The following is a 112,914-nucleotide window of genomic DNA, read 5'->3' as shown; positions in this document are numbered from 1 at the left end:
GAACCTTGGGTTCGAAACGCTGGCGCAGCTCTGCCGGGCGGGTGAAAAAGCCGCCGCTGCCGGCACCCCTGAGGCGGTCAGCCCCGCAGAGGTGCGCAAAGCCTTTGAGGAGTCGCGCATCCAGTTTCAGAAGGGCCTTCCGGATCGGCTGGCCGCCTGACGGCCCCTGCTTCAGATCCTGCGATGTAACTCTGTCAGGTCGCGCGGCGGGCCATCGGCAAAGGCCTCGCGCCGCAGGCGGCGCATCCCATCGATCCAGCGATCCATGTCCGCCATCCGCCGTTGGGCAAATACCGCGGCCTCCGGGTGCGGCAGGATCAGGAACGTTCCGGCAGCAAGGCCGTCAATCACCGAACGGGCCACGTCATCCGCCGTCAGAACCCGGTCATGCGGGCGGGTCTGATCATCTGTCTCATCATACCCCAACAGCGGCGTCGCCACGTATAGCGGGCACACCACCGACACATGGATGCCCTCGTCCCCGTGTTCGATGGCCAAAGACTGCGCAAGGCTGACCGCCGCGTGTTTGCTGGCGGAATAGGGTGCGTCACCGATCTGGCTCAGCAACCCGGCGGCAGAGGCGACATTGACCAGCCAGCCTTCGCCGCGCGCCCGCATCCCCGGCAGAACCAGCCGCGCGGCGCGCAGATGCGCCATGACGTGCACATCCCAGCTATCCTGCCACAGGTCATCGGGCGCGCTGCACGGGCCGTCCATCGCGCCCCGCGCAAACCCGGCGTTCGAGATCAGCATGTCGATGCCGCCCAGCGCCGCCTCGGCCTGTGCCACAAGCCCGGCAATCTGTTCGGGATCGCGCAGATCGGCCGGCGCGGACCCTGCGCCAAGCGCCTTTGCCGTCTCAGCCAACCGCATACCGTTCATGTCCGTCAGGAACAGCCGCGCGCCCCCTGCCGCCAACCGGTCCGCCAAGGCACGCCCGATTCCCTGCGCCGCGCCGGTCAGCAGAACCCGCCGCCCCGCCAGCATCAGATCACAAACTGCGCGAGGATCTCATCCTCGGTGATGTCCTGATAGGTGAATCCGTGGGCGTCGAGACTGCCAAAAAGTGTCTGGAAATTCTCCGGCGCGGTTGTCTCGATCCCGATCAGGACAGAGCCAAAGTTGCGCGCGGATTTCTTGAGGTATTCGAAGCGGGCAATGTCATCGTCCGGCCCCAGCAACCCGAGGAAATCCTTCAGCGCGCCGGGACGTTGCGGCAACCGCAGGATAAAGTACTTTTTTACCCCCGAGTACCGCTGGGCGCGTTCCTTGACCTCTGGCAAACGCTCGAAATCGAAATTCCCGCCCGAGGTGACGCAGACCACCGTGCGGCCCGCAATCCCCTGCCCGAGATCCTGCAAGGCATCGACCGACAGCGCGCCCGCCGGTTCCAGCACGATCCCCTCAACATTCAGCATTTCAAGGATGGTCAGGCACAGGCGGTCCTCGTGGATGGTCAGCGAATTGGCCAGACCGACACCCTTGAGCCGCTCAAACGTCCGCTCACCGATCCGGGCCACCGCCGCGCCGTCCGCAAAGGTGTTGACCGACGGCAGCGCCACCGGGCGACCCGCCTGCAACGCGGCCCGCAGACAGGCCCCGCCCGAAGGCTCGACAAAGGTGTACTGCGTCTCTGTGCCGAAATAGCTGAGCATCCCCGCCGACAGCCCGCCGCCGCCCACCGGGATGACAAGGTGATCGGGCGCGCGGCCCAGTTGCTGTTCGATCTCGACCGCGACAGAGGCCTGTCCCTCGATCACATCCTCATCGTCGAAGGGCGACAGGAAATGCCCGCCCTCAGTGGCGCAGAACGCCTGCGCCGCCTTCAGGCAATCGTCGAAATAGTCGCCGGTCAGACGGATCTCGACCGCGTCGCCGCCAAACATCCGGGTCTTCTGGATCTTTTGCTGCGGCGTGGTGACGGGCATGAAGATCACACCCTGCACACCAAAATGCCGACACATGAAGGCAACGCCCTGCGCGTGGTTTCCGGCGGAGGCGCAGACAAACAGCACCTCGCCTTTTGCCTTGCGCATGGCATTGAACGCGCCGCGCAGCTTGTAACTGCGCACCGGGCTGAGGTCTTCGCGTTTCAGCAGCACCTCGGCCCCGAAACGGTCCGACAGATGGGCGTTGCGCAACAGCGGCGTCGGCGGAAAGACGTCGCGCATGGCGGCCTCGGCGGTCCGGGCCTTATCCTTGAAATCAGTCATGCCTCTGCTGTGGCCCAAGCCCGTGCCGCGCGCAAGTCAGTCAATGTCGCGCCCCTCGACACAGATACCATAAAGCGCTGTCAGGACCGACACGCCGATCATCGTTGCGAACCAGCCGACAACCACGCTGTAGACAAGGTTGATCAGCGATTGCGGATCGGGGTTCAACCACGCGGGCAATTGCACCAGCACGCTGAACCCGACAACGATCAGGGACAGGACAACAATTGTCCCGTGTTCCTTGGCCGTTGCAGCCCATGCCTCGCGCAGGGTCATTTTGCGATCAATCGCCCCGGCGGGCAGCATCACCCCGAAGCGGAAGAACAGATAAACCGCCATCGCGATCAGGGCAAACAGCAGCGGCAGTCCCGCACCGGGGGCGGCGGCCATGACAATGCCAATCGGGATCATGGCGGCGACCACAGCCAGTGCCACCAGCAGCGCGATCATCACCGACCGGCCCAGATAGGCCAGCACCAAACCACCCTGCCATGCAGGCAATGCGCCCTCGGGCACCTCTCCGGTCAGGACAAAACGGTGCCAGGCGACGGCGATCCACAGGCTTGCGACAATGGCCAGAAAAGCGGTCGCCAGAACCATCAGCGCCAGTCCCGGACTGACCACCACCTCTGTCGCGTCGCCGGTCGGTGTCGCCATCAGGATCAGCACCTGATTGACCGCCTGCACCGCGTAGAGAACCGCCGAGACGCGGAATGCGACCTCAAGGTTGTTAATCACCATCCAGAAGGAATGTTTGAAAACCTGCCAACCGCGCATGACCCACCTTTTCGCCAATCAATTGGAGTCAGGGGGTAGCACTCCGGTGCCCCGCGTCAACGGGCCTTCCTTGCAGGGTCTCGTAAAACAGGCTAATCCGCCCGCCAAACCGCCCAAAAGGACAGATCCATGACCGCGCCCAAGAAAGTTGTGCTCGCCTATTCCGGCGGCCTCGACACCTCGATCATCCTGAAATGGTTGCAGACGGAATACGGCTGCGAGGTCGTGACCTTCACCGCTGACCTTGGTCAGGGCGAGGAGCTGGAGCCCGCCCGCGAAAAGGCGTTGATGCTGGGGATTCCGGCGGAAAACATCTACATTGAAGACGTGCGTGAGGAATTTGTCCGCGATTTCGTCTTTCCGATGTTCCGCGCCAATGCGGTCTATGAGGGGCTGTACCTGCTGGGCACCTCCATCGCGCGCCCGCTGATTTCCAAACGTCTGGTTGAGATCGCCGAGGAAACCGGAGCCGATGCCGTGGCACACGGGGCCACCGGCAAGGGCAACGATCAGGTGCGGTTCGAACTCAGCGCCGCCGCGCTGAACCCCGATATCAAGGTGATCGCGCCGTGGCGGGAATGGAATCTGAACTCGCGCACCGCGCTGCTGGACTTTGCCGAAAAGAACCAGATCCCGATTGCCAAGGACAAGCGCGGCGAGGCCCCGTTCAGCGTGGATGCCAACCTGCTGCACACCTCGTCCGAAGGCCGCGTGCTGGAAGATCCTGCCGAGGAAGCGCCGGAATACGTCCACCTGCGCACGGTGAATCCCGAGGACGCGCCCGATACGCCCGAGATCATCGAAGTCACCTTTGACAAGGGCGACGCCGTGGCGATCAACGGTGAGGCCATGTCGCCCGCGACGATCCTCACCGCGTTGAACGACTACGGTCGCAAGCACGGAATCGGGCGTCTGGATTTTGTCGAAAACCGGTTTGTGGGTATGAAGTCGCGCGGCATTTATGAGACCCCCGGCGGCACCATCCTGCTGGAGGCCCATCGCGGCATCGAACAGATCACGCTGGACAGCGGCGCGGGCCATCTCAAGGACTCGCTGATGCCGCGCTATGCCGAGCTGATCTACAACGGGTTCTGGTACTCGCCCGAACGCGAGATGCTGCAAGCGGCCATCGACAAGTCGCAGGAACTGGTGTCCGGCACGGTCAAGCTGAAGCTGTACAAAGGCTCGGTCCGCTGCATCGGTCGCTGGTCCGACAACTCGCTGTACTCTGAGGCGCATGTGACCTTTGAGGACGACGCCGGGGCCTATGACCAGAAAGACGCCGAAGGGTTCATCACCCTGAACGCGCTGCGCCTGCGCCTGCTGGCAGCACGCAAGCGGCGGCTGGGATGACCTGACGCGGCTTCGCGTAACGTCACCCTATGCCTTGGCTCCCGTTTCGCGTCATACAGCGCGTGAAACGGGAGAATGACATGACACTCGATGAAATCGCGGACCTGTTGCGCAAGGGTCTGGCGCACAAGCCGCTGAACGACAGCTTGCGTTTCGATTGCGGCGACGACGGCGCGCTGCGCCTTGACGGCACCACGGTCGATCAGTCCGATGCCCCCGCCGACTGCACCATCCGCATTTCGCACGAAAACCTGTCAAAGCTGGTGCAGGGCAACCTGAACCCGATGACCGCCTTTGCCATGGGCAAGCTCAAGGTGTCGGGGGATATGTCGGTGGCGATGAAGCTGGGTCAGCTTCTGTAGGCGCGGCACCAGACCGGCCGCAAACGGCCGACCCCAAAAAATGTCGGCCGCGCAGAACCGGAGCCCCGGAAACGCGCGGCCGTTCACCGTACCCGAAACGCAGGTACGTCAACGCCGCATACTCGGCGGCGGTGACCGGGCCGACTGACTGGGGCCGGCCCGGCTAATGGATCACTTGGCGGTGACCACGGTCATGACCAGTTCGCCGTCCTGACGGATCGGACCGTCTTCCTTGGCGCCAAGGCTGTATTCAAAAATGCCGGTGGTCATGCCGCCGTCTTCGCCGTGCACCATGAGCATCAGCATGTCGCCGGCTGCAACCTCTTCGGTGAGGATGGCGGTCACGTCCATGTTTTCACCCTTGCGCAGCGGCGCGTGGCCGACAACGGGGCCCGGCTTCATGTCGGCACCGGTGCGGTGAACAACCAGCCAGCCATTGGCCGGGGCCACGATCTTGGCCGCTGAAACTGTGCCTTCGGCAACGCTCTGGTCCATGGCTTCGACCATCGGGGCCATGCCGTGCCCGCCAGCAAAAGCGGCACCGGCGAATGTCATCAAGGCGGCTGTAACAATCTTGAAAGTCATAGGTTTTCTCCCAGTCAGGGTTCGCAGCGCAGGCGGTCTTGCCGTCGCTTGCTGATCACAGTCACGAGGCCCGACCCAGAGAAGTTTCAGGCGGGCAAAAATTAATTTCGAGGTCACGCAGCACTCACCATTGGGTGATGTCACCCTGCCCCGGATTGCCAGACCGTGCCGCCGCAGGCAGGCTGATGGCAAAGGAGACCCCCCATGCCCCGTTTCATCTGTGTTCGCCCCGCCCTGTTGTCCCTACTGCTGGTGCTTGGCATCGCGGCCCAATCCCACCGCGCCCAAGCGGCGGAGATCATCGTCGCGGGGGGCTGTTTCTGGTGCGTCGAGGCTGATTTCGAAAAGGTGCGCGGCGTCCGCGAGGCGGTGTCGGGCTACACCGGCGGCAAAACCGCCAACCCGACCTACAAACAGGTGTCGCGGGGCGGCACCGGCCACTACGAGGCGGTCAAGATCAGCTTTGACGCGGGCAAGGTGTCTGATCGCGCGCTGTATGACCTGTTTTTCCGGTCGGTCGATCCCACCGATGGGGGCGGTCAGTTCTGCGACCGAGGCGAAAGCTATCGCACCGCGATCTTCTACAAGGATGCTGGCCAGAAGAACGCCGCCATTGCCGCCAAGGCAGAGGCCGAAAAGGCGTTGGGGAAAAAGATCGTCACCCCGATCCTGTCGGCCAAGGCGTTTTACCTCGCCGAGGATTACCATCAGGACTATTACAAAGGCTCGAAACGGGTTGTGACCCGGTTCGGTGTCGTCAAGCAAAGCGATGCCTACAAACGCTATCGCAAGGGCTGTGGCCGTGATGCGCGTGTCAAACAGCTCTGGGGCAGCGCCGCGCCCTTTGTGAACTAAGACGCCTGCGCAAGGTCAATTTCGACCCGGACCTGTCAGCCGTCACATGCGGAACACAACTCATGGATGCGCCACTTGGTCAGGGTGCGCGGCGGCGGCATCCTGCTTTCGGTCCCTGGCCATTTGGGCCGGGTTCCGCCTATGCGTGTATTTCGGACAACTTTCCGGCCAGAATCGGCTATCCTGACGCCGGCAGCGCGACCCTTATTTCTCGCGTGGATCGACTTTGAAAACACTTTTCCATGCGCTTGCGCTTGCTGAATTCATGACGAGAACATTTTAGAAGGATTTGCATCATGGCAAGTTTTGTACTTTCCGCATTCTCCAGCGTCGCCCGCAGCCTTGTTGGAAACGAATCCGGCTTTATCGGCAATACGGACGGTGAACTGGTGGTCTCTGCCGGAAGCGCCATCACAACCAGCGGTTCGATTACCAACTTTCTGAACGTGAACGGGATCGTCGGCGCGGCCAGCGTCAGCTCGCTGGACCGTGCGGTTGATGTTGGTGGTCTGGCGCTTGAGATGATTGTCGGGCCCACGGGGCATATCACCGCAAACCGCGGCGACACGATCTTTGGCGAAGTGTCCAATCACTTCTACCTCCTGAATGCCGGGACCATCACCTCGGGTGAGGACGCCGTTCAGATCGCGGATTCTGACGGCCACGCAAGCCTACGGGTCGTCAACAACGGGTCCATCATCGGGCTGTCTGACGGGATTGCTCTGGATGGGGGCACCACCACTTCGCGGATCGTCAACAACGGCGATATCATCGGGCAAGAAGGTTATGGTATCTACCAACAGTGGCAGACCGGGACCACTGGCACCGGAATCCTGCACAACACCGGTACGATTTCCGGGGCCAATGGCAGCTATACGGCATCCGGTGGCGTCGGGGCCAACTTTATCTACAACGCCGGAACGATGAGCGGGAACATCTATCTTGATGACGGAAACGACCGGTATGAGGGCGGGTCGGGCAAGATTGTCGGTCGGGTCTATGGCGATCAGGACGACGACACGCTGTCAGGCGGCGCGTTCCACGATGAATTGGACGGCGGCAGCGGCAATGACGTTTTGGTGGGCCGTGGCGGCGACGATTACCTGTTCGGGGGCGCGGGGAACGATTTCCATCTCGGCGGCGAAGGCAACGACGAGATGGATGGCGGCGCCGACAACGATGTTCTGAACGGCAACGCCGGGGACGACACCATCAGCGGCGGGTCCGGCGCGGATGTCCTTGTCGGGCAGGACGGCTCTGACAACATGGACGGTGGCATTGGCAATGACACGATGGACGGCGGCAACGGGAACGACGCGTTGTCCGGCGGCGGCGACAACGACGTGCTGCGCGGCGGCGCCGGAGAGGATGTCCTGGATGGTGGCACCGGGCTGGATTACCTGACCGGCGGCGCGGATGCGGACGTCTTCCTGTTTTCCAGCACCGCCAATGCGGGCCTTGGGGCCACACGGGACCAGATCCTCGACTTTGAGCAGGGCGTGGATATCATCAACGTGGTGTCGATGATCCCCGGAGTCTTTACCTTTGTCGGCACCGGGCCGTTCACCGGGGCCAATCAGATCCGGGTGATCGAAACGGCGACCGGATCGTCCATCGTGCAGTTCAACACCGATGCGGATCTGGCAGCCGAGGCAGAAATCCGCGTCGGCGGTGTGACCGGGCTGACAGCGGACGATTTTGCGCTGTAAGCGCGGTCAGCCGCCAAAGTCCTGAACGTCGCGCAAGTCGGGGATCACATCGGCGGTCCCTTGTCGCGTGACCATGATCGCCCCGGCGATCATCGCCTGCCCGATGGCCTGATCCATCGGCAGACCCCGGTCCAGACCGGCAAGGACATAACCGGTAAAGGTATCCCCTGCCCCGGTTGTGTCCACCGGTGTCACCTTGACCGCCGGAAAGACCTGCGTCTGTCCGGTGTCGGTGTTGTGCCAGCGTGCGCCATCGCCGCCCAGTGTCACGATCACATCCCGCACCGGCAAGACCTCTGGCGCAAGGCCACTGGCCTCTTGCAGTTGCCGGGCCTCGACCTCGTTCAGGAACAGCATGTCCAGCATTGGCAGGACCGCCTGCACCGCCTGTGCGTCAAAGGGTGCAGCCGCATAGGCCACGCGCAGTCCCCTGGCCGACGCCATTTCCACCGCTTCGCGTTGACCGTTGGTTTCGTTCTGGGTCAGGAAGATGTCGGTAGATTGCGCATCCCCGAGTGCAGCGGAAATGTGGTCCTGCGGAAGCGCCTGATTGGCGCCGGGGTAAAGGATGATGTTGTTTTCGCCCGCGTCGTCGATGGCGATCAGGGCGTTGCCCGTGTCGGTGGATACAGTGAGTATATACTGTGTATACACTCCGTATTCCATCAGACGCTCCACCGCCCAGCCGCCGTCCGGCCCGACTGCGCCGATATGCACACAGCGCGCCCCAGCGCGTGCGGCGGCGACGGACATGTTGGCCCCCTTGCCACCCAGACCGCGCCGAAACGACCGCGCGGCCAGGGTTTCTCCGGGTCCGGGCAAATGCGGCACGCGGTAAAACAGATCCGCGTTGATCGAGCCAAGATTGAAGATCGTCATATCGTTTCTTCTCTCCGAAGATACTCTGTCGCCGCGCCTGACCGTCCTGCCGCGCCCTAACTGATCTTGGCAGCGGCCAGCACCGCCATGTTCAGAATGTCATTGGCGGTCATCGAGGTCGAACAGATCTGGATCGACTCGTCGACCCCGGCAAGGATCGGACCGATCACCGTGGCCCCCGCCATCTCCTGCATCAGCTTGACCGAGATCGAGGCAGAGTGCCGCGCGGGCACGATCAGGATATTGGCCGGTCCCGTCAGGCGCTGGAACGGATAGCTTTCCTGCGCCTTGACGTTCAGGGCGACATCCACCGTCATCTCGCCCTCGTATTCGAAATTCACTCCGCGCCGGTCCAGCACGCGCGGCGCGACATGCATCTTTTCCGCCCGCTCAGAGACCGGGTATCCGAAGGTGGAAAAGCTGACAAAGGCCACCCGCGGCTCCAGCCCAAGGTGCCGCGCGACACCGGCGGCGCGTTCGGCGATGGTGGCCAGATCCTCTTCGTCCGGCCATTCGTGCACCAGAGTATCCGAAATCAGAACGATACGCCCCTTGTGCAGCAGCGCCGTCACCCCGGCCGCGCCATGCGAGGCGTCCGCGTCGAACACGTGGTTGACCAATTCCATCACATGCGCCGATTTGCGGGTCGCCCCGGTGACCAGCCCGTCACCATGACCGTGCGCCAGCATCAGCGCGGCAAAGACATGCCGATCCCGCGCCGCGAGGCGGTGGATGTCCTGACGATCCATGCCCTTGCGCTGAAGTCGGTCGTAGAGAAAGTCCTTGTAGGTGTTCAGATGGCGGGTGTTGGCGGCGTTCACCACCTCCAGTTCGCGCACCGCGTCATGCAGGCCCGCCTCTTCGAGCTTTTGTTTCACGTCCGCCTCACGGCCGACGACCGTTGCCTTGCCCAGACCAGAGCGTTGGTACATGACCGCCGCGCGCAGCACGCGCGGGTCATCGCCCTCGGCAAAGATCATCCGCGCCTGCGCGGCGCGGGCACGGCTGTTGATCGACCGCAGGATCGAGGCGGTCGGGTCCATCCGGGTTTTCAGGTTGTGCTCATAGGCCTCGATATCGACGATGGGCCGCCGGGCGGCCCCTGTCGCCATGCCCGCCTTCGCCACGGCGGGCGGAATGCGGTGGATGAGGCGCGGATCAAACGGTGTAGGAATGATGTAATCGCGGCCAAAGGTCAGCGATTTGCCATAGGCCAGCGCCACCTCGTCCGGTACATCCTCTCGTGCGAGTTCGGCCAGCGCCTGCGCGCAGGCGATCTTCATCTCGTCGTTGATGGCGCGGGCATGGATATCCAGCGCCCCGCGAAAGAGGTATGGAAAGCCAAGGACGTTGTTGACCTGATTGGGATAGTCGCTGCGCCCGGTGGCGACGATGGCATCCACGCGGACCTCATGCGCCTCTTCGGGGGTGATTTCCGGGTCCGGGTTCGCCATGGCGAAGATCACCGGGTTGTCCGCCATGCTGGCGACCATGTCCTGCGTCACAGCCCCCTTGGCGGAGACGCCAAGGAACACATCCGCCTGCACCATCGCCTCTTCGAGGGTGCGCAGTTCGGTTGTCACCGCGTGGGCCGACTTCCACTGGTTCATGCCCTCGGTGCGGCCCTGATAGATCACACCCTTGGTGTCGCAGATGATGCAGTTCTCATGCTGCGCGCCCATGCGTTTGAGCAATTCCAGACAGGCGATACCCGCCGCCCCTGCCCCGTTCAGGACGATCTTCACATCCTCGATCTTTTTGCCCGAGATGTGCAGCGCGTTCAGCAGACCGGCGGCGCAGATCACCGCCGTGCCGTGCTGGTCATCGTGGAAGACCGGAATGTCCATCTCTTCCTTGAGCCGTTGCTCAATGATGAAACACTCTGGCGCCTTGATGTCCTCAAGGTTGATGCCGCCAAAGGTCGGCCCCATCAGCCGGACCGCCTTGCAGAATTCGTCCGGGTCCTCAGTATCCAGTTCGATGTCGATGCTGTTCACGTCGGCAAACCGTTTGAAAAGCACGGATTTGCCCTCCATCACCGGTTTGGAGCCCAGCGCGCCAAGGTTCCCAAGGCCCAGAACCGCCGTCCCGTTCGAGATCACGGCCACAAGGTTGCCCTTGTTGGTATAGTCGTAGGCCAGTTCGGGATTTGCGGCGATATCCTCACAAGGCACAGCCACACCCGGCGAATAGGCAAGGCTGAGGTCGCGCTGGGTGGTCATGGGGACGGTGGCCTGCACCTCCCATTTGCCCGGCGTCGGTTCCAGGTGGAAGGCAAGCGCCTCTTCGCGGGTGAATCTGGCTTTGGACATGTCCCCTCCATCCAGCGGATTTTGCGGTTTTCCCCGCGCTTTGACAGCCTTAATGTCACGCGAAATCGTCGGGGGAAAGCTACGTGAGCGCTAACAGGTCGGGAAAGGGTGCGTCCGGGGACACACCCGTCACGCCAATGATGGCCCAGTACCTTGAGATCAAGGCGGGCTACCCCGATGCGCTGCTGTTTTACCGCATGGGCGACTTCTATGAGATGTTCTTTGACGACGCGGTGGCGGCCAGCGCGGCGCTGGACATCGCGCTGACAAAACGTGGCAAACATGCGGGCGACGACATCCCGATGTGCGGCGTCCCGGTGCATGCGGCAGAGGGCTATCTGCTGACGCTGATCCGCAAGGGGTTTCGTGTCGCCGTGGGCGAACAGCTGGAAAGCCCGGAAGAGGCCAAAAAGCGCGGATCGAAATCCGTTGTAAAACGTGACGTGGTGCGGCTGGTCACGCCCGGCACCCTGACCGAGGAATCGCTGCTGGAGGCGCGTCGGCACAACTATCTGGCCGCGCTGGGCAATGTGCGCGACGACTGGGCGCTGGCATGGGCGGATATCTCGACCGGGGCGTTTCACGTGATGCCTTTGGGGCGCGCCCGGATCGGTGCGGAACTGGCCCGGCTGGCCCCCTCCGAGGTGCTGGCGTCCGAGGGGGTTGAGGACACGCTGCGCGACGTTCTGACCGATCTGGGCTTGGACGCGACCGTGCTGGGCGCGGCGTCGTTTGAGTCAGGTGCGGCGGAATCACGGCTGTCGACGCTGTTCAAGGTGCAGTCACTGGCCGGATTCGGGACCTTCGACCGGGCGGAACTGTCGGCGATGGGTGCGCTGGTCGACTATCTGGACATCACGCAAAAAGGGCGGCTGCCGATCCTGCGTCCGCCACGTCAGGAACAGGTCTCGCGCATATTGCAGATCGATGCGGCCACGCGGCGCAACCTTGAACTGACCGAAAGCCTGCAAGGCGGGCGGGCAGGGTCGTTGTTGTCGGTGATCGACCTGACGGTGACCTCTGCTGGGGCGCGCCTGCTGGAACGGCGCGTGGCATCACCCTCACGCGATCTGGCAGTGGTACAAGAGCGGCTGGAGGCAGTCGGCTGGGGGGTCGAGGGTCCGATGACCGACACCCTGCGGGACGCCTTGAAAAGCGTGCCGGACGTGGATCGCGCGTTGTCGCGGCTGGGTCTGGACCGGGGCGGTCCGCGTGACCTGTCCGCCGTGCGGGCGGCGCTGGGACAGGCTGGCGTGATCTCTGCCCGTTTGGCGGGCATGGACCTGCCCGACCTGCTGGGGCGCTCTGTTGAGGCGCTGACCGGACAAGACGACCTGTTGGGCCTGCTGGACGCCGCGCTGGTGGCCGAACCCGGCCTGCGCGTCAGCGATGGTGGCTTTGTCGCATCCGGCTATGACACCGCGCTGGACGAGGCGCGAACCCTGCGGGACGAGGGCAGGGGTGTGATTGCCCGGATGCAGGGGGACTACGCCCAGGAAACCGGTGTCACATCGTTGAAGATCAAGCATAACAATGTGTTAGGGTATTTCATCGAGACAACCGCCGTCCATGCGGAAAAGATGTTTGCGCTGTCGGAGCGGTTTATCCATCGCCAGACCACCGCCAATCAGGTGCGGTTCACCACGGTCGAGCTGAACGAGTTGGAGCGGCGCATCCTGAATGCGGGCAATGAGGCGCTGGAGATCGAGCGCCGGATCTTTGAAGCGTTGCGGCAGGCCATCCTGACCGCAGCACCGGTGCTGTCCGAGCTGGCGCTTGGGTTGGCGGAAATTGACCTGTCGCTGGGTCTGGCGGAGCTGGCCCGCCAACGCGACTGGTGCCGCCCGACCGTGGACAATAGCCGTGCCTTTGCTGTGTCCGGCGGGCGGCATCCCGTGGTCGAGGCCGCACTTGCTGCCAGCGGCACGCCATTTATCGCCAATGACTGCGATCTGAGCGCAGAGGGGCAGGGCGCGGCTGTCACCTTGCTGACCGGTCCGAACATGGCGGGTAAGTCGACCTATCTGCGTCAGAACGCGCTGATCGCGCTGTTAGCACAGATGGGCTCTTTTGTGCCTGCGCAATCGGCGCATGTGGGTCTGGTCAGTCAGATCTTTAGCCGGGTGGGTGCCAGTGACGATCTTGCCCGCGGGCGATCCACCTTCATGGTTGAAATGGTCGAAACCGCTGCGATCCTGAATCAGGCCGACGACCGTGCCTTGGTGATCCTGGATGAGATCGGGCGCGGCACGGCGACCTATGACGGCTTGTCGATCGCGTGGGCCACGCTGGAACACTTGCAGGCCGTCAATCGGGTGCGCGGCCTGTTTGCCACGCATTACCATGAGCTTACCGCCTTGGCGGGTAAGCTGGAGGGCGTCACCAACGCCACCGTAGCGGTCAAGGAATGGGACAATGAGGTCATTTTCCTGCACGAGGTTCACGCAGGGGCCGCAGACCGGTCCTATGGCGTGCAGGTGGCGCAACTGGCCGGGCTGCCTGCGCCGGTCATCACCCGCGCGCGCGCCGTGCTGGAAGCGCTGGAAAAGGGGGAGCGTGAGCGCACCTCACCAAAGGCGCTGATTGACGATCTGCCGCTGTTTTCAGCCGCCGCCCGCGCGCCGGAACCTGTGGTTTCACGAGAAACATCAGCGGTTGAAGACAAGCTGCGCGAGATTTTGCCCGATGATCTGTCCCCGCGCGACGCCTTGCAGGCGCTTTATGACCTCAAGGGCCTGCTGGACTAGCGCCGTCTGGCGCTGCGTTACCCCCGGACAGCAAAACGGGCGCCCGTGGCGCCCGGTGCAGGATCGGGTGAAGCCCGCAGTTCAGGACGCGGGCATTGAGCTGACGCCGACCTGTGCGGGGCGCAGCAGGCGATCATACAGCATGAAACCCTCTGCCGAGACCTGAATGATGTCGCCTGCCTTGGTGCCGGGCAGCGGGGCCTCAAACATTGCCTCATGCTCTTGCGGGTCGAACCGGTCACCGACCTTGGGGGTGATGCGCGTCACACCGTGGCGTTCAAACACCTTGAGCAGCTCCTTCAGCGTCAGTTCGACCCCTTCGACCAAGGGGCCAGAGGCCTGAGCGCCGTCCTCTTGTGCCGCCGCCAGCGCACGGTTGAGGTTGTCATAAACCGGCAGCAGGTCGCGCGCGATGCGGGTGCCGCCATAGGCCTGCGCCTCACGCCGGTCCTTTTCGGCGCGTTTGCGGGTGTTCTCTGCGTCCGCGAGGGCGCGCATGAACTTGTCCTTGAAGTCGTCCCGCTCTGCGCGCAATTCATCAATTGCGAGGGCCACGTCGTCAATTTCCTCGTTCAGGTCGGCCTGCTCTTCATCGGCGGCCGCATCGATATCGTCGAGAAAATCATCCTTTTTCGGGTCTGCCATGCCTTCTACCTTTAACTCCGGTCGGCGATCATTCGGCCGACCAGTTGAGCCGTGTAATCCACGATCGGAACGATCCGACCATAATTCAGGCGCGTCGGTCCGATCACGCCCACCGCACCAATGATCTTTCGGTCCGCGTTCATATATGGAGACACCACCAGAGAGGAACCCGAAAGTGAGAAAAGTTTGTTCTCGGACCCGATAAAAATGCGCACCCCTTCGCCTTCGTCCGCGAGTTCGAGGAATTCGGCGATGTCCCGCTTGCGCTCCAGGTCGTCGAACAGGCTGCGGATTCGGTCAAGTTCTTCCTGAGCGGAATCCTCTTCGAGCAAATTTGCCCGGCCACGCACAATCAGACGCTCGGCGCTATCGCCCTGACCATCCCAGACGGCGATCCCGGCGTCGATCAGGTCAGCGGCCAAGCCGTCGATTTCACGCCGGCGGCGCGAGATTTCCGACTGCATGGTCTTGCGCAATTCACTGAGAGTACGGCCCTCGACCAGCGCATTGGTAAAGTTCGCGGCCTCACGCATGGCGCTGGGGGTCAGGCCCGGAGGCGGGGTAAAGACGCGGTTTTCCACATGGCCATCGGCAAAGACGATGACCACCAGCGCCCGGTCCCGCGCGAGGCTGACAAATTCGATATGTTTGAGCGGGGCCTCATGTTTGGGCGACAGCACCAGCGACGCGCCATGTGTGACACCCGACAGGGCCGATCCGACCGCGTCCAGAAGACCCGACACATCGCCCGCGTTGCGGCCCAGCGTGGCGTCCAGCTTTTCCCGGTCGTGGTGATCCAGATCGCGTACTTCCAACAGGCTGTCGACAAACATCCTGAGGCCAAGCTGCGTCGGAATACGACCTGCTGAAACATGCGGACTGTCAAGCAGACCGAGAAACTCAAGATCCTGCATCACGTTGCGAATGGTCGCGGCCGAGACCTTTTCCGACAGGGTGCGGGTCAGCGACCGCGATCCGACGGGATCGCCGCTGGTCAGATAGCCCTCGACCACGCGGCGAAACACCTCGCGCGAGCGGTCGTTCATCTGTGACAGGAGTTCGCTTGCCTCAGTCATCACCTTGCCCTTGTAAGTGCCATTAAAGAGCGCGTGGCCGGAACGTCAATCGGGGTTGCATATCCGGGGTTCGGCTGTCTATCCCGGACATGACCAGCAAAGGGGACATATCATGCGACCGTCAGGACGTGATCTAAGCGAAATGCGCGCCGTTTCAATCGAAACGGATGTGACAAAGCATGCCGAAGGATCGTGCATGATCCGGATGGGCGACACGCATGTGCTGTGCACCGCGTCGCTGGAAGAGCGCGTGCCGCCCTTCATCAAAGGCTCTGGCCAGGGTTGGGTGACGGCGGAATATGGCATGCTGCCCCGGTCGACATCGTCCCGGATGCGGCGCGAAGCCCAAGCAGGCAAGCAAGGGGGGCGCACGGTCGAAATCCAGCGCCTGATCGGGCGCGCGCTGCGCGCCGGCGTGGACCGCAACGCCTTGGGCGAGCGGCAGATTACCGTGGATTGCGATGTGATTCAGGCCGATGGCGGAACGCGCTGTGCCTCGATCACCGGCGGCTGGGTGGCGCTGCGTCTGGCGGTCAACAAGCTGTTGAAAGCCGGGGACATCGTCAGCGATCCGCTGATTTCCGAAATCGCTGCGGTCAGCTGTGGTCTTTATGCCGGTCAGCCGGTGCTGGATCTGGATTATCCCGAGGATTCCGAGGCCGGTGTTGACGGAAACTTTATCCTGCGCGCCGATGGCCGTCTGATCGAGGTGCAGATGAGCGCCGAGGGGGCGACGTTCTCACGCGATGAGATGGGCAAACTGATGGACCTCGCTGAAAAAGGCGTGGGCGAATTGGTCGCGGCACAGCGGGCGGCGGTTGGCTGATGCGACGCTTTACCGGGGATCGGCTGCTTGTCGCGACGCATAATCGCGGCAAGCTGGAGGAAATGACGCATCTGCTGGCGCCCTACGGCGTGGCCTGCGTCGGCGCCACCGCGATGAATCTGCCAGAACCGGACGAAACCGGAACGACCTTTGTCGAAAACGCCCGGATCAAGGCCCATGCGGCGGCAAAGGCCACCGGATTGCCCGCGTTGTCCGATGATTCCGGCATCGAGATTGACGCTTTGGGCAAGGCTCCGGGTGTTTATACCGCAGATTGGGCTGAAACCCCGACTGGACGAGATTTTGTGATGGCCATGGAAAAGTCCCACAAGATGTTGCTTGATGCGGGCGCGCCGGAACCCTGGACAGCGCGGTTTTGTTGTACCCTTGTCTTGGCTTGGCCGGATGGCGAGGACGCGGTGTTCCCCGGAGTGATGGAGGGCAGGGTGGTTTGGCCGATGCGCGGATCGCAAGGCCATGGCTATGATCCGATTTTTCAGCCGCAGGGCTATGACGTGACCTTTGGTGAAATGGATCGCTGGGAAAAGAACCGGATTTCGCATCGCGCGGATGCCTTCCGCAAGCTTGTGGCCGGATGTTTTGGCCCGGAGTAATCTGGAAAACTGGCAGGTCGGCGGGTTTGGGCTGTATGTCCACTGGCCGTTTTGCGAGGCCAAATGCCCTTATTGCGACTTTAATAGCCATGTGGTGTCCCGCGTGGACCAACGCCGCTGGGCCCGAGCGATGGCCGATGAAACCCGCCGGGCCGGGGCGGAAACGCCGGGGCGGGTGTTGGGGTCGATCTTTTTCGGTGGCGGGACTCCGTCTTTGATGGAGCCGGAAACCGTTTCCGCGGTGATCGAGGCCGCGCGGGACTGCTGGACCTTTGCCAATGACATTGAGATTACACTGGAAGCCAATCCCCGGTCGGTCGAGGCCGGTCGATTTGAAGGGTATGCGCGGGCAGGGGTGAACCGGGTATCACTGGGCATTCAGGCCTTGCGCGCGCCGGATCTGAAACGTTTGGGCCGCCTGCACGATGTCGGTGAAGCCAAAGCCGCCTTTGACGTTGCCCGATCAGTTTTTGAGCGGGTGAGTTTTGACCTGATCTATGCACGGCAGGACCAGACGCTGGACGATTGGCGGAGAGAGCTGGGGGAAGCCCTGGACATGGCCGTCGACCATCTGTCGCTGTACCAGTTGACGGTGGAGGAAGGGACGGCCTTTTGGGATCGTGCGCGGGCCGGGGGATTACGCGGTCTGCCCGGTGAAGACCTTGCCGCTGATATGTATGAGTTGACGCAGGACCTGTGTTCGGCGGCGGGCTATGACTCCTACGAGGTGTCCAACCACGCGCTGCCCGGCGCGCAGTCGCGGCACAACCTGATCTATTGGCGCCATGGGGACTGGTTGGGCATTGGTCCGGGCGCGCATGGACGAATTGGAACAGCGGAACAGCGGCGGGCCACCGTTGCCTGGCGACAGCCCGGTCTTTGGCTGGAAAAGGCCGAAGCCGGAAGCGGGCTGGAGAGCCGGATGACGCTGGACCTACCGGATCAGGCAGGTGAATACCTTATGATGGGGTTGCGCATGGATGAAGGTCTAGATGTAGAGAGGCTACATAGACTTGATCCGGCCATGGCCAGCGCCGAAGCGATCATTGAAATGCAGGCGCTTGGCCTTGTGACACGCGCCGGGCCGATGTTGCGGACCACCGCCAAAGGGCGGTTGGTCCTGAACTCTGTGGTTGCGGCCTTGATGCCCTGACGGGTCAGCGGGCGGCGCTGAGAAGACCGCAGAGCGCGTCGAGATGCTCTAGCGTGTCGTATGAGATCGTAACCCGGCCCGCGTCCTGACCCGGTTGGTGATCAATCCGGACTTTCATCCCCAAAGCGGCGCTAAGATCGCCCTCAAGCGCACGGGTGTCAGCGTCCTTGTCCATCTCAAAGCCGCCGCTGGGAGCCTTTTTACGCGGTTTTCCCTCAGGTGAGCCCTGTTTGACGAGTTTTTCCGTGTCCCGCACGGAAAGACCTTTGGCCACAACGGTTTCCGCGAGGGATTCCGGGTTAGGAGATGTGATCAGGGCGCGGGCATGACCTGCGCTGAGACGCCCCTCTGAGACGTGCTGCTGGATTGCTTCCGGCAGGTTCAGCAACCGCATGAGATTTGCGATGTGACTGCGGCTCTTGCCAAGTGCCTCTGCCAGCTTTTCCTGTGTGTGGCCAAACTTGAACATCAACTGCTTGTAGCCTGCCGCCTCTTCGATGGCGTTCAGATCCGCGCGTTGGATATTTTCGATAATGGCAACTTCAAGCACTTCGGTATCGTCAAAGTCCCGGACAAGAACGGGAACCTCATGCCGTTGCGCCATCTGGGCGGCCCGCCAGCGACGTTCGCCAGCGACAATTTCAAATTTGTCCGCCTCATGCGGGGAGGGGCGCACGATGAGCGGTTGCAGGACCCCCTTTGTCCGGATCGATGCCGCAAGTTCGTCCAGTTGAGTCTGGGTGAACGTACGGCGCGGCTGATCCGGATTTGGGACCAGAGATTCAATCGGAAGCATACGATCGGCGCGACGCGAGGCGTCCGATTGGCTGGGGGCCTCTTGTGCCGGTGCCACATCCGCCATGAGTGCCGACAAACCGCGGCCAAGGCCGCGACGGGTGTCTTTCTTGGGTTTTTCGGCCATGCCTGTCCTCTTTTTATGTTGGCGGTCAGGCCGCGCGTTGGTCGTTTTTCTTCACCAGTTCCTCGGCCAAGGCACGATAGGCTTGCGCCCCTTTGGACGATGTATCGTAAGCCAGAACCGGCAGCGCGTATGACGGCGCTTCGGACACGCGGACATTTCGCGGAATGACGGTGGTGAACACCAGATCGCCGAGGTTGGCGCGGGCATCTGCCTCTACATGTTGCGACAGATTGTTACGAGCGTCATACATCGTGAGAACGATGCCTTCGATTCTCAGCGCGGGATTGGCGCTTTGACGGACTTCGCGAATTGTCAGCATGAGTTGGGACAGGCCCTCAAGCGCAAAAAACTCACTTTGTAGAGGAACCAGGACCGAGTGCGCCGCGACCATGGCGTTGACCGTCAACAGGTTCAGCGAAGGCGGGCAATCGACAAGGATCACGTCGAATCCGTAGCTGTCCAGAGCCGGTTGACGGAGCGCATCATGCAAAAGAAAGCTGCGTTTTTCGTTGGAATAAAGCTCTATATCCGCAGAGCTGAGGTCCACCGTGGCCGGTATCAACGACAAATTTTCCGTCGACGTGGGCAAAATCACATCCGTAACGGCAACATCGCCCAGCAGAAGATCGTAGGTCGTGTATTCACGATCTTCGGTTTCGACGCCAAGGCCGGTGGAGGCATTGCCCTGCGGGTCAAGGTCAACCACCAGAACTTTTTGCCCTTGTTCGCAAAGCGCGGCCCCAAGATTGATGGTCGTCGTGGTCTTGCCGACACCGCCTTTCTGGTTTGCGATGGCGATGATTCTAGGACCCGCGGGGCGTGTCGGATCAGACATGAACAAGGTCTCCGATTTCCAAGACTACAGCGTTTGGATTTGTCTTACTTGTATGCGGGGTGCAGGAGAATTGCCATTGGGTCCGTGCATCTTCGACCTCTTTTCCCCAGGTTTCGCCTTTCATAAACAAGGCTGTGCCGGAATGGGACAGGTGCCTTGCCGAGAAATCGAGCAGTTTTGACAAAGGGGCAAGCGCGCGGGCAGAGAGGGTGGTTGCGTCCTGTGGAGGAGCCTCCTCAATCCGCTGCGTCAGCACCTTTGAAGTCATGCCGGTTTCACGAATGACGGTCCTGAGAAAGGTGGCCTTTCGGGTGTCTGATTCGATCAGGATCACAGGCCGGTCAGGGGCAGTTTCAGCCTTTAGAATTGCAACGACAAGTCCCGGAAACCCGCCGCCGCTGCCCAGGTCGACCCATGCCCCTCTCGGATTGTGGTCCAGCGCAGCAATCTGAGCCGAATCGACGAAGTGCCGCTGGATGACGTCGCTCAACGTCGAACGCGCTATGAGATTGATGCGGGGATTCCATTTTTCCAGCAAGGAAAGATAGTGTTCCAAACGCTCCAATGTTTCACGTGAAACATCGCAACCCAGAGCCTGCGCCGTAATCATACAGCGTCTTTTCTGCCAAACTGACGGATCTTTGCCAAAATCAACGTCAAAGCCGCCGGGGTCATTCCGTCAATGCGACCGGCCTGCGCAATTGTCTCAGGACGTGCACGGGACAGTTTGCTTTTGAGCTCATTGGACAAGCCTTGAAGGGCGTCAAAGTCAAAAGACTGAGGAATCCCAACCGCTTCATCCTTCTTCAGGATCGCGACGTCGCGCGCCTGACGATCAATGTAGTTGGCATACAACGCTTCACGCTCCAACTGCCGCGCTGTATCGTCATCAATGTCTGACAGCGCGGGATCGAGTCGCGCAACCGTTTCAAACGTCACGTCCTTGAAGGACAACAATTGGAAAGCACTCCGGCGTGTTCCATCCAAATTTACATTCACACCCGCCTGGCGGACGTCACTGGGTGAGAATTGCGCGTCTTCAAGCCGCCCGCGCGCCGCGCTCAAAGCGGAGAGCTTTTTCTCAAAGTGATCCCGACGGCCCATCGACACTGTTCCCAAGGACATCGCCTTGGGTGTCAGCCGTTGATCCGCATTATCAGCCCGAAGTGACAGGCGAAACTCCGCACGGCTGGTAAACATTCGATACGGTTCACTCACGCCGCGGGTTGTCAGATCATCCAGCATGACGCCGATATAGCTGTCGGTTCGCGAAAACTTCACAGGGTCAAGCCCCAAGGCGGCAGCGGCAGCATTCAGACCGGCGACCAGACCCTGCGCCGCCGCCTCTTCATAACCGGTGGTTCCGTTGATTTGACCGGCCAAATAAAGACCTTTGACGTCCCGGATCGCCAAAGTGGCCGCCAAAGCCCTGGGGTCCACATAGTCATATTCAATTGCGTAACCCGGTTGCAGGATGTGAACTGCCTCGAGACCCGGAATGCTTCGGACATAGGCTTCTTGGACGTCTTCAGGCAGGGACGTGGAAATGCCGTTTGGGTAGATTGTCGGATCGTCCAGCCCTTCGGGCTCCAAAAAGACCTGATGCGAGGTTTTATCCGCAAACCGCACAACCTTGTCCTCAATCGACGGGCAATACCGTGGGCCGACACCCTCTATGTGCCCACCGTACATAGCCGAGCGTTCAAGGTTATCCCGTATGATTTCGTGCGTTTTTTCAGTGGTATGGGTGATACCGCAAGACACTTGGCGGGCCTGAGGTCCACGGGAAAAGAAAGAAAACATCACCGGATCATTATCACCGGGCTGCATATCCAAACCATCCCAGGCTATCGTACGGCCATCGAGACGGGGAGGGGTGCCGGTTTTCAGACGCCCTGTCGGCAGGTTCATTTCCCGAATGCGATCCGCCAGCCGAACGGACGGCTTGTCTCCCATCCGTCCACCGGGACGTGTCTTGTCCCCGATATGGATAACCCCACGCAAAAAGGTGCCGCTGGTCAGGACAACCGACGCAGCTGTGATATGGCAATCGTCGCCCAGAACGACCCCGCCAACCTTGTCGCCTTCAAAGAGAAAATCGACAACCTCTGCCTCGACCACGGTCAGGTTCGGGGTGTTCGCAATTTCCCGTTGCATCGCTGCTGCATAGATTTTCCGGTCGGCCTGCGCCCGAGGGCCCTGAACTGCCGGGCCTTTCCGTCGATTCAACAACCGAAACTGAATGCCTGCGGCGTCGGCGATACGGCCCATAAGACCATCCATCGCATCAATTTCCCGGACCAGATGACCTTTTCCCAAACCACCAATAGCCGGATTGCAGGACATTACCCCTAGATCTGTCCGCCGCAGCGTAACCAGAGCGGTTTGGGCACCCATGCGGGCAGAGGCTGCTGCGGCCTCCGTACCGGCGTGACCTCCGCCGACAACTACAACGTCAAAGCTGCGATGTTTCACGTGAAACACTCCTTACTTCCCGATGCAAAAACTCGAGAAGATCTGATCCAGAACATGCTCCACATCCACATGCCCAATCAACCGTTCAAGCGCGCGCAAGGCAATCCGGACCTCTTCGCTGGTAATATCGTACACGTCCAGCCCATCGTCCAACATCTCTCGCGCCGTTTCCAGATGGGACAGCCCGTCGGACAATGCAACCCTGTGCCGCTCGCGCGAGACCAGACCCGCACCCTGAACAATCCCTGACAATCGTGTTTCGATCTTGTCCAGCAACTCAGGTACGCCTTGCCCCGTCAAACCTGACACGCCATCGCCCTCAAGATCGCCCTTCGCCGTCACAACGATATCATCTTGGACAACTTCCAGAAGGGGGGTGCTGCCCGACGGAACCAGATGTACGCGCAAATCAGCCGATGCTGCCCGCTCGCGAGCCCGTTCGACACCAATGCGTTCTACGCGATCTTCGCTGTCCCGCAGCCCCGCCGTGTCCAGAAGGGTCACAGCCAAACCGCCAATTTCCATCCGAACTTCAATCACATCACGGGTTGTCCCCGCCACATCAGACGTAATCGCCGCCTCTCTTCCCGCGAGATAGTTCAAAAGCGTGGATTTTCCGGCATTGGGCGGTCCGACAATCGCCACCTCCAACCCAAGTCGTAAGCGTTCGGCCGACGCCATCCCGCGCAGTTCCGCCCGAACTTCGGAACAGACCGTATCAAGCAATGCCCGGACGTCATCAGAGACATCGACCGGCACATCTTCATCTGCGAAATCAATGGTCGCTTCCAGCAAGGAGGCCGCGCGCAATATCTGGTCCCGCCAGTTCCCCACCCGGCGGCCAAGAGCACCAGTCAGTAGCCTCAAGGCATGCCGCCGTTGTTGCTCCGTCTCTGCCTCGATAAGGTCCGCCAGAGCTTCTACTTGACTCAGGTCCAGCCGTTCGTTGTCCAACGCGCGCCGGGTAAATTCCCCCGGTTCGGCGCTCCGCAACCCTTCCATCTCTCCCAGAACCCGCAACAGGGCCTGAACCACGGCAACGCTGCCATGAACCTGAAACTCGGCCACTCGCTCGCCGGTAAAGCTGGCGCCAGCCGCAAAGACAAGCACCAGCGCCTCATCCAGAAAGTCACCCTCTGGCGTAACCAACCTGCGTACCGACGCCACACGCGTCTCCGGCACGGACCCGGCCAGCTTTTCTACCGCGCTCCAGGCCTCGGGCCCTGACACACGGACCACGGACACCCCCGCCTTCCCGGCGGCACTTGCCAGGGCAAAGATGGTCTCCATGGCGCGATCAGCTGTTCATCGAATCAAAGAATTCGGAGTTCGTCTTGGTTTGCTTCAACTTCGAGATCAGGAATTCGACCGCATCCGTGGTCCCCATCGGGTTCAGGATTCGCCGCAGGACAAACGTCTTTTGCAGGTCGATCTTGTCCACCAACAGTTCCTCTTTCCGGGTGCCGGACTTGAGAATATCCAGCGCCGGGAAGACCCGCTTGTCCGCCACCTTGCGGTCCAACACGATCTCGCTGTTGCCTGTGCCTTTGAATTCTTCAAAGATCACTTCATCCATCCGCGACCCTGTATCGATCAGCGCTGTCGCAATAATTGTCAGAGAACCGCCTTCTTCAATGTTCCGCGCCGCGCCGAAGAACCGCTTGGGCCTCTGCAACGCGTTGGCATCGACACCGCCGGTCAGAACCTTCCCGGAGGAGGGCACCACGGTGTTGAAAGCTCTACCAAGTCTTGTGATAGAGTCCAAAAGGATCACAACATCTCGCTTATGTTCGACCAGACGTTTGGCCTTTTCGATCACCATTTCAGAAACGGCAACGTGCCGCGTGGCGGGTTCATCAAAGGTCGAAGAGATCACCTCGCCCTTCACTGACCGCTGCATGTCGGTGACTTCTTCCGGCCGTTCATCAATCAGCAAAACGATAAGATAACACTCTGGGTGGTTCTTCTCGATCGAATTGGCGATGTTCTGCAACAGCACCGTCTTGCCCGTCCGCGGGGGCGCCACGATCAGCGACCGCTGGCCTTTGCCAATCGGCGCCACAAGGTCGATGATCCGGGCAGAGCGGTCACGGATGGTCGGATCTTCGATCTCCATCTTCAACCGTTCGTCGGGATAGAGCGGGGTCAGGTTGTCAAAGGCAATCTTGTGCTTTGCCTTCTCCGGCTCTTGAAAGTTGATCTCTTCCACGGAAACCAGCGCAAAGTACCGTTCTTCCCCGTCCGGAGCCCGCATTTCCCCCTGGATCGAATCCCCGGTCCGCAGCGAGTATTTGCGGATCATCTCCGGAGAAACATAAATATCGTCAGGACCCGGCAGATAGTTGGCCTCGGGCGACCGCAGGAACCCGAACCCGTCCTGAAGAACCTCCAACACGCCATCGCCGAAAATGACCCATCCCTCATCCGCGCGTTCACGCAGGATCTGGAACATCATCTCGCCCTTCCGCATGGTCGAGGCGTTTTCGATCTCAAGGTCCTCGGCCATCGCCAAGAGGTCCTTCGGGCTTTGTGCCTTCAGATCGGACAGGTTAAGCTTTTCTTCGCTCATGGCACATACGGTGAGGCCCAAGGGCTCACTCATCCTTTATCTAGCGGGGAAACTGCCTCCGGACGAAGGCAGGGTTGGCGTAACGCATTCGCCGGGGGCACGTCAATGAACTTCGCAAACGACGTTCCTGGGCGGCCTGTCTCTTTAATAAATAGAAAAAAGAAAAGGTTTATGAAGTCTTAGTGACAGGATTTTCTGGGGATTATGCAGATACCCCCAGAGTCCTGAACAGCGCAGGACAGACTGGAAAACATCGGGGACTGTTCTGATACAAGTCCGATGAAAATGTAAATAAACATTTAACATCAGAAAGTTACCTTTTCGGATCATTCGATCCCGTTCCGGGATAACTCCTCGGACAACCTGTCCTTCATACAGGTTGCCCGCTTGCGCAACTTGTTCTTTCACACAGGCTGACATTCCTTGCCTCCACAAGGATGGATGCCACATTCACCCCCAAGCTTGCATATGCCGGGGTTTTTCCTCAAAACCGTCCGCAAGCCCGCACACTGACCTGTCCCCGGTTTTATCCCCATGTTTTGTGACCTTCTTCTCGCTTCCAGCTCCCGGATCCGGGCCGACATGCTGCGGGCCGCTGGCCTGACGATTGAAATCGAATCGCCGCGCGTGGATGAGGACAGCCTGAAGGCGGCACTTGTTGCTGAAGAGGCATCGCCACGGGATGTGGCCGACACTCTGGCAGAGGCCAAGGCGCGCAAGCTGGGTCAACGTCATCCGGATCAACTTGTGCTCGGCTGCGACCAGGTTCTCGACCTCGCCGGTGAGATTTTCTCGAAACCCGAAGCGCGCGAAGAAGCTGCTGAACAACTTCTGCGTCTGCGGGGCCAGACCCATCGGCTGTTGTCGGCGGCGGTTCTCTATCATGAGGCCAAACCGATCTGGCGCCACGTGGGAACCGCGCGCCTGACCATGCGTGACTTCTCGGACAACTACATTCAGGCTTATCTTGACCGCAACTGGCCGGATGTCGCCACCTCCGTTGGCGGTTATAAGCTTGAGGCCGAAGGCGTGCGTCTCTTCGCCCGGATCGAGGGCAATCATTTCACCATTCTCGGTTTACCGCTCGTCGAGCTGTTGACCTATCTTTCGAACAGGGGAACCATCCCGGCATGAGCCTTGCCCGTATACCGCTTGCCGCCGTCATTGGGTCTCCGGTGGCCCATTCCCGCTCACCACGGCTTTTTGCCCATTGGCTAAAGGCGCAGGGGTTGCCGGGGTATTACATTCCGATGGACATCCCGGAGGTCAAGCTGGCCGAAACCATCCGGCTGCTGCCTTCGCTTGGCTTTGTGGGTCTGAACGTCACCGTGCCCTACAAGGAAAAGGTGATGGAAATCGCCGATCTGGTGTCGGACCGTGCCACCTTGATCGGCGCCGCAAACACCTTGATTTTCCGTGACGACGGCCGCATTCACGCCGACAATACAGATGGTTATGGGTTTATGGAAAACCTGCACCAGAACGCGCCGGACTGGACTCCGGCGGCTGGACCGGCGACGGTCTTTGGGGCAGGCGGCGCGGCCCGTGCGGTCATTGCCTCGTTGCTGGACGTGGGTGTGCCGCAAATCCGGCTGACGAACCGCACACGCCAAAGGGCGGAAACCCTGCGTGAGGCCTTCGGAAACCGGGTAGAGGTCTACGACTGGGTGCAGGCGGGTAATATCATTGAGGATTGCGCGACGGTGGTGAACACGACCGCCCTTGGCATGTCTGGCAAGCCGCCGCTACGGGTGCCGCTGGATGCGCTGGAACCCGGAATGCTTGTGACGGACCTTGTTTACACGCCGCTGGAAACCCGTCTTTTGCAAGAGGGCAGGGCGCAGGGATGCACCGTGGTCGACGGGCTCGGAATGCTGTTGCATCAGGCCGTTCCGGGTTTTGAGCGGTGGTTCGGCGTGCGTCCCGACGTGGATGAGGCAACCCGTCAGGCCATTCTGGAATGAGGTTCAAACTTGGTTTGACCGGCTCTATCGGGATGGGAAAGTCGACCACTGCCGCGATGTTTGCCGACGCCGGGTGTGTCGTCTGGGACGCGGATGCGGCGGTTCATCGGCTGTATGGCGCAGGGGGCGCGGCGGTTGCGCCACTGGGGGCCATGTTTCCGCAGGCGATCATACAGGGCGAAGTTGCCCGTGACGCGCTGCGCGAGATCATCGCCACCGACCAGACCGCGCTGTCACATATTGAAAGCGTCGTGCATCCTTTGGTGCAGCAGGACCGCGAAACCTTTATCGCAGATCATCCGGGCTCCATCGGTGTCTTCGACATTCCCCTGCTGTTTGAAACTGGCGGCGATGCAGCCATGGACGCGACGGTCTGCGTGTCTGTTCCACGTGAAACGCAAGAGGCGCGTGTTCTGGCCCGCGGCACCATGACCGCCGAGGATCTTGCCCGCATCCTTGCCCGCCAGATGCCGAATGAGGAAAAATGCGCCCGAGCCACCTATGTTGTTGAGACCGACACGGTTGAGCACGCGCGCGCACAGGTGCAAACCGTGCTGAAGGATATTGAGCGGAGGCTTCAACATGCGTGAAATCGTCCTCGACACGGAAACCACCGGGTTCGAGCCGGAACAAGGCGACCGCATTGTCGAAATCGGCGCGCTGGAACTGTTCAACCACGTCCCCACGGGCCGCACCTATCACCAGTACATCAACCCTGAACGCGGGATGCCGGATGAGGCCTTTGGCGTCCACGGCATCGGCCCTGACCTGCTCAGCCCCGCGCGCCCGGCCAATCCGGGGGAAATCACGCTGAAGGACAAGCCGGTGTTTGCCAAGATCGTGGATGAGTTCCGCGAATTCATCGGCGACTCGCGGCTGGTCATCCACAACGCGGCCTTTGACGTGAAATTCCTGAACGCTGAACTGCGCTGGACCAATCGCCCGCTGCTGCCCAAAGGCTGCGCCATCGACACGCTGGAAATTGCCCGCCGCCGGTTTCCCGGCTCCCCGGCCTCGCTGGATGCGCTGTGCCGCAGGTTCAACATCGACAACACCGCCCGGACGCTGCACGGGGCGCTTCTGGACAGTGAAATTCTTGCAGAGGTCTATCTGGAGCTGATCGGAGGCAAACAGCCGGACTTTGGCCTGTCAAATTCCGACAAGACATCCGGCCAAAGCAGTTCCGACCCGCTCTGGCGGCCTCGGCCAAGGCCGCAGGCGCTGGCGTCTCGCCTGTCGGAAAAGGAAAAGGCGGCTCACGCCGCCTTTGTCGAGAAACTTGGGCAAGAGGCGCTCTGGATCAAATCCTGAGCGCCTGTCTGTTCAGGCTTGCGCGGTGCCTTCCGCGCTGGCCTGACGACGGGCGATCTCGTTGCGATAGAGCGCAAGAAAATCGATCGTCTCAAGGTTCAGCGGCGGGAAGCCGCCATCACGCGACACATCCGACACGATCCGACGCACAAACGGGAACAGCATCCGCGGGCATTCGATCAACAGGAAAGGATGCATCTGGTCTTCGGGCACGTTCTCGATCGAGAAGACGCCAGCATAATCCAGCTCCATCAGGAACAGCACATCGTTGCTGCCCTTGGCCTTCGACTCGATCTTGAGCTTCATAACCACTTCGAACTGGTGTTCCGCGGTCCGCTTTTTTGCGTCCAGGTTCACCTGAACCTGCACGTCCGGTTGAACCTCCCCGGAGACACCCTTTTGCGACAGGATGTTTTCGAAGGAAAGGTCGCGAATAAATTGGGCCAGAATGCTCATTTTGGGTGGCTGTTGCGCCTGCCCTGCACCGTTGGTCTCTGCCATGGATCGGTCTCCCGTTGAAATCTCCGCCGGAGGCATAGCAGCGCCCGGCGGTACGCTCAATGCCTCGTCCAGCCCGATCCGGGGTGATTGGGCGTCTTCTCCTTGGGAATTTCGGTAAACTCACCGTCGATTACGTCGCCCGGACCCCGCGCGGCTGCCGGATCGCGTCGAACCGGGCCTTGCGTTTCTGGCCCCATCTGGAACCGCGTCACATGCACGCGCTGTCGGGCCCAGTGAAACACGGCTTTGCGCACCGGGGGCGCAAGCAGGGCAAAGCCGACCGCATCGGTGAAAAAACCCGGTGTCAGTAACAGCACACCGGACACAAGGATCATCGCCCCATGCGCCAAAGGCTCACTGGGGTCCTGCAAATCTGAGAAGCTGCGCCGCAGGTTGGTCATCGCGACCTGCCCCTGCGCCCGCACCAACCAAGTACCGATTATTGCGGTCAGAACCACCACCAACAAAGTCGGCCACAGCCCGATCAGGCCACCAACTTGAATGAACAGGGCAATCTCGATCAGCGGAACCATGAGAAAAGCCAGGAATAGCCACATGGGAACGTCCTCCAAATCCAGCGCGCAGGTGGACTCACCCATGCACCTCACCTACATAAGGATGCGACCGTGATCTTCAAACGCTCGCCGCAATGAGGTGCCGATGAACTCCCCTATCCTCCAGCTTCTGGTACTTGCCGGAATCGCCATTTTTCTCGTTCTGCGATTGCGGAGCGTGCTGGGCACCCGGGAGGGATTTGAAAAGCCGCCGGCGCCCGCGCCGGCCGATGACCGACGTCGCGCGGGCCGCGACTTTGAGGTTATCGAAGGCGGCCCCGACCATGACATCATCGACCACGTCGCCGAGGACAGCGAGGCCGCCAAGGCGCTCGCCGCGATGAAACGGCTGGAGCCCAGCTTTTCGGTCTCCGAATTTCTCTCCGGCGCGCGCGGTGCCTATGAGATGATCCTCATGGGCTTTGAGCGCGGCGATATCGCGGAACTGCGGACTTTCCTTGCGGATGACGTTTATGAAACCTTCTCCGAGGTTGTCGAACAGCGTGAGCAACAGGGCCTGACCATCGAGGCCGAATTTGTCGGCGTGCGGGAACTGACCCTTGCCGATGCCAGCTTCGATGACGCCTCGGGGCTTGCGGAAATCACTGTGCGCTACGTGGGTGAGCTGACGTCGGTCGTGAAAAACGCCAATGGTGAGGTGATCGAGGGATCGGCCAAGGCGGTCAAACGGCAAAAAGACATCTGGACCTACGCCCGCACCATGGGCGCCGATGACCCCAACTGGCAGCTTGTCGCTACGGACGAATGATCAGAGTACTCCTTGCAGCTTTCCTTGCGATATCCATCATGACCGGCCCCGCCTCGCCAGAGACGGGGCCGAGTTATGACATACTTGCCTTTGAGGATCTGCAAGGCTGGGCAGAGGACGATCACGCCGCCGCCCTGACCGCCTTTCTGGAGACCTGCGGCGATCTGGATGATCCGGACTGGACCGCGCTTTGCAGAGTGGCGCGCGAAACCGAGGATGCGCGCGGGTTCTTTGAGCTGCTTTTTCGTCCGATCCTGATCAGCGACGGGGAAGAGATGCTTTTCACCGGCTATTTCGAGCCGGAACTTAGCGGCTCTCCCTACCGGACCGAGGTCTATCGCCATCCTGTGTACCAGATGCCGCCAGAGGCCAAGCGCAGCCGCCCGTGGTTGACCCGCCGCCAGATCCTGACATCCGGGGTGATGGAGGGCAGGGGCCTTGAAATTGCATGGGTCGATGACCCGGTAGAGCTATTTTTCCTGCAAATCCAAGGCTCTGGTCGTATCAAATTCCCCGATGGCAGGATGATCCGCGTCGGGTACGGCGGCGCAAATGGCCATCCCTATCGCTCTATCGGGCGTGAACTGGTGCGGCGTGGTATCTATCGCGCGCATCAGGTGTCCATGCAGGTGATCCGCAATTGGGTGGATCGCAACCCCTACCTTGGCGAGGAACTGCTCTACCACAACGCGGCCTATGTCTTTTTCCGTGAAGTCAGCGAAGTGCCCTCGGACAAGGGGCCGCTTGGGGCGATGAACAGGTCGATCACGACACTGCGCTCAATTGCGGTCGACCCGCGTTATACGCCGCTGGGCGCGCCGGTCTGGATCGAAAAATCCGGGAATGATCCGATGAACCGTCTGATGATCGCGCAGGACACAGGGTCGGCAATCAAGGGCGCGCAGCGTGCAGATATTTTTTATGGCACCGGGGATGAGGCGGGTCGCATCGCGGGCCGGACCAAGGATACTGGGCGCATGGTTGTCCTGATGCCGATCCAGCGCGCCTATGCCCTCTTGCCCGATGAGGGCATATGACCCGGCGGCGCAAGCTGCGCCCCGAGGAGCAAGAGCTCTGGCGGCAGGTCGCGCGCACGGCGGACCCATTGCACAAGCGCCCCGTTAAAAAAATGTCTGAACCAGAGGCGGGGCCAAAACCCCTGCCGCCCCAAAAGCCCGGCGCCCGCGACCCGCTGTCGCCTTTTGCTTTGGGCGAACGGTCTTTGCCCCGCACCCAGACCCATGTTTTTCCGAAGACAAGTTCCGACCACCTTCATGACGCGCCGGTGCGTATGGACGCCAAGGCCTTTACCCGGCTGAAGCGTGGCAAGCTGGACCCGGAGTCGCGGATCGACCTGCATGGCATGACGGTGGATCGCGCCCATGGGGCCTTGATCCATTTTATCCTGAATGCGCAGGCGCGGGGCTTGCGGCTGGTCCTTGTCATCACCGGCAAAGGCCAGCGCGAAGACCCCTATGACCCGATGCCACGGCGACGTGGGGTGCTCAAGACACAGGCCCCGATGTGGTTGCAGATGCCGCCACTTTCTGGCGCGGTATTGCAGGTCTCACCGGCGCATCGCAAACATGGAGGCGACGGGGCGTATTACGTCTATTTGCGCCGCCGCCGGTAGACCCGCTACAGCATCTTTCGTGCCCGGCTGACACCGATCCACATCATCGCCGAGGTGAAAAGGAAATAGACCGCGACCCAGATATACTGTGTCTCGATCCCGACACCGAAATCGATCAGATAGCCGGTGATCCCCGGCCCGATCGCCGAGCCCAGAACCATCACGGCCGCCGCCATCGCCTTGATCGCCCCCAGACTGCGGGTGCCATAGAACTCGGCCCAAAAGGCATTTGGCAATGTCTGCGTGGCACCGGTTGTCATCGCCACAAACAACAGTCCCACAAGGGTCCAGCCCAGCGACCCGCCCAAGGCGAAACACAGGAACCCGACAAACATCGGCAGTTGTGACCAAGGGATCAGCCGCCCGGTGCCCAAGCGGTCCAACAGACCCCCTGCCACCACCATCGCGCCCACCGCCGCCGCCGTGTAGACCGGGAAAAGCGCGGCCAGTTCAAGATGGGTCCAGCCCTTCACTTCGGCGAAGTGGACCTGCTGAAAGAAAAAGGCGGTATTGAAGGCTGGCGGTCCCAACAAGGCGGGCACCATAAACCAGAACAAGTAGTGTCGCAGAACCTCTGGCCGCCGCCAGTGCCGGTGCTCCATCCCCACCGAATGATCGGTTTCCGCATGGCTTTGGGGTGTCCGTTCACGGGTCAGCAGGCGCAACAACAGCGGGATGGCCAGCAGGCTGGCACAGGCAACGGCGATCCACAGAAAACGCCAGTCCACCACCAGCATCAGCAGGACAAAGCTGAACGGCAGCGCCGCCTCGCCCAGAGCAAAGCCAAGCCCTGCAACCGACAGCGCCTTGCCACGGGTGGCGACAAACCAGCGCGACATGGACACCACGGCGATGTGGCTTGCCATGCCTTGTCCGCAAAAGCGCAGCGCGAAGATCACAAAGGGCAGCAGCGCCGCCCATGTGTTCAGCGCCATGAACAGGCAGGACGCCGCAAGGAACAACAGCACCACCGCCCCGATGGCGCGGGTTCGAAACCTGTCCGTCAGCGCCCCGGCCCAGATCATCAGTGCGGCGGACGCACTGGTGCCGATGGTATAGATGCCACCCCATTGGCCATGGCTCAGGCCAAACTCCGCGCGGATCTCTCCGGCAAAGATCGATATGAAAAAGGTCTGGCCGAAGCTCGACAAGAATGTGAGCAGCGCACCGGCGGCAAGCCAGCGCGCATTTTCGGCGAGAAAGCGAAAGACACCCATGTCTCGCCCCTGTCTCGCGGTATGTGGAAAGGTGGGCGCGCGATCCGCGCCGCTGGTGAATTAGTTTGTAATGGCTCCGGCCTGCGCGGACACACCTAGAACTGCACCGACCAGCCCAAAGACGGTCTGTGCCGAGGTGATCGGGCTTTCCGTTGCAAGCAGCGTGTCGCCGGGATGGATCTGGAACTTGCGCGCGGCAAAGAGCCCGTCGGCGCTGGTCAGGTCCAGTGTAAAGACAACCTGCTGCATCTTGGGCCCATATCCGTCGGGGCGGATGACTTCGGCAGGATATTCCCGCAGCACCAGCACACCCTTGGGGTCCGCGCGGGCATCGGACAGCCCGCCCATCAGGGACACCGCCTCAAGCGCTGACAGATAATCCTTGGGGAAATAAATCAGGTTCTCGATCCCGCTGGCACCCAGAGCGGTAAAGCTGCGCTCATCGGCCTCGATGATCACCGTATCGCGCGGGAGCAGCAGCGCGTTTTTCGATCCATCTGCGAAAAGCTGTTCAGCGGAAATTTCATAGGTCTTGGAGCCGCGCAGCAGGCGCACACGCGGATTGCGCATCTCAGGTATGACACCACCCGCATCGGCCAACAGGCTGAGGATCTTGTAATTCCGGGACGGCATCGGATAGGCGCCGGGCTTGCCAACGCCGCCGACCACGTCGACCGCGTGATCGCGTCCCTGATGAAGGCTAAGTTGAACCTGAGCGGAGGGCAGGATCGGTTCCAGCCGCTGCTGGATCTTTTCCCGTGCGCCGGTGGCCGTCAGGCCGCGAATACCCACCTTGTTGACGTAGGGCAGAAAAACCGACCCTTGGGCATCGACTTCGACGCCTTTGATCTCATTGAAACGCTGGCCCGGATTGGTCAGCAGCGAATTGTCCTGACTGTCCCAGATCGTGATGTCGACACGGTCGCCGGTCCGGATCACCGAGGAATTGCTGCCCTGACCGGTTTGCGGCCAATGATAGTGGCCATGCCAGCCCGATTGCGACCAAGACGCAAGGCCGGGCACATTGGCGCGTGTCACCTCGACGACCTGAAAGGTCGGATTGTCCGCATCCTGCTGGCGCAGCACTTCGGATTGCACCGCAGCACCGCGCGGCAAGCTGCAAGCTGCCAACGCAAGGGTAGCGACAAACAGGGTGATCAGTCTCAACTTACCAGACACTCCAGTCCCCCAACCGGTCATTGACACTTTCTAGCGCCTTGTTCCGCTGATAGACAATCTGACGGTCGAAAGAAAGCGTTATGAGGGGCGGACCGTGGCAGGAACACAGCAATTCCGAAGCGTTTTGTTGTTGGGCGCGCAGGGGAAACTGGGCCGGATGACCCGCGCCTTGTGGCGAGCGGAGGGGTTTTTTCTGATCCCGGTGGTGCGATCGGGATCAGCGGAGCAGGGCGAACTGATCTGGTCGCCGGGGGACAAGACGCCTGAAATCGGCCCGGTTGCGGCCATTGTCGCGCTGTGGGGAGTCACGCCGGGTCCGGGGCGCAATCTGGCGGACAACGCCCGGCTGGCGTTGTCGGCGATGGACCTTGGCGCGGCCTTGGGGGCGGGCGCGGTGGTGCATTGTTCCAGTGCGGCGGTTTACCGCCCCTCTGCGGAGCCGATCAAGGAAACCGATCTGCCCGCGCCGGCATCCCCCTACGGACAGGCCAAGCTGGAGATGGAACAGGCGATTGCCGCGCACCGAAAGCCGGGCGGGCCGCGCCAGATCGTGTTGCGGATCGGGAATGTTGCCGGGGCCGACAGTCTGTTCGGCAACCTGCAAATGAATGGACACATAACGCTTGACCGATTTTCTGACGGCTTGGGTCCATCGCGCAGCTACATCGCACCGGGGGATCTGGTCCGCGTGATCGAGGCGCTGGTTCAATCGCCGGAGGCCGACGGCACCTACAATGTCAGCGCCGCGCGACCAACGGCCATGGCGGAGATTGCGGGCGTTTGTCAAACCGCTGTCACGTGGCGGGCGGCCCCGGAGGCTGCGGCGCAAATGGTCTGGCTGGACACCGTGCGTCTTGGCCGCGTGGTGACGCTGGCACCAAATGCCCATGAGGCAGCGCATCTTGTCGAAGGCGCGCGGGACAGCGGGGTATGGCCGTGAAATTTAACCGCAAGTTTCTGTATCTGTTGGATTTTCTGTATGCGGTTGGTCTTACGATCCTGATTTCACCGCTGATCCTCTATGTGGCCTTTGTCGTTTGGCGCAACGATGGCTGGCCGATCATCTACAGGTCGGAACGGATGCGCAGCCCTGACCGGGCCTTTTTGTTGTGGAAATTCCGGACCATGAAGCGCGATCCTTCGGATTCCGGCGTCACGGGTCCGTCCAAATCCGCGCGGATCACGCCAACGGGGGCTTGGCTGCGGCGCAAGCGTCTGGATGAATTGCCGCAACTCTGGAACATCCTGCGTGGCGACATGAGCTTTGTCGGGCCGCGCGCGCCGCTGCGCCACTACGTCGAAAAATACCCTGAGATTTATGCAGAGGTGTTGAAAGAGCGGCCGGGCGTGACCGGGATGGCGTCAATGGCCTATCATCGGGCCGAAGAGCGGCTGCTGTCGGAAACCAGAACTGCGGAAGAAACCGAAGAGGTCTATTGTCGGCGTTGCATTCCGCGCAAGGCGCGGCTGGACCTGATGTATGCGCAACGTCGCAACCCTTGTACGGATCAGCGATTGATGTGGGCCACGGTTTTCAAAGGTGTCTCGATGCACCGGCGGCGTCGCTGAAGATCAGCGGCGCAGCACCTGTGATGAGATATAGCCCAGATAGGGGCCAAGCCATTGCCGCGCGCTCAGGATATAGCCATCCCCACCAACGACATAGGCATTGGTGAAGTCGGGTGAGACTCCATCCGCGGCGGTGCATTTTGCGGTAACGAGTTGGCCGCTTGTCTGCACCAGACCCGCGGCGACGGGAACGGTGGCGCCGGTCGAGGTGTAGCAGGAATAGCGCCGCACGATGGTCACGTCTTCGGACGTCAGGAACCGCAGGTCATAGCTGACCCGACCTTCAGAGCGCGACTGCACGCGGTGCAACAGCCGGTCTTCTTCGGATGACATCAGATCGCCACCCAGCCCGCGGGTCGAGGTGATCATGCCATCGCGCAGGACAATGACCTGACGGGACGAGTTGCCATAGGTCTGATAGGGCCCGTTGCGTTGAATGTCCTGGAGCAGGGTTTGCGTCTTGCGGGATTCGATTTCGAACAGGAAAACCGAGGCGGAGGTCGCTCCCAGAGATTGGGCAATCTGCTGCGGTGTCAGCGGCTTGGGCGGCTCTTTTTTGGTAAAGAGCGCCTTTGGAATTTGCCGCAGTAAAACAGCGGTGTCCTTGTTCGCGTTGCCGCAGGACACCAGCGCCAGAACGGAAGTCAGGGCCAGTCCGATGCGTGTAAAGCTGCGCCGGGTCATCTCCAGAACCTTCCCCAGGAATTGACTGCGTCGGGTTTGTGGTAGTCCCGAACCTGTTCGTAAAGCCGCCCGTTGACGTTCAGACGGGCACCGCCATCGCGCGACAGCGATTGGACGACCACATCGTTCCGGCGGCGCGAAGGTTGGCCAAAGAAGCTGGCCAGAGGCAACGTAAAGCGGATGCCCTTGTCAAAGGAGCCTTCGCCGAAATCCTCGAAAGAGGCGTCGGTAAAGGTCGCGTAGGCCCCGACACGCCAGCCGTTGGCAAACTCGCGGTCCAGCGAGAGGGTCGCCCCATAGTCGCCGGCCAGATAACGACCGACATCAAGCTGGCCGTGAAAACCGTTGCCGAAGGCATAATAGGCAGAGATGTGTCCGTTGACGTTCGGGATCTCGCGCTTTGCCCCGGTCACCGGATCTGTCGTTGTCATCGACTGGAAGCCGAACAGCTGGTCGAAATCGCGGCGCTGAATGTAGTTGACTTCGGCCCCGACAGCCAGACGGCTGGTGACCGGTTTCCACAGCACTTCGGCTGAGACGCCACCGTACATTTGTTCGAGATAACCGACAGTTACCCGTGAATAGACGTTCTTGGCGGGGCGGCCGTAATGCGCAAGCTGAAGGAATTCGATCGCCGGATCGCCCTGCGCTGAATACTGGGCGTGGTCGGTGCGCACACGCGGAAGGCTCGACTCGTCGAGGCGTTTCACCTGATCGAGACTGCCGTTGATCTTTTTGGTGACAGACCCGCTGAGAATCAGGTTCGGCGTAAGCTCAAATTCGGCGGCGGCGCGCAATCCAAGGTCAGCGCGGACCGGGTTGTCCGGGTCAAAGACCGAAAGCTGCATATAGGGTGAGAGCGACCAGGTGAATTTCGGATAAATACCCTGATCCGGCGCCGGTGCCTGCTGAAACCCATCGTTGAACACGGTCCGCGCCAGCATTTCATTGGCGGCATCGTGTTCCAGACGCTCAAGATCCGACCGGCGGAACGTCACCGATGCCATTGCCATCCCGTTGACCACCGGGACAATTTCGAACACTTCGACCGACGCGGGCAGGGCGCGTGTCATGGCCCGTGCCATGCGGCCAAAGGCCTGTGAGGGCGCGCCGTAGCGCGGATTGACCATGCGAATGGTCACGCGGTTGCTTTGCAGGTCGACAGCTTCGACTTCCAGCCCTTCCTTGGCGGCCAGTTGCTTGAGAGAGGCCTTGGCGGAGGTGGATCGTTGCGGGTCCAGTGTCCAGCCAAGATCAGCTGCGGCTCCCGGCGCGCGCGGTGCCACAGGAAGGCCGGACGGTTCTATCCCGCCGGCAACGCCGATTGTCTTGGGGTTGGTCACAAAGGTGAACTGGGCGCCGATCTCGGTTCCCAGAATGTGATAGACCGACAACTGCCCGCCGCTTTTGAACCGGTAGTCGACACCGAAGTTCCACGGGCTGGTCTTGTCAACGCCACCGACCCTTGCTTCGCGGGTATAGTCGTCAGAGGAGTATTCGACCTTGAAGTTCAAGCGGTCGTTCGGCGCGTAGGACACGCCGCCAAACGCGGCAACGTCACCTCTGAAAAAACGGTCAAACTCCGGCAGACCGCCGCGACCGGTAAAGCCCCCCGCCCGCGTGCCGGTTGTTGCCAGCGGATTGTAAGAGCCGTAACGGCCCCACCCGAACCCGCCGGTCACCTTGAGCCCCGGACGCAGAGTCTTGGTCGCCACCAGATATTCGCCGCTATAAATACCGGTCCCGATAAAGTCCTTGAGACCCACCACCACCGAAGGCCGACGGTCGGTTTCGGTCAGCAACTGGTACCGAAGATCAAAGCTGCGGTCGAAAAGCGTGGCGGTGCCGCCGGTGGAAAAATTCTCGATCGCCGAGTAGCGAAAGCTGCCGGACAAGCGCGGCAGGATCTGGAAGTAAAGCGTCGTGCGGGAGGTGCCGTTCAGGTTGGCGTAGGTGCCGGCCAAAGTCGCGTCCGGAGGCACCTCTGCCGTGGGCATATCCACCAGACCGGGTGAGCCGTAGAGGTTGAAAGACACCGGATCATGGATGTCCTCCGCGTTGAGCGCTCCGCCCAGCGTCGACAAGAAGGTGCCCGTCAGCGCAATCCGCCGTACGAAGCCCGATTTTCTGTTTTGAAAACCCGGCATTTTTCCCACCTCGTTGCCAACTCTGTTTCATCGTTCTTGCTAATGCCTTCGGTGGGCGCTGTCTATTCGATGCGGCCTCAGGAGAGCCTGTTGTGTGAAAATCGGCACGCCTTTGCCGGGTTATCCACAAGATCGCGCCCTCTGGCCGCTTTAACCGAACATTTTTAATCGTTAAGCGTGTGGTAATCGGCGGCGGCCTACACCGGTCTCGGGTGAGAGAAAGGTGGGAAAGATGGGTGGCGACAGCAATGTTGCGCCAGTCATAATCAAACGGAAGAAGGTTATTGCGGGCGGCGGGCATCATGGGGGCGCCTGGAAGGTGGCCTATGCTGACTTCGTGACCGCAATGATGGCCTTCTTCATGTTGATGTGGCTGCTGAACGCAACGACAGAAAAACAACGCAAGGGTATCGCGGACTATTTCAGTCCGACAATCGCGATGGCGCGGGTCTCGGGCGGCGGGTCCGGCGCATTGGGCGGCGAGTCCGTCTTTGCCGAGAACACGTTGCCCAGGGTGGGCACCGGCGCAACCAGCCTGCGACCGCAAGCGGAGCGCACCAGGGACGACGCGTTTGAACCGAAAGATCCGTCGAAAGACGGGGCCGAGACCGAGGAATTCAAACAAGTCGAAGAGCTGCTGATGGGTCGCGGCGGTGAAAGTATGGTCGCCGACGAACTTTTGGAACATATCGTGACAGAGGTCACCGACGAGGGTCTGGTGGTCGAGCTGTTCGAGACCAGAGAGGCCCGGCTGTTCGACGAATTCGCCAATCCGACCCCATTGCTTGAGGACTTGGCCCTGGTGTTGGCGCGCGCTTCGGATGTTGTCACCAATCCGGTGGCGATCGAGGCGCATACCACGGGTTATCCGGTTGTTCTTGCGGACAATCCCGCCTGGAAAGTGTCCCGCGACCGGGCAGAATCCTTTCGCGAACTGGTCATTGACCGGGGTTTGGAGCCACACCGCGTCCGGCGCGTGACGGCCTATGCCGACCGCGAACCCAAGGCCGAAAACGTCATGGACCCACGCAACAGCCGGATCGAGGTTATCTTTCTTCGAAGGAACTGATGCAGTTTTCGTGGGATTTTAAATGTTAGGCCGTCGTTAAACCCGCGCGTCTATCTGTTGTCCAAGAATTTGAGATCGACAGCAGAAAGGCTAGTCCATGACAATCTCTTCATCCCTCAACGCAGGGGTTGCGGGCCTTGCGGCCAATGCCACCCGGCTGGGAACCATTTCCGACAACATCGCAAACTCCGCGACCAAAGGGTACAAACGGGTCGAGGCCGACTTTACCGCCATGGTCATGCAGGGCAATGGCGCGACCTACACCGCCGGGGGTGTACGGTCGTCGACTCAACGGATCATCGACGAAAGCGGGGCGCTTGTCGCCACAAACAACCCGACCGATCTGGCGGTGCGCGGGCAGGGCTTCCTGCCCGTGGCGCAGGAATCGCAGGTACTTGCCGGAAGCGGCGATCCGCAGATGTATCTGACCACCACCGGATCGTTCCGGGTCGACGCGGATGGCTATCTCAAGACCGACTCCGGCCTAATGCTATTGGGATGGAAGGCAAACGCTGATGGCACCATCCCGACCAATGCTCGGGACAGTTCCGACGGGTTGGAGCCTGTTCAGATTGCGCTCAACCAGTACCTGAGCGAACCGACAACGTCGATGACGCTTGGCCTGAACCTGCCCGCGACAGAGACGTATTCAACAGCCAGCGGCGATCCGCTGACACTGCCGGTCGAGTATTACGACAACTTCGGGCGTTCTGAGAACCTCACGATGACCTTTACGCCGACCATTCCGGCATCAGGGTCTTCGAATGAATGGACCGTGGTTATCACAGACTCGGCCAGTGCCGGTGCCGTGGTGGGTGAATACACCGTGACATTCGATGGCACGCAGGCATCGGGGGGCACGTTGGACACGGTTGTGGTCGGCGCAGCCGGCGGAGCGTATGATCCGGCCACCGGCACGGTAATCGTGACGACCGCCGGTGGTCCGATCGAAATCAACATCGGTCGTCCCGGAACCAATGACGGGTTGACGCAACGGTCTGACAAGTTTGCACCGCTCAACATTGCCAAGGACGGCTCGCCAGCCGGTAATATGACGTCGGTGGAGATCGATGAGAACGGCTTTGTCTATGCCTTCTTCGATACTGGCATCACCTCGATCATCTATCAGGTTCCGCTGGTCGACGTCCCCAATCCCAACGGGATGGTGGCGCTGGACAAGCAGATTTACATGCCTTCGCCTGAAAGCGGCAGCTTCTTCCTGTGGGATGCCGGTGACGGTCCCACCGGGGATGTGGTCAGCTTTGCCCGTGAGGAAAGCACCACCGACGTGGCCAGCGAACTCACCGACATGATCCAGACACAGCGCGCCTATTCGTCGAACGCGAAGGTCATTCAGACCGTCGACGAGATGCTTCAGGAAACCACCAACATCAAGCGCTGACGGCGCCTCCGTCACTTAACAAAGGGGGTCGTTAGATGTCTCTTTCAGGCGCGCTTTACAATGCCTTCAGTGGGCTCAAGGCCAATTCTCGGGCAGCGGGTCTGGTCTCGACGAATATCTCCAATGCCACGACAGAGGGGTATGGGCGGCGGACTCTGGGGCTTGTCCCCGGAGCCGTCGGCACCACCGGGGGTGTGCGGATTTCCGGAACGATCCGGTTTTCGGACCCGGTGTTGACAGGCGACCGGATGGTGGCGGATGCGGCGCTCGCCGATGCCACGACCCGCTTTGATTTCGCGCGCCGGATAGAGGATCTGGTGGGCGATTCCGGGGTTCCGGGCTCGCTCACCGACCGCATCAATGTGTTTGAGAATGCACTTTTGACCGCCGCGTCCAATCCGGCCTCGACCCAGCGGCTGGAACTTGTTTCCAACAGCGCGGATTCCCTGGCGCGGGCGTTGAACGTCCTGTCGGATGAGGTGCAGGCGGCCCGTCAGACCGCCGACACCAGCATCGGCGCGCAGGTCGACACTTTGAACAACGCGCTGTCGCGACTGGATATGCTGAACGACAATATCGTCGCGGCGCGGGCGACCGGAACGGACTCGGCCAGTTTTTATGATGAACGCCAGCGTGTTCTCGACAGTATCGCCGATATCGTTCCCCTGCGCGTGGTCGAACGCGACAAGGGGGATGTGGCGGTGTTCACACGTGGCGGTGCCGTATTGCTTGACGGTTCGCCAATCGAGATCGGGTTTGAGCGCAGTTACGGCATCGGCGCGGGCATGACCCTTGGCGGCGGTCAGTTGAACGGCCTGACCATGAACGGGACGCCGGTGGACACCAATGGCTCGGTGTTTTTCGCCGGCGGCAGCCTTGCCGCGCAGTTTGAGATCAGGGATGGGGCGGCGGTGGAACACCAGTCGCAACTGGACGGTATCGCCCGTGATCTGATCGAACGATTGGGTCCGGGTGGGCCGGACAGCACGCTGGGCGCCACCGATCCGGGCCTGTTCACCGACGGTGGTCTGGCTTTTGCAACTGCAAACGAAGCCGGGATTGCCAGCCGGATCGAAATCAATGCGCTTGTGGCGCCGGACAGCGGCGGCGCTTGGCGACTGCGCGATGGGCTGGGCGCAGCGACTCAGGGCGATGTGGGCGACGCCCGCTTGCTGCAAGGGATCACCGATGCGCTGGGGGCGGCCACCGTCCCCGGCTCATCGGGTCTGACCGGAATCGCACGCAGCTTTGCCAATCACATTTCGGAATTTGCCTCGACCGCAACCGGAGAGCGCGTGCGCGCCGAGAACGCGCAAACCTTTGTGTCGATCCAGAACACCGCGCTCAAGGAACTGGAACTGTCCAAGGGTGTGGATACGGATCAGGAATTGCAACGTCTGATGCAGATCGAACAGCACTACACAGCCAATGCCAAGGTCATGTCGACAGTCGACGAACTGCTTGACCGGCTGATGTCCATATAAGGAGAACCCGACATGGAAGTCATCGGAGACATGGCGCGCGCCCTGGTGCTGCGCACCAACCAGGTTCGCCTGCGTGAAGAAATGGACCAGCTTGCGGTCGAGGTCTCGACCGGGTTTGTCAAGGACGCAGGCAAGCACCTGCATGGAGACCTGACCGGCTTGCTCTCGATCGACCGGGCGCTTGCGCAACTGGATACCTACCGGGTCAACACCACGGAGGCCAGTTTTCTCTCCGGCTCGATGCAGACCGCGCTCGACGAAATTCAGGGGCGGAGCGAGACGCTCTCACAGTCGCTGATCGCGGCGGAGCTCACGCCGAACTCCGCTTTGCTGAGCACTATGGCCGATGATGCCGAAAACGCGCTGAGTCAGGTGATGAACGGGCTGAACCGTTCGGTCGCGGGGCGGTTCCTGTTTTCGGGGACGGCAACCGACCGGGAAGCTGTGCAAAGTGGCGATGACCTTTTGACGGATGTGCGGGCGGCGCTTGTTGGGCAGACCGATATGGCCGGTGTCGAGGCGGTGCTGGACGTCTTCTTTGGCGCGGGCGGCACCTACGAAACAACAACCTACGCGGGGTCCAATACCGGACTTGCCCCGCTGAAGTTGTCCGAGACGGAAAGCGCGAATCTGGATATCCGGGCAACGGATCCGGTCTTTCGCGAAGTGCTGAAACCCATGGTGATGGCGGCCCTCGCCACGGATGGCACTCTGGGTTTCGATCAGGACCTGCAAATTGAAATGCTGACCACCGCAGGGCAGGACCTGCTTGCCGCACAGCAGGACGTGGTCGAACTGCGCGCGGGTCTGGGTGCGCTTGAGGCGCGGGTCGAAGAGACGACCGCGCGCAATTCTGCGGAATTCACGGCCACGAATATCGCCCGGCTCGATCTGGTGGGAACGGATCAATACTACACCGCGTCCCGCTATGAAAACATCCGGTCCCAGCTGGAAAGCCTTTACGCCATCACGGCGCGGTCCCAGCGCCTGTCGCTTGCGGAGTATCTCTGATGTTCACACGTTTTTTCGCCTTGCTGATCCTGACGCTGTCGCTTGCGGTCCCTGCCTCAGCGCAATCCGTGCGCATCAAGGACCTCGTCGAGGTCGATGGCGTCCGGTCGAACGACCTTGTTGGCTATGGTCTGGTCGTCGGTCTGAACGGAACCGGCGACGGGCTGCGAAATTCGCCGTTTACCGAAGAAATCATGTCGAACATCCTCGAACGTCTGGGGGTGAACGTGACCGGTGAGCAGTTCCGCCCACGGAACGTGGCGGCGGTTCTCGTGACCGGCAAATTGCCACCATTTTCGCGGATCGGGAACCAGATCGATATTACCGTTTCCGCCATTGGCGATGCCAAAAGCCTGCTGGGCGGTACGCTGATCATGACCCCGCTGAACGCCGCGGACGGCCAGATCTATGCCGTGGCACAGGGCACCATCATCGCCGGCGGTGTCGAGATCGAGGGGGACGCCGCCCGCGTCGTGCAGGGTGTCCCAACCGCAGGGGTGGTCCCCTCCGGGGCCCGCATCGAACGCGAGGTGGCGTTTGATTTCACGCAGTTGTCCACTTTGCGACTGGCCCTGCGGGAGCCCGACTTTACCACCGCCGCGCGGATCGAGGATGTGATCAACCGCTCAATCGGACGGCGGGCCGCGACCATGCTGGATGCCGGAACAATCAGTGTCGATCTGCAACGCACCGGGGCGCGGTCGCCGGCACGGGCTGTGGTCGCAATCGAAAATCTTTCGGTGGAACCACAGCGGCGTGCGCGCGTGGTGGTCGACCAGCGGTCGGGCACCATTGTGATGGGCGCAGACGTGCGGATTTCCCGAGTGGCGGTTTCTCAAGGCAACCTGACGCTTCGCATCGAAGAAGCGCCTTTGGCGATCCAGCCCAACCCCTTCAGCGACGGGGATACTGTGGTGGTTCCGCGCACCGGTGCCCTGATCGAGGAAGAGCCGGGGATCGGCCTGGCAGAGGTTCCGACGGGCACAAATCTTTCGGAAGTCATCGCCGGTCTGAACGCGCTGGGCGTCAGCCCGCGGGACATGATCGACATTCTAAAGAGCATAAAGGCGGCTGGCGCATTGCACGCGGATTTCGTGGTGATGTGACGGCGCCGATGAGGCTTTCTTAACGGCTGGCTGGCAGGCTGGCGACGGTAACGGATCGGGAGAGCGGGTATGCTCGGAATCATTGGTATCGTGGTGATCTTCGCCATGGTTTTCGGCGGCTACCTTGCGGCCGGCGGCAAGCTGGGGATCATCATCAAGGCGCTCCCGTTTGAGTTCATGATGATCGGCGGGGCCGCCACCGGCGCCTTTTTGATCAGCAACGACGGCGCGACGGTGAAACACACGCTCAAAGACGTGGCCAAGGTCTTCAAGGGGGCAAAGTGGAAACCCGATGACTATCGCGATCTGCTTTGCCTGCTGTTCGAACTGATCCGGCTGGCCCGGCAGAACCCTGTCGCCATCGAAGAGCATGTCGAATCTCCAAAGGAATCGAACATCTTCGGGAAGTATCCCAAGATTTTGGCCGACAAATACGCTATCGAACTGGTCTGTGACACCATGCGGTCCGTTTCGATGAACTACGACGATCCGCATCAGGTTGAAGAGGTCCTGGACAAGCGGCTGGACGGGATGCAGCATCACGCCTTGCATTCCAGCCATGCCCTTCAGTCGATGGCGGACGCCTTGCCGGCCCTCGGGATTGTTGCGGCTGTCCTCGGGGTGATCAAAACGATGGCCTCGATCGACCAACCCCCAGAGGTGCTTGGCAAGCTGATCGGCGGCGCGCTGGTCGGCACGTTTCTGGGCGTGTTCCTTGCCTATGGGCTCGTCGGCCCGTTCGCGACCAAGGTCAAGGCCGTCGCGGAAGAGGACCTTCAGTTCTATCACCTGATCCGGGAAGTTCTTGTCGCGAACCTGCACAACCATGCGACCAACATCTGCATCGAAGTCGGTCGCCAGAATACACCAGATCACTTCCGGCCCAGTTTCGAGGATCTTGAAGAGGCTTTGAAGTCGGTCAAGCAGGAGGCCGCATGACCCGCTGGATAGGATTTCTGTTGATCGCGCTGTGGCCGAGCCTGGCACCGGCTCAGACAGTGACCGTGCGGAGCGGTGAACACGGGGAATTCACGCGGCTGGTGCTGGATGTGCCGGACGGGACAGAATGGGCTTTGACCCCCGAACCCGATGCGGGCCGCATCTCGCTTTCGCTCGACAAGGGGCCTTACCAATTTGAAATCGCGACAGTCTTTAACCGAATCGGGACAGAGCGGATCGCCAGTTTGACGCCCTCGGAGGACGGAGTCGGACTTGAAATCGGATTGGGGTGCCAATGTCGCGCAGAGGCCTTTGTGCTTCGGGATACGATGCTGGTAATTGATGTGGCACCCTCCGATACCCCTGTTCAACTGTCTGCGCCGCAGACCGCGCGGCGCAAGCCGGTCGCAGTGGATCCGGCTTTGTCACCGTGGTTGCGCGAGTTCGCACAAATCCGGTTCGCAGGGGGGCCGCAGATCGGGCCGCAATCTGCGGGACCAAACCTTTTCCCGTATCTGGCAGAGCGCGAGCAGGCGGGCTTGGTGCCGTCCGTCATTGATTACCGGGACGAGGGACCATCACCGTCAAGAGACCTTGGCAGTCAACTTGCCGCTGACCTTTCCGTGGCGGCGATGCAGGGGCTGCTGGACCCGTCCCTCAGGGCACCGGCTGCGCCAACCGCTGTCGTTGCAAGCCAGCCCGATCCGGCGATACCCACAGAACTGGCCGTTGATCCCGGAACCCTCGCACGGCGTCTATCCGCGGGAGTTTCCGGAGTGGATGACCAGACGCTTCGGAAAGGGCGGATTTCGGTCGGTGGAGACGTCTGCATCAGCGACCAGGATCTTGCGCTGAATTCGTGGTCACAGGCGGACGCCGATCCGAACCTTGTTCTGGCCGAGAGACGGGGCAAGGTCTTTGGCGAATTCGACCGGATCGCTCCCGACTTGCTGCGGCAGTATTCTGCGGCGTTGCTGTACTACGGCTTTGGTGCCGAGGCCCGCGCGGCACTTTCATTGCAGCCGGACACCAAGGCCCCGGTCCTTGTCGCTCTGTCCTACGTCATTGATGGCGAACCGGACCCCAGCGATCTATTCGGCGGGCTGTCCGCATGTGACGGGGCCGCGGCGCTTTGGTCGGTGCTGTCAAAACCTCCCGCGCCGAATGCACCGGAGATCGCCAGAGCGGCGCTTTTGCGCAGCTTTGAGACATTGCCGAAACATCTCCGTTCGTATCTTGGCCCCGTTCTGGTCGATCACTTGTCCCAGTCGGGCTACACCGACGTTGCCCGCGACGTTCTGCGCCGTTTGCAGCGGATGGAAGGGCAGGAAACCGACAGCATCGCATTGGGAAAGGCCCAGCTTGCGATGAAGGACGGCCGCCATGATGAAGCCGAGCAGCGCCTGCACGATCTTTCCGTGGCCGGCGGTCCCGAAGCGGCAAGGGCCGTGGCGGCTTCCATTGATCTCGCCGACGCAACCGACACTCTGGTGCCCACGCGCATTGTCGAACTGTCCGATGCCTTCGCCACCGAATTGCGCAACAACGAGGACGGGCAGAAACTCTGGAAGTCCCATGTCCGGTCGCTGTTGATCAACGGCGCGTTTGATGCCGCCTTCGCCGAACTTGAGGCGTCCCACGGCATGCCCCCGGACGTTGTCGAATTCATGCAGCAAGTTGCCCTGAAATTTCTTGTCGAAAGAGCCGATGACCTCACCTTCCTGAAGCTCGCGACCCGGTCGCTCGCCGATGGCTTGCTGCCGGATCACGCCGCGACATCGGTCGCCATCGCGGAGCGTTTTCTGGATCTTGGCTTGCCCGATACCGCCCTTGAACAACTGGATGTTTTGGCCAGTGCGAACGACCTTCCCGAGGCTCGCACAGCAAGGGCGGAGGCGTTGCTCGCCCTGTCGCGTCCGGAAGAGGCGGAAATTATCCTGATCGGGCAGCGCGGTGACCGCGTGGTGCGATTGCGCGCCGAGGCGCGTCGCCAGATGGGTGATCATGTCTTTACCAAGTCGATCTATGAAAGCATCGGCGATGGCCGCGCCGCGGTGGATGCCGCGTGGTTGTCCGGTGACTGGAAGGATGTGGCCGAAAGCGACACAGCCCTGGCGCCGGCTGCGGACCTCATGCAATCGACCCCGGCCGCCTACGATCCAACGGATGTCAGCCTGTCCGCAGCCAACGCGCTTTCGGCGGCCAGCGCACAGTCACGAGAAACGCTTCGCGCATTGTTGGATGCAACGGCGGTTCCGACGTCCGACTGACCTCTCCTTACGCTTTCTAAACGCTTCTGCCCTACCCAAGAAGGGATGAAAGACGGAACGGAGGGGCCAAGAAATGGCGCAGTCCCGCGATCGGCAGAATGCCGCTTTGGGTCGGGTGGAAATCACCGCGACTGCATCAGGCGAAACGGATCAGAATAGTCTGCCGGCCCGCATCGGATCCAGCCTGCGCAGTGGACTGTCTGACCAATGCGCCGAAAGCTCAATCTTGCTCCGGCGATTTTGGCCGCTGCCGCTACAATTTGCGTCAAATACCGACAGCCCGTTTTCCGAGTTCGGCGGGCAGGAAAAACACGTCCCTCAGGCAATCGGAAGACGTGACCACAGGACCTCATCCCCAGGCACCGACCGGCGTTCCGTTCGCCGGCGCCGGGCGTGACAGCGGGAAAGCAGATCATGTCACCTTCAAGCCTCTTCAAACCCACAATCCTCATGGCCTTTGCCCTGATGGCGGTGATCGTCATGATGATTTTGCCGATGCCATCATGGGTGCTGGATGTCGGACTGGCTGCGTCCTTCGGCCTTGCCATCCTGATTTTCACCGTGACCCTGTTTATCGAGCGTCCGCTCGATTTTTCCGCCTTTCCGACGATCCTCTTGACCTCGCTGATGCTGCGGCTGTCGCTCAACGTCAGCTCCACGAAACTGATCATCGGCCAAGGGCATACCGGGACACATGCCGCCGGTGAAGTGATCGAAGGATTCGCAAACTTCGTCATGGGCGGAAGCGTGTTTCTCGGGCTTGTGGTCTTTGGCGTCCTGATGATTGTCAACTTTGCGGTCATCACCAAAGGCTCGGCGCGTATGGCCGAGGTTTCGGCCCGCTTTGCGCTGGACGCGATGCCCGGCAAACAGCTGGCCATCGATGCGGACATGTCGGCCGGGGCCATCGACCACGCAGAGGCCAAGTGCCGCCGCGAGACCGAACAGCAGGAAACAACCTTTTTCGGCTCGCTCGACGGCGCGTCGAAATTCGTCAAGGGCGACGCGGTTGCCGGTCTTTTGATCACCATCCTGAACCTTGTCATGGGGATCATCATGGGTGTCGTGATGCACGACATGCCCTTGGGGAGCGCGCTTGAGACCTATGCCATCCTGACTGTCGGCGACGGGTTGGTGTCCCAGATTCCGGCGGTGATCATCTCGATCGCTGCGGGATTGTTGCTGGCGCGGGGCGGCTCGACCGGCGCCACAGACGTGGCGGTGGCGGCGCAACTCGGGCGGCATCCATCGGCGCTTTTGGCGGTTGCGGTGCTCATGGTGCTTTTTGCGCTGGTGCCGGGCCTGCCCTTTGTGCCGTTCATTCTTGGCGGTGGCGTTCTTGGCGGGACAGCATGGTGGATATCCAGACGTCCCGCTGAAACAGAGGACCCCTCGGAAGCCCCCGAAGCAGAACCCACGCTGCCGGAACAGCACATGGGCGATGTGCTCGACCTCGACGATATCCATGTCGAATTCGCACCGGATCTGGTCAACATGGTGCTGGATCCGGGCACCGGGCTGGATGTCAGGATCGCCAATATGCGGCGGCACATCGCCTCGCATTTCGGGCTTGTCCTGCCGGAAATCCGGCTGACCGATGCGCCGTCCCTGCCCACCGGCACCTATGTGATCCGCATTCACGGTGTGGAAATGGCGCGTGGAGAGTTGAACCCCGATTTTGTTCTGGCCCTCGTGCCCGAATCCAGCGGTGCGCTGCCTCAGGGGCGCGACGTGACCGAACCTGTCTATGGCGCACCCGCGCGATGGTTGCGTCCCGAAGATCAGGAAAAGGCCGCGATCACCGGGGCGACCATCGTTTCCCCGACCGAAGTGCTGGCAACCCATTTGCTTGAGGTCATCCGCCGCAACTTTGGCCGCCTGCTGACGCTGAAGGCGCTGCGTCGCCTGCTGGATGAGATGGTCTCGCTCACCAACCAGTCCCGTGCCGAGGCAAATCGCAAGCTGCTGGATGAGCTGATCCCCGACAAGGTGCAGATCGACACGCTGTTGCAGGTGCTGCGGCTCTTGCTGGATGAGCAGGTCTCGGTTCGCAACTTGCCGCTGATTCTGGAAACGATTGCCGAGATGCGCGGCCAGCAGACTCAGGCCGAGGCCATCTGCGAACACGTTCGCCAGCGTCTGGGCTTTCAACTGGTCGCAGGGATGCGGCGCGACGATGGCACCATTCCGCTTGTGCAACTTGCCCCGGAATGGGAGGACACCTTTCTTGCGTATCAGGTCGAAAGCAGTCAGGGCGCGTTGGACGTGGCCTTGCCCCCGGATAAATTTGAGGCGCTCACCAGCGGTTTGGCCAGCACGATTGGCGAGGCAGCGACCCGCGGTGTCTCTGCCGCGGTTGTCACCTCCGCCCGGCGACGACGATTCCTGCGGACGGTCATGGTGGCCAAGGGCCTCAGCAACCCGGTCATGTCCTATGAGGAAATCGGGCTTGAGGCGCGGCCCGCGCTGGTCGGAGTGGTGGCTGCGTGATCGCCATGCACCCCTTGATCGAGCTCCTGTCGGGGAGCCTCTGGGCCTCGCTGATTGTTTTTCTTCGGGTGGCCGCAGCGCTGGCGGCGCTTCCCGGTCTGGGCGAGCAGGTCATATCGGTCCGCGTGCGCCTTGTCCTAGCGATCATGTTGACGGTGATCGTCACACCGGCCGTGGCACCGGGGTTCGATCTGCCGGAACCGAGCCTTGGCGCGTTCCTCATGGTGCTGGCCACGGAAACGCTTTCCGGCCTGTTCCTTGGAATCATGCTGCGGCTTTTCATCATCGCGATCCAGACCGCCGGGGCCATGGCCGCGCAATCCACCTCGCTCTCACAGTTGTTGGGGGCCTCGGGCCTCGATCCGCTGCCGGCAATCGGCCACATCCTGACCACCGCCGCGCTGGCCCTGCTGATGGCGACGGGGTTTCACGTAAAGGCCGCCGCATTTCTGGTGCTGTCCTATGACATACTGCCCGCGATGCAGTTTCCCAATCCGGCGGATGTCGCCGACGCCGGTCGCCAGCGCGTGGGACAGAGTTTTGCGCTGGCGTTCACGCTCGCCGCGCCCTTTGTGCTGATGTCGGTGATCTACAACCTCACGTTGGGCGTCATCAACAAGGCGATGCCGCAACTTATGGTGGCCTTTGTGGGGGCGCCGGTGATCACCTTTGGCGCGATTGCGCTTTTGTTGGTCTCGGCGCCGATCCTGCTGTCAGCGTGGCTGCATGCTTTCGACGGCTTTCTTGCCGCGCCCTTCCGGTAGGTCGCCATGTCGCAACAGGACGACTCCGCCGAAAAGAGCCACGAACCATCCGAACGCAAACTCGATCAGGCGCGCAAAAAGGGTGAAATTCCGCGCGCGCCGGATATCCTGACGGCGATGGCCTACCTTGGCCTGCTGACCTGCATGGTGGCGCTGGGCGGCCCGAGTCTGGCGCGATTCGCGGAGTCGCTTTTGCCGCTCATCGAACAGCCGGATCGGCTGGAGGCCTTGTTTTTCGGCGAGGGCGCGACCGCTGCGTCGGGATCGGTGATGGGGGCGGTCCTGACGCCGGCGCTGCCTTTTCTTGCCGCACCCGGCGTGTTTGTCCTTTTGACGCTTTTCGCCACCCGTGGACTTCTGTTCACCGGGTCAAAGCTTGCGCCCAAGGCGTCACGCATCAACCCGATCGAGAACGCCAAGAACAAGTTCGGGCGACGCGGGCTGTTTGAATTCTTCAAAAGCTTCGTCAAACTCAGTGTCTATTCGATCCTGCTGGCGGTGTTCCTGCGGGGCCAACGGGACGTGATCATCGGGGCGATCATGGGCACACCGGGCGAAGTTGTCCTGAGCATGACCAGCCTCATACAGCAGTTCCTGTTCATCGTGGTGCTGATCGCGGTTGTGATCGGCGGCATCGATCTGTTCTGGCAACGGGCCGAGCACACGCGCAAGAACCGGATGACGCAAAAGGAGTTGCGCGACGAGATGAAGGAATCCGAAGGCGATCCACATCTCAAGCAACACCGCCGGATGCGGGCGCAGGAACTGGCGCTCAACCAGATGATGGCGGAGGTCCCAAAGGCCGACGTGATCATCGTCAACCCGACACATTACGCCGTCGCCCTGACGTGGAGCCGGATGGGCGGCTCGGCCCCGGTCTGCGTGGCCAAAGGGCAGGACGCGGTTGCCGCGCGCATCCGTGAGGCGGCGAAAGAGGCCGGAGTACCGATCCATTCCGATCCGCCAACGGCTCGGGCGCTGTATGCCACCACGGAAATCGGCGCGGAAATCGCACCGGATCACTATCGGCCCGTTGCCGCGGCAATCCGTTTTGCGGACCGCATGCGGGCCAAGGCAAAGGAGAGCCGCTGGTGAAGACCAAGTATGATGACCTGACAGAGGCGACAGAGCTGCTGCTGGAAAGGGATCTTGAGGCGCACCGCCGGAATCTGGCGGAAAGCAGTCGGCTAGCGGGTGAACTGGCCCAGATCGACGGGATGCGGCAGGCGGCGCAAGCGGATCACGGATCCATCAATGCGCGCCAGATGCTGGGCGCGGATACCTTGTGGCAGGGATGGCTGGCGACTCGGCGGGCAGAGATCTTGCGGCACAGCGCCATGGCCAGAGCGCAGGAAGCCGACAGTCAGGCGCGGGCGAAAACCGCCTTTTCGCGGGTCGAGGCCGCCAGAAAGCTGGCCCTCGAAGAGGTGGAAAGTCGCCGTAAACGTCGGTTCAAGGCAGAGGCCGACGCCATCGACGCGCTGGGCATTCTGCGCGCAGGGCGTGACCGCGGTCTTCTGTGACCCTGAAAACGCAAAGGCCACCCCAAAGGGTGGCCTTTGTGCGCATAGCCCCGATGGCCTGTTCAGGCAGCGTCCTGACGGGCGATTTCGGTGATCAGGACATCTTTGACATCCGCCCCCAGAACGGACCTTGCAGCATCCAGCAGGGCGGAGCGCAGGATTTCCATCCGTTCGCCTGAGGTAAAAGAACCTTCGAAGCCGCCGATATTGGCGTGGTCGAACATGACTTGCAGGAAAACGTCCCGCAGTTTCGGCTCACGTGCGTAGACAACCTGGGTTGTGCCGCCGCTGACTTCCAGACTTATGGCCGCCACCACCAGCGCCTCAACCCGTTTCGCACCCATGATGGGGATGACGAATTGGTTGTTGATCTTGACGTATTCATTGCCCGCACTGCCGTGCGGATCATCGCCCTTGTGGGTCTCATCTGCGGCATGGGGATCGTCTGACGTGACGACCGCGTGGTCGTCGCCATGGTCCGCGACTTCGGGGACATCGCCTTCGGCGGGCATCAGGAACAGCCCGGCCCCGACACCGGCGCCGGTGCCGATCAGCGCCAGCACAACAGGGAGCAGTTTCTTGAGCATGGACGGACCTCAGAAAGGCAGAATCGCATCCAGCACCTGCTGGCCGATCCTGGGTTGCTGCATGTCGCTGATCTGTCCGCGACCGCCATAGGAAATACGGGCGGAGGCGATCTTGTCGTAGGTGATCTCATTCTGGCGCGAAATGTCCTCTGGCCGGACGTAACCGGAAACCAGCAGTTCCCGCAGTTCGAAGTTCACCCTGACCTCCTGACTGCCCTCAATGGCCAGCACGCCATTGGGCAGCACGTCGATCACCGTGGCCGCGACCCGCAAGGTCAGACTTTCACTGCGCCGTACAGACCCATCGCCACTGGCATCGCTGGAGGATTTGATCGACACCGCGTCATCAAGGCTGGCCCCGTCGGTGATACCTTGGTTGATCCGTTGCGGAATGCCGAAAAGGGCGGGAATACCAAGGCTTTCCGATCCCGACCGCGACCGCGAGGTCTGGTTCTTGATCTCGGCGCTTTCGTCGATCTCGATCACAACCGTCATGATGTCACCGCGCCGGACGGCGCGCCGGTCGCCAAGCAGAGAGGTCTTTCCGCCACTCCAGAGCGAGGCGCGATCCGTGCCGCGTTTGGAGGCCGCCCCCGGCGGCAATCCCGACGCGATCATGGCGACCCGCTCGGGGCTGCTGGTGCCGGGCGTGAAATCAGGTTCTTTGCCGATGTGATCGACCCGCGCACAGGCACCTGCGGCCAGGGTCAGCCCGATCAGGCCAAGTCGTCGCAACATGTCAGTCCTCACTTGTTCACCAGAATGCTGCCGTCAGGGGAAATCGTCCCGAACAGCACGGTGCGCGAATCGACGTTCATCACGCGAATCCGCTCACCTGCCGCGCCTCGGCCCAGCGCCCGCCCCTCGGCCTTGATGCGCAGGCCGGCATGGGCGTAGACCAGCGCGACCGCCTGATTTCGGTCCACCAGAGCAGGCTGGCCCACTGCGCCGCGCATGACGGCGCGGCCGGGGTAAATCGCGGTCCGTGCCTCCTGTCCGACAACCGCGTCGAGCCTGGCAAACGCGCCGGTCACCTCGGCGGGATCGAGGCGCACCGCGTCCGCCGTGATGATCTGTTGCGGGCGGATGGTCTGCGTGGCGACCACGGTTTCCGCCGCCGACACCGCAGGGACAAAAGCCAAAAGGACCAGCCAGCGCATCAGCGCACCTGCGCCGTGGCGCCCATCATCTGGTCGGCGGCGGAAATCACCTTGGAGTTCAGCTCATAGCCGCGCTGCGCCTCGATCAGGTCGGTGATTTCCTTGACCGCGTCCACCGAACTGTCCTCAAGATAGCCCTGCCGCACGGTGCCCAGACCGTCCTGTCCGGGTGTCGTCTGGAGCGCGGGGCCAGAGGCCTCTGTCTCGACAAACAGGTTGGAGCCGATCGCCTCGAGCCCCTTTGGGTTGGTGAACCCGGACAAGGTGAACTGGCCCAGCAACTGGCCTTCGGGATCGTTGAGGAAATAGGCGTAAACCTCACCGTCAGCATTGATCGAGATGCTGCGGGCATCTTCGGGAATGACGATCTCGGGTGAGACGGGAAACCCTTCGGAGGTGACAATCAGACCTTCACCGGTCCGCTTAAGCGCGCCGTCGCGGGTGTAGCCCAACTGCCCGGAGGGCAACGTCACCTCCAGATAGCCGTTGCCTTCGATGGCAAGATCCAGATCGCCGCCGGTGGCCGACAAGGCCCCTTGTTGCAGCTGCATGGACACCGCCGCGGGACGGACCCCAAGGCCCAGCTGGACCCCGGTTGGCAGCACCGTCCCATCCGCCGCGCTGACAGACCCGGCGCGGGCGAGTTGTTGATAGTGCAGATCGGCAAATTCGGCCCGGCGGGCGTTGTAGCCGGTCGTGCTCATGTTCGAGAGGTTGTTCGAGATGACCTCGACCCGCATTTGCTGGGCACTCATCCCGGTGGCGGCGATTTTGAGGGCGCGCATGTGACGGCTCCTATTTGATGAAGGCTTTCAGAGCGCTGCGGATGCGTTCATCCTCTCGCTCCATGAAACTTTGACCCAGTTCGTAGGCGCGCTGCACCTCGACCATGCGGGCCACTTGCAGGATCGGATCGACGTTTGACGCCTCGACAAAGCCCTGCATGACGCGCGGCTCTTCGACGGGTTCGAAACCGGCGTCGCTGCGGAACATCTGACCGCCCTCGCGGATCATCCCCAAGGGTTCCAGCGGGCGCACGACGCCGACCCGCCCGATGGGCCTGCCCTCTGTGCTGATCGTGCCATCACGGGCAATCGCAAGACCCACGGCCTGCGGCGGCACAAAGAGCGGCGCGCCGCTTTCGTCGAGAACCGGGTGGCCGTCCGATGTGACCAGCGTGCCGTCGGCGCTGGACGAAAACGCCCCGGCGCGGGTCAGGCGCTGCCCCTGTCCGGTTTCCACCAGAAAAAAGCCGTCGCCCTCGATTGCAAGGTCATACAGACCGCCGGTCTGTTCCAGAGTGCCCTGCTTGAAAGAGGTCGAACCGATGCGCCCGGCGGCCATGGCCACGGCGGCCATGCCATCGCCTTCGGCGACGAATTCGGAAAAGATCACACCCTCTTGCCGGTAACCGGTGGTGTTGGCGTTGGCGATGTTGTTGGCGATCACCTGCATTTCGCGCATCAGGCTCGATTGCCGCGAGAGGGCGGTATAGCCAGCAGTTTCCATGTCAGCCTCCGGTGATGAGGGGAATGATTTGCCCTTGGAAAAACTCCACGAGCGTCCGGGTCATAAAGCTCATCGACATCCAGAAGACGGCGACAATGGCGAGCAGTTTGGGGACAAAGGTCAGCGTCATCTCCTGAATGGAAGTGAGCGCCTGAAACAGGCCGACACCGACGCCCATGACCAGTGCGGCGGTGAGGATCGGCACGGAGGTCACCGTGGCGATCCACAACCCCATGCGCAGCGTGTCGAAGAAGATGACCTCTGTCAGCATGGCGTCAGACCGGCATCCTGAGAATTTCCTGATAGGCCTCGACCACCTTGTCACGCACGGCGACCACGGTTTCGACCGCCAGTTCCGATTGGGCCAGCGCCTCAACCAAGGCGTGCGGATCGGCGTCGCTGGTCATGGCGGTCTTGGCGGTCTCCTCGGCTTGCCGCAACTGATCAACGAATTCCTCCGTGATGCGGGTGAAATCCTTTTCCAGCGGCACCGCCTGTTCCGGTTCGGGCTGCATGGCGGGGCGCGAGGCCGCGTATTTCTGTGCGGCAAATAGAGAGCGGACGTCCATTCTGGTCTCCTGTCACTATAAATTTCAGAGGGTTAACGACGCAGCAGGTCCATCAGGCTGGTGGCCATCTGGCGCGTCTGGTCAAACATCTTGAGATTGGCCTCATAGGATCGCTGCGCCTCGCGGGCATCGGCAATCTCGATGATCAAATCGACGTTGGACCCAAGGTAATGGCCGGTTTCATCGGCAAGCGGGTGCGCCGGGTCGTGGATCTTTTCAAGATCGGACCGGTCCAGCGTGACATCGCCCGCCCTGACACCTGTCACATCCGCCGCGGTGGGCAATGCCTCGAACGGCATGGTTTTGCGGCGATATCCGGGTGTGTCGACGTTGGCGATATTCTCGGACAAGAGGCGCAGGCGCGCGGCCTGGGCCTGAAGGCCCGTGGTGGTCACGTTCAACGCGTTGGAAAAATCACTCATTGGGCTGCTCCTTTAGCCACGGCCAAGACTGGCGCGCAGAATGCTGAGGTTGCTGCGGTAAATCGCCAGCGCGCGGTCGTGCTGGCGTTTGGCGTCCACCGCCGTGACCATCTCTTGTTCCAGCGAAACGGTGTTCCCGTTCGGGTCGAGCGCGTCGCGGCGTTCCGAAAGATCGACCGTGCGACCGGAGCTGCCGTTGAGATGCGTGTCCCGCGATGCCCGCTGACCCATCATCGAGTCGCGCAGGGTGTCCTGAAACTTCGGCATTTCGCGGGCCCGGTAACCGGGTGTATCCGCGTTTGCGATATTCTGGCTGCTGAAAGCCTGCTGCATGCCCGCATGCCGCGCCATGGCCATCGCCGTTCTGAAGACGTCCAAATTCTGGAACATCGGGGCTTCTCCCTCGATTGCTTAAATCAAGGCTTAACGCTGATTCCTTTAGATATGGTTTGCGAGGAATGAACGGAGCGTACGATGGACGACGACATTACCGGCCTCAGGGCGCGGATTTCGCAGATGCAGCCGGTGCGGGCCGTCGGGCGCGTGCAATCGGTGGATGGCACCATTATCTGGGTGCGGGGGCTGGCGGAACACGCCTGTATTGGCGACAGGCTGCGTCTGATGCACGGGAGCAACGTTCTCGGCGGCGAGGTGTTGCGGATTCGCGACGATCTGGTGGCGATGCTTCCGGACGAGGTGCCGGATGGGGTGTCCAAGGGCGACCGCGTTGCGGTGCTGGGGCCGCCGACACTGGCCCCTTGCGACAGTTGGATTGGACGGGTGGTCGATGCCTACGGTCGCCCGCTGGACGGCGCGCCGATCGGTCCGGGCAAACACAGGCGCCCGTTCCGGGCCAGCCCGCCGCCCGCTGCGGCCCGCCGCCGGCTGGGTGCGCGGCTGGACACGGGTTTGGCGGTTTTCGACACGCTGTTGCCGATTGTTCAGGGGCAGCGTGTCGGCCTGTTTGCCGGGTCCGGGGTTGGCAAATCACGTCTTCTTGCGCAACTGGCACAGGGGATGGAGGCTGATGTCGTTGTACTGGCGCTGGTCGGGGAGCGTGGGCGCGAGGTGCTGGAATTTGTGACCTCTGTTCTGGGGCCAGAGGGTATGGCCCGCAGCGTCGTTGTCGCGGCCACCTCTGACCGTTCTCCGCTGGAACGTCGCCGGTGCCCCTTGGCGGCGATGACCATCGCCGAGCATTTCCGGGATCAGGGCAAACATGTTCTCTACCTTGCTGATTCGATTACCCGATTTGCCGAGGCACACCGCGAGGTGGCCATTGCCTCAGGCGAATTGCCCGCATTGCGGGGGCACCCGCCATCGGTCGCGCACCAGATCATGCGCCTTGCCGAGCGGGCAGGGCCGGGATTGCAAGGAACCGGCGATATCACCGCCATCTTCAGCGTTCTTGTCGCTGGATCGGACATGGACGAACCGGTGGCGGATATCTTGCGCGGCGTGTTGGACGGACATGTGGTGCTGGACCGGCAGATTGCCGAAAGGGGCAGATTTCCGGCAATCGACCTGTTGCGCTCCGTCTCGCGCAGCTTGCCAGAGGCGGCAAACGACCATGAAAACGACCTGATCCAGAAGGTGCGCAGCCTGTTGGGGGCCTACGCCCGGTCCGAGACCATGGTGCGTGCCGGATTGTACCGCGAGGGAGAAGATCCGCTGCTGGATCAGGTGATGAAGGTCTGGCCAGATCTCGACGGGTTTTTGGCGGAACGTTCGTTGAACGGGGCAGCCGGCGCGTTTCAGAAGCTGGAACTTATCCTGCGGCGGAGCGCTGTGGCGCCTGCCCGCCGTCCGCCGCAGGGTCGACCGGTTTCCCGCGCCCGATAAAGACCCCGGCCAAAGGGTCCGGAGGCTCAGGGTCAGAACCGTTGAATATTGATGGACGACAGCAGGGTGAGCGCGATCTGGCTCGACCCGGTGCCGGCGGATTGCGACACCTGCGATTGGAGAAGATAGCTGTGGATCACCTTGTTCAGGACTTCCGGGTTTTCAAGATCGGCGAACTTGGTGATGCCAAAGCGGCTCTCCGCCTTTTCGGTCAGCATTTCCAGCTGCTTGTCGAGGTCGATTTGGCTGAATCCGGCGGGAAGTCCCAGCGCGGTCTGAAAGACGTCGCGCATCATCGTGTCGCCCAGAACACTGTACCATTTGGTGTTGTCGGACGAAGACAACCCCGCCAGCCCCGGAGCCGCACGTTGAAAACTGAGCGCGTTTCCGATGGCTGGATTGACGTTGCTCACCGCCTCTTCGAAAAGCTGCCATTGGTGACTGTCGATGATATCGCTTGCAAAATCATCGGCCTGAAGGACGGTTGACGGCTCGGTGTCGAATCCGAACGCCCGCGACATGGCAGCCAGGCCCTTTTCCCCCAGCACATTGGCCAGCGCGCCCGGCCCTGCGCCGCCGTCCTCCAGAGCTTGTTTCAGAAGCGCCGGACTGTTGATCCATTTCTCTGCGCCGAACGCCCCCAGAGCAACCTTCAACAGGTCGGTATCCGCCAGGAAATCGTCAACCGACGTAACCGAGGCAATGTTTTCTTCGAAATAGGCCTTGGTCGATTCCAGAACCAACAGCGTTTGTTCTTCCAGAGCCGCCGCCGCGTCCGGGTCGTTTACGTATTCCGGCTGCGCCAGAAGAGAGTCGAGATCGGCGCGGACCTTGGTGTCGTAAGCGGCCGTAATGTCGTCGGAAAATCCCTCCTCTAGAAAAGGATACTCGACTTTTTCGGAGAAATCGAAGGCCCGGGCCAGCGCCACATAGCGTCCGTCGCTCAGCTTGTTCGCCAGCGCCGTGTCGTCTTCCGCCCCCTCATTCAGGACACGTTTGATCAGGTAGGTGCTGTCGACCTGATCGGACAGTCCAAAGGCGGACAGGGCCACACTCAAAAGACGCCGATCCTCGACCAGGTCCTCGCCCGAGGTGATACTGCCAATCTTCTCGGCAAAATACTCGGTGTCCCGCGCGATTTCGGCACTGGAATTAAAGGCGGTGCGTTGGGTGGTCAGCGTGGATTGAAGAACTTGCCAACCGACCAGGCCCGTGCCTGGAATCATTGGAGTGATGGCCATCACGAATTCCTATTGCTGCGGTGTCGGACCAGCGGCCAACAGCCTGTCCTCACGCGGGATCAGGGCGCGCAAAGCTTTGAGACATTGATAGAATTGTTCCGTGAGCAGTGCATCTGTCGCCTGCGTCAGCAGGCGACGGCTGTCCGCGTCGACCAGAATTTGGCTCAGCTCTTCGATCCGCGGCAGCAGTTGCGTCCGCGCCTCTTCGGCGCTGGCGTCTCCGGTCAGGATCAGTTGCGCATGATAGCACAGTCGCCGGACCGGGGTCTTGGCCTCACCGGGGTGGATCGCGTCGCGCAGCCGCAGCACGTTGGCATTGGGCGTCACGATGGACAGGCGGCTGCGGCGATCGCCGTTTTCGATCACAGCGCCGTTGATCAGCACGCGTTCGCGTGGTCCGAGTTTCAGGACAAGTCCGCTCATTTCTGTGTGCTCCTGCCGCTCAATCCTCGCAGGATTGCGGCGTTGATTTCCAGAAGCGGTCTGACACGCCCCTTTTTTGTCAGGACTTTTGACGTGTGAAGTTGAACGAATTCAGCGAGATAGAAAATCCGTGCCCGCAATTCCGCCGGCAGGGCGTTCTCACTGTCCGCCACATCCACCGCAAGCGCAGTCCAAAGGCGTTGATTGTCGGACAGCGCCTCGACCAATCTGGGATAGGCACGTGGTCCGGCCTCGGCGGCCGCTTTGATCCGATGCGTGACCCGAGCAATAAGTTCATATTCAGTGCCGCGGGGGGTCTGGGTCGAGCGGGCGTTTTGGGCATAGGCCCGATGCGCAAGTGTCTGTGCGTTCACGTCAGAACCTTCTGGTTGTGAGGATCAGGAATTGAAATCCGGGGGCCGGTCGTCCGGCCCCCGGTTGTCCGGGTTACCGGAACAGCGACAGCAGCGACTGCGGTGCCTGGTTGGCGATCGACAGTGCCTGCACGCCCAGCTGTTGCTGGACCTGCAACGCCTGCAAACGGGCCGAAGCTTCTTCCATGTCGGCATCGACCAATGTGCCGATTCCCGACTTGAGAGCATCGGTCAGGCTGGTGACAAAATCAGCCTGGGTTTCGATCCGGCCCTGGGCCGAACCGAAGGACGCTGCTGAATCGATGGCGGTCTGGATCAGGCCCTCGATTTCGTCCAGTGCGCTGTCGACACCGGCCTGCGTGGTGACATCGATGCTCGAAAGCGATTCGAGGCGGCCGCCGATGGTGGTGTCGGTCACGGCATAGCTGCGCACTTGGACAGAGAAGTTGTCACCGGTGTTGTTGGCGCCGGTGAAATCAAGCTGGTTGGCGCTGGTGCCGTTGACGGCGGCTGCGATGCCCAGTCCATCGGTGATGTCGGAATTGTCCGCGACATACTTGTTGAAGGCATCCGCAAGACCTTGGGCCACGTCCGCTTCGGTATCACCATCGCGGGCGACATAGGTGATTTCCTGCGCGCCGGCTGTTGCGGTGGTGTTGAAGGTGGCAAGGCCACCCGCGCCGGCGGTGATTTCAATCGAAAAGCCGGTGCCTGCGGCGACGGTCGCGGTGCCCGCACCAGCCGTCTGGCCGATGACCGCCAAGGTGGTCGGCTGGGTCGCGGCGCCGGTCAGGGCCACCGCTGCGGCGTTGGCCGCACCCGAGGCGGCGTCAGAGCCGATCGCTGTGGCCCCGGTCGTTGCAACATTGATCGACCCGGCGGCAGTGCCCAGATCCTGTTTGCCGACCGTGATGTCAGAGGCCGTCACACCGCTGCCAGAGCGATCCAGCGAGGCCAGGATGTTGATGCTGCCGGACCCGGCGGTGGTATCGGTGTTCGACAGCAGGTTGAGGCCGTTGAACTGGGCCGCGCCCACCACTGCGGAAATCTGGTCGCGCAGCGCATCGATGTCCGTCTGGATCTTGCCCCGATCGACGTTCTCTTCCTGGGCGGCGACAATCTTGCCCTTCACGTCGGTCAACAGGTCGGTCACGGTTTCTGCGGCCTGGCGCGCCACGGAAACGGTCGACTGGCCCAGGTTGAGGCTGTCGGAGATCCCCTTGAAGCCCTTTACGTCGGCTTCCATCACCTTCGAGATCGCCCAGACGGCGGAGTTGTCCTTGGCGTTGGCGACGCTCTTGCCGGTCGAGATTTCCTTTTGGGTGTCACCGAGGCTGGAATTGATCGACTTGAGGGTTTGCAGCGCCACCATGGCGCCGTTGTTCGTCAGGATGCTAGACATAGAGTGTCCTTGCTTTCAAAAGGCGCTTTTGCGCCGGTTGCATTTGCCGCGCACGGCATCTCTGACGTCTTTCTGACGTATGCAGCCCGAGCTCTTTGCTGGTCTGCGCCACCTGTTGTGGTGCGTCGCCAACTTGGCCTTTCAATCCTAACGGAGCCCTAATTCCCTCTTTGTCTATCCGGTGGATTTTTTACAAATTCTCAGGCTCTGCGTTCGAGCCGTTTCGACGCCGGGGCATCGATGGTTTGCCGTTTGCCATGCGCGTCGTAGGTGTCGGTGGCGCGGCGCGCCCGGTTCAGATCGCCAATGCGCGCGGCAACATTGCGGATCCCCGCCATGGCCTGATCGAAAAGCTCCTGATTGCGCCGCAGTCCGTCACGCAAGGGTGCCACATCGCGGGCGGTCAGCGGACGTTCGGCCAGCGCATCGGCCAGCGCCTGTTTTTCCTCCATCAGGTCGGAAAGCCGGTCGAAATCGCCGTTCAGAAGGGCGGTGCGTTCAGCGTCAAGCAGTGTCTTGAGCCGCTCGGTCACGGGTTGGTCAGTCATTGATTCGCTCCTTGAGGGCATGAAACAGGGACTCCGCGAGGCCGATTCCGCCGCCTTCGGTCATCTGCCGGGCCTGTTCCAGGCGCATGAACGAGGCGAACTGGTTCTCACCTTCGCCGCCGCCGAATCCTTCCGGCGTTTCACCGACTTTCGCGGATTTGAGCATTTCCGCGAGAAAGTTTGCCTCCAGCTCGCGGGCGGCTTCGCGCAAGGCGCGGTCCTGTTGCGGAAGGGATCCGCGTTGCATCGGGGATATTTCCATTTGCTTTGTCTCCAATTCGACTCGCTCCGTTCGATTAGGCCTGATCGCGGTAAAGAAGTGGTAAGGAGGACTGGTCTAGGGTGACCGCGTGGAAGAATTCCCGGAGCATTCATGCTGAGCCAACTGACAAGCCTGCTGGGCCTGACGCCAGCGTCACGGACCCCAGACACACCCAAAGGCGACGAACCGACAATCGATTTTTCGAGCGTTTTTGCACGGGCAGAGGATGACCGGCCACCCCGGTTCCTCGACCAGGGGCCAAGCGCCGAACCGTCCGACGCGGACGCACCAGAGGCGGTCCTGGTGGTCGATACCGGTGAGGACGGCACCCTTCCGGACGACATGGATGTCGACCTTGCGGCCGTCGGGCGTTCCAAGAGCTACGCGGACGGCGCGGCATTGGCCCCGGAACCGGACTGGACGGACGAGGCCGGAACTTCCGGCGATGCTGATCCGGACCCGCTGCCGTCCGGTTCCGTGCAGGAGGGGCGTGATCACAAGCTGGCGTTGACGGCGGCGGGTGTTTCCGCCGTTGCGGGCACCGCTCCTCAGACGGTGACGCCGGACAACCATGGCGACCGTGGCAAGCCCCCGGTCGCCCCACATGGGCCGACGTCTCCGGCAATGTTTGACGCCACCGCCCAAGGCAGGCCTCTAGACGCCCCGGATGACAGGCCGCAAACGCCCCGGACCAGCCCGATACGCCATCCGGGTGCTCTGGATGAGCAGGTCTTGGTGGATCGCGAAAGCCAATTGCGGAATGTGCGGAACGACCCCGTTGGCTTGGGGACCGGTGCGCGTGAGGACAAGAGGCCTGTCGCAAGCGCCACAGCCCCCCATGCTGACATGCCCCCGGCAGAGGCGGTCAGGGCCGCCTTTGTTCCAGCGGACCTCACGGCTGCCGCCAAGGCGAAGGACCCGAAGGATCGTTTGCCGCCACTCCCCGGCGCTGGCGGGGATAGGGTCTCTCTTTTGCCCAAGGCGGTATCGCCCGCCGATCCCGGTTTGCCCAAGGCGGCATTGCCCGATACCGTTGAAAACCCCGGATCGGTGGAAACAAAGACGCCAAAAGCTGTCGCGCAGCGGGATCTGCCGGTCTTTCGCATGGATCTGTCAACGGCCGATCTTTTGCCACCGGGACCGTCGCGCGGCATCGTGGCCGGAACCGTGCCACTGACACGCGTGACCGAAACCGCGCAGGGTCACTCTGCGCCACGGGCAACCGATCTGCCAAATCCGGTCTTGGACGCGCCGAACAGGGCACCCGAATTGAAAGCCTCGGTTGCCGCTTCGCTGAAAGGCGCTGCGCCCGCTCCGGCGAAACCCGCGCCGCCCGCATCGGCGCCCCCGGAGGCGTGGACACCCGCCTCCGTCAAGATCACCCAAAGCCCGCCGCTGGCCCCGTTTGACGGCCCGGACAACGGCGCGCGCCCGGACCTGGACAAGGCCGCTTTGACCGGCAACACTTTTGCGATTGCTGGCAAAATTGCCGTGCCGGACGGGATCCCCCGCGACGGCACATCCGTTGCGCCAAGGGCAAGCACCCTCTTTGACGGGCAAATCGTCGAAACCGTGGATGTGGCCTTGGATGGCGTCGCTTTGCGCCCCGCGCCGCGGCCGGGTGCCGGACCTGAACCGCTTCAGGCGGCCGGCCCAATAGCGGTGCCCCCACCAAGAGCACCGCTTGCCGCCGGTGCGGATGTTCGGATCATCGACACCATTGTGCCGGAAACCTCAAACCCGCCACCGGCGGTGGGTTCCTCGGTGGTGCCGTCATCTCCGGGTCCGGGCCCCGCACTGGATGCGGCGGGGCAGTCAGGGCATCTTTCGGGGGTCTCTGTTTTGCAAACCGCTGGCTCTGACATCCGGAGGGCGGACCCAATCGCGAAAACCGATGCGGTGACCGCCACCGGTCCGGCGGAACCGGTCAAGATTGCAACGCGCGCAGAAGAGGCGCGTCAGGCACGGGCCGACAGGGGCATTATCCGTTCTGAAAGACTGGCGGCACCCGAACGATACGCCCGGCGCGACCTGATCCCGCAGGCGGCATCAGGACGGTCGGCCAAGATGACCGCCCAAGGGCCACAAGCCGTCGGCACGGTGCCCAGACCGGGCATGACCCGCGTGACCGCCCCGTTGCTTGCCGATGTTCTTGACGACGCGCCTTCGGCGGAGGCCCCGGTGGCAAGTCCTGTCGCGGAGGCCCGGACATTTGCCACGCTGGTGACACCGGTCATGGCGGCGACCACCCGCACCGACACCATGGCGACTGTCCGTCAAGTGGCCGACGGCATGGCGCGACTTTCAGACGGTGCCGTCGAAATTCGCCTGTCACCCGAGGAGCTAGGCCATGTCCGGATGCAGCTTGTGTCCGCCGACGGGGGCATGACAGTGCATGTCTCGGCGGACCGGCCAGAGACACTGGACCTGCTGCGCCGCCATATCGACCAGCTTGCGCGTGACCTCGCCGATGCCGGGTATGACGGCGCGTCCTTCACCTTTTCCGAAGGCGACGGGGGACAGCGGGACGGGTCGCCTCCCACCAAAGAGGACGGCGCCATCGCCGGCATGGAAGAGCAACATCCCGCCCGCAATCCGGTCGCGCCAACCGCGCCCGATGGGCTGGACCTCAGATTTTAGGAGACGACATGACGGACATCACCACACCCCCCCCGCTCTACAGCAGCAAAACCGCTGCCGCCGCTGTCGAGACCGGCGCTGCGACGGACACCAAGGCCGTCGTGAGTTCGGATTTCGACACATTCCTGAAGATGCTGACCGTTCAGGTGCAGAATCAGGACCCGCTCAACCCGGTGGATTCCACGGATTATGCGACGCAACTTGCGACCTTCTCTGCGGTGGAGCAGCAGGTTCTCACCAATGACCTTCTGCGTGAGGTCAGTTCGACGCTGACCGGCAATGCCCTTCAGGAACTCAGCGGGTGGATCGGGATGGAGGCGCTTGTTCGCGCCCCGGCGCTGTTTACCGGCACGCCGGTGGCGATCCGGCCCGATTACGCCGAAGAGGCGGACGCCGCCGCGCTTGTTGTCCGGGACGCAAATGGCGATGTGGTCCAGCGGTTCACATTGGACCCCTCTCAGGAAGAGGTGTTCTGGGCCGGAACGGATGAGACCGGGGCCACGTTGCCGGTGGGCGTCTATCGATTCGAGGTCGAGAGCTACAAGGAAGAGGCGGTGATCGGCACCAAGCTTGCCCAAGTTTACAGTCGAATCGAAGAAGTGCGAAAGAACGGCGATGTCCTGCAATTGAGATTGTCGGACGGATCAGAGCTTGATCCGGGGCAGGTCGACGGGTTGCGGGCACCGCAGACCTGATCCAAATCGCTTTGGCGCGGTCGGGCGCGCGACCGGCCGCCATTTTGCTGCGCTGCCATCACGGTCAGGGTGCGCGCAGCCCGGCTCTGTCTGATCGCAGGGGGCTTCGCCCATTGTTTTGGCGAATCATCGCTTAGCCAGTGGGTGTCGGTCCTTATATTCGGAGCAGGTCACCGCACGGACTGTTATACATCTGATTTTGTTGTGCTATCTTCTTTCTGAACCAGCGCGGTTTGGCCGGAGATTACCCTTGGGCAAGCATGCGAGGGTGGTAATGTTGCCGATTTGACGCGCATTTGCGCAGGCGCAGCAAGGATTTGGCGATTGGCGCGCAATTGTCATTTGAACGGGAAACGGTTTGTGTGTAGGTTCCTAAGTGTCGGGCGCGCTGCGTCCAAGCTTGCACAGTTTTGGAGAATACCATGAAAAAGCTTTCGATCATTGCTGCCGCCGCAGCGATCGCAGCTGCAGCAGCCGCTCCGGTGGCTGCGCAGGAAATCACCCAGGATCCGTTCGTTTCGAGCGCTGGTCCGGAAATCCCCGCGCTTGCCATCATCGGTGGCATCGCTGTGATCATCGCGATTGCGGCCGCTTCGGGCACCGACTGATCCCAGTCGAACAGAATTAACAGAGCGGCGGCCCTTGGGCCGCCGTTTTGCGTTTTACGGCTGGGATTCGCAGGCGATCATTTCGGGCGATCAATTCGGGCGCGCGTTTGCGCGGGCTTTGGCCGGTGTCAGCTGAGAACGGTCAAGGTCAGGGCCACAAGGCCGCCGGCCACCGCCCCAAGCGAGGTCCACGCCAGCCGCGCGGGCCATGGGTTCGGGGCCACTGTCGTGTCCGGCAGCGATTGCCGGATCAGCGCCGCCTCAACCAGCTTGGGCAAACGTGGTCCGAACCGTGCCATCACCATGGCGGTCTTCCACAGGTCCTGTGCCGCCGCCTTTGGGCCAATCGATTCCTTGATGTAGGCCTCGACCACCGGATGCGCGACCTTCCAGATGTTCATGCGCGGGTCGAGTGAGCGTGCGACGCCTTCGACGACCACCATGGTGCGTTGCAGCAGAATCAACTCCGTCCGCGTCTCCATGCCAAACCGCTCTGTCACCTCAAAGAGATAGGCCAGCAGTTTGCCCATGGAAATGCGGGTCGCGTCCATGCCGAAGATCGGTTCACCCACGGCCCGCAAGGCGCGGGCAAATTCATCGACATCGCGATCCGCCGGGACATACCCCGCCTCAAAATGCACCTCGGCCACGCGCTTGTAATCGCGCTGGATAAAGCCAAAGAGGATCTCGGCGTAGACCCGGCGGGTGTATTCGTCGATATATCCCATGATTCCAAAGTCATAGGCGACAATATCGCCGTTCGCCGCGACCTTCAGATTGCCCTGATGCATGTCCGCATGGAAAAACCCGTCGCGCAGCGCGTGGTTCAGGAACAGTTGCAGCACCCGTTCGGACAGTTTGACCCGGTTGTGTCCGGCGGCGTCCAACGCCTCGTTATCGCCCAGCGGGACACCCTCAACCCAGCCCATGGTCATCACCCGGCGACCGGACCATGGCCATTTGACCGCTGGCAGGGCGAATCCCTCATCCTTTTCGGTGTTGGCCGCGAACTCACTGGCGGCCGCCGATTCCAGCCGCAGATCCAGCTCGCCAGAAACGACACCCTCGAAATGGGCGATCACCTCTTCCGGGTGCAGGCGGCGGGCCGCGGGCGACAGATGTTCGATCATCCAGGCGGCAAAGTAAAAGGCGTCGATGTCCTTCTGAAAGGCCCGTTCGATGCCGGGGCGCAGAACCTTGACGGCGACGGTCTCGCCGGTGTCGCGCAGCCGCGCCTTGTGGACCTGCGCGATGGAGGCGGCGGCCACCGGTTCGCTGAAGTAGGAGAACACGTCGTCGACCGGAACCCCCAGCTCTTCCTCGACCTGACGCTTGGCCTCTTCGACCGGAAAGGGCGGCAGCTTGTCCTGAAGGACGCGCAGCTCGCGGGCCATCTCGTCGCCGACCACGTCGGGCCGCGTCGACAGGATCTGGCCGAACTTGATATAGGCGGGGCCCAGCGCGGTCAGCGCCCGCACAACCGGCGGCATGTCCGGATTGCCCTCATCCCCCAGCCAGCGGAACGGCCTTCCCAGAACCCGCGCGGCGACCCGCAAGGGCGCGGGCGCTTCCAGCGCGTCCAGCACCGCGCGCATGGCGCCGGTGCGTTCCAGGGTGGCGCCGGTCCGGACCAGCCGCCAGATATTGTGCGGTCCGCGCATCTCAGAGTTTCCAGCCAGAGTGCAGGCAGGCGACGCCCATGGTCAGGTTGCGATACTTGGCGTTCTCGAAACCGGCCATTTGCACCATGTCCAGAAAGGTCTCCTGATCGGGAAACTTGCGGATCGATTCGACAAGGTACTGATAGCTGTCCCGGTCGCCGGCAATCACCTGACCCATGCGCGGGATGATGTTGAAGGAATAAAGGTCATAGGCCCATTGCATCAGGTCGTTGGGGATCTGGCTGAACTCCAGCACCATCAGCCGCCCGCCGGGTCGAAGCACGCGGAACGCCTCGGTCAGGGCGTCTTGCGGGCGGGTCACGTTCCGAATCCCGAATGAAATCGTGTAGACGTCAAAGCTGTTGTCGGGAAAGGGCAGGGCCATGGCGTCGCCCACAACCCAGTCCAACTGGTCGCTCATCGCACCGGCCTCGGCGCGTTTGCGGCCTTCGACCAGCATCGGCTCCGTCAGGTCCAGCACGGTGGCGTGGCCGTGGCCCGCGCGTTTGAGAAAGCGGAAAGAGATGTCACCGGTGCCGCCCGCCACGTCCAGCAGGCGCTGACCGGGGCGCGGCGCCAGCCAGTCCATCATCGCATCCTTCCAGACGCGGTGAATGCCAAAGGACATGGCGTCGTTCATCACGTCGTACTTGGACGCAACAGAACTGAACACCCCCTGAACGCGCCCGGCCTTTTCGCCCTCTGGCACCTCGGTAAAGCCAAAATGCGTTGTTTTTCCGCTGTCTTCGCTCATGGGTCTTGCCGTCCTGTTGTGTTCCGCCTTCTTATAGAGCGCCGCCGGGGTGATACAATGTGAAGGACGCCGCCCAATGCCCGAATTGCCCGAAGTCGAGACAGTCCGTCGCGGGCTGGCCCCGGTGATGGAGGGACAGGTGATCGCGCGGGCGCGGGTCAACCGTCCCGATTTGCGCTGGCCGTTTCCCGATCGCATGGCGGACCGGCTGACCGGCGCGCGGGTCGACCGGCTGCGGCGGCGGTCGAAATACATCCTTGCGGACCTGTCGACCGGTGAGACGCTGCTGATCCATCTGGGCATGTCCGGGCGGATGCTGGTGTCGGGCGATCCGCTGGGCCGCTTTGTGCATGACCACCCCGCGCCGGAAAAGCATGACCATGTGGTGCTGGACATGGGGCAGGGCGCGCGGATCACCTTCAACGACCCGCGCCGCTTTGGCGCGATGGATCTGATGGCGACCGTGGGGGCAGAGGGGCACCCGCTGCTGGCGGTTCTGGGTCCGGAACCGCTGGGCAACGGGTTCAGCGAATCTTACCTTGTTTCGGCGCTGGCGGGACGGAAAACGCCCATCAAAGCGGCGCTGCTCGATCAGAAAATCATCGCCGGTCTGGGCAATATCTATGTCTGCGAGGCGCTGTACCGCACGCGCATTCATCCCGCACGTAAGGTAAATCGCCTCTCCGGCGCGCGGCTTGCGACCCTCGTTCCGGTGGTCCGGACGGTCCTGCAAGACGCCATTGCGGCGGGCGGATCGTCGCTGCGGGATTTCCGTCAAGCCGATGGAGAACTTGGATATTTTCAGCACAGCTTTGACGTCTACGGACGGGAGGGACAGCCCTGCCGCACCGAGGGGTGTACCGACACCGTGCGGCGCATCGTGCAATCCGGGCGGTCGTCCTTCTATTGCCCGTCCTGTCAAAGATAGCTTGAACCATGTGACTGAAATGCTAAGGCTTGGCCCCTGACGGAACCGGACGGAGCCCCTGAACATGGCCTATGAGACGATCATCGTCGAAATAGAAGACCACGTCGCCACCATCAAACTGAACCGCCCCGACGCCATGAATGCGCTCAACAGCCACCTGCTTGGTGAGTTGTCAGAGGCGCTGGCCGACGCGGATCAGAACGACAAGGTGCGCTGCATCATCATCACCGGCTCGCCCAAGGCGTTTGCCGCAGGCGCTGACATCAAGGAGATGTCGGAGAAAAGCTATGTCGAGATGTTCCTCTCGGACTTCTTCGGCCGCGAGGGCAACGCCATCACCTCGACCCGCAAGCCGATCATCGCCGCCGTGGCGGGATACGCGCTGGGCGGCGGGTGCGAACTGGCCATGATGTGCGATTTCATCATTGCCGGTGACAACGCGAAATTCGGCCAGCCGGAGATTAACCTTGGCGTCATGCCGGGGCTGGGCGGAACGCAGCGCCTGACGCGCTTTGTCGGCAAGTCCAAGGCGATGGACATGAACCTGACCGGACGCTTCATGGATGCCGAAGAGGCAGAGCGCGCGGGACTGGTGAGTCGCGTCGTGCCGGCCAAGCAGTTGATGGAAGAGGCGCGCAACGCCGCCGACAAGGTGGCTGAAAAGTCGATGATCTCCGCCATCGCCTGCAAGGAAGCGGTCAACCGCGCCTATGAGACAACGCTGGCCGAGGGGCTGTTGTACGAACGCCGCCTGTTCCACGCGCTGTTTGCGACCGAGGATCAAAAAGAGGGCATGGCCGCCTTTTCGGAAAAGCGGACGGCGCAGTTCCGCGACCGCTGACGCCAATCCGCACATCGTATGCATGTTTTGTGCATAAGATGTGCATGTTTTGTGCATCCCCTTTTCGGGGGTGTGCGGGGCGGCGGGGAAAAATGCCTTGCCCCCCTTTGGGTGCTCCACTATAGACGCCCGTCATACATGCGCGTGATGCCCGCTTGGCAAGAATCGGTTCGGCACGGGATGCCGGGTCTGTCTGCGGTACGCGCTTTGAAATTCGACCACCGTCGACAGACAGAAAAACAGGACCGATCATCATGGCAAATTCGCCCCAGGCAAAGAAACGCGCCCGCCAGAACGAAAAACGCTATGCCGTCAATAAGGCACGCCTTTCCCGCATCCGCACCTATCTGCGCAAGGTCGAAGAGGCCATCGCATCCGGTGACAAGGACGCCGCAACCTCTGCTCTGCGGGCCGCCCAGCCAGAGCTGATGCGCGGTGTTACCAAGGGCATTTTCCACAAGAATACCGCGTCGCGGAAGATGTCGCGCCTGGCCGCACGGGTCAAAGCGATCGGCTGACCCGGATCAACATCTGGTAGTAATGACAAAGGACGCCACAGTATGTGGCGTCCTTTTTGCATCTATAACCATTTGATCACAGTGGAGATTCTTTTTGGCCGATCCCCGAGTCAAGCTGTAGTTTCGGTTGCCGGGTCTTCCCGAAGATTGCTAGTTTCGACAGGCGATTCACTAGTCGCAGGGGGGACAAGGCTGCCGGTTGGTGTGCACTCATTTTGGGTGCGCGCAATCATGCTTGTCGTGGCGCCAAAGCGCCTTTGACAAGTCTCGGGGGAAACCCCGGCCGTGTCCAAAGGATATAAGAAGCGGGCCGCATTACGGACGCGCCGAACGGGACTATTCGGGGCGTCTTGCGGTCTATGACCTTGGGGTTCACTCCCTCACCTTTGCGTGCGCGCAAGGGGTGGTTTCGCTGTTCCTCCTGCCAAGTGTTCGTCGCCGAAGGTCATTCGGCGTGGGGATCGAGGAACGAGGACAAACTGGCAGATGACCAAAGACCAATGGGGGGCCTTGCAGGAGCAAATCAGCAAGGCTGTCGGGCATAACAACTACAAGACCTGGATCGAACCGCTGCGCTTTGTGGGGACAAGCACGGACGGGATCGTCACCTTGCAGGCGCCTACGAACTTTTTCAGCAACTACGTGTCGCAGAACTATGGCGACATGCTGCTGCAACATGTGGCACGGACATCGCAGGATGTTCGCAAACTCGACATCAAGGTGGCGTCGGCGCTGACCGAATCCGAGGCTGCGACCCCGCAGCCGCAGACCGTGCGCGCGGCCCCGCCGCCCGCCCGTGATCATCTGCCGGGCGCGCCGCTGGATGGCCGGTTTACCTTTGACACCTTCGTGGTGGGCAAGCCGAACGAACTGGCGCATGCGGCGGCCAAACGTGTCGCCGAAGGCGGTCCGGTGTCGTTCAATCCGCTGTTTCTCTATGGAGGCGTCGGCCTAGGTAAGACCCACCTGATGCATGCGATTGCCTGGGAACTCACCCAGCGCAATCCGCATCTGGCGGTGCTGTACCTGTCGGCGGAACAGTTCATGTACCGCTTTGTTCAGGCCCTGCGTGAACGCAAGATGATGGATTTCAAAGAGATGTTCCGCTCTGTCGACGTACTGATGGTCGATGACGTGCAGTTCATCGCGGGCAAGGACTCAACGCAGGAAGAGTTCTTTCACACCTTCAACGCGCTTGTGGATCAGAACAAGCAGATCATCATTTCCGCGGACCGCGCACCGGATGAGATCAAGGATCTGGAAAACCGCATCCGCAGCCGCCTGCAATCCGGTCTGGTCGTCGATCTGCACCCGACCGACTATGAACTGCGTCTGGGTATCCTTCAGTCCAAGGTCGAAAGCTATCGCGCCATGCACCCCGGTCTGGAAATCGAGGACGGTGTGCTGGAATTCCTCGCCCACCGGATCAGCACCAATGTCCGCGTTCTCGAAGGTGCGCTGACCCGGCTTTTTGCCTTTGCCAGCCTTGTCGGCAAGCCGATCAACATGGATCTTGTGCAGGACAGCCTTGCGGATGTGCTGCGTGCCTCGGAACGCAAGGTCTCGATCGACGAGATTCAGCGCAAGGTGGCCGAGCACTACAACATCCGTCTCAGCGACATGATCGGGCCAAAGCGGGTGCGCAACTTTGCCCGGCCGCGTCAGGTGGCAATGTATCTGTGCAAGCAGCTGACCTCGCGGTCGCTGCCCGAGATCGGGCGGCGCTTTGGTGGACGCGACCACACCACCGTCATGCACGGTGTTCGGCGGATCGAGGAACTGCGCCAGCAGGATGGGCAGATCGACGAAGACGTCGAGATGCTGCGCCGGGCGCTGGAAGCCTGACCAGTTGTGGGAAATATGCGGCGCGCCGGGTCTGGTGCGTCGCAACGCCTTGACGCCTAGGCGAAAGCGCAAGACAAATCGGTAAAAACCGGCTTGGAGTGCTGGCCTGCGCAGGCTAGGCTGCGCGTCCCGGCAGTGCGGAGAGGGTAGGGCGATGAAATTCAGCATGGAACGGGCGGCGCTGTTGCGCGCGGTCGCGCAGGCGCAATCGGTGGTGGAGCGGCGCAACACCATTCCGATCCTCGCCAACGTGCTGATCGAGGCCGAGGGCGAAAGCGTCAGCTTTCGCGCCACCGATCTGGACATCGAGGTTCTGGACCGCGCCGTGGCGCAGGTGGAAAAGGCGGGCGGCACCACCGTCTCGGCGGTAACGCTGCATGAAATCGTGCGCAAATTGCCCGATGGCGCGCTGGTTACGCTGGCCGCTGATCCCGGATCGGGCCGCCTTTCGGTGTCGGCGGGCCGGTCGCATTTCTCCCTGGCGACCCTGCCGAAAGAAGACTTCCCGGTCATGGCGACCTCGGAATACGACTGCAACTTTTCCGCCAAGGCCGAAGTGCTGCGCCGCCTGTTCGACAAGTCGAAATTCGCCATCTCGACCGAAGAGACTCGCTATTACCTGAATGGCGTCTACATGCATGTGTCCGAGGCCGAGGACGGCAAGGTGCTGCGCTGTGTCGCCACGGACGGTCACCGGCTGGCCCGGATCGACGCGCCGCTGCCGCAAGGCGCCGATGAGATGCCCGGCGTGATTGTCCCGCGCAAGACCGTGGGTGAGATGCGCAAGCTGCTGGATCAGGACGATATGGATATCGCGGTGTCTGTGTCCGAAACCAAGGTGCGGTTTGCCACGCCGGACATCACCCTGACCTCCAAGGTCATTGACGGCACCTTCCCCGATTACACCCGCGTCATCCCGCAGGGAAACACCCGCAAGCTGGAGGTCGACGCCTCGGAATTCGCCAAGGCGGTGGACCGCGTGGCCACGGTGTCCTCGGAACGCTCGCGCGCCGTCAAACTGCAACTGGACGAGGACCGGCTGATCCTGTCGGTCAATGCGCCTGACAGCGGTGCTGCCGAAGAAGAGCTGGCCGTGGCTTATGGCGATGAGCGGCTGGAAATCGGGTTCAACGCCAAGTACCTGCTGGAAATCGCCAGCCAGGTGGACCGGGAAAACGCCGTCTTCCTGTTCAATTCCTCCGGCGATCCGACCCTGATGCGCGAAGGTGGCGACACCAGCGCGGTCTATGTCGTGATGCCGATGCGGGTCTGAGGTTGGGCGATTTTTCGTCGAAAAATCGTCTCTCGCCATGTCGCTCGCCCTCACCCGCCTGACGCTGTCGCATTTCCGGTCGCACCGTCGGGCGGAGGTCTCTGTCGATGCGCGCCCGATTGCGATCTTTGGACCAAACGGGGCGGGCAAGACCAACCTGATTGAGGCCGTGTCGCTGTTTTCCCCCGGTCGTGGGCTGCGGCGCGCCTCGGCGGCGGACATGGCGCGCCGTCCGCAAAGCCTTGGCTGGAAGATCACCGGCCATCTGACCGGTCCCGAAGGCCAGCATGAGATCGCCTTTACCTCCGAGGGCGGCGCGGCGCGCAGCGTCACGATCAACGACAAGTCCGCCAGCCAGATCGCCCTTGGCCGGGTCGCCCGGACCGTCTGGCTGATTCCGGCCATGGACCGGCTGTGGATCGAAGGGGCCGAAGGGCGGCGGCGGTTTCTGGACCGGATGACTCTGTCGTTCTTTCCCGACCACGCGCAGGCCTCGCTGGACTACGAAAAGGCGATGCGAGAGCGCAACCGCCTGCTCAAGGACGACGTGCGCGATCCGCACTGGTATCTTGCGCTGGAAAAGCAGATGGCGCGCACCGGCGCTCTGCTGACCGCGAACCGGCAAGAGGCGCTGGACCGGTTAAAGGCCGCGCAGGCCGAAGCAGAGACCGCTTTCCCCGCCGCCGATCTGGAGATGGTGCAATCCGAGGGCAGTCTGCCTGCGGCCGAGGCGGACCTGCGCGAGGCGCTGGCCGAAAGCCGGTTTCGCGACATGGCCGCAGGCCGCACGCTGGTCGGACCGCACCGCACCGACCTGTACGGTGTCTTTGCCGCCAAGGGGGTTCCCGCCGCCGAGTGTTCGACGGGTGAACAAAAGGCGCTGCTGATCTCGCTGATCCTGTCGAACGCGCGGGCACTGGCGCAGGATTTCGGCGCGTCGCCGATCCTCTTGCTGGATGAGGTTGCCGCCCATCTGGACGCGACCCGCCGCGCGGCGCTGTATGGGGAAATCACCGCCTTGGGGGCGCAGGCCTGGATGACCGGCACCGGGCCAGAGCTGTTTGCCGAACTGGGATCACAGGCGCAGTATCTGGAAGTGACCGAAGACGCGGGCGAATCCCGTGTGCACATCCGTGATTGAGGTCATCGCCGAACCGAACCTGACGCCCGAGGATGAGGCGCAGATCGCCGAGATCCTGCGCCAGAGCTTTCCAACGGATTTCGGAGGCCGCAGTTTCTACCAGCAACGCCCGCACATGCGCCTTGTCTGGCGCGAGAACCGCGTGCTGGCGCATATGTCGCTGTTTCTGCGCGCGATCCGCGTTGGCGACCGCATGGTGGATGTCATCGGCATCGGCGACGTGGCAACCGCGCCAGAGGCGCGCAGGCGTGGTCTGGCCGGGGCCTTGCTGACCGACGCCGTCCGGACGGCCCAAGCCAGCGGCGCGCGGTTTGCCATCCTCTTCGGGGATCGCACGCTGTACGACCGGGCAGGCTTTGTGCCCGCTGCCAATCGCTTTCGGTATGTCCGGATGGTCGGCGCGCGCACCGGTGAGGTGGTCGAGGACAGCAGCCGCTTTCTGAGGGTGCGGCCCTTGACGGCGGACCGCTGGCCAGACGAGGCCTTTGTGGATTTTGTGGGGCACCTGTTCTGACGCGGCAAAGCCTTTGGACATGCGTGCGGGGTGCGTTCTGATCATCACGCAAAGCGATGCGGCAGACGATTGGCAGAAGGGCGCGGACAGCCCGAAAAACCCGCCGCTTTGAGATGCGGCGAACCACCTTCACCGCGATCCGACGCTGGCGGAATTCGCCCATTGGGCGAATACCAAATATTGTGTCTGTCGCGTGACAATCTCCCGGTAAAACTCTATAAGTTGGGCCAAAATAACAAAGGATCACTCGATGTCCGACCAACCCGCGGCGCCGAACGAATACGACGCCGATTCCATCAAAGTTCTCAAAGGCTTGGAAGCGGTGCGCAAGCGTCCCGGCATGTATATCGGTGACACCGATGACGGCTCGGGCCTGCACCACATGGTTTACGAGGTGGTGGACAACGGCATCGATGAGGCGCTGGCCAAACACGCCGACTATGTCCATGTGAAAATCCACGCCGACAACAGCGTCTCTGTGCGCGACAACGGGCGTGGCATTCCGGTGGATATCCACACCGAAGAGGGCGTCTCGGCGGCAGAGGTCATCATGACCCAACTGCACGCGGGCGGCAAATTCGACCAGAACTCTTACAAGGTGTCGGGCGGTCTGCACGGCGTCGGCGTTTCGGTCGTGAACGCGCTGTCGGTCTGGCTGGAACTGCGCGTCTGGCGGAACGGCAAAGAACATTTTGCCAAATTTGAACATGGTGAAACCACGGAACACCTGCGCGTTGTCGGCGACTCGCATGGTGAAACCGGGACAGAGGTCCGTTTTCTGGCCTCGACCGGCACCTTTTCCAACCTCGACTATCAGTTCGAGACGCTGGAAAAACGCCTGCGCGAACTGGCCTTCCTCAACAGTGGCGTGCGCATCATCCTAGAGGATGAGCGCCCCGCCGAACCGCTGAAATCAGAGCTGCACTATGACGGCGGCGTGCGCGAGTTTGTCAAATACCTCGACCGCTCCAAGCAGGCGGTGATGGATGATCCGATCTACATGGAGGGCGAAAAGGACGGCATCGGGGTCGAGGTCGCCATGTGGTGGAACGACAGCTACCACGAGAACGTGCTGCCCTTTACCAACAACATTCCCCAACGCGACGGCGGCACGCATCTTGCGGGCTTTCGCGGCGCGCTGACCCGGACCATCCAGAAATACGCGCAGGAATCCGGCATCGCGAAACGGGAGAAGGTCAATTTCACCGGCGATGACGCCCGCGAAGGTCTGACCGCCGTGCTGTCGGTCAAGGTGCCGGACCCCAAGTTCAGCAGCCAGACCAAGGACAAGCTGGTCAGTTCCGAGGTGCGCCCGGCGGTCGAGGGCCTGATGAACGAAAAGCTGTCCGAGTGGTTCGAAGAGAACCCCGGTCAGGCCAAGGGTATCGTCGGCAAGATCATCGAGGCCGCGCTGGCCCGCGAGGCGGCCCGCAAGGCGCGCGAACTGACCCGGCGCAAGACCGCGATGGACGTCAGCTTTAACGCGGCCAAGCTGAAGGACTGCTCCGAAAAGGACCCGGCGCTGACCGAACTCTTTCTGGTCGAGGGCGACTCTGCCGGGGGCTCGGCCCAGACCGGCCGGGACCGCCGCACACAGGCGATTCTGCCCCTGCGCGGCAAGATCCTGAACGTGGAACGCGCGCGCTTTGACCGGATGCTGGGCAGTCAGGAGATCGGCAATCTTGTGATGGCGCTGGGCACCGGGATCGGGCGGGATGAGTTCAACATCTCGAAAATCCGCTACCACAAGATCATCATCATGACCGATGCGGACGTGGACGGGGCGCACATTCGGACGCTGCTGCTGACCTTCTTCTACCGGCAGATGCCGGCGCTGATCGAACATGGCTACCTGTATATCGCCCAACCGCCGCTCTATAAGGTCGCCCGTGGCAAGTCTGAGGTTTACCTCAAGGATCAGACCGCGCTGGACGACTATCTGGTTCAGCAGGGGATCGAGGGCGCACAGCTGAAACTCGGCTCCGGTGAGGTGATCATCGGTCAGGATCTGGTGCGCGTGGTCGAAGAGGCGCGCGCGCTCAAGCGGGTGCTGGACGCCTTTCCAACGCATTACCCGCGTCACATTCTGGAACAGGCGGCCATTGCCGGGGCCTTTGTGCCCGGCGCGGTGGATGCCGATTTGCAGGGCGTGGCAGACAAGGTCGCGGCGCGGCTGGACCTGATCGCGCTGGAATACGAACGCGGCTGGACGGGCCGGATCACGCAGGACAAGGGCGTCCGCCTTGCCCGCATCCTGCGCGGTGTCGAAGAGGTACGCACGCTGGACGGGCCGATGCTGCGCTCGGGCGAGGCACGCCGGACCGGCACCTTTACCGAGAGCCTGCAACATGTCTACGCCGCGCCCTCCATGCTGGAACGCAAGGACCGGCGGCAACTGGTTCACGGACCTCTGGAACTGCTCAAGGCAATCCTTGAGGAGGGCGAAAAAGGCCTGTCCCTGCAACGCTACAAAGGTCTGGGAGAGATGAACCCCGGCCAGTTGTGGGAAACCACGCTGGACCCGGACGCCCGGACGCTGTTGCAGGTCACCATCGACGACATGGCCGGGGCGGACGATCTGTTCACCAAGCTCATGGGCGACGTGGTGGAACCCCGCCGCGAGTTCATCCAGCAAAACGCGCTTGCGGTCGAAAATCTGGATTTCTGAGGCTTAAAAAGCGACGTAGATAACCGGGCGCGGCGCGACGACAGTCGTGTTCGCGCCCTTCTTTTATGTCCTTTACATCAAAGGCTTACCTTGGTTCGGTCAGGCTATGACGCCGCGCTGACCCCCGGAATCAGCGCCAAACCCGCCGGGCCCCGCAGGGCAGGTGAACACCGAAAAAGGGCGCCCCGCAGGACGCCCTTTCTCTGTTCACGATCCGGTCGGGATCACTTCATGCTGGCCAGTTGCTTGGGCAGCTTGAAGGTCCAGACGGTGCCACCTTGGTTGAGGTAGTTCACCTTCTTGGCCACTTCGCCGCCCCAGAGCGGAACCGCGCCGCCCCAGCCGGAGACGATCGAGACATACTGCTCGCCTTCCATCTCCCATGTGACGGGCTGACCGACGATGCCGGAGCCGGTCTGGAACGACCACAGCGTCTCACCGGTCTCGTCGTCCAGCGCGACAAAGTCACCCTCGGGGGTGCCGAAGAACACCAGACCGCCCGCGGTGGTCATCACGCCGCCCCACAAAGGCGCGTCGTTCTTGTATTCCCACACCAGATTGCCGGTGTCCGGGTCGATGGCCTTGAGCGACCCGATGTGATCCTCATAGTTCGGCTTGATGGTAAATCCAGCACCCAGGTAGGCCGCGCCCTTCTTGTAGGTGATCGGCTCATTCCAGATGTCCATGCCCCATTCGTTCGAGGGCACGTAGAAGTTGCCGGTCTTCTGGCTGAACGCCATCGGCATCCAGTTCTTGCCGCCAAGGAAGGACGGCGAGGCAAAGATAACTTCACCCTTTTTGCCATCGGCGGCGGCGGTCGGATCGCCGGGGCGGTTGTCTTCGTTAAAGATCGGGCGACCGGTCTCGTCGATGCCGCTGGCCCATGTGATATCCTTGACGAAAGGCGTGGCCGACACAAACGCGCCGTCCTCCGCGTTCAGAACGTAGAAGAACCCGTTCCGGTCGGCGGTGGCCAGACGCATGTTGCCGTCGCGGTCGTTGTAGGCGACCACTTCGTTCACGCCGTCATAGTCCCAGCCTTCGCGCGGGGTGGTCTGGAAGTGCCACTTGATCTCGCCGGTCTTGGGGTCGATCCCGATGCGGCTGGCGGCATAAAGGTTGTCGCCCTTGCCGGTGTTGTCCTGACCCGCATCACGCAGCCATGAGTTCCACGGCGCCGGGTTGCCCGCGCCAAAGATCAGCGTATCGGTGCGCTCGTCATACGAGCCGCCCAGCCATGTGGCCCCGCCGCCGTTCTTCCACATGTCGCCCGGCCAGGTGGCGTTCAGCTCACCGGTCATGGTCGACGGCTCGCCGTTCAGCGTGCCCATGTGGCCCTCGATCACGGGGCGTTCCCAGACCATTTCGCCGGTCATCACGTCGCGCGCCTGCACGGTACCGACGATGCCGAATTCACCGCCAGAGTTGCCGGTGATCACCAGCCCGTCCACGATCAGCGGCGCGGCGGTATAGGAATAGCCCGCCTTGTAGTCGGCGATCTTGTCGCGCCAGACCACATTGCCGGTGTCCTTGTTCAGCGCGACGATCCGGGCGTCCAGCGTGCCGAAGATGACCATGTCGCCATAGATCGCAGCGCCCCGGTTGACCACGTCACAGCAGGGCAGGATGCCTTCGGGCAGGCGGGCGTCGTATTGCCACAGTTCCTTGCCGGTCATCAGGTCAATCGCATAGATGCGCGAATAGGACCCGGTGACATACATCACGCCGTCATAGATCAGCGGCTGGGCTTCCTGCCCGCGCTGCTTTTCGCCGCCAAAGCTGAAGGCCCATGCGGCCTGCAAGAACTTGACGTTGTCCTTGTTCAGCGTTTCCAGCGGGCTGTAGCGCTGAAGATGGCGGCCCATTCCGTTGGTCGTGACCTGGGTGGTGATCGCCTGATCATCGGCCAGATCGGTTTCGGACACTTGTGCCGTGGCGGCGGTGCCAGTCAGCAGGATACTGGCAGCGGCTGCCAGAATGAATCGATTCATGAGGTTCCCTCCCTTCATCGCTCGGGGCGACGTGGATGCTTGGCGGCCTTACGCGGGCGCCGCCTGTAGTATTCAGTCAAGCCGCGGTCAGAGGTATTGCACCATGGTCGTAAGACTGAAGCGCGGTTGACAACGGTCCATTCGGCAAGGCCGCGACAGGGGCCGGGAATCGCCGTGCTGTGCGGTGCGTCCCGCGCCAAGACAACATGGCCCGACGCGGCAAAACCGCATCGGGCCGGTCTGTCCGGGGCAACAGCCGCCGGGGTGTATCACTCTGAAATTGCAGAGTTATCTTGCGTGGTGAGGCTGCCGAGATAGGCAAGGATGAAATCCTGTACGGTGCGGTCTTCGATCCCCACGTGGCGCATCTTGGTGCCGGGCATAAAGCCAGAATTGTCCTCCATCCACGCCCGCAGCGCGGCCGGGGTCCAGACGATGCCGCTGGCCTCCAGCGCGATGGAATAGTCGTAGCCCTCATAGCTGCCCGCAGCGCGGCCAATCACGTTTTCCAGCGGCGGACCATAAGAGGCGTGGTCGGACTCCACCGCATGGCAGCGGCGGCATTCGGCGTCGAACAGGGTCTTTCCGGCGGTGATCTTGATATCGGCAAAGGTGTCGGCACAGGCCGGACCGGCCAACAGGGCGGCGGTCAGCAGGATGGTGGTTTTCATGTCAGGTCTCCAGTGGGCGCGCGAATCCGGTGTCCTGTGCCGCGATCCTGTGGGTTTGACGGGCAAAAGCCATCCGGTGCTTTGGTCGTATTCGCGGCGCCCGACCGCGTCAGGGGCGCAGCGCCGCGCCCCATGGAAAGCGCCCGACCTTGATGGTCTTGATCGCCTGCCGTTTCGCCACGTCGATCACCGTCACGTCGCCGGAGACACCATTGGTGGTGAACAGCAGCGTTTTGTCGGTGTTAAAGGCCATGTGCCAGACCCGCCGCCCGACAAGGATATATTCCTCGACCTCATAGGTTTCGGCATTGACCACGGCCACGTGATTGGCCGGGCCAAGGGCGACAAAGGCGGTTTTTTCGTCGCTGGTGAACTCAAACCCCACCGGCTGCACCCGGTCCGGGTGGACGCCCTTGACGGCGAATTCGATAGTCGCGGTCTTGTCCTTGCTCTCGACATCGAAGACCGACAGCGTGCCGCCGATCTCGGCAGAGACCCAAAGCTCGCTGCCGTCCTTGGTGAATTCCGCATGACGGGGGCGCGAATCGACCAGCGTGTTGGCGACCAGTTCCTGCGTCCGCGTGTCGATCCAATGCGCCATGTTGGTCGTCTCGGAGGTGGTGATCACGTAGCGGCCATCGGGCGAGACGGCCATGCCCTCCGGCTCGATCCCGACGTCGATCTGGGCGACGACGGTGCCGGTCACCACATCGACCACTGTGGTGATCGCGTCATCCTCATTGGCGATGTAAAGGTGGCGGTTGTCGGGATGCAGGACAAATTGTTCCGGGTCCTCGCCCGAGGGCAGGTCACGCAGGATCTCGCCGCTGACCGGGTCCATGACCTGCACCGTGTCGCTGTCCGAGGCGCAGATATACAGCACGCTGTGATCGTGGCTGAAGACGATGCCGCGCGGACGTTCGCCGGTGGGCAAGGTGCGTATCACCTCCAGCGTGGCCACGTCGATCACGCTGATGGTGTCGTCCTTTTCGTTGGAGATCCAGATTTCCTCGGCCTGCGCGGATGCGCCCAGAAGGCAGGCGGCAAGGCCCGTGGCGAGGAGGGATTTTGGGGTATTTTTACAGAGAAGAAACATGGGGTGTCCTCAGTTTCCAAAGGCCGTGCAGGCGGAATCGGGGCGGTCCTGCCCAAGCGTGTCGAGTTCGTTTGTCTGGTGCAGGAAGCCGTCCAGCGGGGCCTGCGCCACCAGCGCGCGGTCGGTGACCAGCGGGATGGGTTGGCGCAACTGGCCGTTCCAGTTGCGGTAGGACATCGGCCGGCCCTTGAAGCCCGCCAGTTCGAAATCGGGGCCCAGAAGGAAGCCGCGCAGGGTGGCGGTGTCGTTGGAATTGGTGCGGGTGACCGCCTCTCCGATGCTGCGCACGGCGGCCCATGCGGCATAGTCGCGGGATTGCATCGGGCGGCCCGCAAGCCTGACAAAGCGCGATTGAAGCTGCGCAGCGCCCCATTGCTCCACCACCTGCGCCCATGCCACCGGCACCAGACCCTCGGACCCGGCGACCGGGCGCGGATCCCATGTGTTGTAGGCGATGTAGCGGCCGAAATCGTGGATCTCATCGGCGATCAGCAGGATGTCGTGGTCGCGCAGATCCTGGGTGAACAGCGGCACCTCTTGTGACGCGGTGCGGCGCATGTCGGCGTCGAAGGCCCATGTCTTTTCCGACCGCAGCCGCAGGCCGAACTTGGTCAGGCTGTCGCGCAGCGCCCCGGCAAAGGCGGTGTCGTCCGGGTGGGTGCCCGCGATCAGCGCAAGGTCGTCCCAGCGCCGGGTGACGAGGAACTGCACCAGCGCATCGGTGCGCATGGCGTTGCTGGGCAGGCTGTGCAGCAGGTTGCCGCGACAGTCGGGCCCGCGCAGCCGGTCGTCCGCCGCTGCGGCGTTGAAGATCAGCGCGTTGGCCGCCTCGGGAAGGTCGGCCACTGACAGCGCGGCCTCGGCCGGGGCGTCCAGCACGATCAGGTCGGTCTGCGCCAGGGCGGCGCGCGCCGCCGCCGCCAGATCGCCGCCGGGCGGCACGCTTGTGACCTCCAGGGTATAGGTCTGGCCCAGAAAGCGTCCGGTGGTGGCGTTGCCCTGCATCCCCAGTTCCGCGCCCCGCAGGCCCAGATCCTCCGGGACCGGGTCGAGATTCGACAGGACGGGGGGGTGGTCGATCTCTTGCCGCAGGTAGTGAATCACCACCGACACCTCGGCCATTGCGGTCGAGGCGGTCAGGCAGAGGGCCAGTGCCGCGCGCAGAAACATGTCTTGGACTCCTCCCGTTGCGGCCAGAGTAGGCACCGGCGGGGCGGGCGGAATAAGACCTTGGTCGCGGTTCCGCAGGCATTTGGACTTAGGTCCAATAGCCGCGATGCCGGGCGCGCTTTTATCAACAGGGCAACCGCATCGTGGAGGAGACCGTAAATGATCCGCAAGACAACCGCCCTGACCCTGTCCCTGTTGATGGGTGCCACCGTGGCCCTGTCGCACGGAGACGTGGCCCCGCAGCCCGTCAACACCGATGCCCTGCCTGACGTGGGTGAGGAATGGCTGACCGAGAACCCGTTTCGCGCCATGGACGCCGAGGTCTATCGGACCGCGATCGAAATCGGCGCCTCCGGCTACAACCAGAACTGCGCGCGGTGCCATGGGCTTGAGGTGATCTCGGGCGGGCTGGCCCCCGACCTGCGGTTTCTTGAGGCCGAGGAATACGGCGATGAATGGTTCATGGAGCGGTTCCGCACCGGCTATACCCAGAACGGCGTGACCAAGATGCCCGCCTTTGGCGAGTTGCTGGGCCAGAAAGCCGCTTGGGCGATCCGCACCTATGTCGAGGCCCGCCCCGACGATGAACAGATGGCCGAACTGACGCCGGACCTGAAGGACCTGCGCGATCAGCTGGCGGACTGGGCGGAAAATCCCGAAGGGGCCGATCCCGACGGCATGACCGCCAAGCTGACCGAGATCGCCGAGAGCATCGAGACGCTCAGCGGCGCGCCGGTGGCCGACAGCGCCGCCTCGCGCGCGGTGGTTGCCATCGACGGCACCGGCGACGGCTATCGCAAGGCCGCAGAGGCGCTGACCATCGGCCTGTCGGCGGCGCACTGATCATGGATGTGGCGCGCATTTTCCGTCCTGTTGTCCTTGCGCTTGGCCTTGTGGCCGGGTTGGCGACCACGGTGGATGCGCGCTGCGAGGACTGGACGCCGCAGCCCAAGCCGCAGAACGCCAGCCGCGACATCGTCGGGCAGGATCTGGATGTCATCCTTGAGCGCGGCTGGATCGAGTTCGCGGTTTTTGACGACTATCCGCCCTATTCCTTTGAGGACGGCGGGCAGCCGCGTGGCATCGACATCGAGATCGGCAAACTGATTGCCGAGGACTTGGGGATCACGGCGCGGTTCAGGTTTGTCGCGGCGGGGGAAAATCTGGATGCCGACCTGCGCAACACCCTGTGGAAAGGGCCGGTTGTGGGCGGGGCGGTGTCCAACGTGATGCTGCGCGTGCCCTATGACAGCGCCTTTACCTGCCGGGTCGAGCAGGTGGTCTTTACCGGCCAGTACCAGACAGAGGGCATCGCCATTGCCTACAGCAAGGCGGCCTACCCCGAGGACAAGCCGGTGCCGGCCTACTTTCGGTTCGATACCGTCGCGGTCGAAAACGATTCGATTGCCGATTTCTACCTGACCTCGCTTGCGGGCGGGCAGCTCAAGGCCAACATCCGGCGGTTTCCGACCATGGCGCAGGCCATGGCGGCGCTGGCGGCGGGTGAGGTCAAGGCCGCCATGGGACCGAAGGCGCAGTTGGAGTATGGTTTGACCGATGCTCTGGCCGTTCACCAGCCGTCTCTGCCGGGGTTTTCGGTGGGCAACTGGACCATCGGTCTGGGGGTCAATTTTCGGTATCGTCCGCTGGCCTATGCGGTGGACGATGCCATCTATGCCGCGCTTTCCGATGGCCGTATTGCGGCGATTTTCGAAAGCTACGGGTTGAGTTTCACGCCGCCTGAGCGTTGAGTATGCCGGGCAGGGATCAGGAACGGGCTGCCGTCTGGCGCCTTTCAGAATGAAGAGGGTTGAGAGATGCAAATGAATGACAGCCGCGAGATCGCGGCCCCCCGCGACGTCGTATGGGCAGCGATTCTCGACCCCGAGGTGCTCAAGTCCTGCGTGCCGGGGTGTACCGAGATGACCGGCTCTGCCGAAGAGGGCTTTGAGGCCACGGTGGTGCAAAAGGTCGGCCCGGTGAAGGCGACCTTCAAGGGGCAGGTGACCATGTCAGCGATGGATGCGCCCAATTCCGTCACCCTGTCGGGTGAGGGCAAAGGCGGGGCGGCGGGATTCGCCAAGGGCGGGGCCAAGGTCGACCTCGCGGAAACCGAAAACGGTGGCACCCTGCTGACCTATGATGTCGAGGCCAAGGTCGGCGGCAAGCTGGCGCAGCTTGGCAGCCGCATCATCGACGGGTTCGCCAAGAAGATGGCCGACCAGTTCTTTACCAATTTCCAGAACGCGCTGGAGCCGCCTGTCGAGGGCGAAGAAGGCGCGGCACCGGATGGCGACGATAATCACAAGAAAGGCTGGTTCAAGCGGCTCGTTAAGGGCTGATACCGGCACGATCCAGTTACCCCAGACAAGATTTATCCAGGGAGGATAGCGATGGCAGAAGTAACGATGAAGGTGAACGGCAAAGCCGTCACCAAGTCGGTCAAGGGCAATACCCTGATGACCGATTTCCTGCGCGACGAACTGCGGCTGACCGGCACCCACGTGGGCTGTGACACTTCGCAGTGCGGCGCGTGCAACATCCATGTGAACGGCTCGCTCGTCAAAGCCTGCACCATGTTCGCCGCCGAGGCCGACGGTGCCGAGGTGTCGACGATCGAGGGGCAGGCCGGCGCGGACGGCACGCTGAACGTGATCCAGCAGGCGTTTCAGGACCACCACGGCCTGCAATGCGGCTTTTGCACGCCCGGCATGGTGATGGCGGCGGCCTCGCTGCTCAAGGCAAACCCCAAGCCGACAGAGACAGAGGTGCGCGACTACCTCGAAGGCAACATCTGCCGCTGCACCGGCTACCACAACATCGTCAAGGCGATCCTGGCAGCCAGCGGGCAGGACGTTTCGGCCATCGCCGCAGAGTGATCTGATACGGGGGCGGAAACAGGTTCTGCCCGCGACATTTCCGTAGGGTGGGTTTCCAACCCACCGACATTTGGGAGGAATCCACATGCCGAAAGATCATGGCATTGGCGCAAGCACGAAGCGACGCGAAGACGTCCGCTTTCTGACGGGCGCCGGTAATTATACCGACGACATCAACGTCCACGGTCAGGCCTACGTCTATTTCCTGCGTTCCGACGTGGCACATGGGCGTATCAACAACATCGACACGGCGGCTGCGGCGGCCATGCCCGGCGTTGTGCGCATCTTCACCGGTGCGGATTTTGAGGCCGTGGGCGGTCTGCCCTGCGGCTGGCTGGTCACCGACAAGAACGGCGACCCGATGAAGGAACCGCCGCACCCGGTTCTGGCGCAGGGCAAGGTTCGGCATGTGGGCGACCCGATCGCCGCCGTTGTCGCCGACAGTCTGGAACAGGCGCGCGATGCCGCCGAGGCCATCGAACTGGACATCGAGGAACTGCCCGCCGCCGTCGACATGAAGGCCGCACTGGCCGAGGGCGCGCCGCGCGTGCATGACGATCTCAGCGACAACCTCTGCTATGACTGGCAGTTCGGCACCGACACCGAAACCACCGACAAGGCCTTTGCCGAGGCCGCGCATATCACCTCGCTGGAACTGGTGAACAACCGCCTTGTCGCCAACCCGATGGAACCGCGCGTGGCGGTGGGCGATTATGCCCGCGCCAATGACGAAAGCACGCTGTATACCACCTCGCAGAACCCGCATGTGATCCGGCTGCTGATGGGCGCGTTTGTTCTGGGCATCCCCGAGCACAAGCTGCGCGTCGTGGCCCCGGATGTGGGCGGCGGTTTCGGCACCAAGATCTTTCACTATGCCGAAGAGGCGTTCTGCACCTTTGCGGCGCGTCAGATCAACCGCGCGGTGAAATGGACGTCGAGCCGGTCAGAGGCGTTCATGTCCGACGCACATGGTCGTGACCATGTGACCAAGATCGAACTGGCGCTGGACGCGGACAACAACTTTATCGGTCTGCGCACGGACACCTACGCCAACATGGGGGCCTATCTGTCGACCTTCGCCTCCTGCACGCCGACATGGCTGCATGGCACGCTGATGGCGGGCAACTACCGTACCCCGGCGGTGCAGGTGAACGTAAAGGCCGTCTTTACCAACACCGTGCCGGTGGACGCCTACCGTGGCGCAGGCCGCCCCGAGGCGACCTATTCGCTGGAACGCCTGATCGACAAGGCCGCGCGCGAACTGGGCGCCGACCCGATCAAGCTGCGCCGCCAGAACTTCATCACCTCCTTCCCCTACGCGACCCCGGTTGCCGTCGAATACGACACCGGTGACTACGTCGCGACGATGGACAAGATGGAAGAGATGATCGACGTCGCAGGCTTCCCCGCCCGCCGCGCCGAATCCGAGGCCAAGGGCAAGCTCCGTGGCCTGGGCATCAACTGCTTCATCGAGGCCTGCGGCATCGCGCCGTCGAACCTTGTCGGGCAGTTGGGCGCGCGGGCCGGTCTCTATGACGCCGCCACCGTCCGGGTGAACGCCACCGGCTCTATCTCGGTGATGGTCGGCGCGCACAGCCACGGTCAGGGCCATGAAACGGCCTTTCCGCAGGTTGTGGCAGAGATGCTGGGCATCGACGAATCGATGATCGACATCGTGCATGGCGACACCTCGAAGATCCCCTTCGGCATGGGCACCTACGGCTCGCGCTCCATCGCGGTCTGCGGCTCGGCCATGGTTCGGGCCACCGAGAAGATCATCAACAAGGCCAAGAAGATCGCCGCTCACCTGATGGAAGCCTCCGAGGCCGACATCGAGCTGAAAGACGGTCAGTTCTCGGTTGCGGGCACCGACAAATCCGTGGCTTGGGGGGATGTGACGCTGGCGGCCTACGTGCCGCACAACTACCCGCTTGAGGACATCGAACCGGGCCTTGAGGAAACCGCCTTCTACGATCCGGCGAACTTCACCTACCCCGCAGGTGCCTATGCCTGCGAGGTCGAGGTTGACCCGGAAACCGGCGAAGTCACGATTGAAAAGTTCGTCTCGGCGGACGATTTCGGCAACGTCATCAACCCGATGATCGTCGAAGGTCAGGTGCATGGCGGCATCGCGCAGGGGATCGGTCAGGCGCTGCTGGAAAGTTGCATCTACGATGAGAACGGCCAGTTGCTGAGCGCGTCCTACATGGATTACGCCATGCCGCGCGCCGACAATCTGCCGGATATGGCCAACTACAAGGTGGATCACTCTTGCCAGACCCCCTGCACGCACAACCCGCTGGGTGTGAAGGGCTGTGGTGAGGCCGGTGCCATCGGGTCGCCGCCGACAGTTGTGAACGCGGTTATCGACGCGCTGCAATCGGGCGGTCATAACGTAACCCATATCGATATGCCCGTCTCGCCCTCGCGGGTCTGGGCCGCGATCAACGGATAATCCCCACCCCCGGCCCGCGTGACGGGCCGGGGGACGCAACAGGAGGATAAAAGATGTATTCATTCGACATGGTACGGCCAACCAGCGTGGCCGACGCGGTTTCCGCTCTGGCGCAGGATGAGGCGCAGGCCCTGTCCGGCGGCCAGACCCTGATTCCGACGCTGAAACAGCGTCTGGCCAGCCCGTCGGTGCTGGTCAGCCTGACCGGCATCGCGGAAATGCAGGGCGTTTGCCGCGAAGACAGCGGCGACCTTGCCATCGGCGGCGGCACCAACCACGCCACCGTCGCGGCAGAGGCGGCCTCGATCTACCCCGGTCTGGCAAAGCTTGCCGGTGGCATCGGCGATCCGGCGGTCCGCAATCGCGGCACCATCGGTGGCAGCCTTGCCAACAACGACCCCTCGGCCTGTTACCCGGCGGCGGCGCTGGGCTCGGGCGCGACAATCGTCACCAACACGCGTGAGATTGCGGCGGACGATTTCTTTCAGGGCATGTTCACCACCGCGCTGGAAGAGGGTGAGATCATCACCTCGGTCCGTTTCCCGGTCCCCGAGGCGGCGGGCTACGCCAAGTTCGAACAGCCCGCCTCGCGGTTTGCGCTGACGGCTGTCTTTGTGGCGAAATACGCCGATGGTGTGCGGGTTGCGGTAACGGGCGCGTCGGAAAACGGAGTCTTCCGCTGGACAGAGGCCGAAGCGGCGCTGTCGTCCAACTTCTCGCCCGACGCGGTCGCCGGTCTGTCGGTCCCCGCCGATGGCATGATCTCTGATCTGCACGGCACCGGCGCGTATCGCGCCCATCTTGTCGGCGTGATGACCAAACGCGCGGTCGCCGCTGCAAGCTAAGCGGCTTTTGTGTAAGCATTAAGACCCCCGGCCCACCGCCGGGGGTCTTTTCCGTTCGGGGAAATTGGCGTCATGCTTGCCCACGACGCCCGCTAGACCGATCTCAGGTTGCCCTCTGCATCGACCAGCGTGACACCCCGGACGCCGGGCATCGCGGCCCGGATGCGCCGAATCTCATCGGTCTGCCCAAACACCAGCGCCGTAGACAGCCCGTCCGCCAACGTCGCGGTGTCCGCCTGCACGCTGACAGTTGTCCACAAAGGCCGCCCGGACGCCAAAGGGTTCAGGATATGGCCCCCGTCTCCCAGCATCAGCGCCGAGGGGCTGGAGGTGGCCACCGCGCCCCCGGTAAGGGCCACCGTGCCGATCACGCCCTGCGCCGGGTCCGACACACCCACGCGCCACGGTCCGCCCAGCGCCCGCATCTCGCCAACCGCCACCAGCGCGGTCTCGAATCCGCGCGCCTTCAACAGGTCGGCCACAAGATCCGTCGCAAACCCCTGCGCAATTCCGTTCAATGTCAGTGCCTGCCCCTGCGCCAGCGTAATGTGCCCGGCGTTTACCCTGACGTGGTCCCAGCCGATGGCCCGCCGCGCCGCGTCGATGTCGCCGCCCAGCGCCAGGGCGCGCCACAGCGGCTGCACCGTCGGATCGAACCGCCCGCCGGTCAGCCGATGTATCCGCCCCACCGTGCCCAGCAGTCGAACCAAGCGGTCAGGCGGGTCGCGCAGCACCCCCTCGCGGTTCAGCCGCACCAGCGCCGAGGCCGGATCGAACAGGCTCATCTCCTGTTCGATCCCGCGTATCAGCGCCACGCAGTCGGCCAAGGTTTGCGCCACCGCCGCCTCTGGTCCGCGCAGGGTGATCCGCGCCTGCGCGCCCAGCGCGCGGCCGGTCCATTGCTGCTCTGCGGTCCGGGCGGAGACCGCAGAGGGCATCGCCAAGGCCGCGCACACCGTCAGGAACCGCCGCCTGTTCATGCCGCCCGCCGCCTGTCACGCGCCTGCAAAACCAGCGGCACGCATTGCGCCGGGTCGTCGTGGATCGTCACGCAATCAAGGCAGCCAAAGCATTCGCCATAGTCGATCTTGCCCACCTTCGGGCCCGATTTGGGGATCGCCTGATACTTGCAGCGCACAGAGCAAAGCTGGCAGGGGCTGCCGCACTCGGCCCGCCGCGCGATCCAGTCCCGCCCGCGCAGCAACCCGCCCAGCGCCATCAGCGCCCCCAGTGGGCAGATGTAGCGACAGAACCCTTTGAACAGCACCGCAGACAACAGCAGCAACCCCACCGCATAGGCGACATAATACCATTCACGGACAAAAAACGTGGTCACGGCGGTCTTGAACGGCTCCACCTCTGCCGCCTTGTCCAGCGCGCCGGGTGCCACAAAGACCAACGCCACCAGCCCCGCCAACACGCCGTATTTCACCAGCTTCAGACGCGCATCCCACCGCGCCGATACCTCGATCTGCGGCAGGCGCAGCAACCGCCCCAGATGATGCGCAAACTCTTGCATGGCACCAAAGGGACATAGCCAGCCGCAGAACAGCGCCCGCCCCCACAGGACAAAGCCAAGGATCGCCGCGCCCCAGACCAGTAGCGAAAACGGATCATAGAGCAGAAAGGCATAACTGCCCCCTTCCCAAGCGGCACGGATCACCCCGATCACCGTCACGATGGACAATTGCCCCTGTCCCCACCAGCCGACGAAGCCGGTCATGATCGCCAGCACCGCCAACCTCACAGGCGTAAAATATCGCAGCCCGGCCAACGACGACTGCCACACCAAAAGCCCCGGCAACAACACCGCCAGACCAAGGCCCAGCACAATCAGATCCGTTTGCCGTTCGCGCAGCGCTGCCCGCCACGGCGGCAGGGTGCGCGGTGCCTCGGCGCGGGCAAAAAACCGGGCGTCAGTGGCCTGTGTCGAAGACAGAGCAACGCTGCCCACCTGCGGCATGAAAGAGCCGTGCTTGCGCACCGCCTCCACATGCAGCGTCCAGGGTTCTGTCGGGTCAAACCCCAACCGCCGGTCGGTGCGCAGGATCATCGAAACCCCGTCCCGCACCGCCTCTGGCAGGTCGTCGCGCAAGGAAAACAGCAGGTCACTATCGCGCAGCGCAACCGGCAGGCCAAATTGTTCGGCGGTCAGCAGATCGGGCGAGGTGTTGCGCACGAAATCCTCTGTGATCAGCCCGTGCCGCCCCGCTTCGATCAGCAGGATCGGCTCATCAAAGGTCGAGATCGTCAGAAACTCCTGCACCTCGGCAAAGGACGCCTCGTCCAGAACCGCCCGCGCAATCGACGGCGGGCCAAGGTCCACGATCCACAGATCCAGATAGGCCCCCTGCGGATCCTCCTTGGCCGCCGGGTCGTCATCCTCCCACAGCGTCCCGGCAAACTCTGCCTCGATCTGGGCATTGCGCACCAGATGCCGCGTCGCCAACCCCTGCGCCACCAGATCGTCCCATGTCAGCACCTCATCCACCGATGGATCGGGATAGGCGGGCGGCTGTACCGACACGCCGCGCATCTTTTCCCGCGCCACCTGCAAGGTCGCGGCCAAAATCGATTCATGCGCGATCCGCACGCTGGCGGTCGCCTTGGTCACACCGTCAAGATAGACCAGCGCGCCGGTGCCGCCGCTGTCGCCATAGGGCGTGCCCACCACCATCGGCGCGGCGATGGAATGGCCCCGATACTGGGTAAAGAACGCCTCAAACGCCGCCTGACCAAGGCCCGAGACAAAGATCGGCTCGTTATGGCTGACCAGTTGGACATCCATGAACCGCCCCTCAAGGTCCAGCATCACCAGCACGTTTATTGGCGCGCCGGAAAAGCCGGGCAGGGGGGCCAGCGGTTCGGTTTCAAAGACATAGCCCGCGGTGATCCCGCCCGCATTCTCCAGCGTCCAGACGCCTTTGTCGTTCACCGGCGCGCCCAGAATGAACGGCGGTATGACCCGCGCGGCCAAGGCGTCGCGGCTCAGCGTTTCGGCCCGCACAAGGCCCGCAAAATGGATCAGGCAAGCCGCCAGCAGGACAAGGACACATCGCATGTGGCAAAGCCTATGGCCCGCCCGCCAGCCACCCAATTACGACCATGGTCCCATTGGCGAAACCCCGGCGCGCGGGTCCGATGCCGCCGGGGGTGTCCTGCGCGTCTACGACCATAGGCGCGGTGAAACCACGCGGCCCGCGTGGTAGCCTGACCGGCAAACTGGCAAGACGGGGAGGGTCCGCCATGTTTCTTCGCTCAACGATTTTTGCGCTCTCGGCACTGGCCGCCAGTGCGGCGCTGGCGCTGGACGACCCGCAAACCCCGCTGAGCGATCCGATGCAGTCGGGCATGTGGGATTATCACCAGAAGGGCCTGTTGGGCGACCCCGCCGACATCCGCTTTGACGACCGCGTGGTGCTGCGCGCGCCCGCCTCCGCCGAGGATAGCTTGAATGTCCCCCTGCTGGTCGACGCCACCGCCATTCCCGACGTCAAGCGTATCGTGATCAGCGCCGATTACGGCCCGATCCCGCATATCCTGACCTATTACCCCGATCAGGCAGAGCCGAAGCTGGCGCTGCGGTTCAAGATTGATCAGGCCACCGCCATCCGCGCCAGCGTCGAGACGCGGTCCGGCACATGGCATGTGGGCTCGATCTATATCGACGCGGCGGGGGGCGGCTGCACCGCGCCCTCCCACGCCTACGCCTCCGACGACTGGGAGGAAAAGCTGGGTGAGGTTCATGGGCGGCTCTGGTCCGCTGCGGGGCGCGCCCGCCTGATCGTGGATCACCCGATGGACACGGGGCTGGCGGATGGCATCCCGGTTTTCATTATCGAGGATCTGTCGTTGCAGCGCGACGACGGCACCCAACTGGCGCGGCTGGAACTGGCCGAACCGGTGAATGAGGACCCGGCCTTTACCTTTTACTTTGCCAAGGGCGCGCTGCCCGCCTCGGTCAAGGTGGTGGGGCGGGACAACAACGGCAACCGCATCCGCGGTGTCCTGAGCGAAGGCGACCTGAACTGATGCTGACCCGTCGCGCGGTTCTGGGCGCACTGACCACTCTGCCATTGGCCCCACGCGCCTTTGCGCAAGCCCGCCTGTCCTATGACCTTACCACCAAGCCGCTCGCCGATGGCATCTGGATGGTCGAGGGCGCGACCGACTATTTCTCGATGCAGAACGGCGGCGCGATTGTGAACATCACCCTGATCAAGGGTGACAGCGGGCTGATCCTGATCGATACCGGATCGTCGCGCCGCTATGGCGAGGCGCTGGTGACACTCGCCCGCAACCTCGACATTCGCGGGATTTCTGCGGTGGTGAACACGCATCACCACCCGGATCACTTCTTTGGCAATCAGGTCTTTGCGGACACCCCGATCCTTGCGCTGGGCGAGACGCGGCAGGCGGCGCTGCGCGACGGCGACGGCTTTGCCGACAATATGTACCGCCTGCTGGGCGACTGGATGCGCGGCACAGAGGTGGTGCCGCCGTCAGATGTGATCGCGGGTGGCGACCTGCGTCTGGACGGGCGCGATTTCCTTGCCCTGCCGCTGGGTGGCCATACGGAGGCGGACCTTGCCCTGCTCGACCGCCGAACCGGCACGCTGATCGCGGGCGATCTGGTGTTCCACGACCGCGCGCCGACCACGCCCAGCGCCGACCTGCCGCGCTGGACCGCGTCACTGGAGGCGCTGGAGGCCCAAAAACCCGCGCTTATCCTCCCCGGCCACGGCCCCGCCGACCCCACCGGGGCCGCGCTCACCCAGACCCGCGACTACCTGCACTGGCTAGAGGCCACCCTGCGGAACGGCGCGCAATCGGGTCTGGACATGGTCGAACTGATGGAAACCCCGCTGCCCGACCGGTTCGCCACCATGGGCGCGCAGCCGCAGGAATACCAACGCTCTGTCGCCCATCTCTTTCCGGGGGTTGAGCGTGAGGAACTGCCGCGCGGCAACTAGAGCGTGTCGCGTTTGACGGCAGTCAGCCCCTCGAATGAAGCCAATTGAACGCGACTCGCTTTAATCCACGTTGACCGGCACGGGGTCGACCGGCTCCAACACCCCGCCGATGTCCAGCCAGCCATCGGTGCCCAGCCGGAACCAGTAAACGCGCGTATACCCCATCGCACTGATCCGCTGCGCGGCGTTCCAGCTCATCCAGCAATCGGCGACGCAGTACACAACCAAAGGCTGCGCCCTGTCGCCGCCCGTCACCTGCACCAGCCCCTCTGCCAGATAGCGTTGCATGACCGCGCTCAACTGCCCGCGCCCCACCTCCGGCAGCCAGGTCGCGCCCGGCAGGCTCAGCCGCCGCTGCGACACCAGCCATGTGCCATCCAACTCATCGAACCGCGACTGCTGCGCGCCGAACACATCCAGCGCCACGGCCCCCGCCGCCAGCAAGGCGCGCGCCTCCTCCGGCGACACCAGAACCGCTGGCGCGGGAATATCCTCCGGCGTCGGCGCGCGCTGCCGCCCGATCCGATAGCCCGTCGCCGGATCGAACAGATCCGGCCGCCGCGCCTGATGTTCGGCATAGGGCGCAGCCCCGACCGAGGTGGCCAGACACAGAACAACCATGGCAAATGCGCGTTTCATCGCCAAAGAATAGGCCGTCCCCCGGCGCGACGGAACCCGCTCTTGCCTTCCGTGACCAGAGACGGGAAAAGAACCGCGCGCCCGCCGGGGCGTTCAAGGCATTCAGAGACAGGGATTAGAAACATGGCCCCCAAATTCGGCACCAGCGGCCTGCGCGGTCTGGTTGTGGACCTGACAGAGGCATTGGTTCACGACTACGTGACCGCCTTTCTCAATGCCTGCCCCCATGGCGGCGCGGTGCATGTGGGCCGCGACCTGCGCCCCTCGTCGCCGCAGATCGCGGGCTGGGTGATCGACGCCATCCGCGCGGCGGGTCTCAAAGCGGTGGATTGCGGCGCGGTCCCGACACCCGCGCTGGCGCTGTCCTCGCTGAACGCGGGCGCGGCGGCGGTCATGGTCACCGGCAGCCACATCCCCGCTGACCGCAACGGGCTGAAATTCTATGTCCCCACCGGCGAGATTTCCAAAGAGGATGAGACACGCATCAACGGCGCGCTTGGCCAAACCGCCCCCGACGCCGCACAAGGCAGCCTGACACAGGCCGACGCCCGCGCCGCCTATGTCGCCCGCTACACGGACGCCTACGGCGCGCAGGCCCTGCAAGGGCTGCGCGTCGGCGTCTACCAGCACAGTTCCGTCGCGCGCGACATCATGATGGACGTGGTGCAGGCGTTGGGCGGCACCGCCATCGCCATCGCCCGCTCTGACACCTTCATCCCGGTGGATACAGAGGCGCTCGACCCGGACACCAAGAAACTCTTCGCCGGATGGTTCGCCGAACACGACCTGCAGGTGCTGATCTCCACCGACGGCGACGCCGACCGCCCGATGCTGGTAGACGACGCGCAGCGCGTCGTGCCGGGCGACGTTCTCGGCGCTGTCACCGCCGCCTCACTGGGGGCGCAGGTGATCTGCACGCCGGTCTCCTCCAACACCATGATCGACGTCGAGGGCGCCTTTGACTTTGCGCAGATCACCCGCACCAAAATCGGCTCCCCTTTTGTGATTGCCGCGATGGAGGAGGCGTTGCAGGCCGACCCCGCCGCCCGTGTCGTGGGCTATGAGGCGAACGGCGGCTTCCTGCTCGGCTTCACCGCCCAGGCACCCACTGGAAAACTCGCCCCGCTGATGACCCGTGATTGCCTGCTGCCGATCCTCGCGCCGCTGGCCGCCGCCCGCGCCGCCGGGCAACCGCTGTCGGCGCTGCTGGACGCGCTGCCGCCGCGCTTTACCGCCGCCGACCGCATTCAGGGCATCGCCACGGAAACCTCCAAGGCGTTCATCGCCAACCTGACCGAGGATGCCGCCGCCCGCGCGGCCTTTTTCGCCGCCACCGGCCCGGAATCCGCGCTGGACACAACCGACGGGCTGCGCGTCACCTTCGAAAACGGCGACGTGGTCCACCTGCGCCCCTCGGGCAACGCGCCGGAATTCCGCTGCTACGCAGAGGCCGGATCGCGGGACACCGCCGCCGCGCTGGTGGACACCTACCTAGGCAAACTGGGCGCAACACTCAGCGCCTGAGCCGCAAAAACTGAAAAAGCCGCCGGGGCGACTCCCTGCGGCTTCTTCTCTGTCAAAATACCCCAATCAACCGGGCGTCGCCGCGATCAGCCCGCCTTCGTCAGCGCATCCACCGCCGCCAAACCCGTCAGCAGACGGGCCAGATCATCGACCGGCACCATGTTCGGCCCGTCGCTGGGCGCGTTGTCTGGGTCCTCATGCGTTTCGATAAACACAGCGGCACAGCCCACCGCCAGCGCCGCACGGGCCAGCGGTTCGACAAACTGCCGCTGCCCGCCCGTCGATGTCCCCTGACCGCCGGGCAGTTGCACCGAATGGGTCGCATCAAACACCACCGGATAGCCGGTCTCTGCCATGATCGGCAGCGACCGCATGTCCGACACCAGCATATTGTAGCCAAACGATGTGCCGCGCTCACAGAGCATGATCTTTTTGTTCCCGGTCGAGGCGATCTTGTCCACCACGTTCACCATGTCCCAAGGGGCCAGAAACTGCCCCTTCTTGACGTTGATGGCGGCCCCGGTCTCACCCGCCGCCAGCAGCAGATCGGTCTGGCGCGACAGAAAGGCCGGGATTTGCAGCACGTCCACCGCCGACGCGACCGTGGCGCATTGGTCGGGCGCGTGCACATCGGTCAGCACCGGCACGCCGAATTCCGCCCGGATGGTGGACAGGACGCGCAGACCCTCTTCCATGCCGATGCCGCGCTTGCCCGACAGGGATGAGCGGTTGGCCTTGTCGTAGCTGGCCTTGAAGATCCAGTTCACGCCTGCGGCCTCTGCCGCCGCGGCGATCCGTTCGGCCAGCATCCGCGCGTGATCCATGCTCTCGATCTGGCAGGGACCGGCGATCAGGGTGAAAGGGGCGGCGTTGGAGACGGTATAGTCCCCGATTGAAACGTCCGTCATGCGATGCCTTCCTTTGCCAGCACGCCTTCGATGCGCGCCACGTCTACGGGGTTGTTGAGTTCCCAGAATACCCGGCCCTTGCCCTCGACCGGAACACAGGTCACCGGCACGCCGTTTTCGAGGAACCGCAGCTGTTCCAGCCCCTCGGCCTTTTCCAGCGGCCCTTCGGGCCATGACATATAGGCCTCCAGCGCCGCGGGGCGATAGGCATAGACACCCACATGGTGCCAGACCTCGGGCGGGGTCTCCAGCGAGCCGACGAAGGGCAGCACTTCCTTGGAGAAATACAGCGCGGTGCCATCGGCGCGGGCCACGGCGGTGGTGCCGCCAACGCGGCCATTCTGGCGGTCTGTCACAAAATTGGTCAGCGTCTCGGTATCGCACCGCAGGATCGGCGTGGCCATCCGCACCGCCGGGTCGGCCATCCGTTCAATCAGAGCCTCGACGAACCACGCGGGCGTCAGCGGCGCGTCGCCTTGCAGGTTCACCACACAGTCGGGGGCGGTGGCCAGTTGCGCTACACCCTCGGCACAGCGTTCGGTGCCGTTGCGCGCGTTCTCCGACGTCATCAGCACATCCGCGCCAAAGCCGCGCGCCGCCTCGGCGATGCGCGCATCGTCGGTCAGCACATAGACCGCATCCGCCCCCCTGACCGCCTTCGCCGCGTCCCAACTGCGCTGGATCAGCGATTTGGCCTCACCCGTGGCACCCTTGAGTTCAACCAGCGGCTTGCCCGGATACCGGGTCGAGGCATAGCGCGCGGGGATGAAGATGACCGCGCTCATGCCACACCTGCCCGCAGCGCGTCGTGGATGTGCAGCAGCCCGACCAGCCGGTCGCCGTCGGTCACCAGCAGGACCGTGCGTTTCGTCGTGTTCATGATGCCCAAAGCCTCGATCAACAGGGTGTCGGGGGCGGTGACCAACGGTCCGCGCGTGGCCACCTGCCCCGCACGGCGGTCCATCAGCCCCTCCATGTTCCGGCGCAGGTCGCCGTCGGTGATGATGCCGATCAGCCTCTCATCCTCGACCAGCGCGGCGACACCGAACCCCTTCTGGCTCATCACCAGCAGGCATTCGGACATCGGCGTCTCCGCCTGCACCAGCGGCAGTTCCTCACCCCGGTGCATCACGGCGGACACCCGCAACAGTTGCGCGCCCAGCGTCCCGCCGGGGTGGAAGGCGGCGAAACTGGTCCGGTCAAAGCCGCGATGCTGCATCATCGCCACCGCCAGCGCGTCGCCCAGCGCCATCGCCATCGTCGTCGAGGTCGTCGGCGCCATGCCGATGGCGCAGGCCTCCGGCGCGTCGGGCATCAGCAGCACAAAATCGGCAGCGCGCGCCAAGGTGCTGTCCGCGCCCTTGGTCATCGCCACCAGCGGGATCGAGAACCGCGCGCAATGGGCGATCATGTCCGCCAGTTCCCGCGTCTCGCCCGAGTTCGAGATCAGGATCACCGCATCCGCCGGCGTGATCATACCCAGATCGCCGTGGCTCGCCTCGCCCGGATGCACCCCCTGCGCGGGTGTGCCGGTCGACGCAAAGGTGGCGGCGATCTTGTTGGCGACGTGGCCGGATTTGCCCATGCCGGACACGATCACCCGGCCCTGCACCCGCAACAGCCGCGCCACCACATCGTCAAAGCTGGCGGGCAGTTCGTCGCCCAGCCGCGCCAATGCGGCGCTTTCGGTGGCAAGGACGGCGCGCGCGACCTCGGAAGGGCTGTCTGTCATGGGTGTCTGCTCGGCTTTCACTGGCCTGCGTGCTTTAACGGCTCTGCCGGGGCTTGTCCAATCGCGCAACACTCCGCCGCGATGCGCGCGCCCGCGTTGACATTTGCCCCCGCGCCGCCCCATGACACCGCCATATAGACCGGTCGAGGGATCGCCACCATGAAAATTGCCATGATCGGAACGGGCTATGTCGGCCTTGTCTCCGGAGTTTGTTTTTCGGATTTCGGGCACGAAGTTGTCTGCGTCGACAAAGACCCGCGCAAGATCGAGATGCTGGAACGCGGCGAGGTGCCGATCTACGAGCCCGGCCTTGATGTCCTGATGCACAAGAACGTCGAGGCGGGCCGCCTGTCCTTTACGCTGGATCTGGCATCCGCCATCGACGGCGCAGAGGCGGTGTTCATCGCCGTCGGCACACCCACCCGGCGCGGTGACGGCCACGCCGACCTGACCTATGTGATGGCCGCGGCCGAGGAAATCGCCAGGGCGGCCAGGGATTACGTTGTCGTCGTGACCAAATCGACCGTCCCCGTCGGCACCAACCGCAAGGTCAAGGCAGTGATCTCCGCCGCCAATCCCGGCCTTGATTTCGATGTCGCCTCAAACCCCGAATTCCTGCGCGAAGGCGCGGCAATCGACGATTTCATGAAACCGGACCGCGTGGTTGTCGGCGTCGAATCCGACCGCGCCGCACAGGTCATGTCCGACATCTACCGCCCGCTGTACCTGCGCGATTTCCCGATTGTCACCACCGATCTGGAATCCGCCGAGATGATCAAATACGCCGCCAACGCGTTTCTGGCGACCAAGATCACCTTTATCAATGAAATCGCCGCCCTGTGCGAAAAGGTCGGCGCGGATGTGAAATCCGTCTCCAAGGGGATGGGGATGGACGGCCGCATCGGCAATAAATTCCTGCACGCCGGTCCCGGTTACGGCGGGTCGTGTTTCCCGAAAGATACCAAGGCGCTGGCCCGTATCGGACAGGAACACGCGGCCCCCGTCTCGATTGTCGAGACGGTCATCAAGGTCAATGAGGACGTCAAACGCCGCATGATCGACAAGCTGGCCGATCTCTGCGACGGCGGCTTTAACGGCAAGACCATCGCCGTGCTGGGCGTGACCTTCAAACCCAACACCGATGACATGCGCGACGCGCCGTCGCTGACCATCGTGCCCGCGCTGGTGGGCGGCGGGGCCTCGGTCCGCGTTGTCGATCCGCAGGGCCGCCGCGAGGGCGAACACCTGCTGCCCGGCGTCGCGTGGGAAGACGACCCCTACACCGCCGCCGAGGGCGCAGACCTGCTGGTGATCCTGACCGAATGGAACGAATTCCGCGCGCTGGACCTGTCGCGCCTCGCCGGGTCCATGGCGCAGGCGAAACTGGCCGACCTGCGCAACATCTACGCCGCCTCGGACGCGGCGGCGGCGGGCTTTACCGCCTACGAAAGCATTGGCCGCGTGGGTCTGTCGGGTTAAGGCGCGCCACGCTCCGCAGTCAATCCAACGCCGCCTTCCGGGGCGGCGTTTTGCGTCTGACGGGGGGCGCTTGGGCTGTCCGGGGGGCCGGGCAATCACGCGGCGCAATTGGTCAGCAGCCTGCCAACCGGCCCGCCAACCGACCGGCTGCCTACCCATTGGGATAAGAAATCGTTGCGTTCCGGCCACATAAGCGCGCTCTTCCCCTGCGGAAGCCCCCCGCCCTTGCCCAGTTCCGCTTTGAGAAATGGTTTTCGCCCTGTACCCTGATTGTTAATAAAAAAACGACTGAGGCAGGCAAACAGGTATGGCAACGGGCTATCGTGGCACGTTCGTCATCTCGTGGGCACAGACGGAAATCGACGGGGCGCAGGACGCGCCTCTTCCGGCACTGAAGGTCGGGGCCGCGTGGTCCTGGACCGGAGAGCCGGTGCGGGTAGATGGTCCCGCGTCGGTCCTGCAACTGGGCAATGAGAGTGGCGATGCAAACATCCGTCCGCGCGCGGCGCGTATGGTGCGGCGTCTGGTGGGCGCGGCGCTGGAGTATGAAACCCGCGGACGGCCCGCTTCCTCCGCTTTGGACGACAGCGGCACGCCGCATGGCGATTCCTGTTTTGTCGTGACCGATGGGCGCAAGGGCTACACCGTGACCCTGATCCCTGTCGGGCAGCATGTGCCGCCTTTGCTGATGTTCCTCGATGAGGTGCCGCCGTCCGGGATCGACCTCTGGGTGGTCCATCACGCCCGGTCGGTAGAGCCGCTTGAGGCGCCCGCCGATCCCGGTGGCGCGGTCATTTGCTTTACACCGCGCACCCGTATCCTCACCCCGGACGGGCAGGTGCCGGTCGGGTTGCTGCGTGAGGGCGATCTGGTGCAGACCAAGGACAGCGGCGCACAGCCGGTGTGCTGGATCGGCAGCAGGCGCATGTCGGGCGCGCGGCTCTTTGCCATGCCCTCGCTGCGCCCGATCCGGCTGCGCGCCGGGGCGCTGGGGCTGGGCCAGCCGAATTGCGATATCCTTGTGTCGCCGGAACACCGCATGGTGGTGCGCGGTGCCCCGGCGCGGGCGCTGTTCAACACGCCAGAGGTGCTGGTGGCGGCGCGCGATCTGGTGGACGGGCAGGGCATCGTGCAGGACATGGACATAAAGGAAGTGACCTATGTCCACCTCCTGCTGCCCCGGCATGAGGTGCTCTTTGCCGATGGCGTCGAAACCGAAAGCTTTCATCCCGCCAATGCGGCGCTGTCCTCGATGGACAGTGACGACCGCACCCGCCTGTTGCAGACCCTGCCCGGCGTGGCCGGCAACCCGCAATCCTACGGTGCCTACGCGCGGCGCAACCTGTCGTCGTCAGAGGCGGCGATCCTCCTGCACGAGGCCGCGTAGCCCACACTCCAGACCGTCGCCGTCCCGGGCCTGACCCGGGACCTCATGCAACCCACGCCGCAAACACCGCCGCTGTCCCAGACCTGCCCGGAACACCAGTTTGCGCCGAACGTCACGCAAACCCCAAAACGCCAAACCTTAACAAGTCCTAAAAACGTCTCTGTAAGCCATTGATTTTATTGGGGCGGCTTGCTGTCCACGCGTGGACAGCCACAAATCACTCGCGGATTTCGTCCGGCTTGACCCCCCAAAGGGCGGTCTTGTCGGCCCATCCCTTGTAGCCCGCCGCCGTCAGCTTGCACCAGTCCGGGCCGCAATCGCCCAGCCGCGCGATCACCCCCAGTTCCAGCCGCGCCACCACCGGGCTGTCCGGGTCCTGCCGCTGATACAGGCTCAGCATGTCCTGCTCGACGATGACCGTCCTTGAGCCCGACAGCAGCGAGTAATGCACCCATCCGCCAGCCCCGTCGCGGTCCCGCACGCGCCGCCAGTGGCCATGTTCGGCGGTGATCTCCAGCGGCATCGACCGCCGCTTGTAGACCCAGTCGATCCGATGCGTCAGCGACGGCCCGCGCCGCACGTTGCCCTCGGACGCCTTCAACGAGACGAAGCGCGGCAACGGCAGCTTTGTCACGGGGCCCTTGTCCTGTGCCGCGGCCAAAGGCACGGCGCACAGGGTAAACGCCATCGCCAGGGCGATCGCTTTCTTGAACATGGTCTCTGATCCTGCTCAGTTTTTCCGGCGGGGTTCTTGTGCCCCGTCCTTTCCTGACGCAGTCTACCGCCCGAGGACCCCGGTGGGGAAGTTTGGGAGAGGCTGTATGCCATCAAAACGTCTGAGTGTTGTCGTGACGCGACGCTTGCCCGAAGTCGTCGAGACGCGGCTAACAGAGTTGTTCGACGCCAAACTGCGCGAAGATGACCGCCCGATGACGCGGGGTGAGCTTGTGGACGCCATGCAGGAGGCGGATGTCCTTGTCTCCACGGTCACCGACCGGATCGACGCCGGTCTGATCGGGCAGGCCGGTGACAAGCTCAAACTGATCGCAAATTTCGGCGCGGGGTTCGACCACATTGATGTCGCCACGGCGCGGTCGCGCGGGATTTTGGTGTCCAACACGCCGGGTGTCGTGACCGAAGACACCGCCGACATGGTCATGGCGCTGATGCTGGGGGTGACCCGCCGCATTCAGGAGGGCCTGAAGGTCATGCAGGAGGGCAGCTGGCAAGGCTGGGCCCCCACCGCTTTGCTGGGAGGACGTCTGGGCGGCCGCCGTCTGGGTATTCTCGGCATGGGTCGCATCGGTCAGGCCGTGGCGCGCCGCGCCGCTGCCTTTGGAATGCAGGTGCATTACCACAATCGCCACCGCCTGCGCCCCGAGATCGAAGAGGCGTTGCAGGCCACCTACTGGGAAAGCCTTGACCAGATGGTCGCGCGGATGGACGTGATCAGCGTCAACTGTCCCTCGACGCCCAGCACCTATCACCTGCTCAACGCCCGTCGCCTGCAACTGATGAAACCCAGCGCGGTGATCGTGAACACCTCACGCGGCGAGGTGATCGACGAAAACGCCCTGACGCGGATGCTGAAAGCGGGGCAACTGGCCGGTGCCGGTCTGGATGTCTACGAACACGGGTTGGCCGGCAATCCTGAACTGCGCAACATGCCCAACGTGGTGATGCTGCCGCACATGGGGTCGGCCACGCAGGAGGGCCGGGTCGAGATGGGCGAAAAGGTCATCATCAATATCAAGACCTTTGACGATGGCCACCGTCCGCCGGATCAGGTGGTTCCCGCAATGCTTTGAGCGTGGAAGACTGCGACGACAGCGGGTCGGCAATGCGCCGCCCTCCGGGCCGGCGCAGGTCCAGCACGGCGTGCGAGAGACCAAGCCAGTCCACCGCCGCCGGGATGTCCGAAAACAGCCCGCAGCGGGCGGTCCCGGCGCGCGCCACCCGCGCGCAATAATCGGTCAGGATAGGCATCATGTTGCGTTGATGGGCGACAATTGCCAACGCCAATGGCTCGGGTCGCTGCGCCGCGTCCGAGGACACGGTGGTGGCCATGTGCATCATGCCATCGTAGAACACGTTCAGACCTTCCAGCCCGCGCATGTCATTGATCGCAAAGCGGAGTTGGCCCGCCTCCGGGTGGGCCATCATGTCGGAATAGCCGCGCACGATATCGCCGACCGTTGCCTGGCCAACGTAGTCGACATGCACGAATTTCCATTGTGGAAAGAACGTCAGGTCAAGGGGCACCGGTACACTCTAATCATTTATCAAATGCAGCAAATCCTGGCTTTTGCCGGGGTTTGCTGCACCGCAGTATAGTCCGGAAAGCGCAATGCGTGGAGATTTTCTGGTGACTATTTTGTGTCTGGCCGCGCCGGTCGGAAACCTGCCCTTGAGATTCGCGGCTGAGATGTAAGACTGGGCATATACTCGTGCTTTAAGGGAGGGGTTCGTACCATGCGTTTTCTCATGTCATTTGCCGTCGCGGGGCTGTTGGGGTCTGCGGGTGTTGCCCAGCAGGCCGCCGATGCCGTTGATCCGGAACAGGCGGTTTCAGACCGTGGATTCGCCGCGATTTCTGCGCAGGTTGGCGATGCATTGGCCAGCAAGGGCGCGGGCCAGCCGGTGATGGGCGAAAACTGGATCGTGGCCGCCGCCAATCCCCACGCGGTTCAGGCCGGGGCCGAGGTGCTGCGCTCTGGCGGGTCGGCGGCAGATGCGTTGATCGCCGTGCAGACCGTGCTGGGATTGGTCGAGCCGCAAAGTTCCGGCATGGGCGGCGGGGCGTTCCTTGTCTGGCACGATGGGGCGACCGGAGAGATCACCACGCTGGACGGGCGCGAAACCGCGCCGCTGGCCGCGACGCCGCGTCTGTTTCAGGACGCCGAGGGCAATCCGCTGAAGTTCTGGGATGCGGTGGTGGGCGGTCGCTCTGTCGGGGTGCCGGGCACGCCCGCGCTGTTGCAGGCCGCGCATGACAAGTGGGGCAAGGCCGACTGGGCGGATCTGTTCGATCCCGCCACGCGGCTTGCCGAAGGCGGTTTTGCCGTGTCGCCGCGTCTTGCCGGATTGGTGGCAGGCGATGCCGACCGGCTGGGCCGTCACGGCCCGACCAAGGCGTATTTCTACCCCGGCGGCGCGCCCATAGCCGAAGGGACGATGCTGACCAACCCCGCCTATGCGGAGGTGATGCGGGCGATGGCGGCGGATGGCGCGGCGGCGATCTACGCAGGCCCCATTGCGCAGGATATCGTCAACACGGTGCAGGGGTTTACAGCGAATCCCGGCGTCATGACCCTGCGCGATCTGGCGGCCTATGAGGTCAAGGAACGCCCGGCGGTGTGCGCGCCGTTCCGGGGCCATGAGGTCTGTGGCATGGGGCCGCCATCGTCGGGCGCGCTGACCGTGGGGCAGATCCTTGGGATGCTGGATGCCTCCGCACCGGGCGATCCGGGCGATGCCGACACATGGCGGAGGATCGGCGATGCCTCGCGGCTCGCCTTTGCGGACCGGGGCCGCTATATGGCCGACAGCGATTTTGTCCCGATGCCGACGCGCGGTCTGGTCGATCCGGCCTATCTGGCTGAGCGCGCCAAACTGCTGGCGGGTGACGATGCCTTGCCAGAGGTGGCGCCGGGGATGCCCGCGTGGGATCACGCGATGCTCTGGGCCGATGACGAAAGCATCGAACTGCCGTCGACCTCGCATATCTCGATCGTGGACCAATATGGCAACGCGCTCTCGATGACGACGACCATCGAGAACGGATTTGGTTCTCGTCTCATGACCAACGGCTTTCTGCTGAACAACGAACTGACGGATTTCTCTTTCCGCTCACATGCGGACGGCGTGCCGATTGCCAATGCGGTGGCGCCGGGCAAACGTCCCCGGTCGTCGATGGCTCCCACCATTGTCCGCAGGGACGGTGCTCCGGTGCTGGTGATCGGCTCCCCGGGAGGGTCGCGGATCATTGGCTATGTCGCGCAGGCGATTGTGGCCCATCTCGACTGGGGTATGGATGTGCAGCAGGCCGTGGCCATGCCGCACGGGCTGAACCGGTTTGGCACCTTCGATCTGGAAGAGGGCACCGATCTGGCGGCCCTGAAAGGCCCGTTGGAGGCGCTGGGGTTTGAGGTCAGCGTGCGGGATCTGACCTCGGGGCTGCACGCGATTGCTGTCGGACCGGAGGGACTGCAAGGCGGGGCCGATCCCCGGCGTGAGGGCATCGCGCTGGGCGATTAAGGCGCGTTTCGACGCATGGACAGCGCGGGTCTCGCGCTGTCTGCAAGGCGCGGGACAACAAGGAGACCCGGCCATGACCCAATGCGCTTTGTGCAAGGCGGAGGACGCCGCGCCACTGGCGGTCGCGCCCAAGGATATCGAGGTCGCGCTGTGCGCGACCTGCGCCGGGGGTGTCGCTGAGGGCCCGCAGGACAACCCGCACTGGCAATGCCTGAACGACGCGATCTGGAGCCCGGAGCCCGCCGCGCAGGTTCTAGCGTGGCGGTTGCTAAAGCGGCTGAACGCGGTCTGGGCGAATGACCTGCTGGAGATCGCCTATCTGGAACCGGAGGTTCTGGAATGGGCGCAGGCGGGCCTGCCCACGGGCGATGAAATCGTCCATCGGGACAGCAACGGAACGGTTTTGCAGAACGGCGACACCGTAACCCTGATCAAGGCGCTGCCGGTCAAGGGCGCGGGCTTTACCGCCAAGCAGGGCACCGCCGTGCGCAAGATCAGCCTTGAGGCGGACAATGCCGAACACATCTCTGGCCGGGTTGAGGGGCAGCGCATCGTGATCCTGACGAAGTTCGTCAAGAAAAGCTGAGTAGGCCGCCGGGGGCGCACCCCGACGGCCACGACATCACACGTCCTTGTAGCTGATCTCACGCGCGTCCGCGCCGGGGCCGACGCGGTTGCGGCGCACGATCAGCCGGTTGAGCGCCTGAATATAGGCAAGCACAGAGGCAACGACCGTGTCGGTATCCGCCGATTGCCCGGTGGCGATCATGCCGTCCTCTTCCAGCCGTACGGAGACCGTCGCCTGCGCGTCGGTGCCTTCGGTCACGGCGTGGACCTGATACAATTGCAGGCGGGCCTTGTTCGGGAACAGTTCGCGCACCGCCTTGAACGAGGCATCGACCGGGCCGTCGCCCTCACAGGTGGCCGACAGGTCCTTGCCTTCGATCTCCATCTCGATCTGCGCCTCGGCGGGGCCGCCGGTGCCGCAAACGACGCGGAGATTGACCAGTTGCAATGCCTCGGGGCCGTCGGTGGTGGCGGTCACAAGGGCAAGGATATCGTCGTCGAACACCTCTTTCTTGCGGTCGGCGAGATCCTTGAACCGGACAAAGATATCCTTGAGCTGGTTGTCCCCGACCTCAACGCCAAGGTCCTTGAGCTTGGCCCGCAAGGCCGCGCGGCCCGAGTGTTTGCCAAGCGGCAAGGACGTGCCCGCGATGCCCACATCCTCGGGGCGCATGATCTCGAACGTCTCGGCGTTCTTGAGCATGCCGTCCTGGTGGATGCCGCTTTCGTGCGCAAAGGCGTTCTTGCCCACGATGGCCTTGTTGAACTGCACCGGAAAGCCCGACACGGTGGAGACGCGGCGCGAGATATGCATGATCTTCTTGGTGTCGATGCCGGTGTACCAGGGCATGATATCGCCGCGCACCTTCAACGCCATCACCACCTCTTCAAGCGCGGTGTTGCCGGCGCGCTCGCCAAGGCCGTTGATGGTGCATTCGATCTGGCGGGCACCACCTGCGACAGCGGCCAGCGCGTTCGCCGTCGCCATGCCAAGGTCATTGTGGCAATGGGTGGCAAAGACCACCTCATCGGCGCCGGGCACCGTTTCAATCAACCGGCGGATCAGGTCGGCGCTTTCGACCGGCGCGGTGTAGCCCACGGTATCGGGAATGTTGATGGTGGTGGCGCCCGCCTTGATGGCGATTTCCACCACGCGGCAGAGGTAGTCCCATTCGGTCCGGGTGGCGTCCATCGGTGACCACTGCACGTTGTCACACAGGTTGCGCGCGTGCGTGACGGTCTGTTCGATACGCTCGGCCATTTCGTCCATGGAAAGGTTCGGAATGGCGCGGTGCAGCGGCGAGGTGCCGATAAAGGTGTGAATGCGCGGCTGCGCTGCCTTTTTCACGGCTTCCCAGCAGCGGTCGATGTCGGGCAATTGCGCGCGGGCAAGTCCGCAGATCACCGCGTCCTTCGACCGTTCCGCGATCTCGGAAACGGCGCGGAAATCGCCCTCGGAGGCAATAGGGAAACCGGCCTCGATGATATCGACGCCCATATCGTCGAGCAGCTCGGCAATCTCGATCTTTTCGGCATGGGTCATGGTTGCGCCGGGCGACTGTTCGCCGTCGCGAAGGGTGGTGTCGAAGATGACGACTTTATCCTTGTTCGCCTCTGGCGAGATGTTGCTGTTCGCCTCTGGCGAAACGTCCTTGTCGGTGCTCATGGTCTTTCCTCAGCTATGCGGGCGGGACGCCTGGGCGTCCTGAAAATGGGGGTGGGTCAACCTGCGGTCACGGATGGATGGCCCGCCGTAAGCGGACCGAATGACGGCCAGTGCGGGGGCCAGTGTGTCTGTCATCGAAGGTATCCAACTCGGGTGCGTGGGGCAGGGTCCGGCGCGTCACACATCTCCTCTGAGCACGCGCGCCGAGGGGGCCACGCTCAGAGGCGAGTTAGCAGTAGATCGGCACCATACGCGACCGCCGCCGGAAGGCGGGTCAAACGGGTGTTATGGAGGTCAACGATCATGGGCGTCACTATACGCCGCGTTTTCCAAATGAAAACCCACCTTTTGCACGAAATGACCAAGACCGGGTTGCGCACCTTTGGGGCGATTCGAGAGATATAAAAATATCTTTAAAGTAGAAATCAAGCATTACCAAAAATGAGAATCTTACTACCATAAAACACGCTAGAGTTGATTCTAATGGGCAGGAGGCCCTGACGACCATGAAACGTATTCTTGTCTTGATTACAGCCCTGTGCGCGGCCTCGCCGGTGCTGGCGCAGCCGGTCTATGGCGACCGGGTCACGCAATATGCCGCCGTCGAAGCCGAGCAATGGGTGAATTGCGCAAAAGAAGGAAAGGACTGTGCTCCGGGCACCAATGACCTTGTGATCGTGCGCTATGGCATCAGCGAGGATTTCACCTTTTTCGTGACCAAAGGCGTCGAGAAGGTGCCGTGCAAGAACTTCTGGGGCGACCCATCGAAAGGGACGGACAAGGAGTGTGCCTTTATCCTTGAAAACCTGTTCGGCGTGCCCGAAGCGGAATCCTTTTCCAAGGTTGCGGATGAAGGCAAGGATTTCACCAACCCCAACGGCGAATTCCGCTGGGTCCGCTACGGTGCCGATGGCAAGTGGATCTACACCCTGATCGAAGGGTCCGACCGGCAAAAGCTGGCCTGCACCAACAGTTATTTCGGCTTTGACCCGGCCAAGGGTACGGACAAGACCTGTCAGATGGGCGGGGCCTATACCCTGAACGACGGCGACATTGTCGAATGCGCGACCGAGGGCCGGGACTGCCAGATGAATGTCGGCGACGTTGTCATGGCACGCTACGGCGCGGACAAACGGTACGACATCCGCTTTATTCACCACACGGGCAACACATACCCCTGCGACAACACCTTTTTCGGTGTCGATCCCATCCACAGCAACAAGCGGTGTTACTATCAGGCGCAAACCCCGGTTTCGGTCAACACCGTGGGCCGCTGGCAAAAGGTGATCTCTTGTGACGGTCTCAACTGTCCGATCAGCCACCAGATTTCGGTCGGGACAGAGCGCACCAACAGCTGGACCACAACCCAGCAATGGAGCGTCACCGTCACCGAGTCGATGGAGGCGGGTCTGACCATCCTTGGGACCGGGATCAAGGCGTCGGCCTCGGTTGCGGTGGGCTATGCGGGGTCCTTTGCCTATACCAGCGCATTGTCGAAATCGGTGACGCAGAACTATACCGCCACCTGTGACCCCAGCGGCATCTATACCACCCGCGCGCTGTGGCAGTTTTCAACCGGAACCGGGACAAGCTGTCTGGAAGCCGGCACCTGCGATGGCGCCACCTTTACGGCGGAATACCTCTGCGTCGGCGATGCCCCGTCGGGCTACAAGGGACCAGCCTGCATTCCGGGCTATTGCGCGGATGAACTGTGCACCTACTGCACCTATGAGGACGCCTCAGACCAATAGGTCCGTTGTTCCGGAATGGGGCGCGCTGCGCCCCATTTGCTCTGCCGGGAACATCGGGCATACTGACCCCGAGGCATAAAAAATCGGGGCAGGGGCATGAAACGGATCCTGATGGCGCTGATGGCGCTTTGGGCGGGTGTCGGATCGGCGGCAGAGCGGGATGAGGCGCGCGTTTACGTCTTTGGCAATTCGCTGGTGCACCACCTCAGCGAGACCTCCGATCTGACCAATGTTCCGCACTGGATGAACGAGATGGCCAAGGCCGATGGGCGCAGCCTTGCGCTGGACGGCCAATGGGGGTTCCTGCGCAACTTCGCCGACGGGTTGCCGCCAACGGCGAACTGGGGGTTTCCCGGCGTGTCCGGCGCGTGGTCGCCCGGACAGGGCAGTTTCCGCGACGGTCGCTTTGACGCGGTGATCGTGGCACCGGGCAACTTCATCCAGTACCAACTGCCCGACGTGCCCTATGAGGGAGAGAATCCGACCGGCGAAAGCCCGCTGGGCGCATTGCAGCGGCTGTTTGACTGGGTCGGCGCGAACAGCCCCGCCTCTCGTCTGTTCATCTATGAGGGCTGGTCGACGATGGACGGCATCGTCGCGACCTTTCCCCCCACCGCGCAAGAGACACAGGCGTTTCACGCCTACAACGCGGGGGAATACCATCAGTGGTATCGCGATTTGCTGAACGTGCTGGCCGTCACGCGGTCCGACACGCAGGTTAACCTGATCCCGGTGGCCTCGATCCTTGCAGGGTTCTTCGCCGAGGGCGGCCTGCTGGAAAACGTGCCGCCGCAGGCGCTGTATACCGACAACGCGCCGCACGGCACGCCGACGCTGTACATGCTGGCGGCCATGGTCACCTATGCGTGGGTCTATGAGGCCCCGCCGCCCGCAGCGTTCACCCCGCCCGCCACGCTGCATCCGGATGTGGTGGAAAACTATGGCGCGCTGGCCAAGGCGATCTGGCAGGCAGTCCCGCAGCGTGAGGCGCGGGCCCCGGCGGCGGACCCCGAACCCCCCGTCGCCCCCGCGTTGCCAGAGCGTCAGCCGGTGTCTCTGCCGCCCAGTGGGATCAGGCCCGAAGGTATCCCCGCGCTGGCCATGGGGCTGAACGGCATTTCCGACTGGTCGACGCAGCATCCCTTCCTTGACCTGATGAAGTCGTCTCGGGGGTGGGTTGGCAACGTTGGTGACACATGGGGCGCTGTGCGGACGGAAGAGCTGCGCGCACGCGGCGATCTGGATGAAAACGACTGGCCGTTGCGGATGCCCGAAGGGGTCGATGCGCTGGAAACCGTGATCCTGACCAACCAGCCGGTCGAGGCGGAATCGCTGCGCGGCGACTATGTGCTGACCTATGACGGCAACGCGCGCATTCGTCTTGTCGGACGGGCCAAACGGGTACGGCGTGAGAATGGCCGCATCACCTTTTCCTATGAACCGGGCGAGGGGCTGGTGGCGTTGTCGATCACCGGCATCGACACCAAGGACCCGATCCGCAACATCGTGATCCTGCGCGAGGAACATCAGGCGCTGTATCAGGCGGGGGCCTTGTTCAACCCCGATTTCCTCGACCGGATCGAGGATATGCGCGTGCTGCGGTTCATGGACTGGATGATCACCAACGGCTCTCCGGTGACAGGCTGGGACGCGCGCCCGACCATGCAAACCGCCAGTTGGTCCGAATGGGGTGTCCCGGTCGAGGTCATGGTGCGGCTGGCCAACGTGATTGGCGCGGACCCGTGGTTCAACATGCCCCACCTTGTCGATGATACCTATATCCGGCAATTCGCCGAGGTGGTGGAACGCGATCTTGACCCACGGCTGAAGGCCTATGTGGAATTCTCGAACGAGGTCTGGAACCTCGGCTTTCCGCAGGCCACATGGGTGCGCCAGCAGGCAGACGCGCGCTGGGGCGCAACCGGAGAGGGCTGGACCCAGTTCTATGGCCTGCGGTCGGCGCAGATCATGGACATCTGGACAGAGGTTTTTGGTGATGCATCGGA

107 protein-coding genes (2 of these 107 only partly in view) are annotated in these 112,914 nt (G+C 62.6%); 57 read left to right on the top strand and 50 right to left on the bottom strand.

What is annotated here, in order from left to right:
- Positions 1–160: the end of an Hpt domain-containing protein gene (locus ACN0S5_RS03390; RefSeq protein WP_417205950.1), read on the top strand. Its footprint begins 176 nt before the window's first position; 160 of the gene's 336 nt are visible here — the last part of the coding sequence; the start codon falls outside the window, past its left edge; its stop codon occupies positions 158–160.
- An 11-nt stretch (positions 161–171) separates the two neighbouring features.
- Here ACN0S5_RS03390 and ACN0S5_RS03385 read toward each other — a convergent pair whose 3' ends face one another.
- From ACN0S5_RS03385 to ACN0S5_RS03375, 3 genes are read right to left on the bottom strand one after another with little or no spacing between them, the layout of a single operon-like run.
- Positions 172–987, bottom strand: coding sequence for an SDR family NAD(P)-dependent oxidoreductase (locus ACN0S5_RS03385; RefSeq protein WP_417205948.1), 816 nt, complete (start codon positions 985–987; stop codon positions 172–174).
- Positions 987–2,213 (bottom strand): threonine ammonia-lyase IlvA, encoded by a 1,227-nt coding sequence (ilvA, locus tag ACN0S5_RS03380; protein ID WP_417205946.1) that lies wholly within the window; start codon positions 2,211–2,213, stop codon positions 987–989. Before ilvA ends, ACN0S5_RS03385 begins: the two co-directional genes overlap by 1 nt.
- Before the next feature lie 36 nt (positions 2,214–2,249).
- Positions 2,250–2,990, bottom strand: coding sequence for a hypothetical protein (locus tag ACN0S5_RS03375; protein WP_417205944.1), 741 nt, complete (start codon positions 2,988–2,990; stop codon positions 2,250–2,252).
- A 129-nt stretch (positions 2,991–3,119) separates the two neighbouring features.
- Here ACN0S5_RS03375 and ACN0S5_RS03370 point away from each other — a divergent pair, with 129 nt between their 5' ends.
- Together ACN0S5_RS03370 and ACN0S5_RS03365 are read left to right on the top strand one after the other, a co-directional pair.
- Positions 3,120–4,343 (top strand): argininosuccinate synthase, encoded by a 1,224-nt coding sequence (locus ACN0S5_RS03370; RefSeq protein WP_417205942.1) that lies wholly within the window; start codon positions 3,120–3,122, stop codon positions 4,341–4,343.
- Positions 4,344–4,423: 80 nt separating this feature from the next.
- Positions 4,424–4,705 carry an SCP2 sterol-binding domain-containing protein gene (locus ACN0S5_RS03365; protein ID WP_417205940.1) on the top strand — a complete coding sequence of 94 codons (282 nt, stop codon included), beginning with the start codon at positions 4,424–4,426 and terminating at the stop codon, positions 4,703–4,705.
- A 171-nt stretch (positions 4,706–4,876) separates the two neighbouring features.
- On the opposite strand, the gene ACN0S5_RS03360 is transcribed toward ACN0S5_RS03365, so the two are convergent.
- Entirely contained in the window at positions 4,877–5,290 is a 414-nt protein-coding gene (locus ACN0S5_RS03360; protein WP_323767812.1) for a DUF7282 domain-containing protein, read from the bottom strand.
- A gap of 204 nt (positions 5,291–5,494) precedes the next feature.
- Here ACN0S5_RS03360 and msrA point away from each other — a divergent pair, with 204 nt between their 5' ends.
- Both msrA and ACN0S5_RS03350 read left to right on the top strand, forming a co-directional pair.
- The gene (msrA, locus tag ACN0S5_RS03355) at positions 5,495–6,145 is read left to right on the top strand and encodes a peptide-methionine (S)-S-oxide reductase MsrA (RefSeq protein WP_417205937.1); all 651 of its coding nucleotides are present in this window, start codon (positions 5,495–5,497) and stop codon (positions 6,143–6,145) included.
- A 296-nt stretch (positions 6,146–6,441) separates the two neighbouring features.
- The gene (locus ACN0S5_RS03350) at positions 6,442–7,854 is read left to right on the top strand and encodes a calcium-binding protein (protein WP_417205935.1); all 1,413 of its coding nucleotides are present in this window, start codon (positions 6,442–6,444) and stop codon (positions 7,852–7,854) included.
- Between the two features lie 6 nt (positions 7,855–7,860).
- Here ACN0S5_RS03350 and ACN0S5_RS03345 read toward each other — a convergent pair whose 3' ends face one another.
- Both ACN0S5_RS03345 and ACN0S5_RS03340 read right to left on the bottom strand, forming a co-directional pair.
- Positions 7,861–8,733, bottom strand: a complete 873-nt coding sequence (locus ACN0S5_RS03345; protein ID WP_417205933.1) for a ribokinase — start codon at positions 8,731–8,733, stop codon at positions 7,861–7,863.
- Positions 8,734–8,789: 56 nt separating this feature from the next.
- Positions 8,790–11,045 (bottom strand): NADP-dependent malic enzyme, encoded by a 2,256-nt coding sequence (locus tag ACN0S5_RS03340; RefSeq protein WP_417205931.1) that lies wholly within the window; start codon positions 11,043–11,045, stop codon positions 8,790–8,792.
- 137 nt (positions 11,046–11,182) lie between these two features.
- Here ACN0S5_RS03340 and mutS point away from each other — a divergent pair, with 137 nt between their 5' ends.
- Entirely contained in the window at positions 11,183–13,792 is a 2,610-nt protein-coding gene (gene mutS / locus ACN0S5_RS03335; RefSeq protein ID WP_417205929.1) for a DNA mismatch repair protein MutS, read from the top strand.
- Between the two features lie 81 nt (positions 13,793–13,873).
- Here mutS and ACN0S5_RS03330 read toward each other — a convergent pair whose 3' ends face one another.
- Both ACN0S5_RS03330 and hrcA read right to left on the bottom strand, forming a co-directional pair.
- Entirely contained in the window at positions 13,874–14,437 is a 564-nt protein-coding gene (locus ACN0S5_RS03330; RefSeq protein WP_417205927.1) for a nucleotide exchange factor GrpE, read from the bottom strand.
- A gap of 11 nt (positions 14,438–14,448) precedes the next feature.
- Positions 14,449–15,513, bottom strand: coding sequence for a heat-inducible transcriptional repressor HrcA (gene hrcA, locus ACN0S5_RS03325; protein WP_417205926.1), 1,065 nt, complete (start codon positions 15,511–15,513; stop codon positions 14,449–14,451).
- Positions 15,514–15,625: 112 nt separating this feature from the next.
- Here hrcA and rph point away from each other — a divergent pair, with 112 nt between their 5' ends.
- Genes rph through hemW form a run of 3 tightly spaced genes read left to right on the top strand, consistent with a single transcriptional unit; the run spans position 15,626 to position 18,106 of the window.
- Entirely contained in the window at positions 15,626–16,339 is a 714-nt protein-coding gene (gene rph / locus ACN0S5_RS03320) for a ribonuclease PH (RefSeq protein ID WP_417205924.1), read from the top strand.
- A complete protein-coding gene (rdgB, locus tag ACN0S5_RS03315) occupies positions 16,339–16,953 on the top strand; it encodes an RdgB/HAM1 family non-canonical purine NTP pyrophosphatase (protein ID WP_417205922.1) in 615 nt (204 codons plus the stop codon). The genes rph and rdgB overlap by 1 nt, the downstream gene beginning before the upstream one ends.
- Position 16,954: 1 nt before the next feature.
- On the top strand, positions 16,955–18,106 hold the full coding sequence (hemW, locus tag ACN0S5_RS03310; RefSeq protein WP_417206069.1) for a radical SAM family heme chaperone HemW: 1,152 nt from the start codon (positions 16,955–16,957) through the stop codon (positions 18,104–18,106).
- Positions 18,107–18,110: 4 nt separating this feature from the next.
- On the opposite strand, the gene ACN0S5_RS03305 is transcribed toward hemW, so the two are convergent.
- Genes ACN0S5_RS03305 through rho form a run of 6 tightly spaced genes read right to left on the bottom strand, consistent with a single transcriptional unit; the run spans position 18,111 to position 24,907 of the window.
- Positions 18,111–19,028 (bottom strand): ParB/RepB/Spo0J family partition protein, encoded by a 918-nt coding sequence (locus tag ACN0S5_RS03305; protein ID WP_417205920.1) that lies wholly within the window; start codon positions 19,026–19,028, stop codon positions 18,111–18,113.
- Positions 19,029–19,053: 25 nt separating this feature from the next.
- On the bottom strand, positions 19,054–19,863 hold the full coding sequence (locus ACN0S5_RS03300) for a ParA family protein (RefSeq protein ID WP_417205918.1): 810 nt from the start codon (positions 19,861–19,863) through the stop codon (positions 19,054–19,056).
- Positions 19,856–20,473 (bottom strand): 16S rRNA (guanine(527)-N(7))-methyltransferase RsmG, encoded by a 618-nt coding sequence (gene rsmG, locus ACN0S5_RS03295; RefSeq protein WP_417205917.1) that lies wholly within the window; start codon positions 20,471–20,473, stop codon positions 19,856–19,858. Before rsmG ends, ACN0S5_RS03300 begins: the two co-directional genes overlap by 8 nt.
- Complete coding sequence (mnmG, locus tag ACN0S5_RS03290) at positions 20,470–22,338, bottom strand: tRNA uridine-5-carboxymethylaminomethyl(34) synthesis enzyme MnmG (RefSeq protein ID WP_417205916.1); 1,869 nt, start codon at positions 22,336–22,338, stop codon at positions 20,470–20,472. The genes rsmG and mnmG overlap by 4 nt, the downstream gene beginning before the upstream one ends.
- Before the next feature lie 12 nt (positions 22,339–22,350).
- Positions 22,351–23,628 (bottom strand): tRNA uridine-5-carboxymethylaminomethyl(34) synthesis GTPase MnmE, encoded by a 1,278-nt coding sequence (gene mnmE / locus ACN0S5_RS03285; protein WP_417205915.1) that lies wholly within the window; start codon positions 23,626–23,628, stop codon positions 22,351–22,353.
- Positions 23,629–23,635: 7 nt separating this feature from the next.
- A complete protein-coding gene (rho, locus tag ACN0S5_RS03280) occupies positions 23,636–24,907 on the bottom strand; it encodes a transcription termination factor Rho (RefSeq protein ID WP_323768422.1) in 1,272 nt (423 codons plus the stop codon).
- A gap of 534 nt (positions 24,908–25,441) precedes the next feature.
- Here rho and ACN0S5_RS03275 point away from each other — a divergent pair.
- From ACN0S5_RS03275 to dnaQ, 4 genes are read left to right on the top strand one after another with little or no spacing between them, the layout of a single operon-like run.
- Positions 25,442–26,041, top strand: coding sequence for a Maf family protein (locus ACN0S5_RS03275; RefSeq protein WP_417205913.1), 600 nt, complete (start codon positions 25,442–25,444; stop codon positions 26,039–26,041).
- Entirely contained in the window at positions 26,038–26,871 is an 834-nt protein-coding gene (locus ACN0S5_RS03270; protein WP_417205911.1) for a shikimate dehydrogenase, read from the top strand. The genes ACN0S5_RS03275 and ACN0S5_RS03270 overlap by 4 nt, the downstream gene beginning before the upstream one ends.
- Positions 26,868–27,461: a dephospho-CoA kinase gene (gene coaE, locus ACN0S5_RS03265; RefSeq protein WP_417205909.1), complete on the top strand. Its 594-nt coding sequence runs from the start codon at positions 26,868–26,870 to the stop codon at positions 27,459–27,461. The genes ACN0S5_RS03270 and coaE overlap by 4 nt, the downstream gene beginning before the upstream one ends.
- On the top strand, positions 27,454–28,182 hold the full coding sequence (gene dnaQ, locus ACN0S5_RS03260) for a DNA polymerase III subunit epsilon (protein WP_417205907.1): 729 nt from the start codon (positions 27,454–27,456) through the stop codon (positions 28,180–28,182). Before coaE ends, dnaQ begins: the two co-directional genes overlap by 8 nt.
- A 12-nt stretch (positions 28,183–28,194) precedes the next feature.
- On the opposite strand, the gene secB is transcribed toward dnaQ, so the two are convergent.
- Both secB and ACN0S5_RS03250 read right to left on the bottom strand, forming a co-directional pair.
- Positions 28,195–28,683, bottom strand: coding sequence for a protein-export chaperone SecB (gene secB, locus ACN0S5_RS03255; RefSeq protein ID WP_417205905.1), 489 nt, complete (start codon positions 28,681–28,683; stop codon positions 28,195–28,197).
- Between the two features lie 56 nt (positions 28,684–28,739).
- Positions 28,740–29,240 (bottom strand): FxsA family protein, encoded by a 501-nt coding sequence (locus ACN0S5_RS03250; RefSeq protein WP_417205904.1) that lies wholly within the window; start codon positions 29,238–29,240, stop codon positions 28,740–28,742.
- Positions 29,241–29,343: 103 nt separating this feature from the next.
- On the opposite strand from ACN0S5_RS03250, the gene ACN0S5_RS03245 reads away from it, so the two are divergent.
- From ACN0S5_RS03245 to ACN0S5_RS03235, 3 genes are read left to right on the top strand one after another with little or no spacing between them, the layout of a single operon-like run.
- Positions 29,344–30,006: a Tim44/TimA family putative adaptor protein gene (locus tag ACN0S5_RS03245; protein WP_417205902.1), complete on the top strand. Its 663-nt coding sequence runs from the start codon at positions 29,344–29,346 to the stop codon at positions 30,004–30,006.
- Positions 30,003–31,043 (top strand): murein transglycosylase A, encoded by a 1,041-nt coding sequence (locus tag ACN0S5_RS03240; RefSeq protein ID WP_417205901.1) that lies wholly within the window; start codon positions 30,003–30,005, stop codon positions 31,041–31,043. Before ACN0S5_RS03245 ends, ACN0S5_RS03240 begins: the two co-directional genes overlap by 4 nt.
- Positions 31,040–31,639: a Smr/MutS family protein gene (locus tag ACN0S5_RS03235; protein ID WP_417205899.1), complete on the top strand. Its 600-nt coding sequence runs from the start codon at positions 31,040–31,042 to the stop codon at positions 31,637–31,639. The genes ACN0S5_RS03240 and ACN0S5_RS03235 overlap by 4 nt, the downstream gene beginning before the upstream one ends.
- 5 nt (positions 31,640–31,644) lie before the next feature.
- On the opposite strand, the gene ACN0S5_RS03230 is transcribed toward ACN0S5_RS03235, so the two are convergent.
- A complete protein-coding gene (locus tag ACN0S5_RS03230) occupies positions 31,645–32,856 on the bottom strand; it encodes an MFS transporter (RefSeq protein WP_417205898.1) in 1,212 nt (403 codons plus the stop codon).
- A gap of 60 nt (positions 32,857–32,916) precedes the next feature.
- Positions 32,917–34,023: a polysaccharide biosynthesis/export family protein gene (locus ACN0S5_RS03225; RefSeq protein WP_417205896.1), complete on the bottom strand. Its 1,107-nt coding sequence runs from the start codon at positions 34,021–34,023 to the stop codon at positions 32,917–32,919.
- Between the two features lie 169 nt (positions 34,024–34,192).
- Here ACN0S5_RS03225 and ACN0S5_RS03220 point away from each other — a divergent pair, with 169 nt between their 5' ends.
- Together ACN0S5_RS03220 and ACN0S5_RS03215 are read left to right on the top strand one after the other, a co-directional pair.
- Positions 34,193–34,975, top strand: a complete 783-nt coding sequence (locus tag ACN0S5_RS03220) for an NAD-dependent epimerase/dehydratase family protein (RefSeq protein WP_417205894.1) — start codon at positions 34,193–34,195, stop codon at positions 34,973–34,975.
- Positions 34,966–35,604 (top strand): sugar transferase, encoded by a 639-nt coding sequence (locus tag ACN0S5_RS03215; RefSeq protein WP_417205892.1) that lies wholly within the window; start codon positions 34,966–34,968, stop codon positions 35,602–35,604. The genes ACN0S5_RS03220 and ACN0S5_RS03215 overlap by 10 nt, the downstream gene beginning before the upstream one ends.
- 3 nt (positions 35,605–35,607) lie before the next feature.
- Here the strand turns inward: ACN0S5_RS03215 and ACN0S5_RS03210 are convergent, their stop codons facing one another.
- The gene (locus ACN0S5_RS03210; protein ID WP_417205890.1) at positions 35,608–36,288 is read right to left on the bottom strand and encodes a YjbF family lipoprotein; all 681 of its coding nucleotides are present in this window, start codon (positions 36,286–36,288) and stop codon (positions 35,608–35,610) included.
- The gene (locus ACN0S5_RS03205; RefSeq protein WP_417205888.1) at positions 36,285–38,435 is read right to left on the bottom strand and encodes a YjbH domain-containing protein; all 2,151 of its coding nucleotides are present in this window, start codon (positions 38,433–38,435) and stop codon (positions 36,285–36,287) included. The genes ACN0S5_RS03210 and ACN0S5_RS03205 overlap by 4 nt, the downstream gene beginning before the upstream one ends.
- Positions 38,436–38,667: 232 nt before the next feature.
- Between ACN0S5_RS03205 and ACN0S5_RS03200 the strand changes: the two genes are divergently transcribed.
- The 11 genes from ACN0S5_RS03200 (at position 38,668) to ACN0S5_RS03150 (ending at position 52,493) form a co-directional block, all read left to right on the top strand.
- Positions 38,668–39,504 carry a flagellar motor protein MotB gene (locus tag ACN0S5_RS03200; RefSeq protein WP_417205886.1) on the top strand — a complete coding sequence of 279 codons (837 nt, stop codon included), beginning with the start codon at positions 38,668–38,670 and terminating at the stop codon, positions 39,502–39,504.
- 97 nt (positions 39,505–39,601) lie between these two features.
- Positions 39,602–40,906 carry a flagellar hook-basal body complex protein gene (locus ACN0S5_RS03195; protein WP_323767752.1) on the top strand — a complete coding sequence of 435 codons (1,305 nt, stop codon included), beginning with the start codon at positions 39,602–39,604 and terminating at the stop codon, positions 40,904–40,906.
- Positions 40,907–40,941: 35 nt separating this feature from the next.
- Positions 40,942–42,390: a flagellar hook-associated protein FlgK gene (flgK, locus tag ACN0S5_RS03190; RefSeq protein ID WP_417205883.1), complete on the top strand. Its 1,449-nt coding sequence runs from the start codon at positions 40,942–40,944 to the stop codon at positions 42,388–42,390.
- A 12-nt stretch (positions 42,391–42,402) separates the two neighbouring features.
- Positions 42,403–43,401, top strand: a complete 999-nt coding sequence (locus tag ACN0S5_RS03185) for a flagellin (protein ID WP_417205882.1) — start codon at positions 42,403–42,405, stop codon at positions 43,399–43,401.
- A complete protein-coding gene (locus ACN0S5_RS03180; protein ID WP_417205880.1) occupies positions 43,401–44,507 on the top strand; it encodes a flagellar basal body P-ring protein FlgI in 1,107 nt (368 codons plus the stop codon). Before ACN0S5_RS03185 ends, ACN0S5_RS03180 begins: the two co-directional genes overlap by 1 nt.
- Positions 44,508–44,576: 69 nt before the next feature.
- Positions 44,577–45,446, top strand: a complete 870-nt coding sequence (gene motA, locus ACN0S5_RS03175; RefSeq protein ID WP_417205879.1) for a flagellar motor stator protein MotA — start codon at positions 44,577–44,579, stop codon at positions 45,444–45,446.
- Positions 45,443–47,716: a hypothetical protein gene (locus tag ACN0S5_RS03170; RefSeq protein WP_417205877.1), complete on the top strand. Its 2,274-nt coding sequence runs from the start codon at positions 45,443–45,445 to the stop codon at positions 47,714–47,716. The genes motA and ACN0S5_RS03170 overlap by 4 nt, the downstream gene beginning before the upstream one ends.
- Positions 47,717–48,130: 414 nt before the next feature.
- Positions 48,131–50,206: a flagellar biosynthesis protein FlhA gene (gene flhA / locus ACN0S5_RS03165; RefSeq protein ID WP_417205875.1), complete on the top strand. Its 2,076-nt coding sequence runs from the start codon at positions 48,131–48,133 to the stop codon at positions 50,204–50,206.
- Positions 50,207–50,211: 5 nt separating this feature from the next.
- Positions 50,212–50,970 carry a flagellar biosynthetic protein FliR gene (locus ACN0S5_RS03160; RefSeq protein ID WP_417206066.1) on the top strand — a complete coding sequence of 253 codons (759 nt, stop codon included), beginning with the start codon at positions 50,212–50,214 and terminating at the stop codon, positions 50,968–50,970.
- Between the two features lie 6 nt (positions 50,971–50,976).
- Complete coding sequence (locus ACN0S5_RS03155) at positions 50,977–52,065, top strand: EscU/YscU/HrcU family type III secretion system export apparatus switch protein (protein ID WP_417205873.1); 1,089 nt, start codon at positions 50,977–50,979, stop codon at positions 52,063–52,065.
- Positions 52,062–52,493, top strand: a complete 432-nt coding sequence (locus ACN0S5_RS03150) for a hypothetical protein (protein WP_417205871.1) — start codon at positions 52,062–52,064, stop codon at positions 52,491–52,493. The genes ACN0S5_RS03155 and ACN0S5_RS03150 overlap by 4 nt, the downstream gene beginning before the upstream one ends.
- Before the next feature lie 62 nt (positions 52,494–52,555).
- On the opposite strand, the gene ACN0S5_RS03145 is transcribed toward ACN0S5_RS03150, so the two are convergent.
- The 9 genes from ACN0S5_RS03145 to ACN0S5_RS03105 are packed head-to-tail and all read right to left on the bottom strand — an operon-like array spanning position 52,556 to position 57,130.
- The gene (locus ACN0S5_RS03145) at positions 52,556–53,080 is read right to left on the bottom strand and encodes a flagellar basal body-associated FliL family protein (RefSeq protein WP_417205869.1); all 525 of its coding nucleotides are present in this window, start codon (positions 53,078–53,080) and stop codon (positions 52,556–52,558) included.
- A 9-nt stretch (positions 53,081–53,089) separates the two neighbouring features.
- Entirely contained in the window at positions 53,090–53,818 is a 729-nt protein-coding gene (gene flgH, locus ACN0S5_RS03140; protein ID WP_417205867.1) for a flagellar basal body L-ring protein FlgH, read from the bottom strand.
- Positions 53,819–53,826: 8 nt separating this feature from the next.
- Positions 53,827–54,240, bottom strand: a complete 414-nt coding sequence (flgA, locus tag ACN0S5_RS03135; RefSeq protein ID WP_417205865.1) for a flagellar basal body P-ring formation chaperone FlgA — start codon at positions 54,238–54,240, stop codon at positions 53,827–53,829.
- The gene (gene flgG, locus ACN0S5_RS03130; RefSeq protein ID WP_417205863.1) at positions 54,240–55,025 is read right to left on the bottom strand and encodes a flagellar basal-body rod protein FlgG; all 786 of its coding nucleotides are present in this window, start codon (positions 55,023–55,025) and stop codon (positions 54,240–54,242) included. The genes flgA and flgG overlap by 1 nt, the downstream gene beginning before the upstream one ends.
- A gap of 10 nt (positions 55,026–55,035) precedes the next feature.
- Entirely contained in the window at positions 55,036–55,749 is a 714-nt protein-coding gene (locus tag ACN0S5_RS03125; protein ID WP_417205861.1) for a flagellar hook-basal body complex protein, read from the bottom strand.
- Position 55,750: 1 nt separating this feature from the next.
- On the bottom strand, positions 55,751–56,020 hold the full coding sequence (locus tag ACN0S5_RS03120) for a flagellar biosynthetic protein FliQ (protein ID WP_417205860.1): 270 nt from the start codon (positions 56,018–56,020) through the stop codon (positions 55,751–55,753).
- A 4-nt stretch (positions 56,021–56,024) separates the two neighbouring features.
- On the bottom strand, positions 56,025–56,318 hold the full coding sequence (fliE, locus tag ACN0S5_RS03115) for a flagellar hook-basal body complex protein FliE (RefSeq protein WP_089276489.1): 294 nt from the start codon (positions 56,316–56,318) through the stop codon (positions 56,025–56,027).
- A gap of 32 nt (positions 56,319–56,350) precedes the next feature.
- Positions 56,351–56,740, bottom strand: a complete 390-nt coding sequence (flgC, locus tag ACN0S5_RS03110) for a flagellar basal body rod protein FlgC (RefSeq protein WP_417205858.1) — start codon at positions 56,738–56,740, stop codon at positions 56,351–56,353.
- 12 nt (positions 56,741–56,752) lie between these two features.
- On the bottom strand, positions 56,753–57,130 hold the full coding sequence (locus ACN0S5_RS03105; RefSeq protein ID WP_417205856.1) for a FlgB family protein: 378 nt from the start codon (positions 57,128–57,130) through the stop codon (positions 56,753–56,755).
- 84 nt (positions 57,131–57,214) lie between these two features.
- On the opposite strand from ACN0S5_RS03105, the gene ACN0S5_RS03100 reads away from it, so the two are divergent.
- Entirely contained in the window at positions 57,215–58,582 is a 1,368-nt protein-coding gene (locus ACN0S5_RS03100) for a FliI/YscN family ATPase (protein WP_417205854.1), read from the top strand.
- Between the two features lie 32 nt (positions 58,583–58,614).
- Here ACN0S5_RS03100 and ACN0S5_RS03095 read toward each other — a convergent pair whose 3' ends face one another.
- The 6 genes from ACN0S5_RS03095 to ACN0S5_RS03070 all read right to left on the bottom strand — a co-directional run bounded on the left by ACN0S5_RS03095 (position 58,615) and on the right by ACN0S5_RS03070 (position 62,832).
- A complete protein-coding gene (locus ACN0S5_RS03095) occupies positions 58,615–59,823 on the bottom strand; it encodes a DUF1217 domain-containing protein (RefSeq protein ID WP_417206065.1) in 1,209 nt (402 codons plus the stop codon).
- 9 nt (positions 59,824–59,832) lie between these two features.
- Positions 59,833–60,246 carry a flagellar biosynthesis repressor FlbT gene (gene flbT, locus ACN0S5_RS03090; RefSeq protein WP_417205853.1) on the bottom strand — a complete coding sequence of 138 codons (414 nt, stop codon included), beginning with the start codon at positions 60,244–60,246 and terminating at the stop codon, positions 59,833–59,835.
- A complete protein-coding gene (gene flaF, locus ACN0S5_RS03085) occupies positions 60,243–60,620 on the bottom strand; it encodes a flagellar biosynthesis regulator FlaF (RefSeq protein ID WP_417205851.1) in 378 nt (125 codons plus the stop codon). Before flaF ends, flbT begins: the two co-directional genes overlap by 4 nt.
- A gap of 73 nt (positions 60,621–60,693) precedes the next feature.
- Positions 60,694–62,022, bottom strand: a complete 1,329-nt coding sequence (locus ACN0S5_RS03080) for a flagellin (protein WP_417205849.1) — start codon at positions 62,020–62,022, stop codon at positions 60,694–60,696.
- A gap of 200 nt (positions 62,023–62,222) precedes the next feature.
- Positions 62,223–62,570: a flagellar protein FlgN gene (locus tag ACN0S5_RS03075; RefSeq protein ID WP_417205847.1), complete on the bottom strand. Its 348-nt coding sequence runs from the start codon at positions 62,568–62,570 to the stop codon at positions 62,223–62,225.
- The gene (locus tag ACN0S5_RS03070) at positions 62,563–62,832 is read right to left on the bottom strand and encodes a rod-binding protein (RefSeq protein ID WP_417205845.1); all 270 of its coding nucleotides are present in this window, start codon (positions 62,830–62,832) and stop codon (positions 62,563–62,565) included. Before ACN0S5_RS03070 ends, ACN0S5_RS03075 begins: the two co-directional genes overlap by 8 nt.
- Before the next feature lie 111 nt (positions 62,833–62,943).
- Here ACN0S5_RS03070 and ACN0S5_RS03065 point away from each other — a divergent pair, with 111 nt between their 5' ends.
- The 3 genes from ACN0S5_RS03065 to ACN0S5_RS03055 all read left to right on the top strand — a co-directional run bounded on the left by ACN0S5_RS03065 (position 62,944) and on the right by ACN0S5_RS03055 (position 66,775).
- On the top strand, positions 62,944–65,472 hold the full coding sequence (locus ACN0S5_RS03065; protein ID WP_417205843.1) for a flagellar hook-length control protein FliK: 2,529 nt from the start codon (positions 62,944–62,946) through the stop codon (positions 65,470–65,472).
- Positions 65,473–65,480: 8 nt separating this feature from the next.
- Complete coding sequence (locus tag ACN0S5_RS03060) at positions 65,481–66,167, top strand: flagellar hook capping FlgD N-terminal domain-containing protein (RefSeq protein ID WP_417205841.1); 687 nt, start codon at positions 65,481–65,483, stop codon at positions 66,165–66,167.
- Between the two features lie 422 nt (positions 66,168–66,589).
- Positions 66,590–66,775, top strand: coding sequence for a hypothetical protein (locus ACN0S5_RS03055; protein WP_417205840.1), 186 nt, complete (start codon positions 66,590–66,592; stop codon positions 66,773–66,775).
- 128 nt (positions 66,776–66,903) lie between these two features.
- On the opposite strand, the gene ubiB is transcribed toward ACN0S5_RS03055, so the two are convergent.
- Positions 66,904–68,436 (bottom strand): 2-polyprenylphenol 6-hydroxylase, encoded by a 1,533-nt coding sequence (ubiB, locus tag ACN0S5_RS03050; RefSeq protein WP_417205838.1) that lies wholly within the window; start codon positions 68,434–68,436, stop codon positions 66,904–66,906.
- 1 nt (position 68,437) lies between these two features.
- Positions 68,438–69,190 carry a bifunctional demethylmenaquinone methyltransferase/2-methoxy-6-polyprenyl-1,4-benzoquinol methylase UbiE gene (gene ubiE / locus ACN0S5_RS03045; RefSeq protein WP_417205836.1) on the bottom strand — a complete coding sequence of 251 codons (753 nt, stop codon included), beginning with the start codon at positions 69,188–69,190 and terminating at the stop codon, positions 68,438–68,440.
- Positions 69,191–69,266: 76 nt separating this feature from the next.
- Between ubiE and mutM the strand changes: the two genes are divergently transcribed.
- The 8 genes from mutM to gyrB all read left to right on the top strand — a co-directional run bounded on the left by mutM (position 69,267) and on the right by gyrB (position 78,918).
- A complete protein-coding gene (gene mutM / locus ACN0S5_RS03040) occupies positions 69,267–70,118 on the top strand; it encodes a bifunctional DNA-formamidopyrimidine glycosylase/DNA-(apurinic or apyrimidinic site) lyase (RefSeq protein WP_417205834.1) in 852 nt (283 codons plus the stop codon).
- A 64-nt stretch (positions 70,119–70,182) separates the two neighbouring features.
- Entirely contained in the window at positions 70,183–70,959 is a 777-nt protein-coding gene (locus ACN0S5_RS03035) for an enoyl-CoA hydratase (protein WP_323767691.1), read from the top strand.
- Positions 70,960–71,213: 254 nt separating this feature from the next.
- A complete protein-coding gene (gene rpsT, locus ACN0S5_RS03030; RefSeq protein ID WP_417206063.1) occupies positions 71,214–71,477 on the top strand; it encodes a 30S ribosomal protein S20 in 264 nt (87 codons plus the stop codon).
- A gap of 486 nt (positions 71,478–71,963) precedes the next feature.
- A complete protein-coding gene (gene dnaA / locus ACN0S5_RS03025) occupies positions 71,964–73,322 on the top strand; it encodes a chromosomal replication initiator protein DnaA (protein WP_417205833.1) in 1,359 nt (452 codons plus the stop codon).
- A gap of 154 nt (positions 73,323–73,476) precedes the next feature.
- The gene (gene dnaN, locus ACN0S5_RS03020; protein WP_417205831.1) at positions 73,477–74,595 is read left to right on the top strand and encodes a DNA polymerase III subunit beta; all 1,119 of its coding nucleotides are present in this window, start codon (positions 73,477–73,479) and stop codon (positions 74,593–74,595) included.
- A 37-nt stretch (positions 74,596–74,632) separates the two neighbouring features.
- Positions 74,633–75,736 carry a DNA replication/repair protein RecF gene (recF, locus tag ACN0S5_RS03015; RefSeq protein WP_417205829.1) on the top strand — a complete coding sequence of 368 codons (1,104 nt, stop codon included), beginning with the start codon at positions 74,633–74,635 and terminating at the stop codon, positions 75,734–75,736.
- A complete protein-coding gene (locus tag ACN0S5_RS03010) occupies positions 75,729–76,250 on the top strand; it encodes a GNAT family N-acetyltransferase (RefSeq protein ID WP_417205827.1) in 522 nt (173 codons plus the stop codon). Before recF ends, ACN0S5_RS03010 begins: the two co-directional genes overlap by 8 nt.
- 250 nt (positions 76,251–76,500) lie before the next feature.
- Positions 76,501–78,918 (top strand): DNA topoisomerase (ATP-hydrolyzing) subunit B, encoded by a 2,418-nt coding sequence (gene gyrB, locus ACN0S5_RS03005; RefSeq protein ID WP_417205825.1) that lies wholly within the window; start codon positions 76,501–76,503, stop codon positions 78,916–78,918.
- A 224-nt stretch (positions 78,919–79,142) separates the two neighbouring features.
- Here gyrB and ACN0S5_RS03000 read toward each other — a convergent pair whose 3' ends face one another.
- The 4 genes from ACN0S5_RS03000 to ACN0S5_RS02985 all read right to left on the bottom strand — a co-directional run bounded on the left by ACN0S5_RS03000 (position 79,143) and on the right by ACN0S5_RS02985 (position 83,846).
- Positions 79,143–80,909, bottom strand: a complete 1,767-nt coding sequence (locus tag ACN0S5_RS03000; RefSeq protein WP_417205823.1) for a PQQ-dependent methanol/ethanol family dehydrogenase — start codon at positions 80,907–80,909, stop codon at positions 79,143–79,145.
- 269 nt (positions 80,910–81,178) lie between these two features.
- Positions 81,179–81,580, bottom strand: a complete 402-nt coding sequence (locus tag ACN0S5_RS02995) for a c-type cytochrome (protein WP_417205821.1) — start codon at positions 81,578–81,580, stop codon at positions 81,179–81,181.
- Between the two features lie 109 nt (positions 81,581–81,689).
- Positions 81,690–82,676 (bottom strand): YVTN family beta-propeller repeat protein, encoded by a 987-nt coding sequence (locus ACN0S5_RS02990; RefSeq protein WP_417205819.1) that lies wholly within the window; start codon positions 82,674–82,676, stop codon positions 81,690–81,692.
- A 9-nt stretch (positions 82,677–82,685) separates the two neighbouring features.
- On the bottom strand, positions 82,686–83,846 hold the full coding sequence (locus tag ACN0S5_RS02985; protein ID WP_417205818.1) for an ABC transporter substrate-binding protein: 1,161 nt from the start codon (positions 83,844–83,846) through the stop codon (positions 82,686–82,688).
- 159 nt (positions 83,847–84,005) lie between these two features.
- Here ACN0S5_RS02985 and pedF point away from each other — a divergent pair, with 159 nt between their 5' ends.
- The 6 genes from pedF (at position 84,006) to ACN0S5_RS02955 (ending at position 90,025) form a co-directional block, all read left to right on the top strand.
- Positions 84,006–84,689 carry a cytochrome c-550 PedF gene (gene pedF, locus ACN0S5_RS02980; RefSeq protein WP_417205817.1) on the top strand — a complete coding sequence of 228 codons (684 nt, stop codon included), beginning with the start codon at positions 84,006–84,008 and terminating at the stop codon, positions 84,687–84,689.
- A 2-nt stretch (positions 84,690–84,691) separates the two neighbouring features.
- On the top strand, positions 84,692–85,597 hold the full coding sequence (locus ACN0S5_RS02975) for a transporter substrate-binding domain-containing protein (protein ID WP_417205815.1): 906 nt from the start codon (positions 84,692–84,694) through the stop codon (positions 85,595–85,597).
- Positions 85,598–85,663: 66 nt separating this feature from the next.
- Complete coding sequence (locus ACN0S5_RS02970) at positions 85,664–86,188, top strand: CoxG family protein (protein ID WP_417205813.1); 525 nt, start codon at positions 85,664–85,666, stop codon at positions 86,186–86,188.
- Positions 86,189–86,239: 51 nt separating this feature from the next.
- On the top strand, positions 86,240–86,725 hold the full coding sequence (locus ACN0S5_RS02965; protein WP_417205811.1) for a (2Fe-2S)-binding protein: 486 nt from the start codon (positions 86,240–86,242) through the stop codon (positions 86,723–86,725).
- 85 nt (positions 86,726–86,810) lie between these two features.
- On the top strand, positions 86,811–89,180 hold the full coding sequence (locus ACN0S5_RS02960; protein WP_417205810.1) for a xanthine dehydrogenase family protein molybdopterin-binding subunit: 2,370 nt from the start codon (positions 86,811–86,813) through the stop codon (positions 89,178–89,180).
- A 53-nt stretch (positions 89,181–89,233) separates the two neighbouring features.
- Entirely contained in the window at positions 89,234–90,025 is a 792-nt protein-coding gene (locus ACN0S5_RS02955; protein WP_417205808.1) for an FAD binding domain-containing protein, read from the top strand.
- A 92-nt stretch (positions 90,026–90,117) separates the two neighbouring features.
- Here ACN0S5_RS02955 and ACN0S5_RS02950 read toward each other — a convergent pair whose 3' ends face one another.
- Positions 90,118–91,005, bottom strand: a complete 888-nt coding sequence (locus tag ACN0S5_RS02950; RefSeq protein ID WP_417205806.1) for an FAD:protein FMN transferase — start codon at positions 91,003–91,005, stop codon at positions 90,118–90,120.
- Positions 91,002–93,086 (bottom strand): 4Fe-4S binding protein, encoded by a 2,085-nt coding sequence (locus tag ACN0S5_RS02945; protein WP_417205804.1) that lies wholly within the window; start codon positions 93,084–93,086, stop codon positions 91,002–91,004. The genes ACN0S5_RS02950 and ACN0S5_RS02945 overlap by 4 nt, the downstream gene beginning before the upstream one ends.
- 185 nt (positions 93,087–93,271) lie before the next feature.
- On the opposite strand from ACN0S5_RS02945, the gene ACN0S5_RS02940 reads away from it, so the two are divergent.
- Together ACN0S5_RS02940 and ACN0S5_RS02935 are read left to right on the top strand one after the other, a co-directional pair.
- Entirely contained in the window at positions 93,272–94,057 is a 786-nt protein-coding gene (locus ACN0S5_RS02940) for a quinoprotein dehydrogenase-associated SoxYZ-like carrier (protein ID WP_417205802.1), read from the top strand.
- Positions 94,057–94,998, top strand: a complete 942-nt coding sequence (locus ACN0S5_RS02935) for a quinoprotein relay system zinc metallohydrolase 1 (protein ID WP_417205800.1) — start codon at positions 94,057–94,059, stop codon at positions 94,996–94,998. Before ACN0S5_RS02940 ends, ACN0S5_RS02935 begins: the two co-directional genes overlap by 1 nt.
- 60 nt (positions 94,999–95,058) lie before the next feature.
- Here the strand turns inward: ACN0S5_RS02935 and ACN0S5_RS02930 are convergent, their stop codons facing one another.
- Entirely contained in the window at positions 95,059–95,637 is a 579-nt protein-coding gene (locus tag ACN0S5_RS02930) for a rhodanese-like domain-containing protein (protein ID WP_417205798.1), read from the bottom strand.
- Positions 95,638–95,760: 123 nt separating this feature from the next.
- Between ACN0S5_RS02930 and ACN0S5_RS02925 the strand changes: the two genes are divergently transcribed.
- On the top strand, positions 95,761–97,161 hold the full coding sequence (locus tag ACN0S5_RS02925; RefSeq protein WP_417205796.1) for a phosphomannomutase: 1,401 nt from the start codon (positions 95,761–95,763) through the stop codon (positions 97,159–97,161).
- Positions 97,162–97,247: 86 nt separating this feature from the next.
- Here the strand turns inward: ACN0S5_RS02925 and kdsA are convergent, their stop codons facing one another.
- From kdsA to ACN0S5_RS02910, 3 genes are read right to left on the bottom strand one after another with little or no spacing between them, the layout of a single operon-like run.
- Entirely contained in the window at positions 97,248–98,069 is an 822-nt protein-coding gene (gene kdsA, locus ACN0S5_RS02920) for a 3-deoxy-8-phosphooctulonate synthase (protein WP_417205794.1), read from the bottom strand.
- Positions 98,066–98,854 carry a 3-deoxy-manno-octulosonate cytidylyltransferase gene (locus ACN0S5_RS02915; RefSeq protein ID WP_417205792.1) on the bottom strand — a complete coding sequence of 263 codons (789 nt, stop codon included), beginning with the start codon at positions 98,852–98,854 and terminating at the stop codon, positions 98,066–98,068. The genes kdsA and ACN0S5_RS02915 overlap by 4 nt, the downstream gene beginning before the upstream one ends.
- Positions 98,851–99,801, bottom strand: coding sequence for a KpsF/GutQ family sugar-phosphate isomerase (locus ACN0S5_RS02910; protein ID WP_417205790.1), 951 nt, complete (start codon positions 99,799–99,801; stop codon positions 98,851–98,853). Before ACN0S5_RS02910 ends, ACN0S5_RS02915 begins: the two co-directional genes overlap by 4 nt.
- Before the next feature lie 159 nt (positions 99,802–99,960).
- Between ACN0S5_RS02910 and ACN0S5_RS02905 the strand changes: the two genes are divergently transcribed.
- Both ACN0S5_RS02905 and ACN0S5_RS02900 read left to right on the top strand, forming a co-directional pair.
- Positions 99,961–101,280 carry a UDP-glucose dehydrogenase family protein gene (locus ACN0S5_RS02905; protein ID WP_417205789.1) on the top strand — a complete coding sequence of 440 codons (1,320 nt, stop codon included), beginning with the start codon at positions 99,961–99,963 and terminating at the stop codon, positions 101,278–101,280.
- 307 nt (positions 101,281–101,587) lie between these two features.
- Entirely contained in the window at positions 101,588–102,667 is a 1,080-nt protein-coding gene (locus ACN0S5_RS02900; protein ID WP_417205788.1) for a Hint domain-containing protein, read from the top strand.
- A gap of 217 nt (positions 102,668–102,884) precedes the next feature.
- Here ACN0S5_RS02900 and ACN0S5_RS02895 read toward each other — a convergent pair whose 3' ends face one another.
- On the bottom strand, positions 102,885–103,355 hold the full coding sequence (locus ACN0S5_RS02895; protein WP_417206061.1) for an SH3 domain-containing protein: 471 nt from the start codon (positions 103,353–103,355) through the stop codon (positions 102,885–102,887).
- A gap of 133 nt (positions 103,356–103,488) precedes the next feature.
- Between ACN0S5_RS02895 and ACN0S5_RS02890 the strand changes: the two genes are divergently transcribed.
- Complete coding sequence (locus ACN0S5_RS02890) at positions 103,489–104,475, top strand: 2-hydroxyacid dehydrogenase (protein ID WP_417205786.1); 987 nt, start codon at positions 103,489–103,491, stop codon at positions 104,473–104,475.
- On the opposite strand, the gene ACN0S5_RS02885 is transcribed toward ACN0S5_RS02890, so the two are convergent.
- Positions 104,417–104,929 carry a hypothetical protein gene (locus ACN0S5_RS02885; protein WP_417205784.1) on the bottom strand — a complete coding sequence of 171 codons (513 nt, stop codon included), beginning with the start codon at positions 104,927–104,929 and terminating at the stop codon, positions 104,417–104,419. The two genes, ACN0S5_RS02890 and ACN0S5_RS02885, sit on opposite strands and share 59 nt — an antisense overlap.
- A 210-nt stretch (positions 104,930–105,139) precedes the next feature.
- On the opposite strand from ACN0S5_RS02885, the gene ggt reads away from it, so the two are divergent.
- Together ggt and ACN0S5_RS02875 are read left to right on the top strand one after the other, a co-directional pair.
- Positions 105,140–106,924, top strand: coding sequence for a gamma-glutamyltransferase (gene ggt / locus ACN0S5_RS02880; protein ID WP_417205782.1), 1,785 nt, complete (start codon positions 105,140–105,142; stop codon positions 106,922–106,924).
- A 73-nt stretch (positions 106,925–106,997) separates the two neighbouring features.
- Positions 106,998–107,510, top strand: coding sequence for an alkylphosphonate utilization protein (locus ACN0S5_RS02875; RefSeq protein WP_417205780.1), 513 nt, complete (start codon positions 106,998–107,000; stop codon positions 107,508–107,510).
- Between the two features lie 36 nt (positions 107,511–107,546).
- Here ACN0S5_RS02875 and ACN0S5_RS02870 read toward each other — a convergent pair whose 3' ends face one another.
- Positions 107,547–109,157 (bottom strand): 2-isopropylmalate synthase, encoded by a 1,611-nt coding sequence (locus ACN0S5_RS02870; protein WP_417205778.1) that lies wholly within the window; start codon positions 109,155–109,157, stop codon positions 107,547–107,549.
- A 506-nt stretch (positions 109,158–109,663) separates the two neighbouring features.
- Here ACN0S5_RS02870 and ACN0S5_RS02865 point away from each other — a divergent pair.
- Both ACN0S5_RS02865 and ACN0S5_RS02860 read left to right on the top strand, forming a co-directional pair.
- Positions 109,664–110,908 carry a hypothetical protein gene (locus ACN0S5_RS02865; RefSeq protein WP_417205776.1) on the top strand — a complete coding sequence of 415 codons (1,245 nt, stop codon included), beginning with the start codon at positions 109,664–109,666 and terminating at the stop codon, positions 110,906–110,908.
- Positions 110,909–111,004: 96 nt separating this feature from the next.
- On the top strand, positions 111,005–112,914 hold the 5' portion of the coding sequence (locus ACN0S5_RS02860) for a calcium-binding protein (RefSeq protein WP_417205774.1). The gene runs 1,003 nt beyond the window's last position; 1,910 of the gene's 2,913 nt are visible here — the first part of the coding sequence; it begins with the start codon at positions 111,005–111,007; its stop codon lies beyond the right edge, outside the window.

Source organism: Antarctobacter sp. (assembly GCF_048262615.1).
In the GTDB taxonomy this organism is placed as follows: domain Bacteria; phylum Pseudomonadota; class Alphaproteobacteria; order Rhodobacterales; family Rhodobacteraceae; genus Antarctobacter.
This window is presented reverse-complemented; position numbering and strand designations above follow the sequence as displayed.

Coding starts and splice junctions, on each gene's coding strand:
- ACN0S5_RS03300 (WP_417205918.1), bottom strand. CDS start 19,863: ATGTCTGATCCGACACGCCCCGCGGGTCCTAGAATCATCGCCATCGCA.
- ACN0S5_RS02925 (WP_417205796.1), top strand. CDS start 95,761: ATGGCCCCCAAATTCGGCACCAGCGGCCTGCGCGGTCTGGTTGTGGAC.
- ACN0S5_RS03345 (WP_417205933.1), bottom strand. CDS start 8,733: ATGACGATCTTCAATCTTGGCTCGATCAACGCGGATCTGTTTTACCGC.
- ACN0S5_RS02900 (WP_417205788.1), top strand. CDS start 101,588: ATGGCAACGGGCTATCGTGGCACGTTCGTCATCTCGTGGGCACAGACG.
- ACN0S5_RS03180 (WP_417205880.1), top strand. CDS start 43,401: ATGTTCACACGTTTTTTCGCCTTGCTGATCCTGACGCTGTCGCTTGCG.
- ACN0S5_RS03125 (WP_417205861.1), bottom strand. CDS start 55,749: ATGGAAACTGCTGGCTATACCGCCCTCTCGCGGCAATCGAGCCTGATG.
- pedF (WP_417205817.1), top strand. CDS start 84,006: ATGATCCGCAAGACAACCGCCCTGACCCTGTCCCTGTTGATGGGTGCC.
- ACN0S5_RS03195 (WP_323767752.1), top strand. CDS start 39,602: ATGACAATCTCTTCATCCCTCAACGCAGGGGTTGCGGGCCTTGCGGCC.
- ACN0S5_RS02990 (WP_417205819.1), bottom strand. CDS start 82,676: ATGTTTCTTCTCTGTAAAAATACCCCAAAATCCCTCCTCGCCACGGGC.
- ACN0S5_RS03330 (WP_417205927.1), bottom strand. CDS start 14,437: ATGGCAGACCCGAAAAAGGATGATTTTCTCGACGATATCGATGCGGCC.
- dnaQ (WP_417205907.1), top strand. CDS start 27,454: ATGCGTGAAATCGTCCTCGACACGGAAACCACCGGGTTCGAGCCGGAA.
- ACN0S5_RS02875 (WP_417205780.1), top strand. CDS start 106,998: ATGACCCAATGCGCTTTGTGCAAGGCGGAGGACGCCGCGCCACTGGCG.
- ACN0S5_RS02955 (WP_417205808.1), top strand. CDS start 89,234: ATGTATTCATTCGACATGGTACGGCCAACCAGCGTGGCCGACGCGGTT.
- ACN0S5_RS03240 (WP_417205901.1), top strand. CDS start 30,003: ATGATCAGAGTACTCCTTGCAGCTTTCCTTGCGATATCCATCATGACC.
- ACN0S5_RS03340 (WP_417205931.1), bottom strand. CDS start 11,045: ATGTCCAAAGCCAGATTCACCCGCGAAGAGGCGCTTGCCTTCCACCTG.
- ACN0S5_RS03100 (WP_417205854.1), top strand. CDS start 57,215: ATGGACGACGACATTACCGGCCTCAGGGCGCGGATTTCGCAGATGCAG.
- ACN0S5_RS03250 (WP_417205904.1), bottom strand. CDS start 29,240: ATGTGGCTATTCCTGGCTTTTCTCATGGTTCCGCTGATCGAGATTGCC.
- ACN0S5_RS03365 (WP_417205940.1), top strand. CDS start 4,424: ATGACACTCGATGAAATCGCGGACCTGTTGCGCAAGGGTCTGGCGCAC.
- ACN0S5_RS03065 (WP_417205843.1), top strand. CDS start 62,944: ATGCTGAGCCAACTGACAAGCCTGCTGGGCCTGACGCCAGCGTCACGG.
- ACN0S5_RS02945 (WP_417205804.1), bottom strand. CDS start 93,086: ATGCGATGTGTCCTTGTCCTGCTGGCGGCTTGCCTGATCCATTTTGCG.
- ACN0S5_RS03370 (WP_417205942.1), top strand. CDS start 3,120: ATGACCGCGCCCAAGAAAGTTGTGCTCGCCTATTCCGGCGGCCTCGAC.
- ACN0S5_RS03055 (WP_417205840.1), top strand. CDS start 66,590: ATGAAAAAGCTTTCGATCATTGCTGCCGCCGCAGCGATCGCAGCTGCA.
- flgA (WP_417205865.1), bottom strand. CDS start 54,240: ATGCGCTGGCTGGTCCTTTTGGCTTTTGTCCCTGCGGTGTCGGCGGCG.
- ACN0S5_RS03230 (WP_417205898.1), bottom strand. CDS start 32,856: ATGGGTGTCTTTCGCTTTCTCGCCGAAAATGCGCGCTGGCTTGCCGCC.
- ACN0S5_RS03070 (WP_417205845.1), bottom strand. CDS start 62,832: ATGGAAATATCCCCGATGCAACGCGGATCCCTTCCGCAACAGGACCGC.
- flgC (WP_417205858.1), bottom strand. CDS start 56,740: ATGAGTGATTTTTCCAACGCGTTGAACGTGACCACCACGGGCCTTCAG.
- ACN0S5_RS02895 (WP_417206061.1), bottom strand. CDS start 103,355: ATGGCGTTTACCCTGTGCGCCGTGCCTTTGGCCGCGGCACAGGACAAG.
- ACN0S5_RS03220 (WP_417205894.1), top strand. CDS start 34,193: ATGACCCGCGCCTTGTGGCGAGCGGAGGGGTTTTTTCTGATCCCGGTG.
- ACN0S5_RS02905 (WP_417205789.1), top strand. CDS start 99,961: ATGAAAATTGCCATGATCGGAACGGGCTATGTCGGCCTTGTCTCCGGA.
- flhA (WP_417205875.1), top strand. CDS start 48,131: ATGTCACCTTCAAGCCTCTTCAAACCCACAATCCTCATGGCCTTTGCC.
- ACN0S5_RS02870 (WP_417205778.1), bottom strand. CDS start 109,157: ATGAGCACCGACAAGGACGTTTCGCCAGAGGCGAACAGCAACATCTCG.
- rpsT (WP_417206063.1), top strand. CDS start 71,214: ATGGCAAATTCGCCCCAGGCAAAGAAACGCGCCCGCCAGAACGAAAAA.
- ACN0S5_RS02915 (WP_417205792.1), bottom strand. CDS start 98,854: ATGAGCGCGGTCATCTTCATCCCCGCGCGCTATGCCTCGACCCGGTAT.
- recF (WP_417205829.1), top strand. CDS start 74,633: ATGTCGCTCGCCCTCACCCGCCTGACGCTGTCGCATTTCCGGTCGCAC.
- ggt (WP_417205782.1), top strand. CDS start 105,140: ATGCGTTTTCTCATGTCATTTGCCGTCGCGGGGCTGTTGGGGTCTGCG.
- coaE (WP_417205909.1), top strand. CDS start 26,868: ATGAGGTTCAAACTTGGTTTGACCGGCTCTATCGGGATGGGAAAGTCG.
- gyrB (WP_417205825.1), top strand. CDS start 76,501: ATGTCCGACCAACCCGCGGCGCCGAACGAATACGACGCCGATTCCATC.
- ACN0S5_RS02975 (WP_417205815.1), top strand. CDS start 84,692: ATGGATGTGGCGCGCATTTTCCGTCCTGTTGTCCTTGCGCTTGGCCTT.
- ACN0S5_RS02960 (WP_417205810.1), top strand. CDS start 86,811: ATGCCGAAAGATCATGGCATTGGCGCAAGCACGAAGCGACGCGAAGAC.
- ACN0S5_RS02865 (WP_417205776.1), top strand. CDS start 109,664: ATGAAACGTATTCTTGTCTTGATTACAGCCCTGTGCGCGGCCTCGCCG.
- ACN0S5_RS03120 (WP_417205860.1), bottom strand. CDS start 56,020: ATGCTGACAGAGGTCATCTTCTTCGACACGCTGCGCATGGGGTTGTGG.
- ACN0S5_RS02930 (WP_417205798.1), bottom strand. CDS start 95,637: ATGAAACGCGCATTTGCCATGGTTGTTCTGTGTCTGGCCACCTCGGTC.
- ACN0S5_RS02910 (WP_417205790.1), bottom strand. CDS start 99,801: ATGACAGACAGCCCTTCCGAGGTCGCGCGCGCCGTCCTTGCCACCGAA.
- ACN0S5_RS03275 (WP_417205913.1), top strand. CDS start 25,442: ATGTTTTGTGACCTTCTTCTCGCTTCCAGCTCCCGGATCCGGGCCGAC.
- mutS (WP_417205929.1), top strand. CDS start 11,183: ATGATGGCCCAGTACCTTGAGATCAAGGCGGGCTACCCCGATGCGCTG.
- ACN0S5_RS03060 (WP_417205841.1), top strand. CDS start 65,481: ATGACGGACATCACCACACCCCCCCCGCTCTACAGCAGCAAAACCGCT.
- flbT (WP_417205853.1), bottom strand. CDS start 60,246: ATGAGCGGACTTGTCCTGAAACTCGGACCACGCGAACGCGTGCTGATC.
- kdsA (WP_417205794.1), bottom strand. CDS start 98,069: ATGACGGACGTTTCAATCGGGGACTATACCGTCTCCAACGCCGCCCCT.
- ACN0S5_RS03155 (WP_417205873.1), top strand. CDS start 50,977: ATGTCGCAACAGGACGACTCCGCCGAAAAGAGCCACGAACCATCCGAA.
- ACN0S5_RS03375 (WP_417205944.1), bottom strand. CDS start 2,990: ATGCGCGGTTGGCAGGTTTTCAAACATTCCTTCTGGATGGTGATTAAC.
- ACN0S5_RS03075 (WP_417205847.1), bottom strand. CDS start 62,570: ATGACTGACCAACCCGTGACCGAGCGGCTCAAGACACTGCTTGACGCT.
- ACN0S5_RS03215 (WP_417205892.1), top strand. CDS start 34,966: ATGGCCGTGAAATTTAACCGCAAGTTTCTGTATCTGTTGGATTTTCTG.
- flgH (WP_417205867.1), bottom strand. CDS start 53,818: ATGTTGCGACGACTTGGCCTGATCGGGCTGACCCTGGCCGCAGGTGCC.
- flgK (WP_417205883.1), top strand. CDS start 40,942: ATGTCTCTTTCAGGCGCGCTTTACAATGCCTTCAGTGGGCTCAAGGCC.
- ACN0S5_RS03245 (WP_417205902.1), top strand. CDS start 29,344: ATGAACTCCCCTATCCTCCAGCTTCTGGTACTTGCCGGAATCGCCATT.
- ACN0S5_RS03200 (WP_417205886.1), top strand. CDS start 38,668: ATGGGTGGCGACAGCAATGTTGCGCCAGTCATAATCAAACGGAAGAAG.
- ilvA (WP_417205946.1), bottom strand. CDS start 2,213: ATGACTGATTTCAAGGATAAGGCCCGGACCGCCGAGGCCGCCATGCGC.
- rph (WP_417205924.1), top strand. CDS start 15,626: ATGCGACCGTCAGGACGTGATCTAAGCGAAATGCGCGCCGTTTCAATC.
- ACN0S5_RS03360 (WP_323767812.1), bottom strand. CDS start 5,290: ATGACTTTCAAGATTGTTACAGCCGCCTTGATGACATTCGCCGGTGCC.
- ACN0S5_RS03210 (WP_417205890.1), bottom strand. CDS start 36,288: ATGACCCGGCGCAGCTTTACACGCATCGGACTGGCCCTGACTTCCGTT.
- ACN0S5_RS03305 (WP_417205920.1), bottom strand. CDS start 19,028: ATGGCCGAAAAACCCAAGAAAGACACCCGTCGCGGCCTTGGCCGCGGT.
- ACN0S5_RS03095 (WP_417206065.1), bottom strand. CDS start 59,823: ATGGCCATCACTCCAATGATTCCAGGCACGGGCCTGGTCGGTTGGCAA.
- rsmG (WP_417205917.1), bottom strand. CDS start 20,473: ATGATTACGGCGCAGGCTCTGGGTTGCGATGTTTCACGTGAAACATTG.
- ubiE (WP_417205836.1), bottom strand. CDS start 69,190: ATGAGCGAAGACAGCGGAAAAACAACGCATTTTGGCTTTACCGAGGTG.
- fliE (WP_089276489.1), bottom strand. CDS start 56,318: ATGGACGTCCGCTCTCTATTTGCCGCACAGAAATACGCGGCCTCGCGC.
- ubiB (WP_417205838.1), bottom strand. CDS start 68,436: ATGCGCGGACCGCACAATATCTGGCGGCTGGTCCGGACCGGCGCCACC.
- ACN0S5_RS02940 (WP_417205802.1), top strand. CDS start 93,272: ATGTTTCTTCGCTCAACGATTTTTGCGCTCTCGGCACTGGCCGCCAGT.
- ACN0S5_RS03235 (WP_417205899.1), top strand. CDS start 31,040: ATGACCCGGCGGCGCAAGCTGCGCCCCGAGGAGCAAGAGCTCTGGCGG.
- ACN0S5_RS03000 (WP_417205823.1), bottom strand. CDS start 80,909: ATGAATCGATTCATTCTGGCAGCCGCTGCCAGTATCCTGCTGACTGGC.
- dnaA (WP_417205833.1), top strand. CDS start 71,964: ATGACCAAAGACCAATGGGGGGCCTTGCAGGAGCAAATCAGCAAGGCT.
- ACN0S5_RS03185 (WP_417205882.1), top strand. CDS start 42,403: ATGGAAGTCATCGGAGACATGGCGCGCGCCCTGGTGCTGCGCACCAAC.
- ACN0S5_RS03105 (WP_417205856.1), bottom strand. CDS start 57,130: ATGTTCCAGAATTTGGACGTCTTCAGAACGGCGATGGCCATGGCGCGG.
- ACN0S5_RS03350 (WP_417205935.1), top strand. CDS start 6,442: ATGGCAAGTTTTGTACTTTCCGCATTCTCCAGCGTCGCCCGCAGCCTT.
- motA (WP_417205879.1), top strand. CDS start 44,577: ATGCTCGGAATCATTGGTATCGTGGTGATCTTCGCCATGGTTTTCGGC.
- ACN0S5_RS02995 (WP_417205821.1), bottom strand. CDS start 81,580: ATGAAAACCACCATCCTGCTGACCGCCGCCCTGTTGGCCGGTCCGGCC.
- rho (WP_323768422.1), bottom strand. CDS start 24,907: ATGAGCGAAGAAAAGCTTAACCTGTCCGATCTGAAGGCACAAAGCCCG.
- rdgB (WP_417205922.1), top strand. CDS start 16,339: ATGCGACGCTTTACCGGGGATCGGCTGCTTGTCGCGACGCATAATCGC.
- ACN0S5_RS02950 (WP_417205806.1), bottom strand. CDS start 91,005: ATGAACAGGCGGCGGTTCCTGACGGTGTGCGCGGCCTTGGCGATGCCC.
- mnmE (WP_417205915.1), bottom strand. CDS start 23,628: ATGGAGACCATCTTTGCCCTGGCAAGTGCCGCCGGGAAGGCGGGGGTG.
- ACN0S5_RS03270 (WP_417205911.1), top strand. CDS start 26,038: ATGAGCCTTGCCCGTATACCGCTTGCCGCCGTCATTGGGTCTCCGGTG.
- ACN0S5_RS03035 (WP_323767691.1), top strand. CDS start 70,183: ATGGCCTATGAGACGATCATCGTCGAAATAGAAGACCACGTCGCCACC.
- ACN0S5_RS02965 (WP_417205811.1), top strand. CDS start 86,240: ATGGCAGAAGTAACGATGAAGGTGAACGGCAAAGCCGTCACCAAGTCG.
- ACN0S5_RS03385 (WP_417205948.1), bottom strand. CDS start 987: ATGCTGGCGGGGCGGCGGGTTCTGCTGACCGGCGCGGCGCAGGGAATC.
- ACN0S5_RS03170 (WP_417205877.1), top strand. CDS start 45,443: ATGACCCGCTGGATAGGATTTCTGTTGATCGCGCTGTGGCCGAGCCTG.
- ACN0S5_RS02935 (WP_417205800.1), top strand. CDS start 94,057: ATGCTGACCCGTCGCGCGGTTCTGGGCGCACTGACCACTCTGCCATTG.
- ACN0S5_RS03080 (WP_417205849.1), bottom strand. CDS start 62,022: ATGTCTAGCATCCTGACGAACAACGGCGCCATGGTGGCGCTGCAAACC.
- ACN0S5_RS03160 (WP_417206066.1), top strand. CDS start 50,212: ATGCACCCCTTGATCGAGCTCCTGTCGGGGAGCCTCTGGGCCTCGCTG.
- dnaN (WP_417205831.1), top strand. CDS start 73,477: ATGAAATTCAGCATGGAACGGGCGGCGCTGTTGCGCGCGGTCGCGCAG.
- ACN0S5_RS02985 (WP_417205818.1), bottom strand. CDS start 83,846: ATGTTTCTGCGCGCGGCACTGGCCCTCTGCCTGACCGCCTCGACCGCA.
- mutM (WP_417205834.1), top strand. CDS start 69,267: ATGCCCGAATTGCCCGAAGTCGAGACAGTCCGTCGCGGGCTGGCCCCG.
- ACN0S5_RS02890 (WP_417205786.1), top strand. CDS start 103,489: ATGCCATCAAAACGTCTGAGTGTTGTCGTGACGCGACGCTTGCCCGAA.
- ACN0S5_RS02970 (WP_417205813.1), top strand. CDS start 85,664: ATGCAAATGAATGACAGCCGCGAGATCGCGGCCCCCCGCGACGTCGTA.
- flgG (WP_417205863.1), bottom strand. CDS start 55,025: ATGCGCGCCCTCAAAATCGCCGCCACCGGGATGAGTGCCCAGCAAATG.
- secB (WP_417205905.1), bottom strand. CDS start 28,683: ATGGCAGAGACCAACGGTGCAGGGCAGGCGCAACAGCCACCCAAAATG.
- ACN0S5_RS03205 (WP_417205888.1), bottom strand. CDS start 38,435: ATGCCGGGTTTTCAAAACAGAAAATCGGGCTTCGTACGGCGGATTGCG.
- ACN0S5_RS03145 (WP_417205869.1), bottom strand. CDS start 53,080: ATGCTCAAGAAACTGCTCCCTGTTGTGCTGGCGCTGATCGGCACCGGC.
- msrA (WP_417205937.1), top strand. CDS start 5,495: ATGCCCCGTTTCATCTGTGTTCGCCCCGCCCTGTTGTCCCTACTGCTG.
- hrcA (WP_417205926.1), bottom strand. CDS start 15,513: ATGACTGAGGCAAGCGAACTCCTGTCACAGATGAACGACCGCTCGCGC.